The sequence below is a fragment of the Pseudomonas sp. FW306-02-D09B genome (assembly GCF_058782685.1).
Map to the genome: position 1 here is coordinate 55412 of NZ_JBYSXY010000014.1, position 112226 is coordinate 167637.

Sequence of the window (112226 nt, forward strand, 5' to 3'; positions counted from 1 at the left end):
AAATGCGCTTCCGTATCGCCGATCAGCGCGCGGGTGATGGCGCTCATGCGTGGGGTGCCGACCCAGCGGGTCTGTTCATCCGGTGATGGGCTGAGCTGGCCACCCTGATAGTGGTAGAGCTGCGGCGTCCATTCGGCGACCCAGCCATTGGCTTGCCAGCGCTGGACTTCAATGACAAAGCGGCGATCACGGGCGGTGAAATATTGTGCGCCCATGTCCAGTGCGCCGGCGTCGCTGCGTTTGCTCGACATGCGACCGCCGCTGCCACGGCTTTTATCGAACAATTGAACGGCGTACCCGGCCTCTTGCAAGGCTTGGGCTGCCGAGAGTCCGGCGATGCCGGTGCCGATGATTGCGATGGGTACAGTCATAGAGGCCTCGTTTACCTTTCTGTACAGGCTACGCTGCAGGTTAAACCTATACAACATCGATTTCTGGTATAACTTTCAGCGTTCTCGTACTGGCAGGTTGGCCTATTGTTAAACACAGAACCTGCCAGATCCGAAACATCCCTGCTTATAAAAATAGACTAGTGATCAGGGTAAAACGCCACGCGAGGAAGATGTCATGCACATATTGCTGACCGGCGGTACTGGTTTGATAGGACGTCAACTCTGCCGACACTGGTTGAGCCAGGGCCATAGCCTGACGGTGTGGAGTCGCAGGCCCGAACAAGTCGCCAAATTGTGCGGCACGCAGGTACGTGGCGTCAGGCGTCTGGAAGACATTGGCCAACGTCCGGTGGATGCGGTGATCAATCTCGCGGGTGCACCGATTGCTGATCGCTTGTGGACTCATCGACGCAAGGCGCTGCTCTGGAACAGTCGAATCAGGCTTACCGAAACCCTGTTGGCCTGGCTTGAAAGCCTCGAGCAGAAACCGCAGTTGTTGATTTCGGGCTCCGCAGTCGGCTGGTACGGCGATGGCGGTGAGCGTGAGCTGACCGAGAAATCGCCGCCGGTCAGCGAAGACTTCGCCAGCCAGTTGTGCATTGCCTGGGAGGAGACCGCACAGCGCGCCGAGGCGTTGGGGATTCGGGTAGTGCTGGTGCGTACGGGGTTGGTGCTGTCGGCGGAGGGCGGCTTTTTGTCGCGGCTGTTATTGCCGTTCAAATGGGGGCTGGGCGGGCCGATCGGCAATGGTCGGCAGTGGATGCCGTGGATTCACATCGATGATCAAATCGCCCTGATTGATTTTCTTCTGCATCAGAAAGACGCCAGCGGTCCTTATAATGCGTGCGCGCCAAAACCGGTGCGCAATCGCGAGTTCGCCAAGACCCTCGCCAGCGTTTTGCACCGGCCGGCGTTCATGCCGATGCCGTCATTTGTGCTGAAGGTCGGTCTTGGCGAGTTGTCACTGTTGCTGCTGGGTGGTCAGCGGGCAACACCGGCGCGCTTGCTGGCGGCGGGTTTCACATTCCGCTTCACTGATTTGCGTGCGGCCCTGGACGACGTGTCCAGCCGCCTTTGAAATAGGACGTTGCATGACCGATCACGCGTTGCTCCTGGTCAATTTGGGTTCGCCCGCTTCCACACAGGTGGCGGACGTGCGCAGCTACCTCAATCAATTTCTGATGGACCCTTACGTCATTGACCTGCCATGGCCGGTGCGACGTTTGCTGGTCTCACTGATTCTGATCAAGCGCCCTGAGCAATCGGCTCACGCCTATGCCTCGATCTGGTGGGACGAGGGTTCGCCGCTGGTGGTGCTCAGTCGCCGCTTGCAGCAAGCGATGACCGCGCAGTGGACCCAAGGGCCGGTCGAGTTGGCCATGCGTTACGGCGAGCCGTCGATTGAGTCGGTGTTGACCCGCATGGCTGCTCAAGGGATCAAAAAAGTCACCCTCGCACCGCTTTATCCGCAGTTCGCCGACAGCACCGTGACCACGGTGATTGAAGAGGCCAAGCGGGTGGTGCGCGAGAAGCAACTGAATGTGCAGTTCTCGATTCTCCAGCCGTTCTACGATCAGCCGGAATACCTCGATGCGCTGGTGGCCAGTGCCAGGCCGTACCTGGAGCAGGATTACGATCATCTGCTGCTGAGCTTCCATGGTTTGCCGGAGCGGCACCTGAAGAAGCTCAACCCGGGCCATAGCTTTGAGGGCGACGGTGATTGCTGTGCCGGCGCGCCGCCGGAAGTGGTTGCAACCTGTTATCGCGGTCAGTGCCTGCGTACCGCGGCAGCATTTGCCGAGCGCTTGGGCTTGCCGGACGGCAAATGGTCGGTGTCGTTCCAGTCACGACTGGGCCGCGCCAAATGGATCGAACCCTACACCGAAGCGCGACTCGACGCGTTGGCCAAGCAAGGTGTGAAGAAGATTCTGGTGATGTGCCCGGCGTTTGTGGCCGACTGCATCGAAACCCTGGAAGAGATCGGTGACCGTGGGCTCGAGCAGTTCCGCGAGGCGGGCGGCGAGGAGTTGGTGCTGGTGCCGTGTCTCAATGATGACCCGCAGTGGGCGCAGGCGTTGAACATCTTGTGTGAAAGAGCGCCGCTGGCCTTGTAGGCGAACGGTAATGTGGCGAGGGGGTTTGCCCCCGCTCGGCTGCGAAGCAGTCGTAAATTCGGCAAACGCGATATGTCTGAAGATATGCGGTTGCAGGTTTTAGGGTCGCTTCGCGACCCAGCGGGAGCAAGCTCCCTCGCCACAGGGGGCTGTGTAAGCCGTTAGAGCAACGGCTCATCCGCTTTCTTGTGCTTCCAGCTGTCATTGCCCGGTAGAATCAGGTTCAGCGCGATCGCCACGACAGCGCACAGCGCGATGCCCTTGAGGCCGAAGTCCTGCGCGCCGGTACCGGTGCCGACCAGCATGCCGCCAATCCCGAACACCAGCGTGACCGAGACAATCACCAGGTTGCGCGCTTCAGCCAAATCGATCTTGTGGCGGATCATGGTATTCATGCCCACCGCAGCAATCGACCCGAACAACAGGCAAAGAATCCCGCCCATGACGGGCACCGGGATGCTTTGCAGCAGTGCGCCGAACTTGCCGATAAACGCCAGGCTGATGGCAAAGATCGCTGCCCAGGTCATGATTTTCGGGTTGTAGTTCTTGGTCAGCATCACCGCGCCCGTCACTTCAGCGTACGTGGTGTTAGGTGGGCCGCCGAGCAGGCCGGCGGCAGTGGTTGCGATGCCATCGCCAAACAGCGTGCGGTGCAGGCCGGGCTTCTTCAGGTAATCACGTCCGGTCACGCTGCCGACTGCGATCACGCCGCCGATATGCTCGATGGCCGGGGCCAGCGCCACCGGGACGATGAACAGAATCGCCTGCCAGTTGAATTCCGGAGCGGTAAAGTGCGGCAACGCAAACCACGGCGCGGCAGCGATCTTCGCGGTGTCGACGACACCGAAGAAAAACGCCATGCCAAACCCGACCAGTACGCCGGAGATGATCGGCACCAGGCGGAAGATGCCTTTGCCGAACACCGCTACGATCAGCGTCGTCAGCAGCGCTGGCATGGAGATCATCATGGCGGTCTGGTAATGAATCAGCTCGGAACCATCACCGGCCTTGCCCATCGCCATGTTTGCGGCAATCGGCGCCATCGCCAGGCCGATCGAAATGATCACTGGGCCAATCACTACCGGTGGCAGCAAGCGGTCGATAAAACCGGTGCCCTTGATCTTCACGGCCACGCCGAGAAAGGTATAAACGAAACCGGCCGCCATCACCCCGCCCATGGTCGCCGCGAGGCCGAACTGGCCCTTGGCGAGAATGATCGGGGTGATGAAGGCAAAACTCGACGCCAGGAACACCGGCACTTGCCGCCCGGTGACCACCTGGAACAGCAGAGTCCCGAGGCCCGCCGTGAACAGCGCGACATTCGGGTCGAGGCCGGTAATCAATGGCATCAACACCAACGCGCCAAACGCCACGAACAGCATCTGCGCGCCAGACAGCACCGTGCGCCAGAGCGGGTCGTTGAACTCATCCCGCATGCTCACGCGTCCTTCTGCTTGGTACCGAAGATCTTGTCACCGGCATCGCCCAGACCCGGGATGATATAGCCGTGTTCGTTCAATTTTTGATCAATTGACGCGGTGTAGATGGTCACGTCCGGGTGAGCCTTCTCTACCGCGGCGATGCCTTCAGGAGCGGCTACCAGGACCATTGCGCGGATGTCCTTGCAACCGGCCTTTTTCAGCAGGTCGATGGTGGCGACCATCGAGCCGCCGGTGGCGAGCATCGGGTCGATGATCATTGCCAGGCGTTCGTCGATTTCCGGAACCAGTTTTTCCAGATAGGTGTGCGCTTCGAGGGTTTCCTCGTTGCGGGCCACGCCCACGGCGCTGACTTTGGCGCCCGGGATCAGGCTGAGCACGCCTTCAAGCATACCGATGCCGGCGCGCAGGATCGGCACCACGGTAATTTTCTTGCCGGCGATCTTCTCGACCGAAACAGTGCCGCACCAGCCTTCGATATCGTAGGTTTCAAGGGGCAGGTCTTTGGTCGCCTCGTAGGTCAGCAGGGCGCCGACTTCCTGAGCGAGCTCGCGGAAATTCTTCGTGCTAATGTCGGCGCGGCGCATAAGGCCAAGTTTGTGTCGGATCAGCGGATGGCGGATCTCACGGATGGGCATGGGGAAAGGCTCCGGCGGCGGGCAAAAAAACCGGCCTAGATTAATCTATCCGAGGGTGTTGTCCTATAGACATACAGTACGTTAGTCCAGAAACGCTTGATCTGACCCGGCTGGATGCGTACCTTTGCTCGCTTTTCCGAATCCGCCACCCCCTTGGAGAGCACCATGTCCGCTGATCTCGAGCATATCCGTCAAATCATGCGAGAGGCTGACTGCCTGTACACCGAAGCTGAAGTCGAGGCGGCCATCGCCCGCGTGGGTGCGCAAATCAACGATCAGCTGGCTGATAGCAACCCGGTGGTCTTCTGCGTGATGAACGGCGGCCTGATTTTCTCCGGCAAACTGCTGACCCATCTGAATTTCCCGCTGGAAGCGTCCTACCTGCACGCTACTCGCTATCGCAACGAAACCAGCGGCGGCGATCTGTTCTGGAAGGCCAAGCCAGAAGTCTCGTTCATCGACCGTGACGTGCTGATCATCGACGACATCCTCGACGAAGGTCACACCCTGGGCGCGATCATCGACTTCTGCAAACATGCTGGCGCCCGCGCCGTGCACACCGCCGTGCTGATCGATAAAGACCACGACCGCAAGGCTCGCCCGGACCTGAAAGCCGATTTCGTCGGTCTGCCGTGCATCGACCGCTACATCTTCGGTTACGGCATGGACTACAAAGGCTACTGGCGCAACGCCGCCGGGATCTACGCCGTCAAAGGAATGTAAGACATGGCCGCGCCGAGCTTTCTTGATCAAGCACTGTTTACCGAGCTGGCCGAGAAAGCTGCGGCCAATCCTCGTGGCCGGCAGCATCACAACTTCCATCAGATGGAGGAGCCGTGCCACCGTATGGCGGTGGGCTTGCAGCCATCGACGTACGTTCCGCCACATCGGCATTTGAGCGATGACAAGGCTGAAACCCTGTTGGTCCTCAAGGGCCGTCTGGGTGTGCTGCTTTTCGACGACGCGGGCCAGGTGATTGCCAAGCGAATCCTGGAGTGCGGCGGCGATACGCTGGGGATCGACCTGCCGGCCGGTGTTTATCACGGTCTGGTCGTACTCGAAGCAGACAGCGTGATGTTCGAATGCAAGGCCGGTCCTTATCGTCCGGTAGGCGAGGGTGAACACGCACATTGGGCACCCCGCGAAGGCGAGCCTGGCGTTACCGAGTATCAGGCCTGGATGCGCGCGCAGTTCGACTGACGAAAAGCGCCGACCTGTGGCGAGGGAGCTTGCTCCCGCTGGATCGCGAAGCGGTCCCAAAATAGGCGACTGCGTTTTATCAGGTAGAACGTATCAGCCGGTTTACGACTGCTTCGCAGCCGAGCGGGAGCAAGCTCCCTCGCCACAGGATTTGTGTCCACTTCAGAGGTCTTGTGAACGACTGGTATCACGGTAGATCAGGTCTATTCGTCACTCCACCCCTCGCGGGTATTCATCCCGTCGACCAGACGTAAAATTCCCAGTGGATTGGCGTTCTTCAGGGCGTCCGGCAGTAACCCGTCCGGACAGTTCTGATAGCACACCGGTCGCAGGAACCGCTCGATTGCCAGGCTGCCGACCGAGGTGCCGCGAGCGTCCGACGTCGCCGGATACGGTCCGCCGTGGACCATTGCATCGCACACCTCGACACCGGTCGGATAACCGTTGAGCAGCAGCCGCCCGGCTTTCTGTTCGAGGATCGGTATCAACTGCGCGCACAGCGCCAAGTCTTGCGGATCGGCGATCAGCGTAGCGGTCAATTGCCCGTGCAAGGCACACAGCGCCAACCTGAGTTCTTGCTCGTCGGCCACCTCCAGCACGATGCTGGCCGGACCGAACACTTCTTCTTGCAGCACTTCGTCCCCTTCAAGCAGCAGGCTGACGTCGGCCTTGAACAACTGCGGCTGCACCTGATTGCCTGACGTGCAGGCGCCGCTCAAGCGCGTCACCCGTGGATGCTCGAGCAAGCGCTGCACGCCGCCTTCATAGCTACGCCGGGTACCGCTGTTGAGCAGGGTTTGTGGCGGTTTTTCGTTGATCTGCGCGGTGAGTTGTTCGATGCAGGCGCTGAACGCCGCCGAGCGCAGGCCGATGATCAACCCCGGATTGGTACAGAACTGGCCGCCCCCCAGCACGATCGAAGCGCTCAATTCGCTGGCAATGCTTGCGCTGCGGGCCGCGAGGGCGGCGGGTAGCAGCAGTACCGGGTTGATGCTCGACATCTCGGCGAACACCGGTATCGGTTGCGGCCTTGCAGCGGCCATGTCGCACAGCGCCCGGCCACCGTTGAGCGAGCCGGTGAACCCCACCGCCTGGATCGCCGGGTGTTTGACCAGTGCCTCACCGACGCCCGCGCCATAAATCATGTTGAACACGCCTTCAGGCATGCCACTGCGCTGTGCCGCGCGAATGATCGCTGCCGCCACCAGCTCGGCGGTTGCCATATGCCCGCTGTGGGCCTTGAACACCACCGGGCAACCCGCGGCCAGGGCGGCGGCGGTATCGCCACCGGCGGTGGAAAACGCCAGTGGAAAGTTACTCGCACCGAACACCGCCACCGGGCCCAGGCCGATGCGCCACTGACGCAAATCAGGCCGTGGCAAAGGTTGGCTCTCAGGCAGGGCGCGGTCGATACGCGCACCGAGGAAGTCGCCTTGACGCAGCACCCGGGCGAACAGCCGCAACTGGCCGCTGGTTCGCGCCCGTTCGCCCTGAATCCGCGCAGCGGGCAGAGCCGTCTCGCGACAGACGATGGCGATGAAGTCATCGCCCAGGGCGTCAATTTCTTCGGCGATGGTCTCGAGAAAACCAGCGCGCACCGTGGCCGGCAGGTTGCGATAAATCGGGTAGGCCCTGGCGGCGAAGTGGGCGGCGTTGTCGACTTCCTCGGTGCTGGCCTGGCTGAAGCCATAGGGCAGCGGTTCACCGCTGTGGGCGTCGACGCTGTGCAGAACCTGATCACCTGCGGCGCTGCGGCCGAAGCCGATAAAGTTGTGGCCGATAATGGCTGACATAAAAAATGCTCGGCATGGCCGCGCTCGATGCCGAGCGCGGCAGTGGGGAGGGGCGGTTACAGACCGACGTCCGGCAAGCTCGGGCGGTTGGCGAGCGCGGCCTTGACCAGCGCCTCGACCTCGCTGCGCTCGTGGTCAAGCAGACCCAGGCGAGGTGGACGGGTCAGCGCCGTGCCGCGGCCCATCAGTTCCTCACAGAGCTTGATGCACTGCACCAGGTCCGGGCGGGCATCGAGGTGCAGCAGTGGCATGAACCATTCGTAGATCGGCATGGCCTCTTTGAAGCGGCCATCGCGGGCCAGGCGGAACAGCGTCTCGCCTTCTTTCGGGAAGGCATTGGACATCCCGGAAACCCAGCCCACCGCACCGACGGCGATGCTTTCGAGCACCACGTCATCGAGCCCGGCGAACAGCACAAAGCGGTCGCCGACTTCATTGCGCACATCGATGAAGCGCCGGGTATCGCCCGAGGAATCCTTGAAGCAGACGACGTTGTCGCAGTCGGCCAGGGAGATCAGGATGTCCGGGGTGACATCGTTTTTGTAGATCGGCGGGTTGTTGTAGACCATCACCGGCAGGTCGATGCTGGCGGCGACGCTGCGAAAGTGCGCGGCGGTCTCGAAGGGTTTCGAGGAGTAGACCAGTGCCGGCATCAACATGATGCCGTCGGCGCCCACGCGCTGGATTTCCTTGGCGACCTTGCTGGCGTTGGCGCTGGTGAATTCGGCAACACCGGAGATCACCGGCACCCGACCTGCGGCGGCGTCCTTGGCGACTTCCACCAGGCTGATTTTTTCTTCGGTGCTCAGCGAGGTGTTCTCGCCGACGGTGCCGCAGATCACCAGCCCCGACACGCCGTCACGCACCAGCCCGCTGATGACCTTGTGCGTGCCTTCATAGTCGATGGAAAAGTCCGGGTTGAACTGGGTAGTGACCGCAGGGAAAACGCCGCTCCAGTTAACGTGCTTGCTCATGTTGCCTCCGATGATGACTATTTAGTATTTCGTATACGTTTAAATTGAGCACTGAAAGTGCCGTGGGGTTCAAAGGGTTTTGCCAGGTACGATGTTTCAAATAGCCAGGTCGACGGGCCAGGTGTCGGACAGTCGATAACCGCCCGGCCAAGGATCGCTTGGGTCGAGCAGATGCTGGTGGGTGCCGGTGATCCAGGCGCGCCCGGACAGGCAGGGGATAATGGCCGGACGGCCGGCGATTTCGCTGGTGCTGTCGATCCGGCAACGAAACTCGGAACCGATGATCGAACGCCCGATGAACACTTCACCCACTGCCAGTTGGCCTTTGGCGTGCAGCACCGCCATGCGCGCCGAGCAACCGGTGCCGCAGGGCGAGCGATCGATCTTGCCGGGGCGGATCACCACCGCATTGGCGGCACTGGCCACGCCGTTGGTGCGGTCGAGCGGTGCGGCGATCTGGCAGAACGAAATATGCTCCCAGTCCGGGTTCAGCGGGTGCACGAACCCCAATTGTTCATTGGCCGCTTGAGTAATCTTCAGGCCGCTGGCGACCAGGTCTGCGGCTTCATCGGCGGTCAGTGAGAAGCCCAGGCGCTGGGCATCGACGATCACAAAGCTGTCGCCGCCATAGGCAGTATCGACCTGCAGCGAACCGAGGCCTTCGACTTCGATCCAGGCATCGAGCTTGTCGGCAAACGACACCACGTTCCGCACCTCGACCCGCTCGGCCTTGCCGTTGCGACACTGGGCAGTCACTTCGATCAAGCCGCCGGGGGCTTCGAGCACCAGCCGGGTCAGCGGTTCGGTCATCGGTAAAATGCCGCTGTCGAGCAGTACTGTCGCCACGCACAGCGAGTTGGAGCCGGACATCGGCGGTGTGTCCGCCGGTTCCATGATGATCCACGCCATGTCGGCGAGCGGGTTCTTGGACGGCACCAGCAGATTGACGTGACGAAAGACGCCGCCGCGCGGCTCGTTCAGCACGAAGTTGCGCAGGGTCTGGTCCTCGGCAATCCAGCGCGACTGCTCCCAGAGTGTCGCGCCGGGCGGTGGTGCGACACCGCCGACGATAACGTCACCGACTTCACCTTCGGCGTGGCAACTCACCACATGAATGATCTTGCTCGAACGCATGACTGTCTCCTGAGTCTGTCTGTGGGTTACAACACCGACTTCAGGAAGTCGGCGGTTTCCGCGCGTTGCGGCTGGCCGATCACCTGGTCCGGTGAACCGATTTCGTGGATCTTGCCGTCGCGAAAGAACGCCACCCGATCCGACACATCCCGGGCGAAGCGGATTTCGTGGGTCACCAGGACCATGGTCATGCCTTCCTCGGCGAGCAGGCGCATGGTGTCCAGCACTTCGCCCACCAGTTGCGGGTCGAGGGCCGAAGTGGCTTCGTCGAACAGCATGTAGTCCGGCGACATGGCCAGCGCCCGGGCAATCGCCATGCGCTGTTGCTGACCGCCGGAGAGCTTGCTCGGAAACACCTTGAGCTTGTCGCCGAGGCCCACGTGGGTCAGCTGGCGCACGGCAATTTCTTCAGCTTCCTGGCGGCTTTTGCCGAGCACCTTGCGCGGGGCGAGCATCACGTTTTCCATCACCGTGAGGTGCGGGAAGGCGTTCCATTGCTGGAAGACGATGCCGATTTTCTGCCGCAACTTGTTCAGGTCGGTGCCGCTGGCATGCACCGGCGTGCCGTCGACGCGGATCTGCCCGCCCTGAATGGCTTCCAGGCCGTTGATGCACATCAGCAAGGTCGATTTGCCCGAGCCCGAGCCACCGATGATCGACAGCACTTCGCCTTTGTTCACGGTCAGGTCGACACCCTTGACGACTTCCAGGTTGCCGAAGGATTTACGCACGTTCTCGATCTCAATCATTTTCCTGCCACCTCTGTTCGAGCCGCGCACCCAGACGAGCGATCACCAGGCTCATGACGTAGTAGATAAGGCCGGCCAGGGCCAGGACGAACAACGGTTCCTGGAGCCGGGTGACGATGGTTTGCGAAGCGCGCAGCAATTCGACGATGCCGATCCAGAGCACCAGCGAGGTGTCTTTCATGACCGCCAGTGTCAGGTTGATCCAGCCCGGAAACGCCACCCGCGTGGCCATCGGCAGGACAATGTGCAGCAAGTCCTGGCGGTGACTGAGGCCCAGCGAACGGGCGGCTCGCCGTGTGCTCAACGGCACCGAGAGCACGCCGCCGCGAACGATTTCTGCGCAGTAGGCGGTGGAGTAGGCGCCGAGGATCACGCAGGCCACGGTGAACGCGCTCCAGTTCAGGCCGACGATCGACTTGAACGAGTTGAGCAGCACAAACTGGATCAGCAACGGCACGCTGCGAAACACGTCCAGCACCCAGGCCAGCGGCAGACTCACACGTGGCAGCAAGGCCCGAACCAGGCCACACGCGACCCCCAGCAACGTGCCGATCAACATCGCCCAGAACGTCAGCAACAGCGTGGTGCCGGCACCTTGCAGCAGGTAGAGGAAGTCGCCCGAGGTAAAACTTGAGGTGTACATGCAGACCTCCTAGTACCGAAACAAACGCCAGGCCAGCAGGCGGGCGATCAACACCACCAGCTTGGCCAGGACGAAGTAGAGGACGGCGGCGATGGCGAAGAACTCGAAGGTGCGAAAGGTCTTCACGTTCAGCGCCTGGGTCACGCCGGTCAGGTCGCTGGTCAGGCCGACCACCACGCCCAGTGATGTCATCAGCAAGGCCCAGACCATTTGATTGGTCAGCGGGTAAAACACCACGCGCAGCAATTGCGGCAGGACCACCAGTCGATAAGCCTTCGGTGCGCTCATGCCCAGCGAGCGGGCGGCGCGCAATTGGGTTTCCGGCACGGCGTTGAGGCCGCCGCGAAAGGTCTCCGCCAGGTAACCGGCGTTGTTGAAGGTGATGCCGATCAGCAATGCCAGCCATGAGCCCATGTGAATGCCAAAGGCGCCGAGGCCGAAGTACAGGATGTAGACCTGAAACAGGGCTGGCGTGTTGCGTGCAATCGACACCCAACTGGCGGCCATCGCCCGCAACAGGCGCTTGTCGGACAGTTGGCCGAGGGCCAGGAACATGGCGATCAGCGTGCCGGCCAACATCGACAGCACCGCGATTTCCAGAGTGATCCGCGCGCCGTCGAGCATTTCCGGCAACGCCTGGAAGGCGGCGCGCCAATGGAAGGTGTAGTCGAACATCAAAGGAGTTCCTTGGTTTTCAACTGGTTTGGGGGCCGGGTTTATCCTGAATATCTATCGGCTAAACGCAGAACCTGTGGCGAGGGAGCTTGCTCCCGCTGGACTGCGTAGCAGTCCCATTTTCAGGGCCGCTCCGCGCCCCAGCGGGAGCAAGCTCCTGCGCCCAGGTTCTGCACTTGACTGACATTCAGGGCCAGCCCATCCCCTCGGCTATGCAGTCCTTAGCGATACACGCCGCTGGCCGTCAGCTGTGGCGCGGTGCCGCCGACCCATTGCGCGAACAACTCCTGATACCGCCCGGAGCGCACCTGGTGGTTGACGAACAGGTTCAGGTAGTTGATCAGGCCGAACTCATTGCGCTTGGCGCCCAGCGACACGTAGTCGATGTCATACGGTGCGGTGCCGGCGACGCTGAGGTTTTTGTACTTGCCGGACTTGATCAGTGACGAGGCGACCGTCGAGGTCACGGTCGTCGCGTCGATCTGCCCCTGGCTCAGCGCAAGCACCGCGTCGGCCAGCGACTGGTAGGCATGGAAAGCGCCCTTGGCGTTGGCCCATTTCTTCACGTCGTTTTCCAGTGCGATGGCTTCAAACGTGCCGGCCGGTCCGCCGACCGAATGACCCTTGAGGTCATCGTAGGATTTGATCCCGGCGTCGCTGCGGGTCAGCACCACCATCTGGAAGGCGAAGTAGGGAATGGTCATGCCCACGGTCTTGGCCCGCTCCAGGGTGTCGGAGGTGGAGGCGACGATCACGTCGGCGCGGCCGGAAACCAGTGCCGGGATTCGGTCAGGGAACGGCGTCTCGACAATCTCGGCTTTGACCCCGAGGGTTTTTGCCAGGTCATTGCAGTAGTCGACATCGAAGCCGGCCGGGGTGTTCTTCTCATCGCGAAAACCCATCGGCGGGAAGTCCAGGGTGACCGCACAACGCAAGCTGCCGGACTCGATGATGTCGTCGAGTTTGTCGGCCTGGGCCTGGGCGATGAACGCGCTGCTCAGCAGGGCTGTAATGAAGACGGCGGGTGCAGGATTTTTCATAAGGGGCCTCGTTGTCGGATGGTGTCGAGCGTTGGGCAGTTCTTATCAAATGTGTATTTAGAATTTCGTATACGATATTTGATATGCACTGGGTGTGCCAAAAAACCGCGAGCCACATCGGGTTAAACCTTCGACGGCCTGCAAGGCCCGAAACAGACGCCAGCCGCCAGCGACGCAGATTCCGGCCAGGGACATACGCGGCAAAGACGGACGCCTCGACGACGGGTGTCGTGTCACAAAAGGGAGCAGGGTTTGGCGGGGTGCGCAGTAACGGGTAACAGTCAGCGATGGTTGTCGCGGTACTGCGAAGGGGACACGCCGGTGAGCGCCTTGAACTGGCGGCTGAAGGCGCTATGGTCGGTGTAGCCGCAGCGCAGGGCGATCTCGGTGATCGGCAGTTCGCCCGACAGCAGTTGCGTGGCTGCACCCAAGCGTGCCTTGTGAATCATCTGCCGGGGTGTCAGCTGGAAGATCCGTTTGCACAGGCGCTCCAGTTGCGCCACGGAAAACCCGCTGAGGGCTGTGAGCTCACCGAGCGCAATGTGTTGTGCGTAGTGCTCGCGGATATGCCCGTCGACCGCCGCGAGTTTTTCGTAAGCCGGATGACTGGACTGGGGGGCGAGCAGATCGTAGGAAATCCCCGCCATGCCGATAATGCGGCCCTGTGTATCGCGCAGTGCCAGTTTGTGGGTCAGGCACCAGCCAGGTTCGCGTCCGGGATAAAGGTGCAACTCCAGCTGATCGCTCAACGGGCTGCCGTCACTCAGTACTCGCCGGTCCTGCTCGGTGTAATGCGGGCCGAAGTGCGAGGGGAACACCTGCTCAGCCGTTTTACCGAGAAGCGCGTTGGGCTCTTTGGCGCCACAGCGCTGGGCCAGGGTCTGATTGATCAGCACGTAGCGGGCGGCGGTGTCCTTGATGAAGAACACCACGCCGGGCATGGCATCGAGCAGCGGAGTGATCAGTTGCAAACTGCCCAATAGCTCGGGCAGGTCGCGGGGGCAGGGCAATGTCAGGGGGAACGTCATCTGGTGGCGGCCCGCAGGGATGAGGGCCTTACTCTACGGTGACGGACGCGCCATTGGGAAGCTCGGCAAGCTGCAACAGCGTGTCGATGCGCGTTGGGGAAAACGGCGGGCGTGGCGCCGGTTGTGGCCAGTCGAACAGGTAACGGGTCGCCGCGCCACAGACTCGCCCCTGGCAGGCGCCCATGCCGCAGCGGGTGTGCAGTTTGGCCTGGTTCCAGCCATTGCAAGTCTTGAGCGCCGACAGCGCCACGTCTTCACAACGGCAGATCAGCGTGTCGGGCGTTGCCAGCTGTTTGAGTTCATCGCGCAAGGCAAAGCTGCGCCGTAACTGATCGGCGAACGCTTGCCTGCGCTGTCGTTGTGGCCAGAGTGCGCGGGCCTGCTGCACCTCGCCGACGGCCATCAGCCCAGCGATGGCACCTTCGACCAGCGCCAGCTCACTGCCCCCGAAACCTGTACATTCGCCCGCGGCATAGTGTCCGTTCAGGCTGCTGAGCTGGCTGGTGTCGACGGCAATTGCGTCGTCCTTTAATTCGCAGCCCAGGGCTTGGGCCAATTGGGTATTGGGGATCAGGCCGAAGCCGCAGGCCAGTCGCTCGCAGGGGATGTCGACGATCCGCCCCTGACGGTTCAGGCGAACGCCTTGCAGGTGACTGTCGCCATAGGCTTCGAGGACATGACTGTCGCAGCGGTAGTGACGATCAAACAGTTGAACCGCTTGCAGGCCTTTGGCCGGCCATTTGCGCAGTTGCAAGGCGAACCTGGCGACCGCACTCAGTGGCGCTTGTTCGGCAATCTGCAAAACCTGAGCGCCAGCCTTTTTCGCGGTAGCGGCGCTGGCCAGCAGCAGCGGGCCACTGCCGGCAATCACCAGCCGCTCGCCGGCCACCGGCATGCCGCCCTTGATCAGCGCTTGCAGCCCGCCCGCGCCGGTGACGCCGGGCAAGGTCCAGCCAGGAAACGGCAGCAACAGTTCACGGGCACCGGTGCACAGAATCAGTTGTTCGTACTCGATGATCCAGCCGTGCTCGGGGTCTTCCAGCAACAGTTTTTTCGGGCCGGCCAAGGCGACTACACGTGTTGAGTTGAACACCTGCACGTTGCTCGCCGCTGCCAGTTTCTGGCGATGAGCCTGGGCATTGGCCGGCAAGTGTGCGTTAACCCCATCACGCCAGATTTGCCCGCCAGGTGCGGGGTTGTCATCGATGATGGCGATGCGTGCGCCGCTCGGTGCGGCGGCCAACGCGGCCGCCATGCCTGCCGGTCCTGCGCCGATAATCAGCAGCTCGACGTTCATGGCCGGGTCTCCACGCGCATGCCTGTGCGGCAGGTGGTTTGGCAGGCGAGGCGGCGCTGCCCGTCGATGTTCACCCGGCACTCCTGGCAAACCCCCATCCCGCAAAAAGGTGCCCGACGCTTGCCGCTGACCGAGGTTCGGCTGCAGCCGTCGCCTGCCAGATAGAGCAGCGCCGCAACCGTCGTGCCGGCATCGACCGCTACCGTGCGGCCGTCGAGACTCACTTCAATCATGCGCGTAACCCTTGTGCAGTGGACAGGAAGCGCCCCGGCAGGTAAGGCGTCGGGTCGATGGCCGGAATGGTTTTACACAGCTGCGCGGCCAACAGCTGTGCGCTGCCGGGGGCGGTGGTCACGCCCAATCCTTCATGCCCGGCCGCCAGCCACAAACCTGCTTGCTGTGGGTGTTCGCCGAGCAGCGGCAAGCCATCGGGCGTGGCCGCGCGCAGGCCGGTCCAGCTGCGGATAGCGTTCATCCCGGCCAGTTCCGGCAAATAGTCGATCGCCCGGCGCAGCATGCGCGCCAACACGGCCGGTTCGACGCTCAAGTCGGTGGTGTCGAACTGACGCGATGAGCCGAGAAAGAGTTGCCCGGTCGGACGTGGCTGGGCATTGAAGGCCACCGAGGTGCCTTCGCTGGCGTGAGCACTGGTGACATAGCCTAGTTCGACCAGCTGATGATGAATCTTGCCGGGGTAACGGTCGGTGATCAGCAGATGCCCCTTCTTCGGCCTAATCGGCAGGTCGGGGCACAGCTCGGTGGCGTGAATACCATTGGCCAATACCACCGCTTCGGCACGCAACCGCTCGCCGGAGCTCAAGCGCAACTGGTTGCCGTCGACCTGCGTGACCTCCACCGTGCGCCGCGTGATCCGCCCAGCGCTCTGATTGAGCAGCCAGTGCGCGGCGTTTGGCGCATAGAGAATGCCGTCGCCGCTGACCTTCAGCGCACCGCTCAGGCCGGGACGGAGCATCGGTTCGGCCTTGTAGAGGGCGTGCGGGTCGAGCATTTCGCAGTCGATGCCACGGGCCTTGAGCATCTGACGTTTGTGCTCGGCGCCGGCCATTTCCTCGTCATTGGCGGCCAGCCACAGCGTGCCGCAATTGCGGTAGGCGCAATCGGGGTGAAGACGCGGCACCCATTGCCGCCAGAGCTCGATGGAGTATTGGCTCAGCGCCAGCTCCGCCGGGTTGTCATCCATCGCCACCAGATGGCCCATGCCGACTGCCGTGGCACCGCCGCGCTGGCTGTCGAGCACCAGCACGTCGAGCCCGCGTTGCGCCAGCTCGAAGGCACAGGCACTGCCGACAATGCCGGCGCCGATGACGATAACGTCGGCATTCATGAACCGATGCCCCATACGAACGGGTCGTCTTCCTCCAGCAACAAGTGATTCTCGCCACTCATGTGGGCGCGACCGCGAATCGTCGGAATGATGCGCTGTTCGTCGAGCCGCTCGTAGCTGGCTTCGAACTGGCTGCCGATCACACTGGCCTGGCGCCAGACTTCACCGGGCTGCAATTTGCCGTCGGCTGCCAGGCACGCCAGCTTGGCGCTGGTGCCAGTGCCGCAAGGCGAGCGGTCGTAGGCTTTGCCGGGGCAGAGGACAAAGTTGCGGCTGTCGGCCACCGGGTCGTCGGCAAACAGCTCGATGTGATCGATTTCGCCGCCGTCCTCGCCGCGAATGCCGTGGTTCTCCAGTGCTTCGCGGACTGCCCAGGTGTAGGCGGTCAGGGCTTCGAGGTTGTCGCTGGCGATGCGTTGGCCGTGGTCGGCGATCAGGAAAAACCAGTTGCCGCCCCAGGCGATGTCGCCGCTGACGAAGCCGTAACCCGGCAGTGTCAGTTGCACGGCTTTGCGATAGCGATAGGCCGGGACGTTGCGCACGCTGACCGAGCGATCCGCGTGCAACGTCGCCTCGACCGTGCCGACCGGGGTTTCGATCCGGTGCACACCAGGCTCGATGCGTTCGAGATACGCCAGCGAGGCCACCAGGCCAATCGTGCCGTGACCGCACATGCCGAGGTAACCGCTGTTATTGAAGAAAATCACCCCGGCACAGGCTTCGGGATCTTGCGGCTCGCAGAGCAGGGCGCCAACCAGCACATCGCTGCCACGCGGTTCAAGCACCGTGGCGGTGCGCCAGTGGTCGTGCTCTTCGGCGAGGCGGCGCTTGCGTTCGGCCATGGAGCCGCTGCCCAGTTCCGGGAAGCCGGCGATGACCAGGCGTGTCGGTTCACCGCCAGTGTGAGAATCGAGGACGTGGATACGTTTCATGAAGGGCGCCACCTTGCACAGGAAATGTCTGTGCAAGACTGGCGTTTGAGGCGCGGGATGGCTTGAGGGTTTTAACCGTTACCGATGACGAAATCGGCACACCCGATCAGATCCGCGCGGGGGCATTGGGCAGGTGTTCATAGAGCGTGCGGCACACGCCAATGATGTGTTGCTCGATCAGTTCGGCGGCTTTGTCGGCGTCACCGGCCCGGCACGCGGCGATAATCTCGCGGTGCTCGTGGTCCGCACGGTCCTTGCCTTCGGAAAAACTCATCTGCATGCGCAGGTAGCGTTCGACCTTGTCGTGAATCGAGCGAATCAGGTTGAGCAGGAACGGCCGCTGCGCCGGCTCGTAGAGGCAGGCGTGCAGCGCCCAGTTCAACTCGGCCCAGCGCCCGATGTTGTTTTCGTCGAGGAACTCGGCACAGATGCTTTCGGCGCGGGCGAACGTGGCTTCGGTCATGTTCGGCACGGCCAGGCGAATTGCCTGGACCTCCAGCAGCACCCGGACTTCAAAGATCTGCGCCAGCTCGGGCTCGGAAATCTTCGTCACCACCGCGCCCTTGTTGCGTTGAAACTGCACCAGGCCTTCCGCCTCAAGGCGTTTGAGCGCCTCGCGCACAGGGATCTTGCTGACGTTGAACAAGCGGGCGATGTCGTCCTGACGGATCGGCTCGTCTTCGGCAAAGTGACCGCCGATGATGGCCTCGCGCAGATGCTTGACGATGACTTCCGACGCTGAAGGCACAATCCCCAGATTGGGGGCATTGAAGCTGGGTAGAGGCACGTGAATGAATCCCGGCAGGCGTGATGGCGAATATTGTATACGAGCGCGTCAGCGCACCAAGCGCTTTTCCGCCAGGCGCATTGTCTGGGCGCACGCATTGAGTGCTGGTCGTTGAGGCTTGGGGCGGGGCGGGGGTAAACTGCCCGCCCCGTGAGATGTCTGCGAACTGGAGTCGGCAATGCGTAAAGATAAGAAGCAGGTGATTGGTGACGAGATCGGCGATGCGCAGATCAAATTGTTCCTCGATTTTGAACCGGTCGACGCGACATCACCGTCCTTGCACAAACTGATCAAGGCCTACCGTGGCCTGCGTATCGACGATTTCGAGCGTTTCCTGGCGTTCTTCATCGAGGCCGGTTACGACCTGGACGGCAAGGACGAGCACGGCAAGGACTTCGTTGCCCTGATCCAGGATCAGCGCAATGCCGCCGACTACATCGAGTTGATCCAGAAAGCTCGCGGCTGACCTGTGCCTGTAGGAGCGGGGGGGCGCCTAGCTCTTGCCGGCGATGGCGATCTCAAGGACGCCATCGCCGGCAAGCCGTGCTCCTACAGGTGGCGATAACAAAAACGCCCCGCTCTCAACGAGAACGGGGCGTTTTCTTTTTTGGGGGAAGGGGGGCGAGCCTCAAGCGAAGCTTGGGGTCTCGCTGCTTTCTTCAACCAGTTCCAGCGCGATGTTGTTCTGCGCATTGATCTTGCGATACAGCGCAGCATCGGTTTCCAGGACTTTTTCCCGGGCCGGGAAGATTTCGGCCAGCTTGGCTGCCCACTCACCCTTGGCTTTGTTCGGGAAGCATTTTTCGATCAGCTCAAGCATGATCGACACCGTGACCGAGGCGCCAGGCGAGGCACCGAGCAGCGCGGCAAGCGATCCGTCCTTGGCCGCAACCAGTTCGGTACCGAACTGCAGGATGCCGCCTTTTTTCGGGTCTTTCTTGATGATTTGCACGCGCTGGCCAGCGACTTCCAGACGCCAGTCTTCGGCCTTGGCCTGAGGGTAGAAGCGGCGCAGCGATTCCAGGCGTTGTTCCATCGATTGCATCACTTCGCTGACCAGGTACTTGGTCAGGTCCATGTTGTTTTTCGCCACGGCCAGCATCGGGCCGATGTTGCCGAGGCGAACCGACATCGGCAGGTCCATGAACGAACCGTGCTTGAGGAACTTGGTGGTGAAGCCGGCGTAAGGTCCGAACAGCAGGGACTTCTGGCCATCGACGACACGGGTGTCCAGGTGCGGCACCGACATCGGTGGCGAACCCACCGCTGCCTGGCTGTAGACCTTGGCCTGGTGGTGCTTGACCACTTCCGGGTTGTCGCAACGCAGCCATTGGCCGCTGATCGGGAAACCGCCGAAACCTTTGCTTTCTTCGATACCCGAAGCCTGCAACAACGGCAAGGCCGCGCCGCCAGCACCGAGGAAGACGAACTTGGCGTCGACTTCGCGGGTGTTGCCGCTGTTGACGTCCTTGATGCTGACGGTCCAGCCGTTGCCGTTGCGCTTGAGACCGGTCACGCGCTTGCAGTACTTGACCTGGGCGTCGGGTGCGCTGGTCAGGTGCTTGAGCAGTTGATTGGTCAGGGCGCCGAAGTTGACGTCGGTGCCGTTGATCACGCGGGTCGCGGCGATGACTTCGTCGGCCGGACGACCAGGCATCATCAATGGCATCCATTCGGCCATTTTTGCCTTGTCTTCGGTGTACTCCATCTCGGAGAAGGCGTGGTGCTTGCTCAGCACCTTGAAACGTTCCTTGAGGAATGAAACGCCTGACTCACCTTGCACGAAGCTCAGGTGCGGGACCGGGCTGATGAAGGATTTCGACGAGCCGAAGGTGCCTTTTCGGGTCAGGTAGGACCAGAACTGCTTCGACACCTCGAACTGGGTGTTGATGTGCACGGCTTTCTTGATGTCGACGCTGCCGTCAGCGGCCTGTGGCGTGTAGTTCAGCTCACATAGCCCGGCGTGCCCGGTACCGGCGTTGTTCCACGGGTTGGAACTCTCCGCGGCACCGGAATCCATCAGCTCGACGACTTCCAGCTTGATCGCGGGGTCGAGCTCTTTGAGCAATACAGCAAGGGTGGCACTCATGATGCCGGCCCCAACCAGTACTACGTCGACTGCTTCGTTATGCGCCATTTAACGCGTCTCCAAAATCTGCAGCACCAAATTGTCGGCATAGCTGCCAGGCGTGACGGGGCATGCTCTGTAGAGCCCCGGGTCACCCATGGCCAGGATCGCCATGTCCGAATCTTCGCAATTTTTTGCAACTTCGACAGACGCTACCTACCGGGCTCAGGGTTCCTATGAACTCACTTCAGCGCGCGGGAGGCAATTCGACTTATGGTCGATACGTCCGTTTGTGCAACCAAATCCGTAGTGGACAGGCTTCAGGCTCCAGTTCTTGAGGAGTACTCGGTCCTGTGTCGTTGGGCTGTTGTAGACGCTAATGGTGCATATTCAGACGCAAAACTATTCATTTGCTCGCCACACTCTTGTGAAGTTGTGAAAACCCGTTTTTTTCACGCTCTTTTGAAGACGTGAACCTCAAAAAAGGGCTGTCCCAGCCTGGCACCGTGTCCGCATGGATTGCCGCCATGGGATACAGGGCAGGCAAAACGGGCAAACAGCTCAGTGACCGAGCGTAACGACAGCTCTGGCAGATTCGCGAAAAGTGGTGGTTTGCAGGATAAACAGCAAGCTCGCCAGCTTCACTCGATCTGTGTGGGCGGCTCTCTGTGGGCGGTGCGGGGGTTGTCAATACAAGCGCATTGACGATGCTGCGAGGCCCGATCAGGAGACGTCCTTATAATCGGGGGGAGATTGTAGCGAAGAAACGCAGGGAAATGGTCGTGTTTAATGACTTTTATTAGCCGTTCGGTCAGGTGGGCTAAACGGCATGCAACCGTGCATGAGCATTGCGCGGGCTCAGACGGGCGCTGGCCGGCAGCGGCTGGTGCAGCCAGTTGAGACGAATCTCTTCGATTTCCACCCAACCATCGCCCTCTGGCGGCACGCGACAGTGCTTGAACGCCAGGCAGCATTGATTGCTGTCGAGCTGGGCGAAGTAGCGATATTTGCGGCGTGGAGCAAACAGCGACCAAAGAAATTGCATGGCAATGCCCTCGAGGTGAGACGGCCTTGAAGTTAGCAGTGTGGCATGACACTGGCGTTACGGAGCACCCGATACACGTGACATTGCGTATCTCTTCAGCAAGTGTTCAGGGTTGCTGGTTCGAAGGTGCTGCCCCCCGCTATACTGCGGGTCTGTCTGTATTTGTATCTGGAGAGTAGCGCATGTTGCAACGCCTGTTGTTCGGTTTGATCACTGTGACCAGCTTGACCCTGGTTGGCTGCGCCAACAGCCCGCAACAACTAGCCCCGGAGCCGAAACTGACGACTCAGTTGGCTCCAGTCGGACATGGTCAGCCGGTGGTGGTGAGGGTGGTTGATGGCCGTCCGTCGCCAACCTTGGGCACTCGTGGTGGCCTGTACCCTGAAACCAGCGCAATCACGGTGCAAGGTGCGCAAATTCTGCCGAAGCTGCAGGCCCAGGCCGAAGCGGCTGTGCGTTTGCTGGGTTTCACACCAACGCCTAATGCTTACAACGTGCCGCAGTTGACGGTGACGCTGGCGGAGCTGACGTATCAGTCGCCCAAAGAAGGCATGTATGTGACTGAGGCGACGATTGGCGCGGCTTTCCGCTCTGATGTGCAGAATGCCAACCATCGTTACAGTGGCCGTTATGCGGCGTCGCTGAATCAGCGTTTTGGTATGGCGCCGAATCAGGAAACCAACACCAAGCTGGTGAGCGATGTGCTGAGCGATGCGTTGACCCGGTTATTCAAGGATCCGACGGTGGGTCAGATGCTCGCCCAATAACGGCTGGTTATCCTCAAAACCCCGGTGTCGGTGATGGCTCCGGGGTTTTTTGTGCCTGCCGGTTTTTTGGGGGGAAGGCTTTCTGTAGGAGCCGAGCTTGCTCGCGATGGCGGCCTGACAGCCGACCAATCTCCCGCAGATGTACCCCAATCAAACCTGTGCCGGGCTTGCCCGCGATGGCGGCCTGACAGCCGACCAATCTCTCGCAGGTGTACACCAATCCATTGTGGGAGCCGGGCTTGCCCGCGATGGCGGCCTGACAGCCGACCAATCTCTTGCAGGTGTACATATCCATTCCTGCGGTAACGGCCACTTACGGTTTCGCTCTTACAGCGACTCCCTTTGGCAGACGCCCCAAAGGAAGCAAAGGTCTTCGCCCCAAGCGTACGGCACCTCGCTTAGGCTCGGCGTTCCCTCGCTACGGTGTCCATCAGGGGGGCATCGCCTACGGTCTGCTTCGCGACGACCTCCTCTCGATGTGTCCGGCTGCGCCGTACGGCGCTGCGCGCCCACCCCCTGATGAACACCTCCACTCGGCCTCCCGATAGGGGCGGGTGGATCAAGATCAACAGCAACAGCACGGCGGCCTGCCGGCCGGCCTGAGTGGGGGGGGGGGTGGTCTGAGTGGTTGGTTGGTTGGTTGGGGGGCGGCGGCTTGTATATTTTTTGAGCTGTGATAGTGTCCGGGTACGCCTCAACTCATCGAGGCCGGTGAAAACCCCGCCTATTTCTGGCGGGGTTTTGCTTTTGTCGTGCAGAAAAAAGGAGTCTGCCTTAATCATGACCGCACCTTCCATCATCCTTACCCGCCTGGACGTGCAACGTCTGGAGCGTTTGATCGACAGCCTGGATGACTCGCTGCCAGGTGTTATCGCGCTGCAAACCGAACTGGATCGCGCCGATACGCTGGTCGGTCACGATGAAGTGCCTGCCGATGTCGTGACCATGAACTCGCGCGTGCATTGCCGTGAAGAAAGCAGTGGCAAGGACTATCACCTGACCCTGGTTTATCCACAGGACGCCAATGCCGACGAAGGCCGGATTTCCATTCTGGCGCCGGTAGGCAGCGCATTGCTCGGTTTGAAGGTTGGCCAGCACATCGACTGGCCGGCACCGGGTGGCAAGACCTTGAAGCTGACCCTGCTTGAGGTTGAGTCGCAACCCAAGAATGGCGGCGACTGCGCGTTCTGACACGCCTCAGGCCTGTTCGAGCGCCTTGTTCAATGCGCGCTCCAGGTCTGCCTTGTAGCGCAGGTAAAGATTGCTCGAACCCTGACCATCACCGAGCAGGCCGGACAGGTCCAGGTCGGTGATGTAGCAGCGATAGTGTTGCGCCTCGCGACGCTGCCCGACGATCTCCTGCGCCACCACGGCAAATAGCTGGTCGCCATGCTCCAGCTCGGAAAACTCTCGCTGATTGCAATACAGGGTGACCTGGCCTTGCCCCGGTACGGCTTTGCCGACGATTGCCTGGACGTCGTAGAACGGCTTGTTCACCGGTGTCTGCGGCGCCGGGCGTGGCTCGACCCGGCGTGCACGATTAGTGCCCGATGGCAGCAGTTGGTAGTACAGGGTTTCCAGCACCGTCACCGGTTGGGCGGGGTCCATCGGCAACAGCGCGTCACGGCGAAACAGGATCGATTGCAGGAAACGTTGCAGTGGCACCAGCAGGCTTTGCTCGTCGTGATACGGCTGGCGCTGTTGCCACAGGGCATTGAATTCATCCAGCACGTACAGCTCGGCGTGGGCATCGTTGATGCGGTAAAACACCTGAATGCAGTCGGGCTGGCCCATTGGCAGGATCAGCGCCAGGTCGTGGTCCACCAGCGCCATCGGGTCCAGTTGCAGCGGGCTGTAACGGATCAGGTCCTGGTTCAGGTAATCGAGCAGTGCCGACGGGCTGGCCAGCGCGACATGATTGACCTGGCCGGGCACCAGTTCCAGTACGTGGTAATGCTGCTGGACCTGGATCAGGTAGCGATGATTGAGTTTGCTGAGCAACAGGTTCTGCGCGGTATCGAGGACTTCTTCGACACGTTGGGCGATGAACTGCGCACGGTTATGGCAGAAGCAGCGCACTCGCAGTCGAGGTTGCTGTGGGCCGCTTGGCAGATTGTTGAGGTAGTCGCGCAGGCAATCGAGCAGGGCGTGGGCGCCGTCGTAGCGGCTGACCAGCACTTCGTTCCAGCTATTGAGCGTGACCTGGTCAAGGGTCAGCACCAGATTTTCGCGCACCCCGGCGTAGCTCAGCGAGTCTGTGCGCTCGGTGGTCATCAGGATGTTCAGGTCGCGGTGATGCTTGAGCGGGTCGACGCCCACGTTCACCAGAATCAACACCTCGCTCGGCACGCTGGCATGCAGCAGTTGTTCTTCGCTGACGCTGGTCAGGGGCAGCGCGATGGTCTGTTGCAGGCTGCCCAGCAGATTGAACAGCTCGAACTCGCTCAGGTCGCTGCTGCCGGGGTGCAAGGCCAGGCGAGTGCTGCTGTCGATCACGCCGTTACGGTGGCACCAGGTCAGGAGTTCCAGCGGTTCGCGACAGCGCTTGATCGGCGCGAAATGTTCCCACTCCAGATTGCCCAGGTTGCCGTTGTACAAACCCCAGTGGCTCTGCCCAGGCTCTTTCTTGTTTGCTGACTGGACGAGGGTCAGTGTGTCTTCGGCAAGATCCGGTGCGATCCCGGGGTTGATGAACTCGATCTTGTCGGCCTTGCGTTCGAAGGCGGCATACAGCCTGCGACCCAGTACATTGAGGTCGCGCTTGTTGATCAGGCTGACGCTCTGCTCGGTACGGGCGAACTGGGTCAGGAAGCGGTAGCTGTAGTTGAGTTCATTCACCAGGGCCCGGCGTTCGGCGCTGACCTGACGGACCTTCCATTGGCTGCGGCTGTCGAGCATTGCCAGTTGGCGCTGATCCCAGCCCCATTCCTCAGCCAGCCGCTCCAGCAGCAGGCGCTGCCAGCTTTTGTTGCGCTGGCCGCTGTTGCCGGTCAGCTTGCGGTTGACCTTGAGGTACAAGGCGCGCCGAACCAGCTCCAGCCGTTCCGGCTCGCCTCGGGCCGTGAGGTATTCCTCAATGCGCCGGTAGACCACGATGTACGGGTCGAGCTCATCCAGATCGAGACGGTTGGCGAACACGGCTTGCTTGAAGCGCAGGCTCAGGCATTTGACGTTCGGGTGTTCGCTGGCGTAGACCTCGGTCAGCAGCAGCTTGAGCACCGATTTGTAGGGTGACTCGATACCTTTGAACAACTGCCAGAGCCCGGCGCCGATGAATTCGCCGGGTGGAATCCGCGCCAAGTGGCCGAGATCGAGGGTTTCATCGGCGCGGATAAAGCGTTTGGACAGCAATGTATGGGTGTACTGGTCGTAGCCGGTCTCTTCGTACACCGGCACCAGCCACCAGATCGGCGTGCGCCCCGCGAGCCAGATGGCGGTGCGATAGAACTCATCGAGCAGCAAGTAATGCTGGGTGGTGCCGCAGTCATCGGAGCTCAATTGGGTGTCACGTTCGCCGCGGACGAAACGTTGCGGGTCGATCAGAAAGAAATGCGCCTCGGCGCCCTGGCTGGCGGCCCAGATTTCGAGCAGTTGGCATTTTTTACGCAGTTCGGCGAGTTCGCTTTCGCTCAGGTCCGGGGCGTGGCAAACCCACACGTCCATGTCGCTTTGATCGGCCTGGGCGAGCGTGCCGAGGCTGCCCATCAGGAACAGACCCTGAATCGGCCGCGGCGGATTGCCGTGGCGGGGCTTGTAGGAGAAGGAGCGGGTCAGGCGTTGCGCTTCGGCAAGAGCCGTGGCGTCAGGTTCGAAATTCGACAGCCCGGCCGGCGTGCTGCCCGAGACGTAACCTGGCAACAGCGGGTGATTGACATGGAAGAACAGCGGCAGCAGGGTCAAAACCCCTTGCTGGCGGGGTGACAACCCTTCCATGGCTCGGGCCAGTCGGCCGTCATTGAGCTTCAGAAAGCGCGCACGCAACTGGCTGAGAACCTTGCGATCGATTCCTTCGTCCAGATCAGGGCGGATTTCATGGGTGCGGGTCATGTCAGCTCAAACCGGCTCGCAATGCTCGAACGTGGGAAGGTCTCAGGGCGATGGGCAGTTTACAGCCTGATGCTCAGGACTTTTAAGCTGAATTTTGGTTTCTGGCGTCAAATATCTATCGACGAGCGACAGTCTGCCCGCGGAAATCCCGTAGCAGGGGTTCCCGTGGGCGATACGGCAGCGATTATGCGGTTTCTTGGACAGACAGAATGGTCAGAACGGTCTGAATATTCTGTGCGGCATCACGGCCCAGGCTGGTCAGATAACCGCCATCAGGCTGGGTGATCAACTCTTTGTCGAACAGGCGTTGTGCGGCAGCAATGGCTTTCGGGGCAGCGGTCTGATGAATTTTCAAACCTTCCTGGGAACTGTCCAGGTTGAAGAGTGCAAGGATTTCCAGTTCGGCAACCAGCTCAGGGGTAAGCGACATAAGGACTCCAGACTTTCTAGGAATAGACGACAGCGCCCCTAAGGTGAACGCACTCGGGCGAGCTGTCCAGTGTTGCCTTAGAGCTTTTCGTTGCAGGCAGTTGAACGAGCTTGCAGGCGCAGTACCCGTGGCGAGGGAGCTTGCTCCCGTTGGGCTGCGAAGCTGCCCTAAACCCTGCAACCACATTTTACCAGTTGCACCGTATCCAGCGGTTTTGCGATTGCTGCGCAATCGAGCGGGAGCAAGCTCCCTCGCCACAATGAGAGCCGTGCCCGCGCGATAGGGGTTTAGTTCTTTTCTGGCGGCAACTCTGGCAGTGCGCGCAACGCGGCTTCATACCACTCGGTATTGAACGCGCGGTCTTCTTCGAGGAGTGCGTCAATTTCAATGGCCAGAACGTGAGCCATCAATTGCAGGATTTCTTCACGCTCGTAACCGACCAGGGTCAGTTTGTTGAACGTCGCCTTGGCTGCTGGCGGGTTGTCGCTTTCGATCTGGTTTTCGATGGCTTCGATCAGGGTGGTTTCGGCGAATTCTTCTTCGTCGTTGTCGATATCGCTAGGCTCGCTCATGGCAGGCTCCAAAAGGAAAGGTCGCCAGTTTACCTGCATTCAGCCGTGTGATGCTGCTGGCGAGAGTGCTCCCGACGTTCTATAACAGTGGCTGCCAACCCCCTGCACGGCCTGGAGGCTATGTGATGCTCAAGCTTTATGGATTTTCCGTCAGCAACTACTACAACATGGTCAAACATGCGTTGCTGGAAAAGGGCCTGCCCTTTGAGGAAGTAGCGTTTTACGCCGGTCAAAGCCCTGAGGCGCTGGCTATCAGCCCGCGCGGCAAGGTTCCGGTGTTGGGTGTCGAACAAGGGTACGTCAACGAGACCAGTGTGATTCTTCAGTACCTCGATGACACGCAGTCGGGGCCAGAGCTTCTGCCTAAAACACCGTTCGAGCGAGCCCAGGTTCTGGCGCTGGCCAAGGAAATCGAGCTGTACATCGAACTGCCGGCTCGCGCCTGTTTCCCTGAGGCCTTTTTCGGCATGACGGTGCCGGAAGCGATCAAGGAAAAAGCCAGGGCCGAGCTGCTGCTGGGGATTGCGTCACTGGGGCGTCACGGCAAGTTCGCGCCGTACGTCGCGGGCGCAACCCTGAGCGTGGCGGACCTGTACTTCCTGTACAGCGTCAGCGTAGCCTGCGCGGTTGGCAAAAAGCTCTTCGATCTGGATTTGCTGGCCGAGTTGCCAGCCGCCAAGGCGTTGCTTGAGCAATTGGAGCAGACTCCGCATGCCAAGCGCATTGCGGCAGACAAGGACGCGGCGATGCCAGGGTTTTTGGCGATGATCAGCGCCAAGAAGTAAGTTTGTAGCGTTCTTCAGGACGCAATCGCGGGCAAGCCTTGCTCCTACGGATTCGTGTCGTTCACGTGTTTGCGATACGACATAAATCCTGTAGGAGCAAGGCTTGCCCGCGATGCTTTTAGCGATTTAGCGGCTGGCCAACAGCGCCTGACCGCGAACCACAGCGACCTTCACCTGCGCCGGCGCGGTGCCGCCGATGTGGTTACGGGCATTCACCGAGCCTTCCAGGGTCAGGACGGCAAACACGTCCTGTTCGATCTGGTCGCTGAACTTGCGCAGTTCTTCCAGGCTCATCTCTGCCAGATCCTTGCCGGTTTCCACGCCGTACTTCACCGCGTGACCGACGATTTCGTGACAGTCACGGAACGGCAGGCCGCGGCGCACCAGATAATCCGCCAGGTCGGTAGCCGTGGAGAAACCGCGCAACGCCGCTTCACGCATGATGGCGTGCTTTGGCTTGATCGCCGGGATCATGTCGGCAAAGGCCCGCAGCGAGTCGCGCAAGGTGTCGGCAGCGTCGAACAGCGGCTCTTTATCTTCCTGGTTGTCCTTGTTGTAGGCCAATGGCTGGCCTTTCATCAAGGTCAGCAGGCCCATCAGCGCGCCAAACACCCGGCCGCTTTTACCGCGCACCAGTTCCGGGACGTCGGGGTTTTTCTTTTGCGGCATGATCGAGCTGCCGGTGCAGAAGCGATCAGGCAGATCGATGAACTGGAATTGCGCGCTGGTCCACAGCACCAGCTCTTCGGAGAAACGCGACAAGTGCATCATCGCGATGCTCGCAGCGGAGCAGAACTCGATGGCGAAGTCGCGATCCGAAACGTTGTCCAGCGAGTTGCCGCCAACAGCGTCGAAGCCCAGCAGTTGGGCTGTCAGCTCGCGGTCGATCGGGTAGGTGGTGCCGGCCAGTGCGGCGCTGCCGAGCGGCATGCGGTTGGTGCGCTTGCGGCAATCGACCAGGCGCTCGTAGTCGCGGCTGAGCATTTCGAACCAGGCCAGCATGTGATGACCGAAGGTCACGGGCTGTGCAGTTTGCAGGTGGGTGAAGCCGGGCATGATGGTGCCGGACTCACGCTCTGCCTGTTCCAGCAGGCCTTTTTGCAGGCGGGTGATTTCGCTCAGGATCAGGTCGATCTCGTCACGCAGCCACAGGCGGATATCGGTCGCCACCTGGTCGTTGCGGCTGCGGCCGGTGTGCAGCTTCTTGCCGGTGACGCCGATGCGGTCGGTCAGGCGCGCCTCGATGTTCATGTGCACGTCTTCAAGGTCGATGCGCCAGTCGAAGGTGCCGGCCTCGATTTCGCTCTGGATGGTCTTCAGGCCGTCGATGATGCTGTCGCGTTCGGCATCGGTCAGTACGCCGACCTTGGCGAGCATGGTGGCGTGGGCTACGGAGCCCATGATGTCGTGACGATAGAGGCGCTGGTCGAAAGTGACGGAGGCGGTGAAGCGGGCGACGAAGGCGTCGACGGGTTCACTGAAGCGGCCGCCCCAGGACTGATTGGTCTTGTCAGTGCTCATGAATTCGCTCGTGATCGGCTGAAGGAAAATGGCGTTAAAACCTGCGGTGGATAATAACAGGGTTGCTAATCCTGTCGGTGACACTGGTCGCTACGTTTTTTTCTTATTTGACCGGCCATACTCAATCGAGTCGCTGCCGCGTTTACGCAACGATATTTGTCAAATGAGCACTGTCGTCGCGGCAAGCGTCTACAGTTGGACGTGAGGGTCAGCGCAATTGTCGATCATGTGCTGAGTCTCCTCGAAGCGTGCGACGTCAGTGTCGAAGCCGGCTATAAGAGAAGAGGGGTGTTCATATTGTGTAGCAGCAATCCCCACGGTGACGCCACGTCGCGGCTGGCTTCGAATGGAACTGCGCAGGCACCGATAAATATTGCAACCCGACGTACGGCACTTTTTGGCGCTCGCGCTAGTCTTAGCGTGGATCGCGGTGACGGATGTCACTTCACCTGTCTACGCTATCCTTGTGCGAGACTCACGCAGGAATCCAGCGCAATATGAATGTCCTGATCGTTGATGACGAACCCCAAGCCCGCGAGCGCCTGAGCCGTATGGTCGGCGAACTCGAGGGTTACAGTGTCCTGGAGCCCAGCGCCACCAATGGCGATGAGGCATTGACCCTGATCGACAGCCTGAAACCCGATATCGTGCTGCTCGACATCCGCATGCCTGGCCTCGACGGTTTGCAAGTCGCGGCAAGGTTGTGTGAGCGCGAGACGCCACCGGCGGTGGTGTTTTGTACGGCCCAGGATGAATTTGCCCTGGACGCCCTGCAAGCCAGCGCGGTGGGCTACCTGGCGAAACCGGTGCGTTCGGAGCAATTGCTCGACGCCCTGAAAAAAGCCGAGCGCCCCAACCGCGTCCAGCTCGCGGCGCTGACTCGGCCGGCGGCAGAAACCGGCAGTGGCCCACGCAGCCATATCAGTGCGCGAACCCGCAAAGGCATCGAGCTGATCCCGTTGGCTCAAGTGGTCTATTTCATTGCCGACCACAAATACGTGACCTTGCGCCACGAAAGTGGCGAGGTTCTGCTGGACGAGCCATTGAAAGCCCTTGAAGACGAATTTGGCGACCGGTTCGTACGTATTCACCGCAATGCACTGGTAGCCCGCGAACGTATCGAACGGCTGCAGCGCACGCCACTTGGGCATTTCCAGCTCTTTCTCAAAGGCCTCAACGGTGATGCGCTGATTGTCAGCCGACGTCATGTCGCGGGTGTGCGCAAGATGATGCAACAGCTTTAGTCCGCTGTTCGCGCACGGATTTCACTCTCCTTTACCGGACAGGTGAGGCCAGGGAGGCTGCGCTGTTTCTGATACAAGTCAAAGCGGATTTGGCTGAGCTGTTATTATCCGCTGTATCTATTCAGTACGGATTGATCCATGTCCCCTCGCGAAATCCGCATCGCTACCCGCAAAAGTGCCTTGGCCTTGTGGCAGGCCGAATACGTCAAAGCTCGTCTGGAACAGGCCCACCCGGGTCTGGTCGTGACGCTGGTGCCTATGGTCAGCCGCGGCGACAAGCTGCTCGATTCGCCGCTGTCGAAAATCGGCGGCAAGGGCCTGTTCGTCAAAGAACTGGAAACCGCGCTGCTCGAAAACGAAGCCGACATTGCCGTGCACTCGATGAAAGACGTGCCGATGGACTTCCCCGAAGGCCTCGGCCTGTTTTGCATCTGCGAACGCGAAGATCCACGTGACGCCTTTGTTTCCAACACCTATGCAAGCCTCGACGAGTTGCCTCAGGGCAGCGTGGTCGGCACCTCCAGCCTGCGTCGCCAGGCACAACTGCTGACCCGCCGGCCGGACCTGCAAATCCGCTTTCTGCGGGGCAACGTCAACACTCGGCTGGCCAAGCTCGACGCCGGTGAGTACGACGCGATCATCCTCGCGGCGGCCGGTTTGATTCGCCTGGGCTTCGAAGATCGCATCAGCTCATCGATCAGTGTCGATGACAGTCTTCCAGCAGGTGGCCAGGGTGCCGTCGGTATCGAATGCCGCAGCGCCGACACTGACATTCATGCCTTGCTTGCCCCTCTGCATCACCAGGACACCGCCACGCGGGTCACTGCCGAACGTGCGTTGAACAAGCATTTGAACGGCGGCTGTCAGGTGCCGATCGCGTGCTACGCAGTGCTCGAAGGCGAGCAGATCTGGCTGCGCGGCCTGGTGGGTGATCCGAAGGGGGGGCTGCTGCTTCGTGCCGAGGGTCGTGCGCCACGCAGCGATGCCGAAGCCTTGGGTGTACGAGTTGCCGAAGACCTTCTTGGCCAGGGTGCCAACGACATTCTGAAGTCGGTCTATGGCGAGGCAGGTCACGAGTGACGGGGTGGCGCCTGCTGTTGACGCGTCCCGTGGATGATTCGGCGATGCTGACCGATATTCTTGCCGAAAAGGGGATTTTCAGCAGCAGCTTGCCGCTTTTGGAGATAGAGCCGACTCCTGTCTCTGAGACAATGCGCGAGGTGATTCAGGGTATGGATCGCTATTGCGCGGTCATTGTGGTCAGCAAGCCGGCCGCCCGAATCGGTGTGGATCTGCTTGATCGGTACTGCTCGCAATCACTGCGCTTGAAATGGTTCAGCGTAGGCGCGGCGACCGCGCAGATCCTCCAGGATCATGGGTTGGACGTCAGCTTCCCGGTGGAGGGCGATGACAGCGAAGCATTGCTTGAACTGACTCCGTTGCGCGAGGCTATCGCCCGGCCCGATGCTCGTGTGTTGATCATGCGCGGCGAGGGTGGACGTGAACTGCTCGCAGAGCGTTTGCGTGAGCAAGGTGCTAGTGTCGATTATCTGGAGTTGTACCGTCGCGGCTTGCCGCGCTATGCCGAGGGGGCATTGCCTGAGCGGATTCAAGCTGAACGCTTGAACGGCGTCGTGGTCAGCAGTGGGCAGGGATTTGAGCACCTGCGCCAATTGGCGGGCAGTGCCTGGCCTGAGTTGGCGCGGTTGCCTTTGTTTGTTCCAAGCCCTCGGGTAGCCGAGATGGCGCTGGCCGCCGGCGCCCAAACAGTTGTGGATTGTCGTGGCGCCAGTGCCGCGGCTTTGCTAACGGCGTTGCGGGAAACCCGGCCCGTTCTCTAATGCAAAGGATGGATACGTGAGCGAAACAGCCTTGCCAAAAGATAACGTCCAGCCAGCGCTCGATGCGTCGGTTGAAACTGTAAAGAGCCCTGAGCCGCGCCGTGGCTCAGGGCTGGTGATCCTGGCAATGTTGCTGGGTGCCGCGGGGGTTGCCGCTGGCGGTTGGGGGATCTGGCAGGTACGTAGCCTGCAAGCCAACAACCAGCAACAATTGGGGCAATTGCAGGCCCTGAACGATCAAGCACAAAGCCTCAAGCTCAATGAGCAGCGTCTGTCAGCCCGGCTTGAGCAATTACCGCCAGCCAATGAACTGGAAGACCGACGACGCCTGGTGATCCAGTTGCAGGGCGACCAGCAGCGCTTGAATCAGCGTCTGGAAACGGTTCTGGGCGCCAGCCGCAAGGATTGGCGCTTGGCCGAGGCCGAGCACCTGCTGCGTCTGGCCAGTTTGCGTCTGTCTGCCTTGCAGGACATCAGCAGCGCTCAGGCACTGGTGCAAGGTGCCGATGAAATCCTTCGCGAGCAGAATGATCCGGGCTCTTTCGCCGCCCGCGAGCAGATTGCGAAAAGTCTTGCTGCGCTGCGCAGTACCGAGCAACCGGATCGCACCGGGTTGTTCCTGCAACTGGGTGCCTTGCGTGATCAGGTGGCTGAACTCAGCGAACTCGCCCCGGAGTTTCATGAGCGCGATTCGCTCTCGGCCCTGACCTCCGATGGCGATGGCGCCAGTCGCTGGGCCCAATGGTGGGACCAGATTTCGCGCTACATTCGCATCGATTTCAATGCCGATAAAAACATTCGTCCATTGCTTGCCGGGCAAAGCCTGACTCAGGTCCGTCTGGCGCTGAGCCTGGCGCTTGAGCAAGCGCAATGGGCCGCGCTCAACGGCCAGGCGCCGGTGTATACCCAGGCGCTGACCGAGGCGCGGGATGTGCTCAAGGGCAGCTTCAATCAGGACAACCCGCAAAGCAAAGTGATGCTCGAACAGGTTGCCGAGTTGAGCAAACAACCGGTAACGGTCATCACGCCTGACCTGGCAACCACCCTGAGCACGGTGCAGGCCTACCTGGAGCGGCGTAACGTCAGTGCCGAGGACTCGGTGAAACCTGCCGCGGGCACTACGCCGGTGACCAGCCCATGAAGCGACTCTATGTGATTGTGTTTTTGCTCATCGCCGCCGCCGGGGCGTTGGGACTGGCCATCGCCCAGCACTCGGGTTACGTGCTGATCGCCTACAAGACCTTCCGCTACGAATCGAGCCTGTGGGCGACGTTGGCGCTGGTGGCGGTGATCTGGCTGGTGCTATGGGGCATCAAGATGCTGATCGAGTTGGTGGCCACTTCCAGCGGTGTAGTCAATCCCTGGTCGAACCGCAACCGCAGTCGTCGTGTGCAAGTGGCGATCGAGCATGGTCAGCTGGACCTGGCTGAAGGTCGTTGGGCCAGCGCTCAGCGTCACTTGTCTCGCGCTGCTGAAGCCGAACGCCAGCCGCTGCTCTACTACCTGGGGGCTGCGCGAGCGGCGAACGAGCAAGGTCGTTATGACGAAAGCGACAGCTTGCTGGAGCGTGCGCTGGAGCGTCAGCCTCAGGCCGAGTTGGCGATTGCCTTGAGTCATGCGCAGTTGCAGACCGATCGTGGCGATACCGACGGTGCGCTGACAACGCTTCAGGCCATGCACGAGCGTCATCCTCACAGCGTTCAGGTCTTGCGTCAGTTGCAACGTTTGCATCAACAGCGTGGCGACTGGTCGGCGGTCATTCGCCTGTTACCGGAATTGCGCAAGGACAAGGTTCTGCCGGCCAGCGAGCTGGCAGAGCTGGAGCGTCGTGCCTGGGGTGAAAACCTCACCCTGGCAGCTCGCCGGGAGGAAGACGGTACGGTTGGATTGCAGGCACTCAATCGCGCCTGGCAACAGCTGACTTCCGCTCAGCGCCAAGAACCGCAACTGGTGCTGGCCTATGCCGAACAGTTGCGACAACTGGGGGCTGAGGTCGAGGCAGAAGAGGTTTTGCGCGGGGCGCTCAAACGTAAATATGACAGCCATCTGGCGCGGCTATATGGCTTGCTGCGTGGCAGCGATCCGGCGCGGCAACTGCACGTGGCCGAGGGTTGGTTGAAGGACCATCCTGGCGACCCAAGCTTGCTGCTGACCCTGGGGCGGTTGTGTTTGCAAAGCAGCCTGTGGGGTAAGGCACGGGACTATCTGGAAAGCAGCTTGCGGGTTCAGCGCAACCCCGAGGCCTGTGCCGAGCTCGCACGTCTGCTGGCTCAGTTGGGTGACACCGAGCGCAGCAATCAGCTCTTCCAGGAAGGCCTGGGGCTGCTGGACAAGCGCTTGCTGGCTTCGCCTTTGCCGGTGCCCGCCCGCGCGTAAGGTGCTGGACGACCGGGTCGCCCGAACGGGCGCCCCGGCGTTTGAATACCGTAAAATTCTTCCTCGTCATGCCGGGTATAGGCAGCGTCTTACAAGGGACTACATTTGATCCTGTCTCTTCTGTCGGGATTTCCCTACATCTTTGGCGAAGTCTCCGCACTGCCTTGCCTTGAAAGGCCAGAGGGCTTTCCTCTACCGTAACTGCCTGTCTCTTCTGTTACGGATAAGCCATGTCTTTGGCCTGCACACGTTCCTTGTTTTTCATGGCTTTCATAGCGGGCGCCCTGGCCTTGGGCGCTTCGTACTATCTGGAGTTCTCTATCGGGCTCAAGCCGTGCGGGCTGTGCCTGTTGCAGCGGCTTTTTCTCGCCCTGTTCACGATGGTCTGCCTGATCGCCGCGCTGCACGGGCCCAGGCGCCTGGGCTGTTTACTTTATTGGCTGCTCGGTCTGTTCTGCAGTCTGGCGGGAATGGTGACAGCGTGGCGCCAGGTGGTATTGCAAAGCGATTCGGTTCAACACGTGTCGGGGTGCTCTCCCGGTCTGGAAGGCCTGTTCACCGATATGTCCTGGCTGCGTGTTGTGGAGAGGGTTTTCAGCGGAACGGCTGACTGCGCGGAAATTTCCTGGACGCTGTTCGACCTGAGTATTCCGGAATGGAGTCTGTTGTTTTTTGTCGGAGTGACGATTCTCGGGGCTTATCAGATCGTGCGGCTTGTCTGGTATGCGTATCAGCGACCGCCCAGCGGCGAGTCGTCGCACCGGGGCAGGGCGGGTGATTAAACACTTGTATGAACTTTATCTCCTGCGTACCTTGAAGCTGTTGGCGTGCGGGCATAATCTGGCCCGCACGTATCATTGGAATTGTTGCTCGATGGTGCTCAGCCTGGCCAAAACTTGATTTTCAAGTCTTGCGGCGAGTGCGGGCGGCATTACCCATAAGGGAAGAGAGATCACCATGCTCGAAAGTTGTCAGAATGCTCAGGAACGCTGGGGTGGAGTGCATCTGCTGATCGATCGTTGGTTGCAGGAGCGTCACGAACTGGTTCGAGCCTATGATGCTCTCGGCGCCAAGCCCGAGACTCTGGGCGAAAACCGCAAGCCGTTGCAGGAGTTCTGTGGTGTCCTGGTCGATTACGTCTCTGCCGGCCACTTCGAAATCTACGAACAACTGACGGGCGAAGCCAAGGCGTTCGGTGATACACGCGGGCTTGAATTGGCTGAAACCATTTACCCGCGCATCGACGTGATCACCGAGAAGCTGCTGGCGTTCAACGATCTCTGCGATGCAGGCAAGTGCGTTGCCGAGAAATTCCAGGAGCTTGGCGGTCTGTTGCACGAGCGCTTCGAACTGGAAGATTGCCTGATCGAAGTGCTGCACACGGCCCACAAGGAAGAAACTCCAGAGCAAGCCTGAGTTTCTCCTCGATATAAACGATCCCTGAAACGGTGCGCATTGCGCACCGTTTTTCGTTTGGGCGATTGCTCAGCCCGTCGCGCCGAGCAGTTCGATTTCAAACACCAGCGGCGTGAACGGTGCAATCAGGTCCCCCGCGCCATCGGCGCCGTAGGCTTGCGCGGATGGAATCACCAGGCGCCATTTCGCCCCCACCGGCATCTGTTGCAACGCACTGCGCCAGCCACTGATCACGCTGTCGAGGCTGAACCATTGCGCCTGGTTGTTCTGATCGAACACCGTGCCATCGGGCAGCTTGCCAATGTAGCGAACCTGCACCTTGCCATTGGGTCCGGCCTTGGCGCCGCTGCCCGCGACCAGTTCGGTCAGGAGGATGCCATCCACCAATTCGCGAACCCCTGGTTTTGCCTTCTCGGCCGTCAGGAAACGTTGCTCCTTGTCCAAGGCAACTTCGCTTTGCGGCACGGCGGGTTGCTCGGCCATTTGTGCTTCGTGCTCGGCGAGAATCTGCTCGATTTGCTGATCCTTCAGCGCCAGTGGCTTGCCTTGATAGGCTTGTTGCAATCCCTCCACCAGTGCCTGGATTTGCAGATCGGGAGCCTCCAGCCGCAGACGTTCACCCAGGCTGGCACCGAGGCTGTAGGCGAGATCATGGGCGTCGGTTTCCGTGGCTTTTTCTGCGGCTTGAGCCATTGAAAAAAACACGCACAAGGGTAAAAAAAGGTAACGCGACATGGGCACTCTCCAGCCTGAGATGGGGAGGATTATGCCAGTGAGAATGCTGTGACCGGTGAACTGCTTTTAAGTGTGCGCAGAACATTTTCAAATCGCTGCAACGCCCGGCACTCGATACTGTCAACATGCCCTAGCGGCGGTAGCAGCAGAGGTCTAGTATGAGCCGCACTCACGTCAGCCAGGAGGTAAACCATGTCGGCCAATAAGAAGCCTGTAAATACTCCGTTGCACTTACTCCATCAGCTCTCGGGCAGCTTGCTCGAGCATTTGGAAAACGCTTGTTCCCAAGCCTTGGCTGATGCTGAAAAACTGCTCGCCAAACTGGAAAAGCAGCGCGGAAAAGCACAGGAAAAACTGCACAAATCTCGCACCAAATTGCAGGACGCTGCGGCGGCCGGCAAAGCCAAGGCACAAGCCAAGGCCAAAGATGCGGTTCAAGAACTTGAAGACCTGCTGGACGCGCTCAAGGAGCGTCAGTCCGAGACTCGCAGCTACATTCTGCAACTCAAGCGTGATGCCCAGGAAAGCCTGAAACTGGCCCAGGGTATTGGTCGCGTGAAAGAGGCTGTCGGCAAAACGCTGACCCTGCGTTCGGCCAAGCCAGCCGCCGCTGCTGGCACCACGAAAAAACCGGCTGCCAAACCGGTAGCTGCCAAACCGGTAGCTGCCAAGGCACCGGCCAAGGCTCCAGCGAAAGCCGCCGCCAAACCTGCAGCGAAAAAACCAGTCGCTGCCAGTGCTGCCAAACCGGCTGCCAAACCGACCGCTGCCAAACCAGCTGCCGCTAAACCAGCAGCCAAACCGGCTGCTAAAACTGCCGCCGCCAAACCTGCCGTAGCGAAAACTGCCGCAGCGAAACCAGCTGCAAAAACTGCTGCAAAAACTGCTGCCAAACCAGCAGCCAAAACCGCTGCGGTGAAACCGGCTGCCAAGCCAGCTGCTAAACCGGTTGCTGCAAAACCTGCCGCCAAGCCAGCGGCCAAAACCGCAGCTGCCAAAGCGCCGGCCAAGCCCGCAGCTAAACCCGCCGTCGCTGCCAAGCCAGCAACGTCCAGCGCTGCCAAACCGGCTGCTGCGAAACCTGCAACGTCTGCTGCCAAACCAGCAGCCAAGCCGGCGGTGAAAAAGCCAGTCGTGGCCAAACCCGCTGCCGCTAAACCAGTCGCTGCAAAACCGGCAACCGCACCAGCGGCTGCCAAGCCTGCGACGCCTGCACCGGCGGCTTCACCTGCTCCATCCGCGAGCACGCCAGCCGCTTCGCCTGCACCGGCAGCGGCTGCAAGCACTGCCAACACCCCGACCAGCGCTTCCTAAGTGCCGGTTACCGCGACGCGCAGCTGATTCAGCGCGTCGCGGTTCAGGTTGGCGGCGCTCGCCGCCAACCCTTCCAGCCACACGGCCAGGTCTTTGGCTTGACCCTGCGGCCATGCTTGCGCCGCATTTTCCAGACGCAACAACAGTTGCCGCTCCGCTTCCAGCTCCAGAGCTTTGACTTGCGTGCGTAACGTATTCAGTTCCTCGTCGTCGAGGGCAGCGGCTTTCCATTGCGTGCGCAGTTGTTGAAGCGGTTGCACGACTTCCGCATGCCATGGCCCGGCCAGGTGCTGGAGGTGTTGCAGGCGTTGTGCATTGCATCTCACGCCGCGCTGTCCGAGCCAGGCGGCGCACAACAACAGGCAAACGTCGGCGCCGGCTGCTTGCAGCTTCAGGCAGGCGTCCTCAACACCCGCTCGGGTGTAGAGGGTCAGGGAAAAGCTCCACAGGTCAGAGGACATAGTGCTACTCGCGCCAGTTGCGAGCGAAGCTGGTAGACTCCGCCGCCATTATGATTCGACTTCAGAACCTGACTTTACAACGTGGCCCGCAACGTCTGCTAGAAGACGCCGAGCTGACCCTGCACGCCGGTCACAAAGCCGGCCTGATCGGTGCCAACGGCGCCGGCAAATCCAGCCTGTTCGCCTTGATCCGGGGCGAACTGCACCCGGACTCGGGTGACTGCTTCCTGCCGGCCGACTGGCGCATCGCCCACATGCGCCAGGAGATCGAGACGCTCGAACGCCTGGCGGTCGACTACGTGCTCGATGGCGACCTGCGTCTGCGTGAGGTGCAACGCGACCTCGCCGCCGCCGAAGCGGCCCATGACGGCGCCGCACAGGCGCGTCTGCATGCAGAACTCGACAGCGCCGACGGGTACACCGCCGATGCCCGGGCGCGTAAGTTGCTCGCGGGCCTGGGGTTCACCAACGAACAGATGGATCGTCAGGTCGGAGATTTCTCCGGTGGCTGGCGGATGCGCCTGAACCTGGCGCAGGCGCTGATGTGCCCGTCGGACCTGTTGCTGCTCGACGAACCAACCAACCACTTGGACCTCGACGCCATTATCTGGCTGGAAGAGTGGCTCAAGAGCTACCCCGGCACCTTGCTGCTGATTTCCCACGACCGCGATTTCCTCGACGCCGTGGTCGATCACGTGGCTCACGTCGACCAGCGCAAGATTACCCTCTATCGCGGTGGTTACTCGGCGTTCGAACGTGCCCGTGCCGAACGTCTGGCCCAGCAACAACAGGCCTACGAGAAGCAGCAGGCGCAACGTGCGCACATGGAAAGCTACATTGCCCGCTTCAAGGCCCAGGCCACCAAGGCCCGTCAGGCCCAGAGCCGGATCAAGGCGCTGGAGCGGATGGAAGAGCTGTCCGCCGCCCACGTCGATTCGCCGTTCGACTTCGTCTTCCGCGAGTCGGTGAAAATTTCCAGCCCGTTGATCGACCTCTCCGACGCCCGTCTGGGTTATGGCGAGCGAGCCGTTCTGGAGAAGGTCAAGCTGCAACTGATTCCTGGCGCACGGATCGGTTTGCTCGGCCCCAACGGTGCCGGTAAATCGACCCTGATCAAAAACCTCGCCGGTGAACTCGAACCGTTGTCCGGCCGCTTGACCCGTGGTGAAAACACCGTGGTCGGTTACTTTGCCCAGCATCAGCTGGATTCGCTGGATTCCAAGGCCAGCCCGTTGCTGCACTTGCAGCGTCTGGCTCCGACCGAACGCGAGCAGACCCTGCGCGACTTCCTCGGCGGTTTCGACTTCCGCGGTGCAAGGATCGACGAGCCGGTGCTGAATTTCTCTGGTGGTGAAAAGGCCCGTCTGGCGCTGGCGTTGATTGCCTGGGGCCGGCCGAACCTGTTGCTGCTCGACGAACCGACCAACCACCTGGACCTGGAAATGCGCCTGGCGCTGACCATGGCCCTGCAGGAATTCAGTGGCGCAGTGCTGGTGGTCTCCCACGATCGTCATTTGCTCAAAAGCACCACGGATAACTTCTTCCTGGTGGCCGACGGCAAGGTCGAAGAGTTCGACGGCGATCTGGAAGACTACGCCCGTTGGCTGGTCGATTATCGCCAGCGCAATGCGCCGGTGAATAACTCGCCGGTCAATCCGGACAAGACCGACAAGAAAGCCCAGCGTCAGGCCGCTGCTGCGTTGCGTCAGCAACTGGCGCCGCACAAGCGCGAAGCCGACAAGCTCGAAGCCGAGCTGGGCAAGTTGCACGAGAAGCTGGCGAAGATCGAAACCAGCCTCGGCGACAGCGCCGTCTATGAAGCCGCCCGCAAGGACGAGTTGCGTGATCTGCTGGCCGAACAGGCCAAGCTGAAAGTGCGTGAAGCCGAGCTTGAAGAAACCTGGATGGAAGCCCTGGAACTGCTCGAAAGCATGCAGGCGGAGCTGGAAGCGCTGTCCTGACGGGGACGCTGCCAGCGTTCGGTATGACGCTGGCGCGGCAGCGAAGCGTTGTCGAGCAGCTTCGGAAAATAGGCCAGGCTGCCGCTAACGCTGGTCGGTATGGCCATTTTTCTGCAAAAAATCGATAGTCATTCGCAGGCCAGCGCATTAGCTTAGACGTCTATAACGAGTCTGAGTCGAGGTGTGCGATGGTGCTTGAGACATGGCTGGCGTTTTTTGCCGCCTGTTGGGTGATCAGTCTTTCCCCGGGCGCCGGTGCTATTGCGTCGATGTCCTGCGGTTTGCAGTACGGTTTCTGGCGTGGCTACTGGAACGCCCTGGGCCTGCAACTGGGGCTGGCGATGCAGATCGCGATTGTCGCTGCCGGTGTGGGCGCAATCCTCGCCACGTCAGCCACGGCCTTCTACGCGATCAAATGGTTTGGCGTGGCGTACCTGGTGTATCTGGCGGTCAAGCAATGGCGCGCACTGCCCAGCAACATGAGCGATGACGCGGCCATTCGGCAGATCGGCAAACCGCTGGCGCTGGTCTTTCGCGGGTTCCTGGTGAATGTCAGCAACCCCAAGGCGCTGGTATTCATGCTGGCGGTGCTGCCGCAGTTCATCGACCCGCACGCGCCGTTGGTTGCGCAGTACCTGATCCTTGGCGTAACCATGATCTGCGTCGACCTGATCGTGATGGCCGGCTATACCGGCCTCGCTTCCAAGGTACTGCGACTGCTGCGCACACCCAAGCAACAACGACGGATGAACCGGACGTTTGCCGGACTGTTCATTGGTGCGGCCGGGCTGCTGGCGACCATTCGCAGAGCCGCGGTGTAACACCCGCAACGCACAAAAAAGGCGACCTCAAGAGGTCGCCTTTTTCGTTCCCGCGAATGTTACTTAGCGCAGAATAACCGGCGCCGTATCCTGCGGCAGGTTATTGCGCAGTGGCGCTTGCCCCGGCTGTTGCTGAACGCCGCGACCGAGTTGCTCGCCTAACTGACGGGCCACGTCCTCACCCAGCGACTTGGACACATCACGTACCACCCGTGGGCGATTCAGCGACACTTTGACGTCGTTGCCGTTGACCAGCTTGGTGTCCTGGCCTTCACCCATGGCGGTGAACGCCGAGGTGATTTCAAACGTCCGGGTATTGATCAGGCTGAAGTCCGCCACCAGGTTCAGGCCGAGAATCGCCGAGTAGCTGTCGGTGTTGGCCAGCGAGGTGATGTCGCGGGTGAAGTCGATATCCGACAGGGTGCCGAACAGCACATAGTCGGCGCCCTTGTAGTTACCGGCCTTGATCCGCTTGATCACATCAAAGACGTCTTCCTTGGACTTGGCCGTGTACGGCGTGCCTTGCACCAGCTGGAACATCCCGGACTTGAGAATCTCGCCCTTGATGTCGCCGGTGAACTTGCGAAGCTCGCCTTGCTCGATATAGCTGCTGCTGGCCTCGACCTCGTTGTAGCTCGACGAGCCGCTGGCGTGGTACATGCCCGCCTGCATGTTGCTCTGTGCGGAGACAATGTGGATGTACTGCTCCACCCGCTCTTGGTAGGCGAGGTCGGTGACCGCGATTTTCGGGGCCGCCTGCGCGCCAAACGCGCAGGCCAGGGCCATGATGCCAATCCATGCACGCATTGCTTAACGCTCCGTGGTTTTGCGGATCTCTTTCTCGTCCATCCACTCGGCCAGGCCGCTTTCAACGTCGATCAGTTGCAGGCTGAACTTGTAGAAAACGTCCTTGTAATCGCTGCTGCGCTTGACGATCGAGCTGATCGAACCTTCAAGACGGTATTTGGCGGCGATCATGTTGCCGGTCTTGGCCACGGTACCTTTCTTGTACAGGCCGCTCTGGTTTTGCAGCTTGAGCTGGTCGACCTGGCTCTGCATCGCGGTGTTGTCGCTGGCAAAGCGGGCGGTACCGGACTTCATCAGTTGAGTCTTGATGCTGGTGGTGATTTCGCGGGTATCGATGTATTCGCTGGTCTTGTTCTTCACGTCGTAGACCTGCACGACCGGGCGGCCCTGCAAGATGCCGGACTGGGCCAGAGAGCGGGTCATGGATTCCGCGATCATCTGCAGGTCAGTGGAACCGAACTCGTTGGTCACCAGCTCCACAGCCTTGCTGTCGCCGTAACCGATGTTTTTCCCGCCCAGGACCGGCGAGTTGTTGGCGCAGCCGCTGGCCAGAAGGGCGACCACGGCGAGGAACGAAAAGCGTGCAAACATGGGAGTGTCTCTCTGTCACGAAATAGGGGGGCTTAAGGGGTTTTGACTTCAAGGCGGAAGTCGGTGGCCTTGGGGACAGGCGCGATGGCTGGCAGGAACGTGGCCTGCGCGGCATACAGGTTCAGGGTTTTCCAGCTTTCTTCATCGGCCACCGGGAAGCCGTCATCGCCCAGCCAGACGAAGCGGTAGTACATCGTCATGTTGGTGTGGCTGGTGTTGTTCAGCGCGACCTTGACGGTCAGGAAACCGTTTTCACGGGCGACCCGCATCGCGCCGATGGCGATGTTGTTGAACTTGTTCACCACCACGACTGTGCTCGCGGCACTGCCAGGCGCAGGTGGCGGTGGGGTGGCGCAACCGGCCAGCAGAGCCAGGGTGGCGACAGCAATCAGTTTGAAACGCATGGAGAAGCTCCGCTTAAGGTTGGTTGACGCTGGCCACGACTTGCGGGGTGGCGCTAGGGATCACGTGGGCGGCGGCGCCACTGGCGAACACCTGATTGCCCACCGTACGCAGGCTGATCACCTGGAAGCGCTGATCGACCTTGACCGTGATTCGCGAACCGCCCAGAGCGTTTGGCAGGCTCAGTTGATGCTCGCCTTTGGCCAGGCGTAGGCGCACCACCTGGGTGTTGTCGGGCAGGGTGCGCCAGGTGCGGGTATCCGCCCCTTCCATCACCGCCGACGAAATACCTACGGCCAGGCCGGCCAGTGGATTGGTCTCGTTGATCTTCTTTTGCGCCACAGCGCGAGTTATCGCGCGGACGGTGGTGCGCAGGATGATCCCGGGCATATCGTCACGCAGTGCGCGGCGGGACATGGCCGTAGTGCTGTTGAGCTGGGTCAGGTTCTGTTGCTGGCCGTCGACGCCGATCTGCGCGTACGTCACGGTCGAGGTGTCAGGCTTGATCACCGGGAATGACAACGGCGTGATCACCACGTTGTTGCTGATCGGCAGTGGCAGCGGGATGCGAATCGAGTCGCGGGCCGGCGCGAGGCCGCTTTGCACGACGATCAGAATGTCGCTTTCTTCGCTTTTGCCAGCCGGCTTGTCCAGGTTCAGCAGCGCTTGTTCGAGCAACGGCGTGTTGGGGCGCAGTTCGGCGGCTTTGCGATAGCCCGGCGCGGCCAGGTCTTTTTCACCCAGGGCTTCGTAGACGAAACCGGCCAGGTAATGACTGAATGCGCTCTGATAGCTGTTCTTCAGGCCGACCACTTCAGGCGCGTCGAGACTCGCCACCGGGTAACCCTGCAGGTCCTTGTACTGAGTCTTGACGCCTTGCTTCTCGGCCTCGTCCTCGCGCTTGAGGTATTCCTTGTCGCGCAGTTCGGCGATCACCGCTTCACGTTCGTGGGTTTTCTTGATTTCGGTACGGGCACCGTCGAAATCGTTCACCGCCAGCAGGTTCAAGGCCATTTGCGTGGTCAGCATGACTTTTTCGTAGTCATAGCCTTCGTAGCGGCGGACCTTGTCATTGACCAGAAAGCTGCCGAACTGGGTCAGGTATTTGTCGGTGTCCAGCTTGACCGACTCTTCCCAGGTACCGACGACCTGGTCCGCGCTTCTCCAGGCGGTCTGGCTGCCGGTCAGGTCACCCTTGGCGCGCAGCAGTTCACCTTTCTCGAAGTAATAGAGCAGGTCCTTGTTTTCACCTGTGTTGTTCTTTTCCAGCAGTGTCAGTGCGGCGTCGACGTGACCGCTGGCCAACTGCTGGTTGGTTTGCTGCAGTTCTGTGTCGTAGCTGCGAAAGGCCGAACAACCGGCAAGCAAAGTGACTGCGCTGAGCGCGATCGAGGTGAGGGCGCGGGATGCCATGAGTACTTCTTCCCTGAGTTTAAACAGCCGAGCGTGCTGGTCGGGCTGGGTGAACCAATCGACAGGGAAAATGGCTTTCCATGCCAAATCCTCATAAAAAGAGGAGCTTAAATGCCCGATCGCAATAACGAGGGCGCGGCATTATAGGCGCGGATACTGGCCATGTAATGGCTTTTTAATTTCATTTTTTCTAGAGGTGCCATCATCTGGGAGGTGTCCGAATCCTCGAACTGTGGACGACAAAGCTTGAGCGGAAAGCATTGAGAGTGAACAATGTGTTACTTCGTATTATCAATTGAGATTCATTCATGACTGCCCCGTCCCGTTTCCTGGCCTGGCTGGTGTTCCCTTTGTTTGCCCTGTGCAGTTTCAACCTGCTGGCCGACACGCTGGAAGGTGCGCCACAGGCACTGCATTTACTCGATTACATCGGTGCCGATTATCCGGCGACCGTGGAGGCGGGCCAGGTCATCGATGACGGCGAGTACCGCGAACAGCTGGAGTTTCTTGGCGTCTTGCAGGGGCTGATTGTTGCGCTGCCGGCCAAACCCGAGCGAGCGGAAATTGAGCAGGGCGTGAGCAATCTGCGCAACGCGGTGACCCAGCGTCGGGACGGTGCGGAGGTGGCCCGACAGGCGCGGCAATTGGGCGCGAAACTGGCGGTGGCGTATGAAGTCAGTCAGGCACCGATCATTACCCCGGATCCCACGCGCGGTGCGCCGTTGTACGCGCAGCACTGCTCGGTGTGCCATGGCGACGCCGGTGCCGGTGATGGTCCTGCAGGTGTTGGCCTGACGCCGCCACCGGCCAATCTGCGTGATGCCACGCGGCTCGACCGCCTGAGCCTGTACGCGATCTACAGCACGTTGGGGCAGGGCATCGAAGGCACGGACATGCCAGCCTTCGCCGATCAACTCGACGAGCGTCAGCGCTGGGATCTGGCGACCTACATCGCCGCGTTCAGCGCCGATCCGGCTGCGGCCAAAAGTGAAAAGAACTTCAACCTTGCCGACCTTGCCCGGCAGACCCCGATGGAAGTGCTGGCGGCCGAAGGCCCTCAGGCAGCCGCCACGTTCCGCGCTCAGCGCGCCCAACCGCCGCAGGTCAAGCGTGGCCCGGCGCAGTTGCTCGATTACACCGCCGCGACCCTCGACAAGAGTCTGGCCGCGTACCGTGCCGGCGAGCGCGAGCAGGCTTATGACCTCTCGGTAGCGGCGTACCTGGAGGGCTTCGAGCTGGTCGAAAGCTCACTGGACAACGTCAACGCCGTGGCGCGTAAAGACACTGAAAAATCCCTGATGGCTTACCGTCAGTCGTTGCAGGACGGGCTGCCGATCGAGCAAGTCGAGCAACGGCTGGCGTTTGCCAAAACCAAGCTGAAGGAGTCCGCGGACCTGCTGGGCAGCGATGGTTTGAGCTGGTCGCTGAGCTATGTCTCCGGCTTGCTGATTCTGTTGCGCGAAGGGCTGGAAGCGATTCTGGTCCTGGCTGCGGTGCTGGCGTTCTTGCGCAACACCGGTCAGCAGTCGGTGATTCGCAGCGTCAACATCGGTTGGGGATTGGCGCTGGTGGCCGGTCTGGCGACCTGGGCGCTGGCGGCGTACGTGATCGATGTCAGCGGTGCCCAGCGCGAGTTGCTGGAAGGCTGCACCGCGTTGTTTGCCAGTGTCATGGTGCTCTGGCTCGGGGTGTGGATGCACGACCGTCGCCACGCGGCGGCCTGGCAGGATTACATCAAGAGCAGCCTGGTCAGCGGCGGTGGGCGTTTCGGGTTTGCGGCACTGGCGTTTTTCTCGGTCTACCGCGAGCTGTTCGAAGTGGTGCTGTTTTACGAAACCCTGTGGCTGCAAGCCGGCCCGGCCGGGCATAACGCGGTATTGGCAGGTGGCGCCACGGCGCTGGTGCTGTTGATCGGTCTGGCCTGGGTGATCCTGCGCGGCTCGGCGAAACTGCCGCTGGCGCTGTTCTTCGGGATCAACGCCGGTTTGCTCTGCGCGTTGTCGGTGGTGTTTGCCGGGCATGGCGTCAAGGCCTTGCAGGAGGCCGGGATCTTCGGCACTCGTCCGGTGCCATTCTTTGACTTCGACTGGCTGGGGATTCACGCTGACGCCTATTCGCTGGGTGCACAGGCGGTGGCGATTCTGGCGATTGTCGTGCTGTATAGCCGTAGTCGCATGACGGAGAAGCGGCGGGTGCAAGTCTCTTAACCGTATTCGCTGCGCTCATTATCGCGGGCAAGCCTTGCTCCTACGGATTCGTGTCGTTCACGTGTTTGTGGCACGACAGGAAACCCTGTAGGAGCAAGGCTTGCCCGCGATGCTTTTGAAAGAGGTAAACACAATGCGTGTCTGGATCGATGCCGACGCCTGCCCTCGTGCAGCCAAGGACCTGGTGGTGAAGTTTGCGCTCAAGCGCCAGTTTGAGGTGGTGATGGTGGCCGGGCAGCCGCAGATCAAGCCGGGCCTGGCCCTGGTGAAGTTGATCGTGGTGCCGAGCGGCCCGGATGCAGCCGACGATTACCTGGTGGAGCACGCAGTCCCGGGTGAGTTGGTGATTTGCAGCGATGTGCCGCTGGCCGACCGCTTGGTGAAAAAAGGCGTTGCCGCGCTGGATCCGCGGGGCAAGGAGTTCGATGTGCAGAACATGGGCGATCGGCTGGCGGTGCGTAATCTGTTCACCGACCTGCGCGAGCAGGGTCAAATGGGGGGTGGGCCAGCGCCGTTTGGCGACCGGGAGAAGCAGGCGTTCGCCAATGCGCTGGACCGGATCATCACCCGGCTATCCCGAAAAACCTGATCAGCACACCGTTCTGTGGCGAGGGGGCTTGCCCCCGTTGGGGCGCGAAGCGGCCCTAATACCGGCAACGCGGTTTCTCAGGATGATTGCGTTGGGTGGTTTTACGACTGCTTCGCAGTCGAACGGGGCGGTGCGGGGGGCCGACAAGCCCCCTCGCCACAAAGCTCTCGACTGTCAGAGAAGGTTTACGCATTCTCGTGAGTCAGTTCCAGTACCCGATCAACCAGCTTGTTGATCCCTGAAGCCGCTTCGCTGATTGATTGCGCCAGCATGTAGGCCGGAGTGCTGACCAGTTTGCGTGCCTTGTCTTCGATGATCTCGCCGACGGCGCAATCGACATGGGTCGCGCCCATACGGGTCATGGCGGCGGCGGTGTCGGCGTCGTTGCCGATGGTGCAGGTCACGCCCGGGCCGTAGATTTTCGCCGCCAACGCCGGCGAGATGCAGATCAGGCCAACCGGTTTGCCGGCTTCGGCAAAGGCTTCGGCCAGCGCCAGGACATCGGGCTGAATGCTGCAACCGGCGCCTTCGATGGCGAAGTTGGACAGGTTCTTCGCCGCACCAAAACCACCGGGCACGATCAACGCATCGAAGTCTTCGGCGTTGGCCTCGCGCAGGTCTTTCACTTGCCCGCGGGCAATGCGCGCCGACTCCACCAGCACGTTGCGCGACTCGGGCATTTCTTTGCCCGTCAGGTGGTTGATCACATGCAATTGCGTGATATCAGGGGCGAAACATTGCACCTGCGCGCCGCGTTGGTCGAGGCGCAGCAGGGTCATCACGCTTTCGTGGATCTCGGCGCCGTCATACACGCCACAGCCGGAAAGTATCACTGCAACTTTTTTGCTCATGGGTTCTTCTCCAGTTTCATGGCGTTAAATGTCCACTAATTTGTCACTCGTTGCCATAGGGTTATTTCACGGCTACACCTAGGATCAGTCATCACCATTGCGATCAGGTCGCGTCATGGACTTCATTCTGTATGCGGTGCCGTTTTTCTTCGTGTTGATTGCCGTCGAGCTGCTGGCGGATCGTTGGCGCGGGGTGCGTAATTATCGCCTGGCCGATGCGATCAACAGCCTCAGCACCGGCGTGTTGTCGACCACCACCGGCCTGCTGACCAAAGGTGTGGGGCTGGTGACGTACGCGTTTGCGCTGAAGCACCTGGCGTTGTTCGAGCTGTCGGCCGAGAGCATTTGGGTCTGGGTGTTCGCCTTTGTCCTCTATGACTTCTGCTACTACTGGCTGCACCGCATGGGGCATGAGCGCAACATCCTTTGGGCGGCGCATTCGGTGCATCACCAAAGCGAGGACTACAACCTCTCCACGGCGTTGCGCCAGACCAGCACCGGGTTCCTGCTGAGCTGGATTTTCTACCTGCCGATGGCGGTACTTGGCGTGCCGCTGCTGGTGTTCGTCAGCGTCGCGGCGCTGAACCTGTTGTATCAATTCTGGGTTCACACCAAGCACATCCCCAAGCTCGGCTGGTTCGAATGGTTCTTCGTCACGCCCTCCAACCATCGGGCTCACCATGCGCAGAACGCGCTCTACATGGATCGCAACTACGGTGGGGTGTTCATTATCTGGGATCGGCTGTTTGGCTCGTTCCAGGAAGAGGACGACAACGAACCGGTGATTTTTGGCGTGACCACACCGTTGGCGAGCTGGAATCCGTTGTGGGCGAATGTGCAGTTCTATGCGCAGTTATGGGCCGATGCACGACGCGCCGAACGCTGGTGGGACAAGCTGCGAATCTGGTTCATGCGCACCGGTTGGCGGCCGGCAGACGTGGCGGCGAAGTACCCGATGAACAAGCCGGACCTGAGTCAGTTCCGCAAATTCGAGGTGCCGCTGGACGGACGACAGCAGGTGTATATCGCGCTGCAGTTTTGCTTGTACATCGCGCTGGGTAGCTACCTGATGAATCTGCAGCGAAGCTTGCCGACCGCGGCCCTGGTGTTGGGCTGGGGGGCGGTGGCGCTGGGTTTGTTTGTGCTGGGCGTGGCCCTGGAGAATCGCCCGCAGGCGTTGAAACTGGAGTTGCTGCGGCTGGCGCTGAATCTACCGCTGGTCTGGCTGGCGCCGCTGGTCGGGCTATGGCCGGCCAGCGCGGTGGGCTGGATCGGCCTGCTCAGTTACAGCCTGCTCAGCGGCATCGGTCTCTACTGCTGCAAAAACCGCATCACTCGACTGGCGTCGTAGGTTCGCTGCTCTTGGCCTTTTCAGCTTGCAGGAGCTGATCGTCTTCGTAGATCTGCTTGGCGAGGCGAGCATTCTTGAAACGCCGGCGCAGCCACAGGCAGAAGCCCAGCACCAGCAGGGCGCCGAGTACCCACAGTTCGTACTTCTTGACGCTGCCGAGCATGCCTTCGAGCACCGCGCCAAAGTGGTAAGCGGCAGCCGCCAGGGCACTGGCCCAGATCGCTGCACCAATACCATTGAGTATCAGGTAGCGTCCCGGCGGGTAACCCGACAGGCCGATGGCCACGGGCATCACCGTGCGCAGGCCGTAGACGAAGCGAAAGCTCAGCACCCAGATGTCCGGGTGCTTGCGGATATGCTCCAGCGCCCGATCACCCATCAGTTGCCAGCGTGGTTTGCGCGCCAGCAGTTTGCGGCCGTGCTTGCGCCCCAGGAAGTACCACAGCTGATCGCCGGCGTAACTGCCGAAGAACGCCACGATTACCACCAGGTTGATGTCCATGTATCCGCGGAACGCGAGGAAGCCTGCGAGTACCAGAATGGTTTCGCCTTCGAAGAACGTCCCGAGGAAAAGGGCAAAGTAGCCGAAGTCATGCAGAAATTGTTGGAGCATTGTCTGGGTGCTGGCGAAATGAACGCGCAGCCTAACCCTTCAGGCACATTCAGGAAAGTGTCGAAATGTGTCTCGACGTGAACATTTCCTACAAGGACAATGGTTGCGACTACAGGTCGCAGGGGTGCACATAACTGTAATGTGTTGGTCATAATGACCGCTTATAACTGTCACGCTCGCCCGTCAGCGCGGGCTCAGGAGTCTGCCGTGAGCTTTACCCCCGCCAATCGTTTGTTTCCTGCAACCCGCCTGCGTCGCAACCGTCGTGATGAATTTTCTCGTCGTCTGGTCCGTGAAAACGTCCTGACCACCAATGACCTGATTCTTCCGGTCTTCGTGCTCGACGGCGAAAACCGTCGCGAAGCGGTTACCTCGATGCCAGGTGTCGAACGCCTGACGATCGACCTGTTGCTTGAAGAAGCGGCCCGGTGGGTCGAGCTGGGCATTCCAGCCGTGGCGCTGTTCCCGGTGACCCCGGCCGAACTCAAATCCCTCGACGCTGCCGAGGCGTGGAACCCGGAGGGTATCGCCCAGCGTGCCACCCGTGCCCTGCGTGCACGCTTCCCGGAGCTGGGGGTGATTACCGACGTAGCGCTGGACCCGTTCACCACCCACGGTCAGGACGGTATTCTGGATGAAGAAGGGTATGTGCAGAACGACGTCACCGTCGATGCGCTGGTCAAACAGGCCTTGTCCCACGCCGCTGCCGGTGCGCAGGTGGTGGCTCCGTCGGACATGATGGACGGCCGCATCCAGGCGATTCGTGAAGCGCTGGAGCTGGCCGGTCACGTCAACGTGCGGATCATGGCTTACTCGGCCAAGTACGCCAGCGCCTATTACGGTCCGTTCCGCGATGCGGTGGGTTCGGCGCTGAACCTGGGCAAGGCCAACAAGGCGTCCTATCAAATGGACCCGGCCAACGGCAACGAAGCCCTGCACGAAGTGGCGGCGGACTTGTCAGAAGGCGCGGATATGGTCATGGTCAAGCCAGGCATGCCGTACCTGGACATCCTTTACCGGGTCAAAGAAGAATTTAAAGTGCCGACCTTTGTCTATCAGGTCAGCGGTGAATACGCGATGCACATGGCTGCGATCCAGAATGGCTGGTTGAGCGAAGGGGTTATTCTAGAGTCCCTGACCGCTTTTAAACGTGCTGGGGCTGATGGCATCCTGACTTACTTTGCCGTACGTGCCGCTCAATTGTTACGAGAGCAACAATAGCCCTCCCAGGAACATCCGATGAATACCGAAGGACTTACTGAAGTTGCCGTAAAAGAAGCTCAACCCCTGGTTGAGCCTGTCGTCGAAATCGAGCCTGCGCTGGAGCCTGCCCCGCCCGCGGTGGTGGTAGCCGAAGCTGCACCGGTGGCGCCGGCAGTCGCGATTCCGGGTCTGGATGACAGCAGCCTGTACATCCATCGCGAACTGTCGCAACTGCAGTTCAACATCCGCGTGCTGGAGCAGGCGCTGGATGAGTCCTATCCCTTGCTGGAACGGCTGAAGTTTCTGCTGATCTTCTCCAGCAACCTGGACGAGTTCTTCGAGATTCGTGTTGCCGGGCTCAAGAAACAGATCACCTTCGCCCGTGAACAAGCCGGGGCCGACGGCCTGCAACCGCATCAGGCGCTGGCGCGTATCAGCGATCTGGTGCACGGCCACGTCGATCGCCAATACGCGATCCTCAACGACATCCTGCTGCCGGAACTGGAAAAACATCAGGTCCGCTTCATCCGTCGCCGCTACTGGACCACTAAACTCAAGACTTGGGTGCGCCGCTATTTCCGCGACGAGATCGCGCCGATCATCACCCCGATCGGTCTCGACCCGACGCACCCGTTCCCGTTGCTGGTGAACAAGAGCCTGAACTTCATCGTCGAACTTGAAGGTATCGATGCGTTCGGTCGCGATTCCGGTCTGGCGATCATCCCGGCCCCGCGTTTGCTGCCGCGTGTGATCAAGGTGCCGGAAGAAGTCGGTGGCACCGGCGACAACTATGTGTTCCTGTCGTCGATGATCCACGCTCACGCCGACGACCTGTTCCAGGGCATGAAGGTCAAGGGCTGCTACCAGTTCCGCCTGACCCGAAACGCAGACCTGGCGGTCGACACCGAAGACGTCGAAGACCTGGCCCGCGCGCTGCGCGGTGAGCTGTTCTCCCGTCGTTATGGTGACGCGGTGCGTCTGGAAGTCGCGGACACCTGCCCGAAACACCTGTCCGACTACCTGCTCAAGCAGTTCAACCTGAGCGAGACCGAGCTGTATCAGGTCAACGGTCCGGTCAACCTGACGCGGCTGTTCAGCATCACCGGCCTGGACAGTCACCCGGAGCTGCAATACACGCCGTTCACCCCGCAGATCCCGAAACTGCTGCAGAACAGCGAGAACATTTTCAGCGTGATCAGCAAGCAGGACATTCTGCTGCTGCACCCGTTCGAGTCCTTCACCCCGGTGGTCGATTTGCTGCGCCAGGCGGCCAAGGACCCGCACGTGTTGGCGGTCCGTCAGACCCTTTACCGCAGCGGCGCCAACTCGGAAATCGTCGACGCCCTGGTCGACGCAGCGCGTAACGGCAAGGAGGTCACCGCGGTGATCGAATTGCGTGCGCGGTTCGACGAAGAGTCCAACCTGCAACTGGCCAGCCGCCTGCAAGCGGCCGGCGCGGTGGTGATCTACGGCGTGGTGGGCTTCAAGACCCACGCCAAGATGATGCTGATCCTGCGCCGCGAGGCTGGAGAGATTGTCCGCTACGCCCACTTGGGCACCGGCAACTACCACGCCGCCAACGCCCGCCTGTACACCGACTACAGCCTGCTGACGTCCGACGACGCCTTGTGCGAAGACGTCGGCAAACTGTTCAGCCAGTTGATCGGCATGGGTAAAACCCTGCGCATGAAGAAACTGCTGCACGCGCCGTTCACGCTGAAGAAGGGCATGCTCGACATGATTGCCCGGGAAACCCAGTTCGCCCTTGATGGCAAACCGGCGCACATCATCGCCAAGTTCAACTCGCTGACCGACCCTAAAGTCATCCGCGCGCTGTACAAGGCCAGCCAGTCCGGGGTGCGGATCGATCTGGTGATACGCGGCATGTGCTGCCTGCGGCCGGGTATCGCCGGGGTTTCGCACAACATCCACGTGCGCTCGATCATCGGTCGCTTCCTGGAACACACGCGGGTCTTCTACTTCCTCAACGGCGGTGAAGAGCAGATGTTCCTGTCGAGTGCCGACTGGATGGAGCGCAACCTCGATAAACGCGTCGAGACCTGCTTCCCGGTGGAAGGCAAGAAGCTGATTACCCGGGTCAAGAAAGAGCTGGAGCTTTACCTCACCGATAACACCCACAGCTGGAGCCTGCAGCCGGACGGCCGTTACATCCGCAACACACCGACCGGCAACCAGAACCCGCGCAGCGCCCAGGCAACCTTGCTGGAGCGTTTGGGTAGCCCGATTCTGAGTGTGAGTTAACGCCGTAGGAGCACGGCTTGCCGGCGATGGCGATCTCACAGACGCCATCGTCGGAACGCCCCCCGCACCAAGCCGTGCTCCTACGGGATCGTGTTTTAACGGGCCTTTAGCGAACGTTAAGCACGAAGTTAACGCGGGTCAGCCATTCCGCTTCCAGCGCGAAGTCGGCCTGGGTCAGCTGGTTTTCGTCCAGCCAGTTCTCCGGGAACAGCACATCCAGGGTGTCGCCGTTGGCCTGCAAGGTGACCTGCGGCATCTTTTGGGTGCCGCGGATGTGATGGAACAGAATCGCGAAGCGCAGCAGCACGCAGAGGCGAATCAGCTTGATGCCGTCATCGCCGAACTCGGCAAACCTGTCCTTGGGAATGTTGCGGCGGTGGCCGCGTACCAGCAGCGCCAGCATCAGCTGGTCTTCACGGGAAAAACCGGCCAGATCGGAGTGCTCGATCAGGTAGGCGCCGTGCTTGTGGAATTGATAGTGGGCGATATCCAGCCCGACTTCGTGGACTTTGGCGGCCCAGCCCAGCAAGTCGCGCCAGACGCCGTCATTCAGGTCCCAGTCATCGGCCACCTGGTCGAATGCGTGAAGCGCTTTGCGTTCGACGCGGTCGGCCTGTCCCACGTCGACGTGGTAACGCTCCATGAGCGAGCTGAGGGTGCGCTCGCGGACGTCTTCGTGGTGATGACGGCCCAGTAGGTCATAGAGCACGCCTTCACGCAGAGCGCCTTCACAGTGATCCATGCGCTGCAGTTCGAGAGCGTCGAAGATTGCTTCGAGAATCGCCAGGCCAGCCGGAAAAATTGCCCGGCGATCCGGTTTGATGCCTTCGAAATCGATTTTTTCAACGTCGCCGAGTTTGATCAGCTTGCGCTTGAGCCAGGACAGACCTTCGGCATTGACCTCGCCAGTCCCGTGGCCACCCGCCTTCAGCGCCAGACCAATGGCACGGATGGTGCCCGAGGAGCCGATCGCTTCATCCCAGGTCAGGCGGTGCAGGGCGTGCTCGATGCTCATGATCTCCAGCCGCGCCGCCGTGTAGGCCTGGGCGTAACGGGCCGGGGTGATCTTGCCGTCGCGGAAATAGCGCTGGGTGTAGCTGACGCAGCCCATTTGCAGGCTTTCGCGCAGCAACGGCTCGAAGCGCTGGCCGATGATGAATTCGGTACTGCCACCGCCGATGTCGGCCACCAGACGCTTGCCCGGTGTGTCGGCGAGGGTGTGGGAGACGCCAAGGTAGATCAGGCGGGCTTCTTCACGACCGGAGATGACTTCTACCGGGTGACCGAGGATTTCTTCGGCGCGGCGGATGAATTCGCCACGGTTGCGCGCCTCACGCAGGGCGTTGGTGCCGACGATCCGCACGGCGCCCGGTGGCATGCCGTTGATCAGTTGGGCAAAGCGCTTCAGGCAATCGAGCCCGCGCTGCATGGATTCCTCGGTAAGTTGGCGCTCTTCGTCGATCCCCGCGGCCAACTGAACCTTCTCGCCAAGCCGCTCGAGAATACGGATTTCATTGTGCAGGGCCTTGGCCACGACCATATGAAAGCTGTTCGAGCCCAGGTCTATAGCGGCGATCAGGGACAGATTCTTGGCTTGGGATTGAGGCATGGTGAGGGGGTCTCGGTCGATAACCTCGACATCCTGCCACGATCAACCGCTGCCGCCAACGCGCACGAATTAAAGCATTGATATGACGCACGAAACTCGGTGGCTCGAGCGTCTATCCCCTGTGGCGAGGGAGCTTGCTCCCGCTGGAGCGCGAAGCGGTCCTCAATGGTGGGCCCGATTTCTACCAGGCAGACCGCATCTGCAGGCCTTACGACTGCTGCGCAGTCGAGCGGGAGCAAGCTCCCTCGCCACAAGGCTTCAGGCAGTCGCCTCAACGGTGCCGATGAAATTCGCCAGCTCTGGCGTCTTCGGATTGGCAAACAACACTTTCGGATCGCCCACCTCATGCACCTTGCCCTGGTGCATGAACACCAGTTTGTCGCCGACTTCACGGGCGAAGCGCATTTCGTGGGTGACCATGATCAGCGTCATTCCATCCCTGGCCAGTTGCCGGACCACGCTCAGCACCTCGTTGACCAGCTCGGGATCAAGTGCCGAGGTGATTTCGTCGCACAGCAGCACTTTCGGCGACATTGCCAGGGCCCGGGCAATCGCTACACGCTGTTGCTGACCGCCGGACAGTCGATCCGGGAACGCATCGAATTTCTCCGCGAGCCCGACCCGCTCCAGCATCTGTCGCGCCAGTTCGGCGGCTTTGGTCTTGGAGACTTTCTGCACCACCTGCGGTGCGAGCATGACGTTTTCGCCCACCGTCAGATGCGGGAACAGGTTGAATTGCTGAAACACCATGCCGACCTTCTGCCGCAGGCTGCGCAGGTCGGCGCGGGCGGCGTCGAGGTATTCGCCGTCGACTTCGATCACCCCGTCGTTGATTGACTCCAGGCCGTTCAAGGTGCGCAGCAGGGTCGATTTCCCCGAGCCGCTACGCCCGATGATCGCCACCACCTGGCCTTCGTCGACGCTCAGGTCGATGCCTTTGAGCACATGGTGATCACCATAATATTTATGCAGGGCGGAAATTCTAAGCAGAGGCATGCAGTCTCCTTTCCAGGTAGCGGGCACTGAGGGACAACGGGTAGCAGAGCAGGAAGTAACCGAGCGCCACGAGGCCGTAGACCATGAAGGGTTCGAAGGTTGCATTGGCGAGCATGCCGCCGGTTTTGGTGAGTTCGGTGAAGCCGATGATCGAGGTCACCGCCGTGCCCTTGACCACCTGCACCGAGAAGCCCACGGTCGGTGCCACGGCAATGCGCAGGGCTTGCGGCAGGATCACGTAGCGCAGTTGTTCAAAAGGATTGAGCGCCAGGCTCGCCGACGCTTCCCACTGCCCGTTGGCGATCGAGTCGACGCAGCCGCGCCAGATCTCCGCCAGGTAAGCGCTGGTAAACAGCGTCAAGGCAATCGCCGCCGCCAGCCACGGCGAAATCTCGATCCCCAGCAGCGCTACGCCGAAAAACACCAGGAACAGCTGCATCAGCAGTGGTGTGCCCTGGAACAGCTCAATGTAGGTACGGGCGAAGCCTCGTGGCAGAGAGTTTTTCGAGATACGCAGGGTCATGATCAGCAAGCCGATCAGCCCGCCACCGATAAACGCTACCAGCGACAGCGCCAGGGTCCATTGCAGGCCGGTGAGCAGGTTGCGGACGATGTCCCAGAAGGTGAAATCGCTCATTGGTCGTTCCTCGCAATGTAGCGTCGCCCAATCCAGTTCAGTAGCTGGCGGATCAACAAGGCCATGCACAGGTAGACCAGCGTGGTCAGGGCGTAGGTTTCGAAGGCGCGGAAGTTGCGCGACTGAATGAAGTTGGCGGCAAAACTCAGCTCTTGCGTGGCGATCTGTGAGCACACTGCCGAACCGAGCATGACGATGATGATCTGGCTGCTCAGGGCTGGCCAGACCTTGCCCAGCGCCGGCAGCAGCACCACATGGCGGAAGGCTTCGAAGCGGCTCATCGCCAAGGCTGCCGCAGCTTCCAGCTGGCCACGCGGGATCGCTTGAATGCCCGCGCGGATGATTTCCGTCGAATAGGCGCCGAGGTTGATCACCATCGCCAACACCGCCGCCTGCCATTCGGAGATTTGCAGGCCCAGCGACGGCAAGCCGAAGAAGATGAAGAACAGTTGCACCAGAAACGGTGTGTTGCGGATCAACTCGACGTAAATCCCGAAAATCCCGGCAAACGGACGGATGTTCCACGCCCGCACCACGGCGCCGACAATCCCCAGGCTCACCCCGAGCAGTGCGCCGATGGCCGTCAGCTCAAGGGTGAACAGCGCACCGCGCAGCAGCAGGTCGGTGTTGTGCACCACCGGTAAAAAGTCGAACTGATAGGCCATGGACAGTTTCCTCGATTAAGCGCCGTCGCGACGATCAGAGATCGGCCGGTAGCGGCTGCTTGAGCCAGGTTTGGGCATTTTTCTCGAGGCTGCCGTCGGTCCTGGCGGTGGCGAGGATCTGGTTGACCTTGTCCAGCAGCGCCGGCTCGTTCTTGTTCACGCCGACGTAGACCGGCGAATCCTTGAGCTTCAGTTTCAGCGCCGGAATGCGTTTCGGGTTGCGCTCGCTGATGGTCACCATCACCACGTTGCCGCTGGCGATCAGATCGACTTGCCCTGCGAGGTAAGCGGCGACGGTCGAGTTGTTGTCTTCGAAGCGCTTGATGGTCACGCCTTGCGGGGCCACGGCAGTCAACTCGATGTCTTCGATGGCGCCACGGGTGACGCTGACGGTTTTACCCTTGAGGTCATCCAGGCCGTTGATGGCGACGTCTGGCGGGCCGAACACTGCGAGATAGAAGGGCGCGTAGGCGCGGGAGAAGTCGATGACCTTCTCGCGCTCAGGGTTTTTGCCGAGGCTGGAGATCACCAGGTCGACCTTGCCGGTGGTCAGGAACGGGATGCGGTTGGTGCTGTTGACCGGCGTCAGTTCGAGTTTGACCTTGAGCTGGTCGGCCAGCAGTTTGGCGGTGTCGATGTCGAGGCCGCGGGGTTTCATGTCGGGACCCACCGAGCCAAACGGCGGGAAGTCCTGAGGCACGGCGACCTTGAGCGTGCCGCGCTTGACCACATCCTCCAGGCCGTCGGCATGGGCGGGGAGCTGACAGAGCATCAGGCTGGCGAACAGGGCAGTGAGCAGGGCGCTGCAACGCTGGGTCATGGCAAATCTCCGGATTCGGCTAGTGATTTCTGCGAATCGACAGAGCACAGGCCATGCCAACCCTCGGCGAAATGCCTGTAAGGCCACGGATTTACTAGCGTTGGTCGGTCTTACTGGTCTGAACAGTTGCTGATGTTTTCGCACCTTGATCGGGCATCGCCCAAAGCGCTCGAACCCCCGTGGGGCACGACTTGCCTGACTCGGCGATTAGCTTTACAACTAGCCGCTCACTGGTCTGGCTCGTCTGAAAAACCATGAATTCGATCTCCCGCGCCGTACCCGAAGTGGCGCTGCACGCCATCCGTAAACTGATTGCCGAACAAGGTTTCGGGCCGGGGGACGTGCTGCCTTCGCAGCGCGACCTGGCACTGCAACTGGGCGTGAGTCGGGCGTCGTTGCGTGAGGCGTTGTCATCCTTGAGTGCCTTGGGGGTGATCAGCGTGCAGCCCGGCAAAGGGGTTTTTGTTCAGGCAGGCGAGCCATCCCCAGCAGTGTCGGGAGTCAGTTGGCCGTTCGCGGCTCAAGCCTCGCCTGTGGATATCTTTCAGTTGCGCTATGCCCTGGAAGGTTTTGCGGCGGGGTTGGCGGCGGTGACATTGAGCGCCGATGAGCTCGATGCCCTTGAAGATAACGTCGCAGCGATGCGCGACGAGTTGCGTGCCGGGGACTTCGATGCGGCGGCGCGGCTGGACTTCGAGTTTCATCGGCGAGTGCTGCTGGCCAGTGGCAATCAGGCAATGTTGAGCATTCTGACGGCGAGTGCCGAGCTCTTTCTGGAGAGCCAGAAACTACCGTTTATCCGGGCCGAACGGGCCATGGAAACCTGGCAGGAACACCGCAAGATCCTCCGGGCGCTGGCCCGCCGGGCTTCGGGGGGCGCGCAGAAGGCTATGCAGGAGCATGTGCGCAACGCGGCCTTGCGCACTGGAATCTCCTTCGTGACCCCCGCCACGGCGTGACTTGAGCTATACCCAAACTCATGCACCACCATAGCGAGACTCAATCATCTGCGGCTTCCTGAACGAGGGAAGGGCGGCTATGATGGGCCACGTTTTTTTGCTTACAACCTGGAGACTTCCATGAGCAGCGATCTTATCAAACACGTTAGCGACGCTAGCTTCGAAGCTGACGTACTCAAGGCCGAAGGTGCTGTACTGGTCGACTACTGGGCTGAGTGGTGTGGCCCATGCAAGATGATCGCTCCGGTTCTGGACGAAATCGCTGAAACCTACAAAGGTAAGCTGACCGTTGCCAAGCTGAACATCGACGAAAACCAGGAAACCCCGGCCAAGCACGGCGTACGTGGTATCCCGACCCTGATGCTGTTCAAGAACGGCAACGTCGAAGCGACCAAGGTTGGCGCGCTGTCGAAGTCGCAACTGGCTGCCTTCCTTGACGCCAACATCTAAGCGTTGTTGCAAGCGTCATCCAAAAAGCCCCGCAAATAGCGGGGCTTTTTCGTTATTCAGGGCTAGACGCTCCGAAACTCAGGTGTTACATTCGGCCCCGCACTGGTTTCTCCAGCGCCCCCTGCAAGCCGTCGCCGACGCTCTCCTTTTCGAATAAGTACGCGATCCTGTCGCCTTCTCTGCGGCGCGGCCTCATTAAGCCAAAAGCTTAATTTCCCCCCCTCCATAAATGATTACGTCATTCCTATATGAATCTGACTGAACTCAAGCAAAAGCCGATTACCGAACTGCTCGAATTGGCCGAACAGATGGGCATAGAAAATATGGCCCGTTCGCGCAAGCAGGATGTGATTTTCTCCTTGCTGAAAAAGCACGCGAAAAGCGGCGAGGAAATCTCCGGTGATGGCGTGCTGGAGATTCTCCAGGACGGCTTCGGCTTTCTCCGCTCTGCAGACGCCTCCTATCTTGCCGGCCCAGACGATATCTACGTCTCGCCGAGCCAGATCCGTCGCTTCAACTTGCGCACCGGTGACACCATCGTTGGCAAGATCCGTCCTCCAAAGGAAGGCGAGCGTTATTTCGCACTGCTCAAGGTCGACACGATCAACTACGATCGTCCCGAGAACGCGAAAAACAAGATTCTCTTCGAGAACCTGACCCCGCTGTTCCCGACCGTGCGCATGAAGATGGAAGCCGGTAACGGTTCCACCGAAGACCTCACCGGTCGTGTCATCGACCTGTGCGCCCCGATCGGTAAAGGCCAGCGCGGTCTGATCGTTGCTCCGCCAAAAGCGGGCAAGACGATCATGCTGCAGAACATCGCTGCCAACATCGCGCGTAACAACCCTGAAGTTCATCTGATCGTGCTGCTGATCGACGAACGTCCGGAAGAAGTAACCGAAATGCAGCGCACCGTGCGCGGCGAAGTGGTTGCCTCGACGTTCGACGAGCCGCCAACCCGCCACGTGCAGGTTGCCGAAATGGTGATCGAGAAGGCCAAGCGCCTGGTTGAACACAAGAAAGACGTGGTCATCCTGCTCGACTCCATCACCCGTCTGGCACGTGCCTACAACACTGTGATCCCGAGCTCCGGCAAGGTCCTCACCGGTGGTGTCGATGCCCACGCCCTGGAGAAACCAAAGCGTTTCTTCGGTGCCGCACGGAACATCGAAGAAGGCGGCTCGCTGACCATCATCGCTACCGCGCTGGTTGAAACCGGCTCGAAGATGGACGAAGTGATCTACGAAGAATTCAAGGGCACCGGCAACATGGAACTGCCTCTGGATCGCAAGATCGCTGAAAAGCGCGTCTTCCCGGCGATCAACATCAACCGGTCCGGCACCCGCCGCGAAGAGTTGCTGACTGCCGACGACGAGCTGCAGCGCATGTGGATCCTGCGCAAGCTGCTGCATCCTATGGATGAAGTGTCTGCCATCGAGTTCCTGGTCGACAAGCTGAAACAGACCAAGACCAATGATGAGTTCTTCCTGTCGATGAAACGCAAGTAAGTCGATCAGGCCAGCAAAAGCCGGGGAAACCCGGCTTTTTGCTATCTGACCGTTGATGATTTGCCTGGTCACTCTTCTGAATGGGTGGGTTCGAGGCTAAACTCATGCCCCCGAACGCCATGGCCAAAACGAGGCTAACGCATGCAGTATCGCGACTTGCGCGACTTTATCAGCGGCCTGGAACAGCGCGGCGAGCTCAAGCGCATCCAGGTTCCGGTGTCCCCAGTGCTGGAAATGACCGAGGTCTGCGATCGCACCTTGCGGGCCAAGGGCCCGGCGCTGCTGTTCGAAAACCCGACCGGTTATGACATTCCCGTGCTTGGCAACCTGTTCGGTACGCCTGAGCGCGTTGCCCTGGGCATGGGCGCCGAAGCCGTCAGCGAACTACGCGAGATTGGCAAACTGCTGGCCTTCCTCAAAGAGCCCGAGCCGCCAAAGGGGCTGAAAGATGCCTGGTCCAAGCTGCCGATCTTCCGCAAAATCATTGCCATGGCGCCGAAAGTCGTCAAGGACGCGGTCTGCCAGGAAGTGGTCATCGAAGGCGATGACGTCGACCTGGCAATGCTGCCGGTGCAGACCTGCTGGCCCGGCGACGTCGGCCCGCTGATCACCTGGGGCCTGACAGTCACCAAAGGCCCGAACAAGGACCGCCAGAACCTCGGCATCTATCGCCAGCAGGTGATTGGCCGCAACAAAGTCATCATGCGCTGGTTGAGCCACCGTGGCGGCGCGCTGGACTATCGCGAGTGGTGCGAAAAATATCCGGGCCAGCCATTCCCGGTGTCCGTGGCATTGGGTGCCGATCCTGCAACCATTCTCGGCGCGGTAACGCCGGTACCGGACAGCCTGTCCGAGTACGCCTTCGCTGGCCTCTTGCGCGGTAACCGTACCGAGCTTGTGAAGTGCCGTGGCAACGACCTGCAAGTGCCGGCCACCGCCGAGATCATCCTTGAAGGTGTGATTCATCCAGGCGAAATGGCCGATGAAGGTCCGTACGGCGACCACACCGGCTATTACAACGAAGTCGACAGCTTCCCGGTGTTCACCGTCGAGCGCATCACGCACCGTATCAAGCCGATTTACCACAGCACCTACACCGGCCGTCCACCGGATGAGCCGGCGATTCTCGGTGTGGCGCTGAATGAAGTGTTCGTGCCGATCCTGCAAAAGCAGTTCCCGGAGATCACCGACTTCTACCTGCCGCCTGAAGGCTGCTCGTACCGCATGGCTATCGTGACCATGAAAAAGCAGTACCCCGGCCATGCCAAGCGGGTAATGCTCGGTGTCTGGTCGTTTTTACGACAGTTCATGTACACCAAGTTCGTTATCGTCACTGACGACGATATCAACGCCCGCGACTGGAACGACGTGATCTGGGCCATCACCACGCGCATGGACCCCAAGCGCGATACGGTGATGATCGATAACACGCCGATCGACTACCTCGACTTCGCCTCGCCGATTTCCGGCCTGGGGTCGAAGATGGGGCTCGATGCCACGCATAAATGGCCCGGCGAAACCACCCGCGAGTGGGGCCGGGTAATCGTCAAGGATGAGGCGGTAACACGCCGGATCGATGCCATCTGGAATCAATTAGGAATAGATTGATGCGTGTAACCTTGCAGCCGTCCGGAGCAGTGCTTGAGATACTGCCCGGCGAGCGGATTCTCGATGGGGCGCGGCGTTTGGGCTATGAGTGCCCGCAAAGCTGCCGTAATGGCAACTGCCACGTTTGCGCGGCGTTACTGGTCGAAGGTCGGGTCAAGCAGACCGGCGATGTGCGCGATCACGGTGAGTTCTACACTTGCATAGCAGAGCCGCTGGAAGACTGCATCGTATTGTGGGATGGCGTCCTTGCGCTGGGAGAACTACCGGTGCGCAGCCTGTCGTGTCAGGTCACTGAATGCGTAGACGTCGGCGGTGATACCTGGCGGGTTCGACTGCGGGCACCGGCTGGCAAGCCGCCGCGCTATCACGCCGGGCAGTACCTGCTGATCGAGCGCGAGAATGGCGAGAAATCCGCCTTCTCGCTGGCCTCTGCACCGCATTCAGGACGAGATCTGGAACTGCATGTGCTGGCGCGCGAAGCCAGTGCGCTCAGCCTGATCGAGCAGTTGCAGCGCAATCGCATGGTGCGCATCGAAATGCCCTTCGGCGATACGCATCTGGCCGAGTTGCCTGACTGCCCGCTGGTGTTGATGGCGGCGGGTACCGGCATGGGGCAAATCCACAGCCTGATCGAGCATTGCCGGGCCAAGGGCTTCAAGCATCCGGTGCACCTGTACTGGGGCGTGCGGCGGCCGGAAGACTTCTATCAGATCGAACATTGGGATGAATGGCTAAAGCTGCCCAACCTGTTCCTGCACAAGGTCGTCAGCGATCTGTGCGGTTGGGAAGGGCGCTGCGGCATGCTGCACGAGGCGGTTTGTGAGGATTTCCCCGACCTGAAGTCCCTGCATGTGTACGCCAGCGGTTCGCCGGCGATGGTTTACGGCACGCTGGACGCCCTGGTCAATGCCGGGATGGACGCGCATCAGATGCGCGCTGATGTCTTCGCCTACGCGCCCCGTCCACAAGCCAACAACCCTGCCTAGAAGCGCACGCCGGTGGTGATCATCGCGGCGTTAAAGCCGAGCAGAACCAGCTCGGCGGCGACCGGGCCGTAATGAGCGCCCAGTGATGGAATGATCACGGGCGCGACACCGAAGTGGTTGAGCGGAATCTTGTCCTTGTACTCGCCGCTGTAACCCTGGAGTAATCCACCGGTCAGCTTTATATACACCGGATAGTCGGCGCTCTCGTAACGCTTCCCCGCATAGGCGTAATACGAGCGCTGACTGAACGAGTTACGAAAAGTCACTGCACCAAACAGCCAGCCGGATGCTTCATTGCGTTCAAGGCCGATCAGGTCCTGATTGTTATTGTGATCGGGGTCTGGCGAATAGTGTTTGGTGTAGAGGCTACCTTGCAGGTACCAGAAGCCCTTGTCTGCTTGAGTCGGGCTTTCGACTGCCAGCGCCGGAGTGGCCAGCGCCAGTAACAGCAGCCCGTACATTTTCAGGTTTTTCATCTTGCGACCTCTATTGGTAATTCGGCTTGCGCCTCTGGAGGCTGCTATACGCCTGCATTCAAAGAAGGGGCGGCAGGGTATCAGACGAATACGTCAGAAAGATCTGTTAAATGACGGTTGATTCTGAACGGCCGCAAGGCTTATGCATATTTCATTCGGGTATTTAAGATATTTCCCAAAGAGTATTAGGCTATATATCAGACTCCTTAATTGGCGCAGTCCTTGATATAGAAGGGTCATACGTCCTTTAGCACTTTTCGTTTTACGTTTACTGCTATATGTTCTATGACATTAATCTTGCTTACATCTTGTAATACTTGTGGGACTGAACACCCTTTGCCATGACCGCCATTGAATCTGCTTGTTTGAATCTGGCTTACCCTCCGCGGCTCGATCTGGGCGCGCAGCTGACTCACGAACAATTGCTCAGCTCGATGCAGGCCACCATGGCCCGGCACAAGGGCGGGCCGGTCTGGTTATTCGCTTACGGTTCATTGATCTGGCGCCCGGAATGCACAGCCGTCGAGCGGGTGCGCGGACGCGTGCATGGTTACCATCGCGGTTTGTACCTGTGGTCTCACGAACACCGTGGTACGCCGGAAATGCCGGGGCTGGTGTTTGGCCTGGATCGCGGTGGGTCTTGCAGCGGCTTTGCCTATCGGTTGCCCGAAGAGCAATTGGAAGCCTCGCTGTTTGCCTTGTGGCAGCGCGAAATGCCGGTGCCGTCTTATCGCCCGCACTGGCTCAATTGCCGGCTGGAAGACGGCAGCAAGGTTCAGGCATTGGGGTTTGTGTTGGAGCGGCACCTGCCCAGCTATGCCGGCAATTTGCCGGACCATGTGCTGAGCCAGGTGTTCGAAAGCGCTTGCGGGCGTTACGGCACCACTCGCGATTATGTCGAGCAAACCGTACACGCCCTGCGCAGCCACGCCATGCCAGACCGGAATCTGGAGGCGCGACTCAAGCGCTGCAAGGCTTAAGCGAGCGCTTCACGACCCTGACTGGCGACTTGCTTGTGCCACAAGGTCGGTGCCAGGCAAGCCATCGCCAGCAGGCACGCGCCAACCAGCAGCACGAAACCGCCATCCCAGCCAAAGTGGTCCACGGTGTAGCCCATCGCTGCACTGGCCGCGACCGAGCCACCCAGATAACCGAACAGACCGGTGAAACCCGCAGCCGTGCCGGCGGCTTTCTTCGGCGCCAGCTCCAGCGCTTGCAGACCGATCAGCATCACCGGGCCATAGATCAGGAAGCCGATGGAGAACAGCGCGATCATGTCGATGGTCGGGTTGCCGGCCGGGTTCAGCCAGTAAACCAGAGTCGCCACGGTCACCAGTGCCATGAACACCATGCCGGTCAGGCCACGGTTGCCGCGGAAGATCTTGTCAGACATCCAGCCGCACAACAGCGTGCCCGGAATACCGGCCCATTCGTAGAAGAAATACGCCCACGAGGTTTTATCCACGTCGAAGTGCTTGGCTTCCTTCAGGTAGGTCGGCGCCCAGTCCAGCACGCCGTAGCGCAGTAGGTAGACGAAGACGTTGGCCATGGCGATGTACCAGAGCATTTTGTTGCGCAGCACGTACTTGACGAAGATTTCCTTGGCGCTGAATTCGTCTTCGTGGCTGGCGTCGTAGCCTTCCGGGTAATCGTTCTTGTACTTCTCGATGGGCGGCAGGCCTACCGACTGCGGGGTATCGCGCATCACCATGAAGGCGAACACGGCCACCAGCAACGCTACGGCGGCGGGGACGTAGAACGCCGCGTGCCAGTCGTTGAACAGGCCCATGCCAAGCAGGAACAACGGGCCGATCAGGCCACCGCCGACGTTATGCGCGACGTTCCAGACCGACACCACGCCACCGCGTTCCTTCTGCGACCACCAATGCACCATGGTCCGGCCACTCGGCGGCCAGCCCATGCCCTGGGCCCAGCCGTTGATGAACAACAGGATGAACATCATGGTCACGCTGGACGTTGCCCACGGTGCGAAACCGAAAATGAACATGACTCCGGCCGATACCAGCAAGCCGAAGGGCAGGAAGTAGCGCGGGTTGGAACGGTCGGACACCAGCCCCATCAAAAACTTCGACAAACCGTAGGCAATCGCGATCGCCGACATCGCCAGACCCAACTGGCCACGGGTGTAGCCTTCGTCAATCAGGTACGGCATAGCCAGGGAGAAGTTCTTGCGCAGCAGGTAATAACCGGCGTAGCCAAAGAAGATCCCGGCGAAGATTTGCCAGCGAAGGCGCCGGTAGGTGCTGTCTACGTGTTCTTCAGGCAATGGAGCCTGATGGGCGGCGGGACGAAAAAAAGCAAACATTCAAGAGCTCCAGATTTCTTGTTTTGACTGCGGATGCGAATGTTACAGTTTCGTTACCGAAAAAAGCACCGCTTGTTGTCAAGGAAATCGAGAGAAATGAACGAGAACGCATGTTCTTTTATGAACATGCGCTCTTCAGATACAAGAGAGGGACGATCCGGATAATCAGCTGCCATCTCCGGGCAACAGATGCTCCTGGACCTTCTGGCTATGGGATTCGACCAATTGCCCCTGGTCGTCGAAGCGCAAGACGATCAGCCAGTCATACACATCCTCCGGCCAGGATTTCTGCCCGGTCAATGCTTGGCCGTTGCCGCCGAACGCTGCGATCAAATTGTCGATATGCCCGTGATGCCAGGCGATCAATACGACCGCGGCCTGGTTATTCTTGTCCAGCGATTTGACCAGTTTGTCGACTTCTTCATCGGCATAGGGTTGCTCGATCGGAAGGTGCAGACGCTGCGACAGCGGTGTCAGGGTCAGCCGTGGTCGCGCGCTGGACTTGCTGTCGCTGGTGGCGATCAGGCGTTGCGGTACCAGGCTCTTGCTGCCCAACTGCAGCGGGTCGAAATAGTGCGCATACGCCTCGGCGCGCTGCTCGCCACGAGGGCTGAGTCCCATGCCCTGGTCGGGTTTTTCCGCGTGTCGGACGATCAGTACGGTGACATTTTTCAAGCCCGGAACCTCCTTGTTATTCTGATTTGCCAATGTCTGCATTGAAATCAACAGTGCAGGCAAGACCGCCAGACTCAATAACAGCTTGCGCAGCATCATGCTCATCCTCCGTCCTGTGATGGGTAAACAGACTCGAAGCGTAGCAGGGAGTCGTGTTCACCGTACCCGCACCACCACCTTTCCAACGGCCTTGCGCTGGCCCAGATCATTGATGGCATTGGCCGCCTGAGCCAGCGGGTAAACCTGCGACACCAGAGGCTTGAGCTTGCCTTCGGCGAACCAGCCAAACAGTTGCTGGAAGTTGGCGGCGTTGTCTTGTGGCTGGCGTTGGGCAAAGGCGCCCCAGAACACTCCGAGTACGGCTGCACCCTTGAGCAGGGCGAGGTTCACCGGCAGTTCCGGGATGCGTCCACTGGCGAAACCGACCACCAGCAGGCGGCCGTTCCAGGCAATGGCGCGGATCGCCTGGTCGAACAGGTCGCCACCCACCGGATCGTAGATCACGTCGGCACCGTTGCCATCGGTCAGGCGCTTGATTTCGTCCTTGAGGTTGGCTTCGCTGTAGTTGATCAGCTCATCGGCGCCGGCAGCCTTGGCCACGGCGAGTTTCTCGGCGCTGCTGGCGGCAGCGATGACCCGGGCACCCATGGCTTTACCGATTTCCACGGCGGCCAGGCCGACACCACCCGAAGCGCCGAGCACCAGCAGGGTTTCCCCCGGTTGCAGGTTGCCGCGCTGTTTCAACGCGTGCATCGAGGTGCCGTAGGTCATGCTGAAGGCAGCGGCAGTGTTGAAGTCCATCGACGGCGGGATAGGCAGCACGTTGTAGCCCGGCACCGCGACTTGCTCGGCAAAACTGCCCCATCCGGTCAGTGCCATGACCCGGTCACCGACCTTGAGGTGGCTGACTTTTTCGCCCACCGCGCTCACCACTCCAGCCGCTTCACCGCCCGGCGAAAACGGGAAGGGTGGCTTGAACTGGTATTTGCCCTCGATGATCAGCGTGTCCGGGAAGTTCACCCCGGCCGCATGCACGTCCAGCAGGATTTCGTTCTTCTTGGCGACAGGACTCGCGACTTCTTCCAGCACCAGCGATTCGGCAGGGCCGAAGGCTTTGCACAGCACGGCTTTCATCAGGGCTATTCCTTTGGGAGTGATGGCCGATAAGTGTAGGTGTGTGAGTCAACGGGTCAACGAGCATGCCCGGCCCTGATAGGCAGCCATAAGCTTTGTGCTTGGGCTGCGGGTGGTTATGCTAGGCCGCAAACCGGATGAGGAGCGAATTGTGAAAGCGTGGATCATGTTGATGCTGGCCCTGTCTCTGCCTGTGGCAGCGATGGCCGAAGAAGCCAAAGAAGGCGAAGCGCCGAAAGTCAGCTATATCAGCCTGAGCCCACCGTTCGTGGGTAACTATGGGCTCGATGGCACCCAGAAGCTCAAGGTCTACAAGGCCGATGTGGCGTTGCGGGTAACCGGCGAGGACGCGGTCAAGGCCGTGAAGGCCAACGAACCGTTGATTCGCAATCAGCTGGTGGCGTTGTTTTCTCAGCAGACCACTGAAGCCATGAACAACGTCGAAGCGAAAGAGAAGCTGCGTCAGGAAGCCTTGAAGCAGACCCAGCAAGTGATGAATGACGAGACCGGCAAGCCGATGGTTGACGATCTGTTGTTCAATAACCTGATCATCCAGTAAACAGACTGTGGCGCAGGGGCAAGCCCCTCGCTGCATGAAGTGTTCAGGACGCCAGGCTTTTGCGAAACCGCTTCAGTGCAATCGCAAAGAACAGCAAGCCAATGGCGCTCAGCGCCAGTAAGTCCGGCCAGACCACGCTGACTCCGGCGTCGCGAAACAGTATTGCGGCGCTGAGACTGACGAAGTGCGTCGACGGCGAGCCCTGCATCACCCATTGCAACCATTGCGGCATGCTGTCCAGCGGTGTACTGCCGCCGGACAGCAGCAACATCGGAATAATCACCGGAATGGCCAGCAGGCCGAACTGGGGCGTCGAACGAGCCAGGGTGGCGAGGAATATACCCAGCGCCGTGCTGGCGAACAGATACACGGCGGTCACCAGCAAAAACAACGTCATGGAACCCGCCAGCGGCACTCCCAGCGCGCCTTTGACGATGATTTCCAGCGATGCCCAGGTGCACAGCACCACCACCAGCATGTTGCTCCAGATTTTCGCCAGCATGATTTCCAGTGCTGTCAGCGGCAGCACCAGCAAGTGGTCGAGCGTGCCATGTTCGCGCTCGCGCAGCAGTGCCGTGCCAGTCAAGATGATGGCGAGGATGGTGATGTTGTTGACGATCTGAATCACCGCCAGGAACCAGCCGCCTTCCAGATTGGTATTGAACAGCGAACGGGTGGTCAGCAGGGCCGGGGCTTTGCCGGTCGGGTCGCTTTGGCCGCTGTAGTTCAACAGTTCGCGCTGGAAAATCCGTGCGATGTAACCCGCACCCATGAACGCCTGGCTCATGGCCGTGGCATCGACATTGACCTGCACCGCAGGCTGGCGCCCGGCCAACATATCCGCCTGGAAACTGGCTGGCACGTTGATGACAAAGGTGTACTGGCCGCTGTCCATCACCTGATCCAGTTGCCCGTAAGGTAACAACACCGGACGCTGGAATTCCGGGGGTTGCAGGCTCTGGGCCAGTTGTCGCGACAGGTTGCTGTGATCTTCGTCCACGATGGCCACACTGGCGTTATGCACACCGATCACCGAGCCTGCGGCCGGCATGTAGATCGCCACCGTAAAGGCGTAGAACAGGAACAGCAGCAAGACGCTGTCATGCTGCAGGCTGCTCATTTCCTTGAGGCCAAGGCGCAGTATGTGCGCGAGCTTGTGCATCAGGCCTCCTGCTTTTTCAGCATGACCAGGCTGAGCCCGGTGAACCCGACAAAGAACCCGAACAGCGCCAGGCATTGCGGCCATAACTGCCGTATATCCAGCGCCTTGGTGAAGGTGCCGACGGCGATATCGAGGAAGTAACCCGCCGGAAACAGCATGCCCATGACCGCTGCCGCGCCATCGAGGGATGAGCGCGGCACGATCAGCCCGGAAAACTGGATGGTCGGCAGGCTGGTGATGATCATGGTGCCGAGGATGGCGGCGATCTGGGTCCGGGTGAACGCCGAAATCAGCAGGCCCATGCTGGTGGTTGCCAGCACGTACAGCAATCCGCCGAAGGCCAGGGTCAACGCACTGCCCTTGAATGGCACGCCAAAGAGCCAGCGGTTCATGGCCGTCAGGACTGCGAGGTTAATCAGGCTCAACACCAGATACGGCGCCTGTTTACCCAGCAAAAACTCCAGGCGGGTCAGGGGCGTGGCGTAGAAGTTGGTGATCGAGCCGAGCTCTTTCTCCCGCACGATCCCCAGCGCAGTGAGCATGGCCGGAATGAACGCGAGGATCAGCGCCATCACCCCGGGCCCGATGGCGTTGACGCTCACCACATCCTGGTTGTAGCGGAAACGGGTTTCCAGTTTGGCGGCTGACTGTCGATTCAGCGCAGGGCTGCTCTGCTCGGCCAGTTGTTCAATGTTGGCCAGGTGCACGGCCTCTACATAGTTGCGACTGGTCTCGGCGCGAAACGGCATGCCGCCATCGAGCCAGGCCGCCACGGTCGGTTGGCGACCGGCGTACAGGTCGCGACCAAAGCCTGGCGGGATCTCCAGTGCCAATTTGATTTCCGAGCGCTGAAGACGGCGATGCAGCTCTGCGGCATCGCGGATCGACGGCTGCTCGCTGAAGTAGCGAGAGCCGCGAAAAGCTTCCAGGTAGGCGCGGCTTTGCGGCGTCTGGTCCTGGTCGTAGACGGCGAAGGCGAGTTTTTCCACGTCCAGGGAAATGCCGTAGCCGAAGATCACCATCATGAAAATCGCCCCCAGCAGGGCGAAGGCCATTCGTACTTTGTCCCGCAGCAATTCCTTGCCTTCGCGACTGGCGACCGCCAGCAGGCGTCCGAGGCTGAAGCTGCGCTCCTTCAATGGCATGACCGGGTTGATCGTCGCGTCGGCGGGGACAGCAGGCGTCGGTGACTCGGCCGGGCCTTGGGCTTGTTCCAGGCAGGTAACAAATGCCGCTTCCAGGGTCTGCCCCCGGAACTGCTGTTGCAGCGCCTCCGGGGTATCGCAGGCCAGTACCTTGCCCGCGTGCATCAGCGAAATGCGGTCGCAGCGCTGGGCTTCGTTCATGAAGTGGGTCGAGAGGAAGATCGTTACACCTTGCTCACGCGACAATTCGATCAGCAGCCGCCAGAAATCGTCCCGTGCTGCCGGGTCCACGCCGGAGGTCGGTTCGTCGAGGATCAACACTTCCGGGCGATGCAGCACCGCCACCGCCAGCGACAAACGCTGGCGCAGGCCCAACGGCAATGCGCCGGATCGTTGTTCGGCGACGCTGCCGAGGCTGAAGCGCTGGATCAGCTCGTCGATGCGCCGGGCGCTGTCGGCTTTGGGCAAGTCGAACAGCCGCGCATGCAAATCGAGGTTCTGCCGCACGCTGAGCTCGCCATACAGCGAGAAGCTTTGAGACATGAAACCGACCCGTTTGCGGGTGGCCAGGTCCTTGGCATTCACCGGGTTACCCAGCAGCGAGGCGCGGCCTTCGCTGGCCGGTATTAGCCCGGTGAGGACTTTCATGGTGGTGGTTTTGCCGCAGCCGTTGGAGCCCAGGAAGCCGAAAATCTCCCCGCGTCCGATAGCAAAGCTGACCTTGTCTACCGCGGTGAAATCACCGAAGCGCAGGGTCAGGTCGTGGGCTTCGATGGCAATGTCGGTGCTGGCACGGGTTCTGGGGGCAATGACCAGCGGTTGCTTGTCGTGGTCGCGGCTGCCTTGAAAATGGGTGAACGCTTCATCGAGTTTGCCGCTGGCGGTGACAGCGGCCAGTTCGTGCGTCATGCCGGTAGCGATCAGCTTGCCGCCGTCGAGCATCAGGCAGTGTTCGAATTGCTCGGCTTCTTCCATGTAGGCAGTGGCGACCAGCAACGTCAGCTGCGGACGTTGGCGACGCACGTCATCGATCAACTCCCAGAAGCGCCGTCGTGACAAGGGATCGACGCCGGTGGTGGGTTCGTCGAGGATCAGCAAATCCGGCTCGTGGATCAGCGCACAGCAGAGTCCGAGCTTCTGTTTCATGCCGCCCGACAGCTTGCCGGCAGGGCGATCGGCAAAACCCAGCAGATCAGTGGCCAGCAACAGACTACGCATGCGCTGCTCGAAGTCGGCTTTCGAGAGCCCGAACAGGGTGGCAAAAAAGTGGATGTTCTCGCGGATCGACAGCTCGGGGTACAGATTGCCGCCCAGGCCCTGGGGCATGAACGCAATACGAGCGTAGAGGCTGTTGCGATGAAGGCGATCCTGGATTGAGCCGCCGAGTACTTCAAGTTGGCCTTGTTGCAGAGTCTTCACGCCGGCGATCAGCCCCAGCAGGCTCGATTTGCCTGCACCATCCGGGCCGATCAGCCCGCAGCGAGTGCCGGCCGGCAGGCTGAACGCGATGTCGGTCAGTGCCTGCTGCTTGCCATAACGGTGCTGGAGGCCGGAGATGTGCAGCGCCGGAGCGGTCATTGCAGATTGGCCGGCCAGTCAACAGGGGCGGTGCGCACATAGCCGGCACCGGGCATGCCCGGTTTGGCCTGGGGCATGGCGCTCGGGTCAGTCAGTCGCAGCTTGACGCGAAACACCAGCTTTTGCCGCTCGTCGCGCGTTTCGACCTCTTTGGGTGTGAACTGCGATTTGGCCGCCACGAAACTGATTTTTGCCGGCAGTGGATGGCCGGGCAGGGCATCGAGCAGGATCCGGGCTTCATCGCCGACGGTCAGGCGCCCGGTCACGGACGCTGAGAGGTAAAGATTCATGTACTGATCATTCGGATCGATCAGCATTAATACGCGTCCGCCCGCACCGAGCACTTCGCCGGGCTCGGCCATGCGCAGCTGGATGACGCCGTCGATCGGTGCCCGCAAACTGCTGTCGTCGATTTCGCTGGTCAGTTGGGCGACCTGTGCCTGAGCTGCGCCAATGGCGGCCCCGACGGCCGAAACCTGGGCGCGGGCCGCTGCGACGGCGGCATTGGCGGTGTCGAAGCGCGCCTGTTGTTGATCGATGATCTGGCCGCTGGCGTAACCGCGCCTGAACAGTTCCTGGGAGCGTTTGAGTTCCTGTTGGGCGAGCAATAGTTCGCTCTGGCGCAGTTGCACATTGGCCTGGGCGGCAGAAAGGTTCTCCCGGGCGCGCAGTACTTCGGCCTCGGCCTGGTTGCGCTGGGCTTCAAGGGTGCGGGTGTCCATGCGCGCCAGCAATTGCCCCTTGATCACCTTGTCGCCTTCATTGACGCGCACTTCGGCCAGTCGCCCGGGCGTTTTACTGGCGATCTGCACTTCGGTGGCTTCGAGGCGTCCGTTGCCGACATACAGGCCTTCAGGCAGGCGGTCATGCATTGATTTCCAGTAACCGAAACCCCCGGCGGCCAGCAGCAGAGCGATCAGGGAGCTGGCGAAAAAAATCGAAGAGCGGCTGTGTGTTGGCATTCGAGCATCCTGCGACAGTAGCGTCCTAGTCTGAACGGGCGATCGCCGAAGCGACTTGATGTCCGTCAACTGAGGGCCAAGCCTAACCCGATTGACCGGGTGACCGGTCGGTTCTGCATTATTTAGTGCAAGCCGAGCACCGCCGCCCACTGCTCGGCTGTCACTGGCATCACCGACAGTCGCGAGCCTTTCTGCACCAGCGGCATCTCTGCCAGTGCCGTTTGCTGTTTCAGGTAATCGAGCTTCAACACCTTGGAGAACGTCTCGACATGGGCGACGTTGATCGCGCTCCAGGCATTTTTCTCAGGCGTGGCCTTCGGGTCGAAGTAAACACTCTCGGGTTCCAGCGCCGTAGGGTCCGGGTACGCCGCTTCGATGATTCGGCCGATCCCGGCGATGCCCGGTTCGGGGCAGCTGGAGTGGTAAAAGAAGAACTCGTCGCCGACCGCCATGGCCCGCAGGAAGTTGCGTGCCTGATAGTTGCGAACGCCGTCCCAGCGGGCTTCGCCGAGCCTCTCCAGGTCATTGATCGAAAGCTCGTCAGGCTCGGATTTCATAAGCCAGTAGGCCATCTTTTTTTGCTCCGAAAGCGGTGGTCGGGAACGTTGTCCGGCGATTTTATGACAAACCGACGGTCGGTTGACGCCAGCGTTTGCGTGTCGCTTCACGTTACCGCAAAATGCCGGACTTTTAAGCGAGACGCGGCAAGCACGGCCTATTTCGGTACCGTTGCTGTCATCGTGTGCGACATGCCTTGAGGGGGGCAATCGATGAAACGCAAACCGGATTTACTGTGGATTTTAGTGATTGTGTTCGGCCTGGGCGTCGTAACCACGGGTTATGCGCAAAGCCTGTGGGCGAACAAGGCTGATGCACAGATTGAAGTCGCGCAACAACAGCAACAACCGCTAAAGCCGCACAAGCGCTAAAACCGCTGCAAGCGACGCCGCTGATGGCAGTGGCGTCCAGATCTAGTCCGCGAAATACCACTTCCTGTCAGTTACCGTTCCTTGCATCGGTACATCCCAGCTCGCTTGATCCAGTTTTTCGACTTTCTGGCATTCATGGGCCAGCCCCAGCAGCGTCGGCTTGCGCCAGGTCTTGCGGCGCGCCAGATAGGCCAGGCTGCGATCATAGAAGCCGCCCCCCATCCCCAGGCGTCCGCCGTGTTCGTCAAAACCGACCAGCGGCAACAACACCAGATCCAGTGCCCAGACCTTGCGTTGCTTGGCCTGGTTGACCCGTGGTTCGAGAATGCGAAAGCGGTTGGGCCGCAGCTTTTCACCGGGGCGAATGCGCTGAAAGACCATCTTGGTTCGCGGCCAGGCGCTGAGTACCGGCAGGTAAGTCGCCTTGCCCCGGCGTTGAGCGGCGCGCAGCAACAGGCGCGGATCGATTTCACCGTCGGTAGGCAGGTACAGGGAGATGTGTTTTGCGCGGCGGAACAACGGATGTTGCGCCAATTGCCGATACAGCCCGCGAGCGGCCTGGCGCTGCTCACTGTTACTCAGTGCGCGACGGGCCTGGCGGAGCATGCGTCGAAGTTGCGGGCGGGATAGCGGCGCAGGTTCGGTCATCGTCATAGGCTGTTCGAGTGTCGAGGGCACCAGGGCGGTGACATCGTAAAAAGCCGATGCCGGCAAAAACCGGCATCGGCTTGAATCAGGCTCCCCGGATGAACCGCTGTCGACTTAGCCCTTGAACCCGAAAGTTCAAGGTGGAAGATGCAGTAGGCTTTAAGGCTTTCCGTCTAGCGGACATGCACACCAGCCCAACGTGCAACTTCCAGGGTAGTGCGAATCGGCTCAGGGACATCGTCAACTGGCAAGCACCCCAGGGAGTGGCGCGAGTATACCGCAACCACCTTCGGGAATCAGCCCTTGCTGACATCCGGATCGGTGGCGAGCACCAGATCCACTCGATCGAGCAGGTCACGCACCTGCTCGCGGGTCGAGCCACTGGCCTGCACATCAGGACGTTCCCGTGTGTGCAGCAGATCGTGGGTGATGTTCAGCGCGGCCATCACGGCGATGCGATCGGCGCCGATGACTTTGCCGCTGCTGCGGATTTCGCGCATTTTTCCGTCCAGATAACGGGCGGCGCTCACCAGATTGCTGCGCTCTTCCTGGGGGCAAATGATCGAGTACTCTTTATCGAGGATCTGCACGGTAACGCTATTGCTTGAACTCATGAGTCTTGCTCCAGGGCCTTGAGGCGCGAAATCATCGATTCGACCTTACGCCGAGCGATTTCGTTTTTTTCAATGAGGTGCGCGCGTTCCTCGCGCCAGGTCTTTTCCTGAGCTAATAAGAGTCCGTTCTGGCTCTTAAGTTGCTCGACTCGGGTAATTAGCAGTTCGAGTCTGGCCATCAGCGCTTGCAAGTCGGTGTCTTCCATACGTGTTCCACGGGATTTGTCTGATGGGCGGTAACTGGCGGACAGCCTTTAATAGTCTTGGCGAGTCTGTCGATGTAGGATACAAGGCCTTCATTCTAGACATAGCGCCGTCTGGCGCCTAGCTGCCCATGCCCATTCAGAATTCTCCGTATCAAGCCTTCGCCACCCTGCTGAGTACCAGCGGCCATCCTGTATCGCCTGCCGAACTGCATGGCCTGCTGCTCGGACGCAGCTGCGCTGGTGCAGGCTTTGAAGCCGATGGCTGGCTGGTCGACGCCGCCGAGCTGCTCGAAGGCGAACCACAAGACAACGTCCGCAACGCCCTGATCGGCCTGCAAGAGATGGTCAAGGGCGAGCTGACCAGCGACGACATGACCGTCGTTCTGCTGTTGCCGACCGATGACGCGCCGCTGACCGAACGTGCCGTCGCACTGGGCCAGTGGTGTCAGGGCTTCCTCAGCGGTTTCGGCCTGAACTGCCGTGACAGCAGCATGTTGAGCGCTGAAGCCACCGAAGTCCTGCAGGATCTCGCGGCTATCGCTCAGGTGCAAGATGCGCTGGAAGAATCCGACGACGGCGAAAGCGACTATATGGAAGTCATGGAGTACCTGCGGGTCGCGCCATTGCTGCTGTTCACCGAGAACAACAAAGCTGCCGCACCGGCCGCCAAACCTTCTCTGCACTGATCGTTTGCTAGGGACTTCCATCTGCCCATGATTCATATCCCTAAATCGGAATACACCCGCCGCCGCAAGGCGTTGATGGCGCAGATGGAACCCAACAGCATCGCAATCCTGCCGGCCGCCGCCGTGGCGATCCGCAATCGCGACGTCGAACACGTTTACCGACAGGAGAGCAATTTCCAGTACCTCAGCGGTTTTCCCGAGCCTCAGGCCGTGATCGTGCTGATACCTGGTCGTGAGCATGGCGAATACATCCTGTTCTGCCGTGAACGCAACGCCGAACGCGAACTGTGGGACGGCCTGCGTGCCGGGCAGGAAGGTGCGATCCGGGATTTCGGCGCCGACGACGCCTTTCCGATCGCCGACATCGACGACATCCTGCCGGGCCTGATCGAAGGCCGGGACCGGGTGTATTCGGCCATGGGCAGCAACCCGGAATTCGACCGCCACCTGATGGACTGGATCAACGTGATTCGTTCCAAGGCGAACCTGGGCGCCCAGCCGCCGAACGAATTCGTTGCGCTGGATCATTTGCTGCACGACATGCGCCTGTATAAATCGGCGGCAGAAGTGAAGGTGATGCGCGAAGCCGCACGGATCTCCGCGCAGGCTCACATTCGCGCGATGCAGGCCTGCCGTGTCGGCTTGCATGAGTTCAGCCTGGAAGCCGAGCTTGATTACGAGTTCCGTAAAGGTGGGGCGAAAATGCCGGCTTATGGTTCGATCGTCGCCGCCGGGCGCAACAGCTGCATCCTGCATTACCAGCAGAATGACGCGCAGCTCAAGGACGGCGATCTGGTGCTGATCGACGCCGGTTGCGAAATCGACTGCTACGCCAGCGACATCACCCGCACCTGGCCGGTCAACGGCAAGTATTCGCCGGAACAGAAGGCGATCTACGAATTGGTGCTGGAGTCGCAAGCTGCCGCGTTTGCCCAGATCGCTCCCAACAAGCACTGGAACCAGGCGCACGAGGCGACGGTTCAAGTAATTACCGCAGGCCTGGTGAAGCTCGGTTTGTTGCAGGGCGATGTCGATGAGTTGATCGCCAGCGAAGCCTACAAGGCATTTTACATGCACCGTGCCGGTCATTGGCTGGGCATGGATGTGCATGACGTCGGCGAGTACAAGGTCGGCGGTGAATGGCGGGTGCTGGAAGTCGGCATGACGCTGACCGTCGAGCCGGGTATCTACATTGCCCCGGGCAATCTGAACGTGGCGAAGAAATGGCGCGGCATTGGCGTGCGCATCGAGGATGACGTGGTGGTAACCAAGCAGGGCTGTGAAATTCTGACCAACGGTGTGCCGAGAACGGTCGCCGAGATCGAGGCCTTGATGGCCGCTGCACGGACCCAGGCGGCATGAGTCGAGTCAATCTGGCAATCATCGGTGGCGGTCTGGTGGGCGCCAGTCTGGCGTTGGCGTTACAGGCCGGCGCCCGCGCCCGTGGCTGGAAAATCGTGCTGATCGAACCGTTCGCCCCCGGCGACAGCTACCAGCCAAGCTACGACGCGCGCTCTTCGGCGCTGTCTTTCGGCGCTCGGCAGATTTATCAGCGGTTGGGCCTGTGGCAGGAAATCTCCCGCCGCGCCGAGCCGATCAAACAGATCCATGTGTCCGACCGCGGACGCTTCTCCACCGCGCGCCTGTCGGCCATGGAAGAGGGTGTTCCGGCCTTGGGCTACGTGGTGGAAAACGCCTGGCTGGGCCAATGCCTCTGGCAGGGCCTGGACAAGGACGTGATCAGCTGGCGCTGCCCGGCCGAAGTCACGCGCATGGAGCCGCTGGAAGACGGCTACCGCCTGACCCTCAACGATGAAACCCTACTGGAGTGCGAGCTCGCGGTGCTGGCCGATGGCGGCCGTTCGGGCTTGCGCGAGCAGTTGGGGATCGGCGTCAAAAAGCGTCCATACAACCAAAGTGCGTTGATCGCCAACATTACCCCGAGCGAGGCCCACAACGGCATGGCGTTCGAGCGTTTCACCGATGACGGCCCGATGGCTTTGCTGCCGCTACCGGAAAACCGCTGCGCGCTGGTCTGGACTCGCTTGGGCATGGACGCGCAGCGTCTGGCGGCACTCGATGAGCGTAGCTTTCTCAGCGAGTTGCAGGGGGTGTTCGGCTATCGCCTCGGCACGCTCAAGCAGGTCGGTGCGCGGAATCTATACCCGTTGTCGTTGATCGAAGCCGAGGAGCAGGTACGTCCGCATCTGGCCGTGCTGGGCAACGCTGCCCACAGCCTGCACCCGATTGCCGGTCAGGGCTTCAACCTGTCGTTGCGCGACGCCCAGGCCCTGGCCGAAGCGCTGCTCGCCAGCCCGAGTGCACCGGGCGACTTCGCCACCTTGCAGGCTTATCGCGAACGCCAGCGTTTGGACCAGAACCTCACCGTGGGCTTCTCCGATCAAGTCACCCGGTTGTTCGGCAGCACCCAGCCGCTGGTTTCGCTGGGGCGCAACATCGGCCTGTTGGGCCTCGATCTGTTGCCGCCGGCCAAACGCTGGTTCGCCCGGCAAGCCATGGGATTGGGAACACGCTCCGATGGTTGAGTGCTTACCCCGGCGTTTCGATACTTACGACGGCGCTGGCAGCGTGGTCGATAAACCCCTTTACGTGCGGCTCACGCCGCAAGCGAGACAGGCTTAAAGCATGGAAATGCGCGCAGATCTGCTGATTGTCGGGGCCGGAATGGTCGGGAGCGCGTTGGCGCTGGCGTTACAGAACAGCGGGCTGGAAGTCCTGCTGCTCGACGGCAGCCCCATGAGCGTCAAACCCTTCGATGCGCAGTCGGCATTCGAGCCTCGAGTGAGCGCCTTGTCGGCCGCCAGTCAGCGGATTCTGGAGCGTCTGGGGGTGTGGGACGGCGTTGTCAGCCGGCGTAGCAGCCCTTATTCCGACATGCACGTCTGGGATGGCAGCGGCACCGGGCAGATTCACTTCTCGGCCACCAGCGTCCACGCCGAGGCACTCGGGCATATCGTCGAAAACCGGGTGGTGCAGGATGCGCTGCTCGATCGCCTGCATGATTGCGACCTCGGCCTGCTGGCCAATGCGCGTCTGGAGCAGATGCGCCGTTCCGGCGATGACTGGCTACTGACGCTGGCCGATGGCCGCACGTTGCGCGCACCGCTGGTGATCGCGGCGGACGGCGCCAACTCGGCGGTGCGTCGTCTCACCGGTGTCGCGACTCGTGAGTGGGATTATCTGCATCACGCCATCGTCACCAGTGTTCGCAGCTCGCTGCCGCATCAGATGACCGCCTGGCAGCGTTTTACCGATTACGGCCCGCTGGCATTCCTGCCCTTGGAGCGGGATGGCCAGCAGGACTGGTGCTCGATCGTCTGGTCGACCACCCCGAGCGAAGCCGAACGCCTGATGGTGCTGGATGACGAAGGTTTCTGCCGAGAGCTGGAGCGCGCTTTCGAAGGGCGTTTGGGCAAGGTGCTAAGCGCCGACCCGCGACTTTGCGTGCCGTTGCGCCAGCGCCATGCCAAGCGTTATGTGGCTGAGGGGCTGGCGCTGATCGGCGATGCCGCGCACACCATTCACCCGCTGGCCGGGCAGGGCGTCAACCTCGGTTTCCTCGATGCCGCAGTGTTGGCTGAAGTGCTGCTGCAGGCAGCCAGCCGTGGTGAGCGCCTGGCGGACGTGAAAGTCCTCAGCCGCTACGAGCGTCGGCGCATGCCGCACAACCTGGCGTTGATGGCGGCGATGGAAGGCTTTGAGCGTTTGTTCCAGGCCGATCCGTTGCCGCTGCGCTGGTTGCGTAATACCGGGTTGAAAATGGTCGACCAGATGCCCGAAGCCAAGGCGCTGTTTGTGCGCGAAGCGCTTGGATTGATCGGGGATCTGCCGGCATTGGCCAAGGCCTGACATTTTGCATCAGCGCTGATGCCCTCTTCGCGAGCATATTCACCATCAATCCCCGGTGGTGCAACATCTGGTAACTCCTCCAGGGCAGGATCGGTTGAGAAGCTAAATGTGAGTCCTTATCATTTCGACTCATTTTTGATTTCGAGAGACCGCTCCCATGTTGGCACCGAAGCGTCTACTGACAGCCCTCGCCCTGACTCTGGTCGGCACCACCGCCCAGGCCGCCGACGAGGTGGTGGTCTACTCCTCGCGTATCGACGAGCTGATCAAACCGGTCTTCGATGCCTACACCCAAAAAACCGGCGTAAAGGTGAAATTCATCACCGACAAGGAAGCGCCGTTGATGCAGCGCATCAAGGCCGAAGGCGAGAATGCCACCGCCGACCTGCTGCTGACCGTCGATGCCGGCAACCTTTGGCAGGCCGAGCAAATGGGCATCCTGCAGCCGTTCACCTCCAAGGTGATCGACACCAACATCCCGCTGCAATACCGCGCCGCGTCACACGCCTGGACCGGCCTGAGCCTGCGGGCGCGGACCATCGCCTATTCCACCGACCGGGTAAGACCCTCGGACCTGAGCACATACGAAGCGCTGGCTGACAAGCAGTGGGAAGGCCGGCTGTGCCTGCGTACTGCGAAGAAGGTCTACAACCAGTCGTTGACTGCAACCCTGATTGAAACCCACGGCGCGGAAAAAACCGAAGAGATCCTCAAGGGTTGGGTGCGCAACCTGTCCACAGACGTGTTCTCTGACGACATCGCCGTACTGCAAGCGATCAGCGCCGGGCAATGCGACGTCGGTATCGTCAACACGTACTACTACGGCCGTCTGCACCAGCAGAAGCCGGATCTTCCGGTCAAACTGTTCTGGCCGAACCAGGCCGACCGTGGCGTACACGTGAACCTGTCGGGCATTGGCCTGACCAAACACGCTCCGCACCCGGAAGCCGCCAAGGCGCTGGTGGAATGGATGACCACATCTGAAGCGCAAAAGATCTTCGCCGACGCTAACCAGGAATTCCCGGCCAACCCGGCGGTGAAACCGTCCGCGGAAGTCGAGGCCTGGGGCACGTTCATCCCGGACACCCTGCCGGTTGAAGTGGCTGGTCTGCGTCAGGCCGAAGCCATCCGCCTGATGGACCGCGCCGGCTGGAACTGACTCCACTGTTGTTGTGGCGAGGGGGCTTGTCGGAACGCCGCACCGCCCCGTTCGAGCGCGAAGCGGTCGTAATATTGGCTGACACGCTTTGACTGAAGAAATGAAGTAGCTGACCAAGGGCTGCTTCGCAACCCAACGGGAGCAAGCTCCCTCGCCACAGAATGGGGCCGGCTGCATTACTGCGTCGGTTCCGCACTTTTTAGAGACTTTCCTTGGCCCATCCCGCCCAACGCCGTTGGTATCCGCTGGTTTTCGTCGTTGCCGCCCTGGTGCTGCTGCCGCTGAGTGTGTTGCTGCTGTCGTGGCAAACCGTCGATATGCAGATATGGTCGCACCTGTGGGACACCCAGATGCCACGCCTGCTGGGTAACACCTTGACGCTGATCCTCGGCGTCGGGATTGGTGTAACGCTGTTGGGCGTGAGCCTGGCGTGGTTGACCAGCCTCTGCGAATTCCCCGGGCGACGTTGGCTGGATTGGGCGCTGATGTTGCCGTTTGCGATCCCTGCCTATGTGCTGGCGTTCGTTTTTGTCGGGCTGCTGGATTTCGCCGGCCCTGTGCAAACCCTGCTCCGCGAGTGGTTCGGCAGTGGTTTGCGGCTGCCGCGCGTGCGCTCCACCGGTGGGGTGATTCTGGTATTGGTGCTGGTGTTCTACCCCTACGTCTACTTGCTGGCACGCACGGCGTTTCTGGCCCAGGGCAAAGGCCTGATGGAGGCTGCGCGCGTGCTCGGCCAATCACCGTGGCAAGCATTCTGGCGCGTGGCCTTGCCGATGGCCCGGCCGGCAATTGGTGCCGGTGTGGCCCTGGCATTGATGGAGACGCTGGCGGATTTCGGCGCTGTGTCGGTGTTCAACTTCGACACGTTCACCACGGCGATCTACAAAACCTGGTACGGCTTTTTCAGCCTGTCGAGCGCCGCACAACTGGCCAGCCTGTTGCTGCTGGTGGTGATGTTGCTGCTGTACGGTGAGCGGCGTGCGCGTGGTGCCAGCCGGGCGAGCAACGAGCGGCCACGGGGCAAGGCGCTTTATCACCTGCGCGGGTTCAAGGCTGCGGTCGCCAGCAGTTGGTGCGGGCTGGTATTTGCCTGCGCGTTTGTCATTCCATTGCTGCAACTGGTGGCGTGGTTCTGGCAGCGCGGGCGCTTCGATCTGGATGAGCGTTACGCCGGGCTGATCATCCATACGTTGTACCTGGGCGCCATGGCTGCGCTGATCACCGTCAGCGTCGCGTTGTTGCTGGCATTTGCCCGGCGCCTGGCTCCGACCCGGACGATTCGTTCCGGGGTCAGCCTGGCCAACATTGGCTACGCCTTGCCCGGATCGGTGCTGGCGGTATCGATCATGCTGGCGTTCAGTTACCTGGACCGTGAACTGGTGGCGCCGCTATCGGACTGGCTTGGCGGCGCGGGTAAACCGTTGCTGCTGGGCAGCCTGTCGGCGTTGTTGCTGGCGTATCTGGTGCGCTTTATCGCGGTAGCCTACGGCCCGTTGGAAAATAGCCTGGCGCGGATCCGTCCGTCGTTGCCAGAAGCTGCACGCTGTTTGGGTGTCAGTGGGCCACGACTGTTTTTCAAAGTGTATCTGCCGTTGCTGCTGCCCGGCACGTTGAGCGCGGCGCTGCTGGTGTTCGTCGATGTGCTCAAGGAAATGCCCGCAACCTTGCTGATGCGCCCGTTTGGCTGGGACACGCTGGCGGTGCGGATCTTTGAAATGACCAGCGAAGGCGAGTGGGCGCGGGCGTCGTTGCCGGCGCTGACACTGATTCTGGTGGGCTTGTTGCCGGTCATCGGCTTGATTCGACGTTCGGCACATCAAAACGGCTAGGTGCCAGTCCTACACCTTGCGGCTACAATGCGCGGCATTCGGTGCGGATCGTCCTTCAGACCGGGTCGCTGAAATAGGCTGAAAGCCTTCTACTTCAAGGCTTTCAACCATACAGCGCCTGTCCGTACCTTCGCCACGCCCGGAAGGAGAAACCCATGGGACAGCGTACGCCTCTGTATGACCTTCATCTCGCACTTGGCGCGAAGATGGTCGATTTTGGCGGTTGGGATATGCCATTGCATTACGGCTCACAGGTCGAGGAACACCATCAGGTGCGCCGCGACTGTGGGGTTTTCGATGTTTCCCATATGACCGTAATCGATGTCAGCGGCCCTCAGGCCAAGGCCTGGCTCCAGCATTTGCTGGCCAATGATGTCGAACGCCTGCACAGCGTCGGCCGTGCCCTGTACAGCACCATGCTCAATGAGCGGGGCGGGGTGGTCGACGACATGATCGTTTATCGCCTGGAAGATGCTTACCGCTTGGTGGTGAACGCCGCCACCCGTGATCAGGACATGGCCTGGATGCAGGCCCAGCTCGGCAATTATCAGGTGCAACTGCACGAGCGCAGCGAGCTGGCGATGCTGGCGATTCAAGGTCCTCAGGCGCGGCAAAAGATCGCCGAACTGGTGACCCAGTCCCGTGGCACTCTGATCCAGCAGCTCAAACCGTTTGAAGGTCAGTGTGACGGCGACTGGTTCATCGCCCGTACCGGTTACACCGGCGAAGATGGTCTGGAGATAGCCCTGCCGGCCGAGCAGGCGCCGGGATTCTTCAACGATCTGGTCGGTGCAGGCATATCGCCCATTGGCCTCGGCGCCCGCGACACGCTGCGTCTTGAGGCCGGGATGAACCTCTACGGCCAGGACATTCATCAGGATGTCTCACCGCTGGCGTCCAATATGGCCTGGAGCATTGCCTGGGAACCGGCCACTCGTCAGTTCATTGGCCGGGCCGCGCTGGAGGCTGAACGGGCAGCAGGGGTGAAGCAAAAACTGGTCGGTCTGGTGCTCGAAGAGCGTGGGGTTTTACGTGCCCATCAGGTGGTTCGCATCGCTGATGTTGGCGAAGGGGAGATCACCAGTGGTAGTTTCTCTCCTACGCTTAGCAAATCGATTGCCTTGGCGCGGGTGCCGATGGCGACCGCCGACCGGGCTGAAGTGGAAATTCGTGGCAAGTGGTACCCGGTTCGGGTGGTCAAGCCGACTTTCGTGCGTCATGGCAAAACCCTGATCTAACTTTTTCTGGCGGGCCAACACCGCTGACATTTCTTCTTGAGGACACAGAACATGAGTGAAATTCCTGTAGACCTGCGTTTTGCCGAAAGTCACGAATGGGCCCGTCTGGACGAAGATGGTGGCGTAAAGGTGGGTATTTCAGACCATGCTCAGGAAGCCTTGGGCGATGTGGTGTTCGTCGAGCTGCCGGAAATCGGCAAAGTCTTCGCTGCCGGTGAAGCGGCGGGCGTAGTCGAGTCGGTCAAGGCCGCTTCGGATATCTACTCGCCGGTCTCCGGTACAGTCATCGCCGTTAACGAAGAGTTGGCCAACAGCCCGGAGCTGGTCAACAGCGCGCCATACGACAGCTGGTTCTTCAAACTCGAGCCGACTGATACCTCTGAGCTGGACAAGTTGCTCGACCCGACTGGCTACAAGCACGCCATCGGCGAGTAATGCTCGCCCCGTAGGAGCACGGCTTGCCGGCGATAGCGCTCTCAAGATCGCCATCGCCGGCAAGGGCTAGGCGCCCCCCCGCTCCTACAAAAGCGTTGCTCTCAAGCCTGCAATACAGCCTTCACCGCCGCCACTGAACGCTCGACATCGCTTTTGCTCATGGCCGTGAACATCGGCAGCGAGACGATCAGGCGACCGACACGCTCGGACACCGGGAACATGCCTTCCTTGAAACCGCGTTCGCGGTAAAGGCTCAGCAGGTGGATCGGCGGGTAGTGGTAGCCGATGCCGACGCCCAGTTCCTGCATTTGCTCCATGAAGGTCGCACGGGCCGGTTTGCCGTCCTTGCGCTCTGGCAGTACCAGCTGGAACAAGTGCCAGTTGCTGTTGGTGAAGTCTGCCGGTGGCAGCTGCGCACCGTATTTGGCCTCGAAATCGCTGCCGAAGCAGGCGAAGTAATGCTTGGCCAGTTCGCGGCGGTGAGCGGTGATGGCTTCGATGTGGGCGAATTGGCCCAGGCCAATGGCTGCTGCCACGTCGGTCATGTTGAACTTGCCGCCCAGTACATCGACATCCAGGCCGTCGAAGCCGGTACGGGTCACGCCTTGCAGGCGATATTTTTCGGCCAGGCGCACTTCTTCCGCGTTGTTCAAAACCAGGCAGCCACCTTCCGAGGAGGTGACGTTCTTGTTCGCCTGGAAGCTGAACGACACGAAGTCGCCGGTGGCGCCGATGCGCTGCCCATTCCAGCTCGAACCCAATGCCTGGGCGGCGTCTTCGATAATGCGCAGGCCGTGTTTCTTGGCGATCGCGTACAGGCGGCTCATGTCCACCGGCAAACCGGCGAGGAACACCGGGATAATGGCCTTGGTACGCGGGGTAATGGCCGCTTCGAGCTGGTCCAGGTCGATGTTGCGGGTGATCGGGTCGATGTCGGCAAACACCGGGGTGGCGCCGACTTCGAGAATCACGTTGGCTGTGGCGACCCAGGAAATCGGCGTGGTGATGACTTCGTCACCGGCACCGATCCCGGCGATGCGCAGGGCGATCTCCATGGTGCAGGTCCCGGAGTTGAACGTGCGCACCGGACGGCCGCCAAAAAACTCCGAGAGCTGGGCTTCGAACGCCTGAACCTTGGGCCCGCTGGTGATCCAGCCGGAGCGCAAGACATCGCCGACCGCGGCAATTGTGGCTTCATCGATAGTAGGTTTGGAAAACGGCAGAAAAGGCAGTTGGCTCATGACGATCAGTGCACCCGATTGGCTGACGGTAGATATATGCGCCGCACATGATGAGCCTGATTGAGCAAAGACGCCATGCCGAGTGCACAGGGGGAGCTATGCTGCTTTGATCGAGTTGCATCGACGTTGAGCGCCATTCAAGAGAGAGCCCGTCATGTCCCAGTTGCCATCCTTGAGCCAGTTACGAGACCCGAATGCTTTTCTGCGGCGCCACCTGGGGCCGGACACCGCCGAGCAGCAGGCGATGCTCGACAGCCTCGGGCTTGGCAGCCGTGTCGAGCTGATCGAGCAGACGGTACCGCCGGGAATTCGCCTCAATCGCGTACTGGACTTGCCGCCTGCGCTCGATGAAGAGGCCGCGTTGGCAAAGCTGCGCGGCTATGCCGAACAGAATCAGGTTTGGACCAGCCTGATCGGCATGGGTTACCACGGCACCCTGACACCTGCGGTGATCTTGCGCAACGTGCTGGAAAACCCCGGTTGGTACACCGCCTACACCCCCTATCAGCCGGAAATTGCTCAGGGGCGACTCGAAGCGTTGCTCAATTTCCAGCAATTGACCATCGACCTGACGGGCCTGGAGCTGGCCAACGCCTCGCTGCTCGACGAAGCCACGGCGGCGGCCGAAGCCATGGCACTGGCCAAGCGTGTCGCGAAGTCGAAAAGCAATCTGTTCTTCGTCGACGAGAACTGTCATCCACAAACCATTTCCGTGGTGAAGACCCGCGCTGAAGGCTTTGGCTTCGAACTGATCGTCGACACTGTGGATAACCTGAAACAGCATCAGGTGTTCGGCGCGCTGCTGCAGTATCCCGATACCCATGGTGAAATCCGCGACCTGCGCCCGCTGATCGATCACTTGCATGCGCAGCAGGCACTGGCCTGCGTTGCAGCTGATCTGCTGAGCCTGTTGTTGCTGACGTCGCCAGGTGAAATGGGCGCTGACGTGGTATTCGGCTCGTCCCAGCGCTTTGGCGTGCCGATGGGCTATGGTGGCCCTCACGCAGCGTTTTTCGCCAGCCGCGATGAATACAAACGAGCGATCCCCGGGCGGATCATTGGCGTTTCGAAAGATGCTCGCGGCAACGTCGCGCTGCGTATGGCCCTGCAAACCCGCGAGCAACACATCCGTCGCGAGAAGGCCAATTCGAACATCTGCACGGCCCAGGTATTACTGGCCAATATCGCCAGTTTTTATGCGGTCTACCATGGCCCGCAGGGGCTTAAACGGATTGCGCAACGGGTACACCGGCTAACGTGCATTCTCGCCGCCGGGCTTGAGCGCAACGGCATCACCCGGCTCAACCAGTACTTCTTCGACACCTTGACCCTGGAAGTCGGCGGCAGCCAGACCGCAATCATCGACAGCGCCAAAGCAGCGCAGATCAATTTGCGGATTCTTGGGCGCGGGCAAGTTGGCTTGAGTCTCGACGAGAGCTGCGATGAACACACGGTGGCGAAGCTGTTTGATGTGTTCCTGGGCGCAGATCACGGGCTTGATGTCGCCGAACTGGATGGCGAACAGCTGATCTCCGGGGTTCCCGACGGCTTGTTGCGGACCACGCCGTATTTACGGCATCCGGTGTTCAACGCCCATCACAGCGAAACTGAAATGTTGCGTTACCTCAAGCAACTGGAAAACAAGGACCTGGCACTCAACCAGTCGATGATTCCGCTGGGCTCCTGCACCATGAAGCTCAATGCCAGCAGCGAAATGATCCCGATCACCTGGCCAGCGTTCGCCAACCTGCACCCCTTTGCGCCGAAAGAGCAGGCGGTGGGTTATTCGCTGATGATCAGCGAACTGGAAAGCTGGCTCTGCGCGATCACCGGTTTTGATGCGATCTGCATGCAGCCCAACTCCGGCGCCCAAGGTGAATACGCCGGGTTGCTGGCGATCCGCAAATACCATGAAAGCCGCCAGCAAGGCGCACGTGACATCTGTCTGATTCCCGCGTCTGCCCACGGCACCAACCCGGCCTCGGCGCAGATGGCCGGGATGCGGGTGATGATCGTCGACTGCGACGATGCCGGTAACGTTGATCTCGATGACCTGAAAGCCAAGGCGACGGCTGCCGGCGACAAGCTCTCCTGCCTGATGGCCACTTACCCTTCGACCCATGGGGTGTACGAAGAGGGCATCAGCGAAATCTGTGAAGTTATCCACAGCCATGGCGGTCAGGTGTACATGGACGGCGCCAACCTCAATGCACAGGTCGGGTTGGCTCGCCCGGCGGATATCGGCGCCGATGTCTCACACATGAACCTGCACAAGACTTTCTGCATTCCCCATGGCGGAGGCGGGCCGGGGATGGGGCCGATTGGTGTGCGGGCGCATTTGGCGCCGTTTGTTGCCAATCACCCGGTGGTGCCGATCGAGGGACCCCATCCGCAGAATGGCGCAGTCAGCGCGGCGCCTTGGGGCAGTGCGAGCATTTTGCCGATCAGCTGGATGTACATCGCGATGATGGGGCCGCAGTTGGCGGATGCCAGTGAAGTGGCGATTCTTTCGGCCAATTACCTGGCAAAACATTTGTCCGGTGCGTTCCCGGTGCTCTACACCGGGCGCAACGAGCGGGTGGCGCACGAATGCATCCTCGACTTGCGACCGCTCAAGGCGCAAACCGGTATCAGTGAAGAAGACGTCGCCAAGCGACTGATGGATTACGGTTTCCATGCACCGACCATGTCTTTCCCGGTGCCGGGTACGTTGATGGTCGAGCCTACTGAAAGCGAATCCAAGGCGGAACTGGATCGCTTTATCAGCGCGATGCTGAGTATTCGCGCGGAAATTGCCGAGGTGCAGAATGGCAATTGGTCTGCCGAGGACAATCCGCTGAAACGCTCTCCGCATACGTTGGCGGACATTACCGGCGTCTGGGATCGGCCCTACAGCATCGAACAAGCGGTGACCCCGGACGCGCACACCAGGCTGCATAAGTACTGGCCGACGGTGAACCGCGTGGACAACGTTTACGGGGATCGCAACCTGTTCTGCGCCTGCGTGCCGGTGGACGAATACCGCTGAGAGATACCACTTGCGTGAGCGCAGTGATTGCCCACCTGCGATACATAGTTGTGGCGAGGGAGCTTGCTCCCGCTCGGCTGCGCAGCAGTCGTGAAGCTGGTACACGCGTTCTACCTGAAGGTATGTGGTGTCAGGTTTTGGGGCCGCTTCGCACCCCAGCGGGAGCAAGCTCCCTCGCCACGAGTGTTGCGTCCCACCGGTTTCACAAATGAACAGGCAAAAAAATGCCGCTCTTGAGAGCGGCATTTTTACAGCAACAGAATTATTCCGGGGCGACCGCGTTCTTGGCCAGGATTGCGTTGGCCAATTCCATGTCGGTAGCCTTCAAACCCGGGTTGTCGGCACGGACTTTCTGCATGGCGGATTCCAGGTACGGACCACGGATATTGCCGTCACTGGCCACGAAGCTGCTGGCGTCGTCCTGAGCGGCGACGACCAGCTTGTGATCCCTGGAGGTCAGGTAGGTGGACGCGGTGGTCGCACCTGAGGAAATAACTTCTCGCAAGATGCCATCATCATGATCACGGGCCATTGCTGAACCTACGGACAGGGAAAGCAAGGCAAACGTAGCGGCAGCAAGTTTAAAACGCATTATGGGTGACTCCAGTGGGATTTCTGGCACCTTGGATTGCCAATACCCCAAACGAGTTCCGTAGCCTTCAATCGGCGTGTTCGACCAGGATGACCACCCCGTCCAGCCCCGTGACGCGAACCCTGGAACCCGCTGGAGCGTCAGGCCCCCTGGCCATCCAGACGCCGTCGGCGACCTTGATTTTGCCGCGTCCATTGATGATCGCCTGATGCACCACAAAGACCCTGCCGATCAGATCCTGCCCGCGCAGGTTGAGGTTCGGCTGATCACTGGTCCGCACCGCGCTGCGCTGGCGTTGCCACCAGTACAGGGCGGTGAGGATCGACAACACGCCGAACAGCAGGAGCTGTAGTTCCCATGGCAAGCCCGGAATCAGGAACGTCAGCACACCTACTGCCGCAGCTGCGAGGCCGATCCACAACAAATAGCCGCCAGCGCCGAACACCTCGAGAATCAACAGGATCGTGCCCAGTGCCAACCAGTCCCAGAACGATAAATGTTGCAGGAATGCCCACATAAGTCGCGCCTCAGGCCTTCTTGCCGTCGAACGTGGCCTTGACGATCTCGCCGATACCGCCGACTGCGCCGATCACCTGGCTGGCTTCGAGCGGCATCAGGATCACTTTGCTGTTGTTGGCCGAGGCGAGCTTGCCCAGGGCGTCGATGTATTTTTGCGCGACGAAGTAGTTCACCGCCTGCACGTTGCCGCTGGCAATCGCTTCGGACACGACTTTGGTTGCGCGCGCTTCAGCTTCGGCCTGACGTTCGCGGGCTTCGGATTCGAGGAAGGCGGCCTGACGGCTACCTTCTGCTTCGAGAATCTGCGCCTGCTTCTTGCCCTCGGCGGTGAGAATCGCCGAGGCTCGCAGGCCTTCGGCTTCGAGAATTTGCGCTCGTTTGATCCGTTCGGCTTTCATCTGGCCGGACATCGCAGCCATCAGGTCGGCTGGCGGGCTGATGTCCTTGATCTCGATCCGGGTGATCTTGATGCCCCATGGCGCGGTCGCTTCATCGACCGTGCGCAGCAGTTTTTCGTTGATGGCGTCACGTTGACTGAGCATCGCGTCCAGTTCCATCGAGCCGAGCACCGTACGGATGTTGGTTTGCAGCAGGTTACGGATAGCATGCTCAAGGTTATTCACCTCGTACGCTGCCTGAGCCGTGTTGACCACCTGGAAGAAACACACGGCATCGATCTGCACCGTGGCGTTGTCGGCGGTAATGACTTCCTGCGGTGGGATATCCAGCACGTTTTCCATCACGTTGATCTTGCGCCCGATGCGGTCCATCACCGGAATGATGATGTTCAGACCCGGCTTGAGGGTGTCGGTGTACCGGCCAAAACGCTCGACCGTCCACTGGTAACCCTGAGGCACGACCTTGAAACCCATGAACAGGATGGCGACGACAAGGCCGAGGAAAAGTAAAAGTACGCTACCGGTTTGCATAACGATTCCCTGTTGATGTGTGGACCAACGAAGTTGCATTCACAGGAGTGTAGCGGTGCGGGTCGGGTATAAAAACCGATGAGTCGCCCCTTGCATCATCGAGCGACATAAAAGCTTTCATTTCGGCAACTGATCCACGTTGACTGGAACGGCTCAGGGTTGTTTGACACCATGACCGATTGTTATTGATGCACGGATGCTTCCCTTGATTTTTGGCGCAATGATTTATGTGACCCTGTTGAATGTGGTGTTCCTGTCCTTTATCGGGCTGCCCGCGTTGTTGATCGCTTTGCTGTTGCCTGGCTGGCGCCGTCAGATGTTGCGCCAACCCCGTAGATTCGGTTTTCTCGCGCTAGTCTGCGCGGCCGTCGTTATCTGCACGTTGTGGAAAATACATCGAGACGCTGAGCGGGATAAGGCCCTCAACCCGCGACTTGAGCAAGACGCGCAGCTCGATGGTTTGCAATTACCTGCGGGCACGCAGCTGCATCTGAAGGCGCTGGAACCATTGGGCCCGGACGGTCAGCCGCAACTCCACGGATTGCGAAGCCTCGATTACGCCGAGTTTGCCGCGCCGCACATGATCATGGGCGTACAGATCACGGCGTTACAGATGTATGGCAGCGGCCCTTTATCAAAGATGTTGCTGGCTAGCGATCAAGTCGTGGATGGTTGGCCCTGCGCGGGTGGTACCTGGGTGATGCTGGACATCGCCGATGAAGATCGCCTGCAACCCAGTCGCTGGCGTTTCACTTCTTGTACATTGGCGCACGGTGCCAAGGTGGCCGGGGTGACATGGCCCTACCGCAGCGAAGTGAACCGGTACGACGGCCAATACAGTGTGCAAACCGTAGGTTTGGCGTCACCTTCGGTGGTTGTCCAGGGCATAGCGCTGTCGGTCGTGACCCTAAAACTGGACGAGAGTCGGCAACCCGAGCGCTGGGACGGGCAACTGGCAGAAGAAATGACCCTGGGTGATTGGCAATACCCTAAAGGAATGAGGGTTCGTCAGGATACGCCGCACACCCTGATGTTCAGCCCTAGCAAGTCATATTCCGCGCTCAACCGGCGTACGGGTGAAACGTTGAGGGCTGGGCGCTCGATATTGCAACGCAGCACCGACGGTATCGTGAAGTGGATCAAGCCCAATGCCGGATTGGGTGTGCTCGACTGGTAATGCCTTATTTTTGCTCACTCTGCGGCGTCACTCGCAGTACCTCCTCAATCGTCGTCAGCCCCGCCGCGACTTTTTGCGCACCCGATAGCCGCAGGCTGCGCATGCCTTCCTTGAATGCCTGGCGACGGACTGCGAGCAGGTCGGTGTCGGGGTTGATCAGGGCTTTGACGCTGTCGGTCATTTGCATGATTTCGTAGACACCGGCGCGTCCGCGATAACCGGTGTCGCGGCATTCCAGGCAGCCAATCGCGCGTTGGGCGTTGCCTGGCAGCGGTGCTTGCCAGGGACGGGTCAAGGTTTGCCAATCGTCTTCGCCCAGCGTCAGCGGTGCCTTGCAGTGCGGGCACAGCGTACGGACCAGACGTTGCGCCATGACTCCCAGCAGGGTGGCTTTGATCAGGTAATGCGGCACGCCGAGTTCCAGTAAGCGGCTGATGGCGCTCGGTGCGTCGTTGGTGTGCAGGGTCGACAACACCAGGTGCCCGGTGAGTGCCGCCTGAATAGCCATTTCGGCGGTTTCGAGGTCGCGGATCTCGCCGATCATGATGATGTCCGGATCTTGTCGCATCAGCGCGCGCACGCCGCTGGCAAAGGTCAGGTCGATGTTGTGCTGGACCTGCATCTGATTGAACGCCGGCTCGACCATTTCAATCGGGTCTTCGATGGTGCAGAGGTTGATCTCTGGCGTCGCGAGTTTTTTCAGTGTGGTGTAGAGCGTGCTGGTCTTGCCCGAACCGGTCGGCCCGGTGACCAGAATGATGCCGTTGGGCTGGCGGGTCATGTCCTGCCAGCGGCGCAGATCATCGGCGGAAAACCCGAGCTGGTCGAAGTCCTTGAGCAGCACTTCCGGATCGAAGATCCGCATGACCATTTTTTCCCCGAATGCCGTGGGTAGCGTCGACAGCCGCAACTCTACTTCGCCGCCGTCTGGAGTCTTGGTCTTGACCCGGCCATCCTGGGGTTTGCGCTTTTCTGCAACGTTCATCCGCCCCAGGCTCTTCAGGCGACTGACGATCGCCATGGTCACCTGCGGTGGAAATTGATAGACGTTGTGCAATACGCCGTCGATGCGAAAGCGCACGGTGCCTTGCTCACGCCGTGGTTCGATGTGGATATCACTGGCGCGTTGCTGGAAAGCGTACTGGAACAACCAGTCGACGATGTTGACGATGTGCGCGTCGTTGGCGTCCGGTTCCTGATCGCTGGCGCCGAGGTTGAGCAACTGTTCGAAGTTGCCCAGGGTGTTCATTTGCTGATCGGCATTGGTCGCGCCGCTGACCGACTTGGCCAGGCGGAAGAATTCCACGCTGAAGCGCTGGATATCCGCCGGGTTGGCCACTACCCGTTTGATCGGCAACTGTAGAACGTGGGTCAGGTCGGCTTCCCAGCTGCGCACATAAGGCTGCGCGCTAGCGACAGTGACGGCGTCGCGGTCGATCGCTACCGCGAGGATCTTGTGGCGCTGGGCAAAGGCGTAAGACATCAGCGAGGTAATTTGCGCGACGTTTATTTTCAGCGGGTCGATGCGTAAGTAAGGCTGGCCGGCCTGCTGCGAGAGCCACAGGGTCAGGCTTTCCAGATCCAGGCGTTTACCGGGGCGGCTGAGGTCGTCGAGGTGTTGGCTGGCAAGGAACTCCAGCGGGTGCAACTGGCTGTTGCTGGCATTGCGGCGAGTGGTCAGCGCGTGTTCGGCCGAGTCCTGGCTGATGAAGCCTTGGGCGACCAGTTCGCGCAGCAGGTCATTGAGATCCAGCCAGCGATCCTGAGTGGCGAGTTGAACGGGCATCCGGGCTCCTTATGGAAACGATCCTGCACGTGCGGTGTAGACAGGTGCGTCTCTGACCACAGATGCCAAGAATAGTCCCCGCAAGGACCGGCCGTTCGGTTGTCGGCCGATTCATCGTTGCGAGTCTTTACCGGGGCGCTTCAACCGGTGGCTTGGGCAAGCTGAACCCGTTGCGAATCAGCCGCTTGCAGTTCCACCGAGCAGACACTGATCAGGTTACGTAATTTTTCCGCGATGACCTGGGCGCGGTGCCAGCTCAAGCCGTCCATGACAATACCGATCGACAGCAGGTCGTCGTCGCGCAGCACATTGACCTGTTGCGGCACCAGAAACTGCAACGCGAACAGATTCAGCGCACGACACAACACGTCCGGTTCGGCCTCGGCCAGCAGTTGGTAGTGCACGCGACAATGCGCATTACTGACATTCCATACATCGGCGCGGGTAGGGGTGTTGCTGACGGCTTCGAGCGGGGGCATGGTCGGTCTCCAAAACACTGGAGAAATTTTTACATGTGGTACCGGGTATTTCTTATCTATGATGGGGTTAATTGGCTTTAAATCGACTTGTTCAATTCTCAAATAATGTCTTTACGGGTTTTTCTATGCATAGCGAGCTTGACGCGTATGACCGCCGGATTCTGGCACTGCTGCAAGAGGATGCCTCGCTTTCCAGTGCGCAGATTGCCGAGCAGGTCGGGTTATCGCAGTCGCCGTGCTGGCGGCGCATTCAGCGGATGAAGGAGGAGGGGGTTATTCGTGGGCAGGTGACCTTGCTCGATCGCAAGAAAATCGGCCTCAACACGCAAATCTTCGCCGAAATCAAACTCAACGCCCACGGGCGTTCGAACTTCACGGAGTTCACCGAGGCGATTCGCGGTTTTCCGGAGGTGCTGGAGTGTTATGTGCTGATGGGCGCGGTGGATTTTCTGTTGCGGATCGTCACGGCAGACATCGAAGCCTATGAGCGCTTCTTCTTCGAGAAGCTGTCGATGGTGCCGGGGATTCAGGAGGTCAACTCGATCGTGGCCTTGTCGGAGATCAAGTCCACGACGAGTTTACCGGTGTTGCGCTGAGGCGGTGTGAGTGTGTGGCTAAAGGGTGCTTGTGGCGAGGGGGCTTGCCCCCGTTGGAGGCCGCAGGACTCCCAAACCCGACCAACGCGGTGAATCAGGCATTACACGGACACCGGGTTTGCGGCCGCTGCGCAACCGAACGAGGCGGTGCGGCGTTCCGACAAGCCCCCTCGCCACAGGTATTCACTCGCCTCAGGTGGGATTACATACGCAACAACATCTTCCATGCGCGGTTCTGATACACCGCAATTGCCTGCTGCTTGCGTGCGTCCAGCACTTCGTCGGTGATCGGCTCATTGGCCAGTTGCGCGAGTTTGTTCAGTTCACCGTACAGGCGATCCATTTCCGGGATGTCCAGCACGTTGCGGGCATGGTGCAGCCAGGCCTGGATGCGTTCAATACGCGGCAGTTGCTCGGCCAGATCTTCCGGCTGTTGCTGATAGCGCTGCAATTGCAGGGACGTCGCTTCTTCGCCCAGCAGGCGCGGCAACCAGTTACCCAGTTGCGCAGCACCTTGGCGATTGCCGCGAACGTTGCGATCGGCAGTCCAGGTGCGGGCCAGCAACCAGCGCGAGGTGTTCAGCGAGAACTGGCCCCAGCGCGGGTCTTCGAGTTCTTCAAGGAACTGCTCCGGCGCGGCTTTGCGCACGTCTTCGTCGTCCAGGCCAGCCTGTACCAACGGACGCCAGTCTTCCAGCAAGGCATCCAGCGCCACGCGCAAGTCGTGAGTCGACTGACGTGGTGCGGCTTGACCCAGGCTGCTGAGCAGCGCACGCAATTCAGCCAGGTTTTCGACCCAGTCCTGCAGCAGGCGCCAGTGGCCGTTGAAGCGATATTGCTCGGCCAGACGCTGGCTGCTGCCCAGCAAGTGCCAGCTCAATGCGGCGAACGCGTCGTCCAGCGGCAGTTCGAAGGTCAACTCCGGCGCCGGCAGGCTCAATGAATAACTGTTGGCGTCGAACAGGCGGTAGCCGCGCTCGGCTTTGCTGATATCGCATGGCATCAGCGCCAGGGTCGCGGCCAGTTCGGCGGCCAGTTCCAGCAATGCCGCGGGCTCGCCTTCGCGCAGCTCCAGCTCGAGTTCGCAGATCTCTTCTTTCTGCTTGCCGGCAATCACGTTGCCCAGGTCCAGTGCGGCTTCGATGACCACTTTGGTCTTGCCACGGCCCCAGGCGATTTCTGCGCGTTCGCGCACGAAATCAGTGGTGAAAATGGCCTTCAGGGTTTTCTTGTCCAGTTCGGCCAGCTCTTCGGGCCAGCATTCGCCGTCGAGTTTCTTCACGTCGAGCTTGGCTTTGGGCAGATTCCAGTCGTATTCGTTACGCTCGGACAGACCGGCGACACTGTGGCCGCGGGTCTTGAGTGTTTGAATGACTTCTTCGCCATCGCGGCGCAGGCGCAGGGCGACCTTGGCGCGGGCCAGGTCACGTTCTGGCGTGTCGAAGTACTGGTTCATCAACTCACGGCGTTCCCAGCCACTTTTGTTGCGTTTTTTCAGTAGCGGGTGCTCGCGCAGGGCGGCGAGGGTTTCGCGGCTGACGCGGAGTTTGATTTCGGTTTCTTTCTGCATGGCCGGAAAATCCAGGATCGGGAGCGCAGCCGGGGGAATGTGTGGCTGCCAAGGCCGTGCAGTGTACAGCACTCATTAAACCTACGCGCCGCGACGGTTTATTCCTGCCGCAGGATGGCTCTATGATGAGGGTTCATCTTGGGAGTTGGGAGTCAGCGATGCCTTTGCCGTCCATGAAAGATCAGTTCGCTGCGCTGATCGCCGCACCGTCCGTCAGCTGCACCCAACCCAGCCTCGATCAATCCAATCGCGCGGTCATTGATTTGCTGGCGACCTGGCTTGGTGACCTGGGCTTTTCGTGTGATATCCAGCAAGTCAGCCCCGGAAAATTCAACTTGCTCGCCAGTTTTGGCAGCGGTCCCGGCGGGCTGGTACTGGCCGGGCACAGCGACACGGTACCGTTCGACGGCGCGCTGTGGCAGACCGATCCGCTGAAACTGACCGAAGTCGATGGTCGTTGGGTCGGCCTCGGCAGTTGCGACATGAAGGGTTTTTTCGCGCTGGTCATCGAAGCCGTGTTGCCGCTGCTGGACAAACCGTTCAAGCAGCCGCTGATGATCCTCGCCACCTGTGATGAAGAAAGCTCCATGGCGGGTGCCCGGGCCTTGGCTGCTGCCGGCCGTCCATTGGGCAGGGTAGCGGTGATCGGTGAGCCAACTGGCTTGAAACCGATCCGTATGCATAAAGGCGTGATGATGGAACGCATCGACATTCTCGGTCAGAGCGGCCATTCGTCCGACCCGCGCCTGGGCCATAGTGCTCTGGAGGCCATGCACGATGCGATGGGCGAGTTACGCGGCTTGCGCCTGCAATGGCAGCGCGAGTTTCACAATCCGCAGTTCAGCGTGCCGCAACCGACACTGAATTTCGGCTGCATCCACGGTGGCGACAACCCGAACCGGATCTGCGGTCAATGCTCGCTGGAATTTGACCTGCGGCCCTTGCCGGGCATGGACCCGAACGCATTGCGTGCGGCGATCCGGCAGAAACTCGAACCGGTCGCCGAGCTCCATCAGGTAAAGATCGATTACGCTCCGCTGTTCCCTGAAGTGCCGCCGTTCGAGCAGGCGGCCGACTCGGAACTGGTGCAGGTCGCCGAAAGACTCACCGGCCACCTTGCCGAAGCAGTAGCGTTCGGCACTGAAGCGCCTTATCTTCAGCGTCTTGGCTGCGAGACATTGGTGCTTGGCCCAGGCGATATCGCCTGCGCCCACCAACCTGGGGAATACCTTGAAATGTCACGTTTGCAGCCTACCGTGCATCTATTACGTCAACTGATCGAACACTACTGCCTGACCCCGGCTTGATAAATCCCGGGGCACCCAACCTGTATTCATGAGGAGAACGCGCGTGTCGCCAAGCCTGTTCCGACGATAACCACCAGCCCGCTGTGCGTTTTGCTTCGTCCTTTTTATCGGCTGCTATTTGTTACAGGCGCAGGTGTTATGCCCGAATACGTTAACTGGCTTCGTCACGCTTCCCCTTACATCAATGCTCACCGCGACTGCACCTTCGTCGTCATGCTGCCCGGCGACGGCGTCGAGCATCCGAACTTCGGCAATATCGTCCACGACCTGGTGCTGCTGCACAGCCTGGGTGTGCGGCTGGTATTGGTTCACGGTTCGCGTCCGCAAATTGAAACCCGTCTCGCCGCACGTGGCCTGACTCCGCATTACCACCACGGGATGCGCATCACCGATGCGGCGACCCTGGAGTGCGTGATCGATGCGGTGGGGCAACTGCGTATTGCCATCGAGGCACGCTTGTCGATGGACATGGCGTCTTCGCCGATGCAGGGCTCGCGTCTGCGGGTGGCTGGCGGCAATCTGGTGACCGCACGGCCGATCGGTGTGCTCGAAGGTATCGACTATCACCACACCGGCGAAGTGCGTCGGGTCGACCGCAAGGGCATCAACCGTTTGCTGGATGAGCGCTCTATCGTATTGCTGTCACCGCTGGGCTACTCGCCGACCGGGGAAATCTTCAACCTGGCCTGCGAAGACGTCGCCACTCGCGCCGCCATCGATCTGGGCGCCGACAAGCTGCTGCTGTTCGGCGCGGACCCGGGGCTGATCGATGAAAACGGCCGTCTGGTCCGCGAGCTGCGTCCACAACAGGTGCCGGCGCACTTGCAGCGTCTGGGCTCGAACTATCAGGCCGAGTTGCTGGATGCGGCGGCCGAAGCTTGCCGTGGTGGTGTGGGCCGTAGCCATATTGTCAGTTATGCCGAAGACGGCGCGCTGCTGACTGAACTCTTCACCCGTGACGGTGGCGGGACGCTGGTGGCCCAGGAGCAGTTCGAGGTAGTACGCGAAGCGGCTATCGAAGACGTCGGTGGTTTGCTGGATCTGATCAGTCCGCTGGAAGAGCAGGGGATTCTGGTGCGTCGCTCACGCGAAGTGCTGGAGCGCGAAATCGAGCAGTTCAGCGTGGTTGAGCGTGAAGGCATGATCATCGCCTGTGCGGCGTTGTATCAGATCGCTGACTCGGATGCCGGGGAACTGGCCTGTCTGGCGGTAAACCCGGAATACCGCCATGGCGGCCGTGGTGATGAATTGCTGGAACGGATCGAGACCCGGGCTCGTGCTCAGGGGCTCAAAACCCTGTTCGTCCTCACTACCCGGACTGCGCACTGGTTCCGCGAGCGTGGCTTTGTGCCCAGCAGCGTCGAGCGCCTGCCGTCGGCCCGGGCCTCGCTGTACAACTATCAGCGTAATTCGAAGATCTTCGAAAAGACTCTGTAACCTGCGGCGCCTAGACTTTGCCCCAGGTACTAACCGACCAAGGTAATGAGTCGATCGTTTCTGCCTTTTTGTTGCCCGTTGCAGTGCTTGCCGGACGGGCGGTAAAAAAAATCACAACGGTATACAAACTGTAACAATTTGACGGGAAGATGCACGTTTCGCCATGATGGCGTCGCTTATTTGATCGTGATTGACGTAAGAGGAATTACGTGAGCACGAATGGAACTAAAGAAGCGTTTGTAAATACCATTTAGGAATTAGCTCATGGGCCGATACCTCAGCATCCGGTTCGGTTCAGGCGTGTTGATCTATATTCCCGAATCGTATGAAAAATGAATAAATAATTCTTTTTGGGTTTATGAGAAATTCACTAACCTGAACGGACCAAACACGGCGATTAGACCAAGGTCGTAGACGTGACTGCTTACGATTGACTTATCGGTCACGGTCTTGCGCTAATCGCGCATCGATGGGAACCGGGGCGTCAGATCCTGGACCAAAGTGCACAAAAATTAGAAACGTAGAGGAGCGAAACATGAATAAGTCCACCTTGGCCCTGGCTGTGGCCGTAGGGGTTTTGGCGCAGCAGGCAAGCGCCGCCGGTTTCATCGAAGACAGTAAGGCGACCCTGGGTCTGCGTACTTTCTACATCAACACCGATAACCGCGACTCCAACACCAAAGCCGCAAAAGCCCCAAGCAAGATTGAAGAGACTGGGCAAGGCTTCCAGCTCAACTTCACCTCGGGCTTCACCCAAGGTACTGTCGGCTTCGGTGTTGATGCCATTGGTCAGTACGGCGTGAAACTGGATTCCAGCCCGGAGAAGCACGGTAACCCTACCGGTAACGCTTCTGGTGGCAGCGTGTTCCCGAGCCAGGGCAACGAAGCCGTCAACGACTTCGCCAGCCTGGGCCTGACCGGCAAGGTCAAGGTTTCGCAGACCGTGCTGAAAGTCGGCACCCTGCAGCCTAATAACCCGGTCATCAAGTACAACGATGGTCGTATGCTGGCGCAAACCTTCACCGGCGGCGAGCTGGTCTCGAACGAGATCAAGGACCTGACCCTGACTGCCGGCGAGATCAATGAAGCCAAAGGCCGTAACTCCAGCAACGACGAAGGTCTGTCGCTTGCCGGTGCGAACGGCAGCCCCGCCTCCAACTACAGCAATGGCAAGTTCAGCAACAAGTTCTACTACGGTGGTGCTGACTACAAAATCACCAAGGACTTGACCGCGTCGTACTACTACGGCGAGCTGAAGGACTTCTACTCGCAGAACTTCCTGGGTCTGGTGCACAACTGGTCCATCGGTCCTGGCGTGCTGAAAAGTGACCTGCGCTACTACCGTAGCCGCGACAACGGTTCCAACGGCAGCGACCCGGCATTCTTCACTTCGGGTGACTACGGCACAGGTATCACCAAGGGTAAAGTCGACAACAATCTGTACAGCTACCTGGCTCTGTACTCGGTTGAAGGTCACACCTTTGGTGGTGGCTATCAGTACAGCAACGGTGACAGTGACTTCCCTTGGTTGAACCAGGGTGACGGCTCGTCCAACAGCACCATCACCGACATGCAGATCCAGAAATTCGCCCGTGCCGGCGAACGTACCTGGCAAGCTCGCTACGCCTACGACTTCGCTAAAGTCGGTGTTCCAGGCCTGACCGCGGGTATCATCTACCTGCGCGGCAACAACATCGACACCGCTGGTAAAATCGGCGCAGACAAGACGGCTACCGTGGGCACTGGCACCACCGAGTGGGAACGTGACCTGACCCTGGCTTACGTTGTTCCACAAGGCCCGCTTAAGAACCTGGGCGTGGCGTGGAAAAACGCTATGTGGCGCAACGACATCCCGGGTCAGCGCGACCAGGACGAAAACCGCCTGATCGTCAGCTACTCGATCCCGCTGTTGTAATACCCAGGCGTTTGTAAGCCTGTATAAAAAGCCCCGCTCGGCGCAAGCCTGGCGGGGCTTTTGCGTTTCAAGTCGGGCCCACCCCCGCAGGCCCGCCTTCACTTCCCTCTTTGCAGCAACTCAAGGCCTTCTCGAACCCTGGTTCCAAGAGTGGTCTTTACTCATGTATGCGTCCAGTGAACAGATGTTTAATATTCACTTTGGATCTAAATAAATCGATATTTATTCTTTTTCATAGCTGCCGACACTAGGCACAGTAGGCTCATCACGCACTCACCAGGAGCAGCACCATGAGCCTCAGACTGGGCGATATTGCCCCCGATTTCGAACAGGATTCCAGCGCCGGCACCATCCGTTTTCACCAGTGGCTGGGCGATAGCTGGGGCGTGCTGTTTTCCCATCCGGCGGACTTCACGCCGGTGTGCACCACGGAGCTGGGGTTCACCGCCAGGCTCAAGGATGAATTCGCCAAGCGCGGCGTCAAGGCCATTGCACTCTCGGTCGACCCGGTGGACTCGCACCACAAGTGGATCGAAGACATCAACGAAACCCAGAACACCCTTGTCAACTTCCCGATCCTCGCCGACGCCGACCGCAAGGTCTCCGATCTCTATGACCTGATCCACCCGAATGCCAACGACACCCTGACCGTGCGTTCGCTGTTCGTCATCGATCCGAACAAGAAGGTTCGCCTGACCATCACCTATCCGGCCAGTACCGGACGCAACTTCCACGAGATCCTGCGGGTGATCGACTCGTTGCAACTCACCGACAACTACAAAGTGGCCACCCCGGCTAATTGGCAGGACGGAGATGAAGTGGTGATCGTGCCGTCGTTGAAGGATGAAGAGGAAATCAGCAAACGCTTCCCTAAAGGCTACCGCGCAGTGAAACCATACCTGCGCCTGACGCCACAGCCGAATCGCTAATTTGAAATACCACCCCTGTAGGAGCAAGGCTTGCCCGCGATGAGAACGACTCGGTGTTTCTGTCGTCAGGGATGACGTCATCGCGGGCAGGCCTTGCTCCTGCAAGGGTTTGTCCGTATCCACAAAGCAGGGGATTTCAGGCCGTTTCGACGGCCTTTTTTTTCGCCAGGAAAACGTTTTTCTGCATATGCATTTAAAGAATAAATACATAAATAAATATGATTTATGGATATATAAATCAACTGGTAAGGTCTGCCCATTGTCGCGAGATCGCACACTGCGAATCGCCGGAAACGCTTAAGGAATAGCCGCATGTTGGTCGTCTCACTCGGAGGAAGTCCCAGCCAACGCTCCCGCTCCGGGGTGCTGCTGGATCGCTCCCAACGCTGGTTGCAGCAACAAGGCGTAGAGGTGGTGAGTTATCAGGTACGGGACTTCCCGGCCGAAGACTTGCTGCACGCGCGCTTCGACAGCCCGAAGGTGGTCGACCTGCTGCAACAGATTGAAAACGCTGATGGCTTGTTGATTGCCACGCCGGTCTACAAGGCGTCGTTTTCCGGCGCACTGAAAACCGTGCTGGATCTGCTGCCGGAGCGCGCCCTGAGCCACAAGGTTGTACTGCCCATGGCCACTGGCGGCAGCATCGCCCACATGCTGGCCGTGGATTACGCGCTCAAGCCGGTGCTGTCGGCGCTGAAAGCCCAGGAAATGCTCCACGGGATTTTCGCCGAAGACAGCCAGATCGCTTACGGCGAAGGCAGTGCGCAGGCGCAGTTGTCGCCGGCACTGGAGCAGCGCTTGGTTGAGGCGCTGGAGCAGTTCTTCAGTGCCATGGCCCGTCGGCCAAAACCACTGGACCCAAACCTGTTGAATGAACGTTTGTTGAGTGCTCGCTGGAGCATTTAAGCCTTACCCGAATTTGATGTACTCGCCTTACTCGCCCGCTAACGGGCAAGCAGGTGCAGCCAAAACCCTACTGCAAAAAGGAGAGCGCTATGCGCACTGTCATTTTGCGTCGTGGTCTGGTCGCTCTGTTTGCTGCGGCTGTGTCCTTCGGCGTCATTGTTCAAGCTCAAGCGGCCGAGACCTTGCGAATCGGCTATCAAAAGTACGGCACCCTGGTGCTGCTCAAAGCTCGCGGCTCGCTGGAGAAACGCCTCGCCGACCAAGGCATTAGCGTGCAATGGACGGAATTCCCCGGCGGCCCGCAACTGCTCGAAGGGCTGAACGTCGGCTCGATCGATTTCGGCGTGACCGGTGAAACTCCACCGGTGTTCGCTCAGGCGGCCGGTGCCGACCTGCTCTACGTCGCTTACGAGCCACCCGCGCCAACCAGCGAAGCGATCTTGGTGCCGAAAGACTCGGCGATCAAATCGGTGCAGGACCTCAAGGGCAAGAAAGTCGTCCTCAACAAAGGCTCCAACGTGCACTACCTGCTGGTACGCGCACTGGAAGATGCCGGCCTCAAGTACACCGACATTCAAACCGTATTCTTGCCACCGGCCGATGCCCGTGCGGCGTTCGAACGCGGCAGCGTCGATGCCTGGGTGATCTGGGACCCGTACCAGGCCGCCGCCGAACAACAACTGCATGCACGCACCCTGCGCGACGGCATCGGCATCGTCGACAACCATCAGTTCTACCTGGCGACCAAGCCTTACGCCGAAAAACATCCGGCCGTGATCAAGGCCCTGGTGGAAGAAGTCCGCACCATCGGCGAATGGTCCAAAGCCAACCCTGAAGAAGTCACCCAACAAGTCTCGCCGCTGCTCGACTTGCCGGCAGACATCACCCTGACCGCAGTGAAACGCCAGGGCTTCGGCGCGCATCTCCTCACACCGCAAGTGATCGCGGCCCAGCAGAAAATTGCCGACAGCTTCTACCAGCTCAAATTGATTCCGAAACCCTTGAGCATCAAAGACGTGATCTGGACGCCACCGGCAGCCGTTGCCACTGCGCCGTAATTCGATTTCCTTAGGAGACCACTCCATGAGCCTTAATATTTTCTGGTTCTTGCCTACCCACGGCGACGGCCATTACCTTGGCACCGCCGAAGGCGCTCGCGCCGTCGACCACGGTTATTTGCAGCAAGTCGCCCAAGCGGCGGATCGCCTGGGGTTCGGCGGGGTGCTGATTCCCACCGGCCGTTCATGCGAAGACTCGTGGCTGGTGGCTGCATCGCTGATTCCGGTCACCCAGCGCTTGAAGTTTCTGGTCGCGTTGCGCCCCGGGATCATTTCCCCGACGGTGGCCGCGCGCCAGGCGGCGACCCTGGATCGCTTGTCCGGAGGGCGTGCGCTGTTCAACCTGGTGACCGGTGGTGATCCGGAAGAACTGGCTGGCGATGGATTGTTCCTCAGTCACGAAGAACGCTATCAGGCCTCGGTGGAGTTCACCCGGATCTGGCGTCGGGTGCTGGAAGGCGAGACGGTCGACTACGACGGTCAGCACATCAGCGTGAAGGGCGCGAAATTGCTCTATCCGCCGATCCAGCAACCGCGTCCGCCACTGTATTTCGGAGGCTCTTCTGAAGCGGCTCAGGATCTGGCTGCCGAGCAGGTCGAAATGGTCCTGACCTGGGGCGAGCCACCGGCCGCTGTCGCCGAGAAAATCGAACAAGTACGCGCCAAGGCCGCGAAGCTCGGGCGCACCGTGCGTTTTGGCATTCGTTTGCATGTGATTGTCCGCGAAACCAACGCTGAAGCCTGGCAAGCGGCGGATCGGTTGATCTCCCATCTGGACGACGACACCATCGCCCGCGCCCAAGCCTCGTTGGCGCGCTTCGACTCGGTCGGCCAGCAGCGCATGGCTGCTCTGCACGGCGGCAGCCGCGACAATCTCGAGGTCAGCCCGAACCTCTGGGCCGGCGTCGGTCTGGTGCGTGGCGGTGCCGGCACCGCATTGGTCGGCGATGGCCCAACCGTGGCAGCGCGGGTCAAGGAATATGCAGACCTGGGCATCGATACCTTTATCTTCTCGGGCTACCCACATCTGGAGGAATCGTATCGGGTCGCGGAGTTGTTGTTCCCGCACCTCGACATCGAGCGTCCCGAGCTGCCGAAAAGCGCCGGTTACGTCAGCCCGTTCGGCGAGATGGTCGCCAACGACATTCTTCCCAAAGCCGCGTCCCAGAGCTGAGGCGCGCCATGAAAAGGGAAAAGCTTATCCACAGCCTCGCGCCGTGGGCCTTGCCGGTGCTGCTACTGGCGGTGTGGCAGTTGTCGGTGTCGGCGGGCTGGTTGTCGACACGGATTTTGCCGGCCCCCAGCGCGGTGATCGAGGCGGGCGTGAGCCTGGTGCGCAGCGGCGAAATCTGGAAACACCTGGCGATCAGCGGCTGGCGCGCCGGCATTGGTTTTGTGATTGGCGGCGGTATCGGTCTGGCATTGGGTTTCATTACCGGCCTGTCGAAGTGGGGCGAACGCCTGCTCGACAGTTCGGTGCAGATGATCCGCAACGTGCCGCATCTGGCGCTGATTCCGCTGGTGATCCTCTGGTTCGGGATTGATGAGTCGGCGAAGATTTTCCTGGTGGCGCTGGGGACCTTGTTCCCGATCTACCTCAACACCTATCACGGCATTCGCAATGTTGACCCGGCACTGGTGGAGATGGCGCGTAGTTATGGCCTGTCCGGTTTCAGCCTGTTCCGTCAGGTGATTCTGCCGGGCGCGCTGCCGTCGATTCTGGTGGGCGTGCGCTTTGCCCTGGGCTTCATGTGGCTGACCCTGATCGTCGCTGAAACCATCTCCGCCAGCTCCGGCATCGGCTACCTGGCGATGAATGCCCGGGAGTTCTTGCAGACGGATGTGGTGGTGCTGGCGATTGTTTTGTACGCGGTGCTCGGCAAATTGGCCGACCTCGTGGCGCGTGGTCTGGAGCGGGTCTGGTTGCGCTGGCATCCGGCCTATCAAGTGGTTAAGGGCGGTGCAGCATGACGGCGCAACAACCTCCACGCCTGCTGCGCGGAATTCCGCTGGTGGTGCGCAAACTGCAAAAAACCTTTGGTGCACGGCAGGTGCTGCGCGAGATCGATCTGCACATTCCGGCCGGTCAGTTCGTGGCCGTGGTCGGTCGTAGCGGCTGTGGCAAAAGTACCTTGCTGCGCCTGTTGGCGGGGCTTGATCAACCTACGGCCGGTGAGCTGTTGGCCGGTTCCGCGTCACTCGATGAGGCGCGCGAAGACACCCGGTTGATGTTCCAGGAGGCGCGTTTGCTGCCATGGAAAAAGGTCATCGACAACGTCGGCCTCGGGCTCAAGGGCGATTGGCGCCAGCAGGCGCTGGACGCACTGGATGCCGTGGGCCTGGCAGATCGCGCCGATGAATGGCCGGCCGCATTGTCCGGCGGGCAGAAACAGCGGGTGGCCTTGGCGCGTGCGCTGATCCATCAACCGCGCTTGCTGTTGCTCGATGAACCGCTGGGCGCACTGGATGCACTGACCCGGATTGAAATGCAGCAACTGATCGAACGCCTCTGGCAGCAGCACGGTTTTACCGTATTGCTGGTGACCCACGACGTCAGCGAGGCGGTGGCGATTGCCGACCGGGTGTTGCTGATCGAAGAAGGCGAAATCGGCCTCGACCTGCAGGTTGAACTGCCGCGCCCTCGGGTTCGTGGTTCCCATCGGCTGGCAGCGCTGGAAACTGCAGTGCTCAATCGCGTGCTGTCACTGCCGGGTTCACCGCCGGCGCCGGAACCTGTTTCACCCTTGCCCACGCAGTTGCGCTGGGCTCACTGACCCAATGTTCTCCCAACGACAGGAATCAACATCATGACGATCAAAGCCATCAACGTTCGCAACCAGTTCAAAGGCACTATCAAGGAAATCGTCGAGGGCGACGTGCTCTCGGAGATCGATGTTCAGACCGCGTCTGGCATCGTCACCTCGGTCATCACCACGCGCTCGGTCAAAGAGCTGGAACTGGCGATTGGCAGCGAAGTGATCGCTTTCGTGAAATCCACCGAGGTGTCGATCGCCAAGTTGTGATCGGCGTGTCACACACAGCCCCGGACGGCTTGAGCCCTTCGGGGTTTTTTATGTATGTGAGTCAGTGAGATGGGAGGTGTGGCCTTCGCGAGCAAGCCCGCTCCCACATTGGATCTACGTCGTATACAAATCCTGTGTTCGCTGAAGATCAAATGTGGGAGCGGGCTTGCTCGCGAAGAGGCCCGCACGGCCAGCAAGGAAATCAGGCTGGAATAGCGCGCTTGGGCAGGTACGGCGGCAGATACAGCCCCAGATAAGCATCAAACACCCGCATGCCTTCCTCGGCCATGCGTGGGGTGATCTGCCCGTGCTGTTGCACCGAGCGGGCATAGACTCGGTCGCCCAGTTCCATGGCCAGCGCAAACACATCGACATCCTTGGGCAGCGTCGGCAGTTCGAAATGCTGATCGAAGAGTTTGTGCATCAGGTCGCCGAGTTCGATGTCGTGCTGGCGGTCGGCCTGGGTGACTTCGGTCAGGCCGTGCTGAGCGAGGATCAGTTGCCGGGCGGCGGCGTCTTCGTCGTAGATGGCGAGCATGCGTTGCTCGACCAGTCGTGACAGATCACGCCAGCCATTCAGCGAGTCGACGTCGATCGGTTCTTGCAGGCACGCACGAAAGGCGCTGTGGACGTCGGCGGTCAGGGCTTCGAGCAGGGCCGGGACGCTGGCGAAGAAGTGGTAGACCGATGACGGCGGGATCTCGGCGCGTTCGGCCACGCTGTAGATCGACAGGCTGGCCACTCCCTCGGCGGCAAGCAGCGTGCGGGCGGCGTCGAGTATCGAGTCGATCCGGGCCTGGCTGCGTGCGCGGGGTTTGCGAAGGGGGGCGGGGCGGGTCATTGAAGTCTCCTGCAGGGCAGCGGGCATTGTACGCAGAGCGCAGAGATGATCCATACCCTGTGGCGAGGGGGCTTGCCCCCGTTGGGTTGCGAAGCGGCCCCAAAACATGCGATCCCATGGCATCGGACACACCGCGTTCGCTGGGTTTGGGAGTGCTGCGCACTCCAGCGGGGGCAAGCCCCTCGCCACAAGGTTCGGTGTTGATACCCATAAAAAAACGCCGCTGGCGATGAGGCCAACGGCGTTGTTTTTTTGCTACAGCCGCTTACACGGTGTGCAGGTACCAGTTGTACTCGAGGTCGGAGATGGAGTGTTCGAACTCCTCCAGCTCGCTCTCTTTACAGGCGACAAAAATGTCGATGTATTTCGGATCGATGTACTTGGCCATGACTTCGCTGTCGTCCAGCTCGCGCAGTGCATCACGCAGGTTGTTCGGCAGGCTTTGCTCGTTCTGCTCGTAGCTGTTGCCTTCGACGGGCGCGCCCGGCTCGATCTTGTTGGTCAGGCCGTGATGCACGCCTGCCAGGACCGAAGCCATCAGCAAGTACGGGTTGGCATCGGCGCCAGCAACGCGGTGTTCGATACGTACGGCATCGGCAGAGCCGGTCGGTACGCGAATCGCCACCGTCCGGTTGTCCAGGCCCCAGCACGGGGAGTTCGGCACGTAGAACTGTGCGCCGAAACGACGGTACGAGTTGACGTTCGGGCAGAGGAAAGCCATCTGCGCCGGTAGGGTCTCGAGCACACCGCCGATCGCGTGACGCAGTGCGGCGTTCTGCTCGGGATCCTCACTGGCAAAAATATTCTTGCCGTCTTTATCAAGGATCGAGATGTGGACGTGCAGACCGTTACCCGCCTGGCCTGGGTAAGGCTTGGCCATGAAGGTGGTGTCCATCTCATGGTCGTAGGCGATGTTTTTGATCAGACGCTTGAGCAGTACCGCGTAGTCGCAGGCCTTGATCGGGTCGGCAACGTGGTGCAGGTTCACTTCGAACTGCGCCGGAGCACTTTCCTTGACGATCGCGTCGGCAGGGATACCTTGCTCTTTCGCACCTTCCAGGATGTCCTGGAGGCAGTCGACGTATTCGTCGAGGTCGTCGATCAGGTAAACCTGGGTCGAGTGTGGACGTTTGCCGGACACCGGCGAGCGTGGAGGTTGCGGCCGGCCATTCACGTTCTCCTGGTCGATCAGGTAGAACTCAAGCTCGAACGCGGCGCAGATGGTCAGGCCCATGTCGTCGAACTTGCGCACCACATTGGCCAGCACTTCACGTGGGTCGGCGAAGAACGGCTCGCCTTCGAGTTCGTGCATGGTCATCAACAGTTGCGCGGTCGGGCGCTTCTGCCAGGGTTCATTGCACAGGGTATTGGGGATTGGATAGCAGATTCGGTCAGCATCACCGATGTCCAGGCCCAGGCCGGTGCTTTCCACCGTCGAGCCATTGATATCCAGAGCAAATAGAGAGGCCGGCAGGTTGATGCCTTTCTCGTAAACCTTGTGGAGGCTGGTGCGTTCGATGCGCTTGCCGCGCACCACACCATTCATATCCGCAATCAGAAGGTCAACGTACAGAACCTCAGGATGTTCCTTAAGGAACGCGTTCGCTTCGTTGAGCTGAACGGCACGCGGGGGTACCGACATGATGCAACACCTTTGTTGTTAAAAATATCAATCATTGATCTTTTCGGATTCCAGTCAACCCGAACGGCATGCCGAAGTCAAGCGAGGCCTTTTTTGCCCTAAAAAAGCGCTCGAAGGGCATTTTTGAGGCGCTTTGGGGCACTTTTATGCCTTCGGGGTCTTTGGCGGCCGCAGCCTTGAGCGGGGCGTGTTGTATTTTTTACGGGGGTGTTGTGTAAAAAAATGAACAACGCTAAGCTCAAATCAAACCCATAACAGCAATAATACCGGGGTGCTTCATGTCTCGCCTGCCGTTAATCGGCGTCACCGACTGCTCAAGACAGATCGGTTTGCATGCTTATCACATCACCCGCGATAAGTACGTCCGCGCAGCGGCCACCGTTGCCAAGGGCCTGCCGTCGATACTTGCGTCACTGGCGGAACTGCTCGATCCGACCGATATTATTGACGGTCTGGATGGCATCCTGTTTACCGGCTCTTCTTCTACTGTAGAACCTTTTCACTATAGCGGTCCTACCAGCGCGCCGGGAACTGCTCATGATCCTGCACGCGACGCCACCACCCTTTCGTTGATACGCGCCGGCAAGCGTGCAGTACAACGCGACGCGGATGCGTCAAACAACGCCTGACGTTTAAAGACGTCAGGACACTCAGCCCAGAGGCATTTATGAGTAACAACCTCGACCAGCTCACCGATTGGTTGAAAGACCACAAGATCACAGAAGTCGAATGCATGATTGGCGATCTGACCGGGATCACCCGTGGCAAGATCTCGCCGACCAACAAGTTCATTGCCGAAAAAGGCATGCGCCTGCCCGAGAGTGTGCTGTTGCAGACAGTGACGGGCGACTACGTCGAAGACGACATTTATTACGAACTGCTCGACCCGGCCGACATCGACATGATCTGCCGCCCGGACTCGAACGCGGTATTCCTCGTGCCGTGGGCCATCGAGCCGACCGCGCAGGTGATTCATGACACCTACGACAAGCAGGGCAACCCGATCGAGCTGTCGCCGCGCAACGTGCTCAAGAAAGTCCTGAAGCTCTATTCCGACAAGGGCTGGCAGCCGATCGTGGCGCCGGAGATGGAGTTCTACCTGACCAAGCGTTGCGAAGACCCGGACTTCCCGTTGCAGCCGCCGATTGGCCGCTCCGGTCGCCCGGAAACCGGTCGTCAGTCGTTCTCTATTGAGGCGGCCAACGAATTCGACCCGCTGTTCGAAGACGTCTACGACTGGTGCGAACTGCAAGAGCTGGATCTGGACACGCTGATCCACGAGGACGGCACGGCGCAGATGGAGATCAACTTCCGTCACGGCGACGCGCTGTCCCTGGCCGACCAGATCCTGGTGTTCAAGCGCACCATGCGCGAAGCGGCGCTCAAGCACGACGTGGCCGCGACCTTCATGGCCAAGCCGATGACCGGCGAGCCGGGCAGTGCGATGCACCTGCACCAGAGCATCATCGACATCGAAACCGGCAAGAACGTCTTCTCGAATGAAGACGG

Annotated in this window: 108 protein-coding genes, 1 other RNA gene and 2 pseudogenes (2 of these 111 running past the window's edge); 55 read left to right on the plus strand and 56 right to left on the minus strand. The window is 60.3% G+C overall.

What is annotated here, in order from left to right; genetic code table 11:
- Positions 1-371: the beginning of an NAD(P)/FAD-dependent oxidoreductase gene (locus AC3WK5_RS21715; protein WP_103318442.1), read on the minus strand. 616 nt of this gene lie to the left of the window's left edge; only the first 371 of its 987 coding nucleotides appear in the window; the start codon lies at positions 369-371; the stop codon falls past the left edge of the window.
- Between the two features lie 196 nt (positions 372-567).
- Here AC3WK5_RS21715 and AC3WK5_RS21720 point away from each other — a divergent pair, with 196 nt between their 5' ends.
- Together AC3WK5_RS21720 and hemH are read left to right on the plus strand one after the other, a co-directional pair.
- The gene (locus AC3WK5_RS21720) at positions 568-1470 is read left to right on the plus strand and encodes a TIGR01777 family oxidoreductase (RefSeq protein ID WP_103318444.1); all 903 of its coding nucleotides are present in this window, start codon (positions 568-570) and stop codon (positions 1468-1470) included.
- A gap of 13 nt (positions 1471-1483) precedes the next feature.
- Positions 1484-2506: a ferrochelatase gene (gene hemH / locus AC3WK5_RS21725; protein ID WP_103318446.1), complete on the plus strand. Its 1023-nt coding sequence runs from the start codon at positions 1484-1486 to the stop codon at positions 2504-2506.
- Positions 2507-2667: 161 nt separating this feature from the next.
- Here the strand turns inward: hemH and AC3WK5_RS21730 are convergent, their stop codons facing one another.
- Together AC3WK5_RS21730 and upp are read right to left on the minus strand one after the other, a co-directional pair.
- Positions 2668-3942 carry a uracil-xanthine permease family protein gene (locus tag AC3WK5_RS21730; protein WP_019693616.1) on the minus strand — a complete coding sequence of 425 codons (1275 nt, stop codon included), beginning with the start codon at positions 3940-3942 and terminating at the stop codon, positions 2668-2670.
- Positions 3943-3944: 2 nt separating this feature from the next.
- On the minus strand, positions 3945-4583 hold the full coding sequence (gene upp, locus AC3WK5_RS21735) for a uracil phosphoribosyltransferase (protein WP_019693615.1): 639 nt from the start codon (positions 4581-4583) through the stop codon (positions 3945-3947).
- 165 nt (positions 4584-4748) lie between these two features.
- Between upp and AC3WK5_RS21740 the strand changes: the two genes are divergently transcribed.
- Entirely contained in the window at positions 4749-5306 is a 558-nt protein-coding gene (locus tag AC3WK5_RS21740) for a hypoxanthine-guanine phosphoribosyltransferase (RefSeq protein WP_054595635.1), read from the plus strand.
- A 3-nt stretch (positions 5307-5309) separates the two neighbouring features.
- Positions 5310-5783 carry a WbuC family cupin fold metalloprotein gene (locus AC3WK5_RS21745; RefSeq protein ID WP_103318447.1) on the plus strand — a complete coding sequence of 158 codons (474 nt, stop codon included), beginning with the start codon at positions 5310-5312 and terminating at the stop codon, positions 5781-5783.
- Between the two features lie 203 nt (positions 5784-5986).
- Here AC3WK5_RS21745 and AC3WK5_RS21750 read toward each other — a convergent pair whose 3' ends face one another.
- The 13 genes from AC3WK5_RS21750 to AC3WK5_RS21810 form a co-directional block, all read right to left on the minus strand.
- Positions 5987-7576 (minus strand): aldehyde dehydrogenase (NADP(+)), encoded by a 1590-nt coding sequence (locus AC3WK5_RS21750; RefSeq protein ID WP_103318449.1) that lies wholly within the window; start codon positions 7574-7576, stop codon positions 5987-5989.
- A gap of 56 nt (positions 7577-7632) precedes the next feature.
- Positions 7633-8550 carry a dihydrodipicolinate synthase family protein gene (locus AC3WK5_RS21755; RefSeq protein WP_103318451.1) on the minus strand — a complete coding sequence of 306 codons (918 nt, stop codon included), beginning with the start codon at positions 8548-8550 and terminating at the stop codon, positions 7633-7635.
- Positions 8551-8646: 96 nt separating this feature from the next.
- Positions 8647-9684, minus strand: a complete 1038-nt coding sequence (locus AC3WK5_RS21760; protein WP_103318453.1) for a trans-3-hydroxy-L-proline dehydratase — start codon at positions 9682-9684, stop codon at positions 8647-8649.
- 26 nt (positions 9685-9710) lie between these two features.
- Positions 9711-10433: an amino acid ABC transporter ATP-binding protein gene (locus AC3WK5_RS21765; RefSeq protein WP_103318455.1), complete on the minus strand. Its 723-nt coding sequence runs from the start codon at positions 10431-10433 to the stop codon at positions 9711-9713.
- Positions 10426-11076, minus strand: a complete 651-nt coding sequence (locus tag AC3WK5_RS21770; protein ID WP_054595641.1) for an amino acid ABC transporter permease — start codon at positions 11074-11076, stop codon at positions 10426-10428. Before AC3WK5_RS21770 ends, AC3WK5_RS21765 begins: the two co-directional genes overlap by 8 nt.
- A gap of 9 nt (positions 11077-11085) precedes the next feature.
- Positions 11086-11751, minus strand: coding sequence for an amino acid ABC transporter permease (locus tag AC3WK5_RS21775; protein ID WP_054595642.1), 666 nt, complete (start codon positions 11749-11751; stop codon positions 11086-11088).
- Positions 11752-11972: 221 nt separating this feature from the next.
- Positions 11973-12791 carry an ABC transporter substrate-binding protein gene (locus AC3WK5_RS21780; RefSeq protein WP_103318457.1) on the minus strand — a complete coding sequence of 273 codons (819 nt, stop codon included), beginning with the start codon at positions 12789-12791 and terminating at the stop codon, positions 11973-11975.
- Between the two features lie 281 nt (positions 12792-13072).
- Positions 13073-13819 carry an AraC family transcriptional regulator gene (locus AC3WK5_RS21785; protein WP_054595644.1) on the minus strand — a complete coding sequence of 249 codons (747 nt, stop codon included), beginning with the start codon at positions 13817-13819 and terminating at the stop codon, positions 13073-13075.
- 28 nt (positions 13820-13847) lie between these two features.
- On the minus strand, positions 13848-15116 hold the full coding sequence (locus AC3WK5_RS21790; RefSeq protein ID WP_103318460.1) for an NAD(P)/FAD-dependent oxidoreductase: 1269 nt from the start codon (positions 15114-15116) through the stop codon (positions 13848-13850).
- Positions 15113-15349 (minus strand): (2Fe-2S)-binding protein, encoded by a 237-nt coding sequence (locus AC3WK5_RS21795; protein WP_103318462.1) that lies wholly within the window; start codon positions 15347-15349, stop codon positions 15113-15115. The genes AC3WK5_RS21790 and AC3WK5_RS21795 overlap by 4 nt, the downstream gene beginning before the upstream one ends.
- Complete coding sequence (locus AC3WK5_RS21800; RefSeq protein ID WP_103318464.1) at positions 15346-16461, minus strand: NAD(P)/FAD-dependent oxidoreductase; 1116 nt, start codon at positions 16459-16461, stop codon at positions 15346-15348. Before AC3WK5_RS21800 ends, AC3WK5_RS21795 begins: the two co-directional genes overlap by 4 nt.
- Complete coding sequence (locus tag AC3WK5_RS21805) at positions 16458-17393, minus strand: 4-hydroxyproline epimerase (protein ID WP_103318466.1); 936 nt, start codon at positions 17391-17393, stop codon at positions 16458-16460. Before AC3WK5_RS21805 ends, AC3WK5_RS21800 begins: the two co-directional genes overlap by 4 nt.
- Before the next feature lie 106 nt (positions 17394-17499).
- Complete coding sequence (locus AC3WK5_RS21810) at positions 17500-18180, minus strand: GntR family transcriptional regulator (RefSeq protein ID WP_054595649.1); 681 nt, start codon at positions 18178-18180, stop codon at positions 17500-17502.
- A gap of 178 nt (positions 18181-18358) precedes the next feature.
- On the opposite strand from AC3WK5_RS21810, the gene AC3WK5_RS21815 reads away from it, so the two are divergent.
- Complete coding sequence (locus AC3WK5_RS21815; RefSeq protein WP_103318468.1) at positions 18359-18646, plus strand: PA4642 family protein; 288 nt, start codon at positions 18359-18361, stop codon at positions 18644-18646.
- Between the two features lie 162 nt (positions 18647-18808).
- Here the strand turns inward: AC3WK5_RS21815 and mqo are convergent, their stop codons facing one another.
- Both mqo and AC3WK5_RS21825 read right to left on the minus strand, forming a co-directional pair.
- On the minus strand, positions 18809-20317 hold the full coding sequence (gene mqo / locus AC3WK5_RS21820) for a malate dehydrogenase (quinone) (protein WP_103318470.1): 1509 nt from the start codon (positions 20315-20317) through the stop codon (positions 18809-18811).
- Positions 20318-21068: 751 nt separating this feature from the next.
- Positions 21069-21293, minus strand: a complete 225-nt coding sequence (locus tag AC3WK5_RS21825; RefSeq protein WP_103318472.1) for a hypothetical protein — start codon at positions 21291-21293, stop codon at positions 21069-21071.
- 182 nt (positions 21294-21475) lie between these two features.
- Between AC3WK5_RS21825 and AC3WK5_RS21830 the strand changes: the two genes are divergently transcribed.
- Complete coding sequence (locus tag AC3WK5_RS21830) at positions 21476-22060, plus strand: YajG family lipoprotein (protein WP_054595653.1); 585 nt, start codon at positions 21476-21478, stop codon at positions 22058-22060.
- Positions 22061-22840: 780 nt separating this feature from the next.
- Positions 22841-23251 (plus strand): nucleoside diphosphate kinase regulator, encoded by a 411-nt coding sequence (gene rnk / locus AC3WK5_RS21835; protein ID WP_054594614.1) that lies wholly within the window; start codon positions 22841-22843, stop codon positions 23249-23251.
- A gap of 6 nt (positions 23252-23257) precedes the next feature.
- Here rnk and AC3WK5_RS21840 read toward each other — a convergent pair whose 3' ends face one another.
- The 3 genes from AC3WK5_RS21840 to AC3WK5_RS21850 all read right to left on the minus strand — a co-directional run bounded on the left by AC3WK5_RS21840 (position 23258) and on the right by AC3WK5_RS21850 (position 27109).
- Positions 23258-26107: a class I adenylate cyclase gene (locus tag AC3WK5_RS21840; protein ID WP_103317897.1), complete on the minus strand. Its 2850-nt coding sequence runs from the start codon at positions 26105-26107 to the stop codon at positions 23258-23260.
- 184 nt (positions 26108-26291) lie between these two features.
- On the minus strand, positions 26292-26537 hold the full coding sequence (locus tag AC3WK5_RS21845; protein WP_019694230.1) for a TIGR02647 family protein: 246 nt from the start codon (positions 26535-26537) through the stop codon (positions 26292-26294).
- Between the two features lie 287 nt (positions 26538-26824).
- Complete coding sequence (locus AC3WK5_RS21850; RefSeq protein WP_054594612.1) at positions 26825-27109, minus strand: hypothetical protein; 285 nt, start codon at positions 27107-27109, stop codon at positions 26825-26827.
- Between the two features lie 125 nt (positions 27110-27234).
- Here AC3WK5_RS21850 and AC3WK5_RS21855 point away from each other — a divergent pair, with 125 nt between their 5' ends.
- Positions 27235-27894: a glutathione S-transferase family protein gene (locus tag AC3WK5_RS21855; RefSeq protein ID WP_103317895.1), complete on the plus strand. Its 660-nt coding sequence runs from the start codon at positions 27235-27237 to the stop codon at positions 27892-27894.
- Positions 27895-28020: 126 nt separating this feature from the next.
- Here the strand turns inward: AC3WK5_RS21855 and argH are convergent, their stop codons facing one another.
- Positions 28021-29415, minus strand: a complete 1395-nt coding sequence (argH, locus tag AC3WK5_RS21860) for an argininosuccinate lyase (RefSeq protein ID WP_103317893.1) — start codon at positions 29413-29415, stop codon at positions 28021-28023.
- 252 nt (positions 29416-29667) lie between these two features.
- Between argH and AC3WK5_RS21865 the strand changes: the two are divergent.
- The 8 genes and pseudogenes from AC3WK5_RS21865 to AC3WK5_RS21900 form a co-directional block, all read left to right on the plus strand.
- Positions 29668-29916: pseudogene (locus AC3WK5_RS21865) on the plus strand (sensor histidine kinase); the annotation flags it as partial.
- On the plus strand, positions 29913-30659 hold the full coding sequence (locus AC3WK5_RS21870; RefSeq protein WP_054594609.1) for a LytR/AlgR family response regulator transcription factor: 747 nt from the start codon (positions 29913-29915) through the stop codon (positions 30657-30659). The pseudogene AC3WK5_RS21865 and the gene AC3WK5_RS21870, both read left to right, overlap by 4 nt.
- Before the next feature lie 138 nt (positions 30660-30797).
- Positions 30798-31739: a hydroxymethylbilane synthase gene (gene hemC, locus AC3WK5_RS21875; RefSeq protein WP_103317891.1), complete on the plus strand. Its 942-nt coding sequence runs from the start codon at positions 30798-30800 to the stop codon at positions 31737-31739.
- The gene (locus AC3WK5_RS21880) at positions 31736-32500 is read left to right on the plus strand and encodes a uroporphyrinogen-III synthase (RefSeq protein WP_103317889.1); all 765 of its coding nucleotides are present in this window, start codon (positions 31736-31738) and stop codon (positions 32498-32500) included. Before hemC ends, AC3WK5_RS21880 begins: the two co-directional genes overlap by 4 nt.
- A 16-nt stretch (positions 32501-32516) precedes the next feature.
- Entirely contained in the window at positions 32517-33641 is a 1125-nt protein-coding gene (locus AC3WK5_RS21885; protein ID WP_103317886.1) for a uroporphyrinogen-III C-methyltransferase, read from the plus strand.
- Entirely contained in the window at positions 33638-34876 is a 1239-nt protein-coding gene (locus AC3WK5_RS21890) for a heme biosynthesis protein HemY (RefSeq protein WP_054594605.1), read from the plus strand. Before AC3WK5_RS21885 ends, AC3WK5_RS21890 begins: the two co-directional genes overlap by 4 nt.
- A 230-nt stretch (positions 34877-35106) precedes the next feature.
- Entirely contained in the window at positions 35107-35658 is a 552-nt protein-coding gene (locus AC3WK5_RS21895; RefSeq protein WP_103317884.1) for a disulfide bond formation protein B, read from the plus strand.
- A gap of 175 nt (positions 35659-35833) precedes the next feature.
- Positions 35834-36292 carry an Rsd/AlgQ family anti-sigma factor gene (locus AC3WK5_RS21900; RefSeq protein WP_054594603.1) on the plus strand — a complete coding sequence of 153 codons (459 nt, stop codon included), beginning with the start codon at positions 35834-35836 and terminating at the stop codon, positions 36290-36292.
- Between the two features lie 69 nt (positions 36293-36361).
- Here the strand turns inward: AC3WK5_RS21900 and AC3WK5_RS21905 are convergent, their stop codons facing one another.
- Complete coding sequence (locus AC3WK5_RS21905; protein ID WP_103317882.1) at positions 36362-37027, minus strand: FKBP-type peptidyl-prolyl cis-trans isomerase; 666 nt, start codon at positions 37025-37027, stop codon at positions 36362-36364.
- Between the two features lie 192 nt (positions 37028-37219).
- Between AC3WK5_RS21905 and AC3WK5_RS21910 the strand changes: the two genes are divergently transcribed.
- Positions 37220-38341: an AlgP family protein gene (locus AC3WK5_RS21910; RefSeq protein WP_103317879.1), complete on the plus strand. Its 1122-nt coding sequence runs from the start codon at positions 37220-37222 to the stop codon at positions 38339-38341.
- Here the strand turns inward: AC3WK5_RS21910 and AC3WK5_RS21915 are convergent.
- Positions 38338-38802: a TIGR02444 family protein gene (locus tag AC3WK5_RS21915; RefSeq protein WP_103317877.1), complete on the minus strand. Its 465-nt coding sequence runs from the start codon at positions 38800-38802 to the stop codon at positions 38338-38340. The two genes, AC3WK5_RS21910 and AC3WK5_RS21915, sit on opposite strands and share 4 nt — an antisense overlap.
- A 50-nt stretch (positions 38803-38852) precedes the next feature.
- Here AC3WK5_RS21915 and AC3WK5_RS21920 point away from each other — a divergent pair, with 50 nt between their 5' ends.
- Both AC3WK5_RS21920 and AC3WK5_RS21925 read left to right on the plus strand, forming a co-directional pair.
- Positions 38853-40763, plus strand: a complete 1911-nt coding sequence (locus tag AC3WK5_RS21920) for an ATP-binding cassette domain-containing protein (protein WP_103317875.1) — start codon at positions 38853-38855, stop codon at positions 40761-40763.
- Positions 40764-40951: 188 nt separating this feature from the next.
- A complete protein-coding gene (locus AC3WK5_RS21925) occupies positions 40952-41584 on the plus strand; it encodes a LysE family transporter (protein ID WP_103317873.1) in 633 nt (210 codons plus the stop codon).
- A 63-nt stretch (positions 41585-41647) separates the two neighbouring features.
- Here the strand turns inward: AC3WK5_RS21925 and AC3WK5_RS21930 are convergent, their stop codons facing one another.
- The 4 genes from AC3WK5_RS21930 to AC3WK5_RS21945 are packed head-to-tail and all read right to left on the minus strand — an operon-like array spanning position 41648 to position 44797.
- Complete coding sequence (locus AC3WK5_RS21930; protein ID WP_103322133.1) at positions 41648-42391, minus strand: penicillin-binding protein activator LpoB; 744 nt, start codon at positions 42389-42391, stop codon at positions 41648-41650.
- A 3-nt stretch (positions 42392-42394) separates the two neighbouring features.
- The gene (gene lpoB, locus AC3WK5_RS21935) at positions 42395-42982 is read right to left on the minus strand and encodes a penicillin-binding protein activator LpoB (protein WP_054594596.1); all 588 of its coding nucleotides are present in this window, start codon (positions 42980-42982) and stop codon (positions 42395-42397) included.
- 32 nt (positions 42983-43014) lie between these two features.
- Positions 43015-43386 (minus strand): YcfL family putative periplasmic lipoprotein, encoded by a 372-nt coding sequence (locus AC3WK5_RS21940; RefSeq protein WP_103317868.1) that lies wholly within the window; start codon positions 43384-43386, stop codon positions 43015-43017.
- A gap of 13 nt (positions 43387-43399) precedes the next feature.
- On the minus strand, positions 43400-44797 hold the full coding sequence (locus AC3WK5_RS21945) for a COG3014 family protein (RefSeq protein WP_103317866.1): 1398 nt from the start codon (positions 44795-44797) through the stop codon (positions 43400-43402).
- A 308-nt stretch (positions 44798-45105) separates the two neighbouring features.
- Between AC3WK5_RS21945 and AC3WK5_RS21950 the strand changes: the two genes are divergently transcribed.
- Complete coding sequence (locus AC3WK5_RS21950; RefSeq protein WP_103317864.1) at positions 45106-47004, plus strand: FTR1 family protein; 1899 nt, start codon at positions 45106-45108, stop codon at positions 47002-47004.
- A gap of 133 nt (positions 47005-47137) precedes the next feature.
- Entirely contained in the window at positions 47138-47593 is a 456-nt protein-coding gene (locus AC3WK5_RS21955; protein WP_103317861.1) for a YaiI/YqxD family protein, read from the plus strand.
- Between the two features lie 185 nt (positions 47594-47778).
- Here the strand turns inward: AC3WK5_RS21955 and elbB are convergent, their stop codons facing one another.
- Positions 47779-48444: an isoprenoid biosynthesis glyoxalase ElbB gene (elbB, locus tag AC3WK5_RS21960; RefSeq protein WP_103317859.1), complete on the minus strand. Its 666-nt coding sequence runs from the start codon at positions 48442-48444 to the stop codon at positions 47779-47781.
- A gap of 115 nt (positions 48445-48559) precedes the next feature.
- On the opposite strand from elbB, the gene AC3WK5_RS21965 reads away from it, so the two are divergent.
- Positions 48560-49795 carry a sterol desaturase family protein gene (locus tag AC3WK5_RS21965; protein ID WP_103317856.1) on the plus strand — a complete coding sequence of 412 codons (1236 nt, stop codon included), beginning with the start codon at positions 48560-48562 and terminating at the stop codon, positions 49793-49795.
- On the opposite strand, the gene AC3WK5_RS21970 is transcribed toward AC3WK5_RS21965, so the two are convergent.
- Positions 49776-50408: a DedA family protein gene (locus AC3WK5_RS21970; protein ID WP_054594590.1), complete on the minus strand. Its 633-nt coding sequence runs from the start codon at positions 50406-50408 to the stop codon at positions 49776-49778. The two genes, AC3WK5_RS21965 and AC3WK5_RS21970, sit on opposite strands and share 20 nt — an antisense overlap.
- Positions 50409-50615: 207 nt before the next feature.
- Here AC3WK5_RS21970 and hemB point away from each other — a divergent pair, with 207 nt between their 5' ends.
- Both hemB and ppk1 read left to right on the plus strand, forming a co-directional pair.
- Entirely contained in the window at positions 50616-51629 is a 1014-nt protein-coding gene (gene hemB, locus AC3WK5_RS21975) for a porphobilinogen synthase (protein WP_054594589.1), read from the plus strand.
- Between the two features lie 18 nt (positions 51630-51647).
- Entirely contained in the window at positions 51648-53873 is a 2226-nt protein-coding gene (gene ppk1, locus AC3WK5_RS21980; protein WP_103317854.1) for a polyphosphate kinase 1, read from the plus strand.
- A 106-nt stretch (positions 53874-53979) separates the two neighbouring features.
- On the opposite strand, the gene ppx is transcribed toward ppk1, so the two are convergent.
- The 5 genes from ppx to AC3WK5_RS22005 all read right to left on the minus strand — a co-directional run bounded on the left by ppx (position 53980) and on the right by AC3WK5_RS22005 (position 58600).
- Positions 53980-55482, minus strand: a complete 1503-nt coding sequence (ppx, locus tag AC3WK5_RS21985) for an exopolyphosphatase (protein WP_054594587.1) — start codon at positions 55480-55482, stop codon at positions 53980-53982.
- Between the two features lie 258 nt (positions 55483-55740).
- Positions 55741-56478, minus strand: a complete 738-nt coding sequence (locus AC3WK5_RS21990) for an amino acid ABC transporter ATP-binding protein (protein WP_103317851.1) — start codon at positions 56476-56478, stop codon at positions 55741-55743.
- Entirely contained in the window at positions 56465-57115 is a 651-nt protein-coding gene (locus AC3WK5_RS21995; RefSeq protein ID WP_103317849.1) for an amino acid ABC transporter permease, read from the minus strand. Before AC3WK5_RS21995 ends, AC3WK5_RS21990 begins: the two co-directional genes overlap by 14 nt.
- Complete coding sequence (locus tag AC3WK5_RS22000; protein ID WP_103317847.1) at positions 57112-57780, minus strand: amino acid ABC transporter permease; 669 nt, start codon at positions 57778-57780, stop codon at positions 57112-57114. The genes AC3WK5_RS21995 and AC3WK5_RS22000 overlap by 4 nt, the downstream gene beginning before the upstream one ends.
- A gap of 34 nt (positions 57781-57814) precedes the next feature.
- Positions 57815-58600, minus strand: coding sequence for a transporter substrate-binding domain-containing protein (locus tag AC3WK5_RS22005; RefSeq protein WP_103317845.1), 786 nt, complete (start codon positions 58598-58600; stop codon positions 57815-57817).
- A 254-nt stretch (positions 58601-58854) separates the two neighbouring features.
- On the opposite strand from AC3WK5_RS22005, the gene AC3WK5_RS22010 reads away from it, so the two are divergent.
- The 5 genes from AC3WK5_RS22010 (at position 58855) to AC3WK5_RS22030 (ending at position 64111) form a co-directional block, all read left to right on the plus strand.
- The gene (locus tag AC3WK5_RS22010; RefSeq protein ID WP_103317843.1) at positions 58855-59559 is read left to right on the plus strand and encodes a FadR/GntR family transcriptional regulator; all 705 of its coding nucleotides are present in this window, start codon (positions 58855-58857) and stop codon (positions 59557-59559) included.
- Positions 59560-59679: 120 nt separating this feature from the next.
- On the plus strand, positions 59680-60009 hold the full coding sequence (gene trxA / locus AC3WK5_RS22015; protein WP_003206727.1) for a thioredoxin TrxA: 330 nt from the start codon (positions 59680-59682) through the stop codon (positions 60007-60009).
- Between the two features lie 248 nt (positions 60010-60257).
- A complete protein-coding gene (gene rho / locus AC3WK5_RS22020; protein WP_007899384.1) occupies positions 60258-61517 on the plus strand; it encodes a transcription termination factor Rho in 1260 nt (419 codons plus the stop codon).
- Positions 61518-61658: 141 nt separating this feature from the next.
- The gene (gene ubiD, locus AC3WK5_RS22025) at positions 61659-63125 is read left to right on the plus strand and encodes a 4-hydroxy-3-polyprenylbenzoate decarboxylase (RefSeq protein WP_103317841.1); all 1467 of its coding nucleotides are present in this window, start codon (positions 61659-61661) and stop codon (positions 63123-63125) included.
- Positions 63125-64111, plus strand: coding sequence for a CDP-6-deoxy-delta-3,4-glucoseen reductase (locus tag AC3WK5_RS22030; RefSeq protein WP_103317839.1), 987 nt, complete (start codon positions 63125-63127; stop codon positions 64109-64111). Before ubiD ends, AC3WK5_RS22030 begins: the two co-directional genes overlap by 1 nt.
- On the opposite strand, the gene AC3WK5_RS22035 is transcribed toward AC3WK5_RS22030, so the two are convergent.
- Positions 64108-64587, minus strand: a complete 480-nt coding sequence (locus tag AC3WK5_RS22035) for a sn-glycerol-3-phosphate transporter (RefSeq protein ID WP_103317836.1) — start codon at positions 64585-64587, stop codon at positions 64108-64110. The genes AC3WK5_RS22030 and AC3WK5_RS22035 overlap by 4 nt on opposite strands.
- A gap of 341 nt (positions 64588-64928) precedes the next feature.
- Between AC3WK5_RS22035 and AC3WK5_RS22040 the strand changes: the two genes are divergently transcribed.
- Positions 64929-65567, plus strand: coding sequence for a gamma-glutamylcyclotransferase (locus tag AC3WK5_RS22040; protein ID WP_054594578.1), 639 nt, complete (start codon positions 64929-64931; stop codon positions 65565-65567).
- On the opposite strand, the gene glpT is transcribed toward AC3WK5_RS22040, so the two are convergent.
- The 3 genes from glpT to AC3WK5_RS22055 all read right to left on the minus strand — a co-directional run bounded on the left by glpT (position 65564) and on the right by AC3WK5_RS22055 (position 68722).
- On the minus strand, positions 65564-66913 hold the full coding sequence (gene glpT / locus AC3WK5_RS22045) for a glycerol-3-phosphate transporter (RefSeq protein ID WP_054594577.1): 1350 nt from the start codon (positions 66911-66913) through the stop codon (positions 65564-65566). The two genes, AC3WK5_RS22040 and glpT, sit on opposite strands and share 4 nt — an antisense overlap.
- Positions 66914-67078: 165 nt before the next feature.
- On the minus strand, positions 67079-67693 hold the full coding sequence (locus AC3WK5_RS22050) for a flagellar basal body-associated protein FliL (RefSeq protein ID WP_103317834.1): 615 nt from the start codon (positions 67691-67693) through the stop codon (positions 67079-67081).
- Positions 67694-67744: 51 nt separating this feature from the next.
- On the minus strand, positions 67745-68722 hold the full coding sequence (locus tag AC3WK5_RS22055; RefSeq protein WP_103317832.1) for an NADPH:quinone oxidoreductase family protein: 978 nt from the start codon (positions 68720-68722) through the stop codon (positions 67745-67747).
- Between the two features lie 151 nt (positions 68723-68873).
- Here AC3WK5_RS22055 and AC3WK5_RS22060 point away from each other — a divergent pair, with 151 nt between their 5' ends.
- The gene (locus tag AC3WK5_RS22060) at positions 68874-69281 is read left to right on the plus strand and encodes a flagellar basal body-associated protein FliL (protein WP_054594575.1); all 408 of its coding nucleotides are present in this window, start codon (positions 68874-68876) and stop codon (positions 69279-69281) included.
- Positions 69282-69324: 43 nt separating this feature from the next.
- On the opposite strand, the gene AC3WK5_RS22065 is transcribed toward AC3WK5_RS22060, so the two are convergent.
- The 4 genes from AC3WK5_RS22065 to AC3WK5_RS22080 form a co-directional block, all read right to left on the minus strand.
- Positions 69325-70443: an ABC transporter permease gene (locus AC3WK5_RS22065; protein WP_103317829.1), complete on the minus strand. Its 1119-nt coding sequence runs from the start codon at positions 70441-70443 to the stop codon at positions 69325-69327.
- Positions 70443-73166 carry a ribosome-associated ATPase/putative transporter RbbA gene (gene rbbA / locus AC3WK5_RS22070; protein ID WP_103317826.1) on the minus strand — a complete coding sequence of 908 codons (2724 nt, stop codon included), beginning with the start codon at positions 73164-73166 and terminating at the stop codon, positions 70443-70445. The genes AC3WK5_RS22065 and rbbA overlap by 1 nt, the downstream gene beginning before the upstream one ends.
- Positions 73163-74128 carry an HlyD family secretion protein gene (locus AC3WK5_RS22075; protein WP_103317824.1) on the minus strand — a complete coding sequence of 322 codons (966 nt, stop codon included), beginning with the start codon at positions 74126-74128 and terminating at the stop codon, positions 73163-73165. The genes rbbA and AC3WK5_RS22075 overlap by 4 nt, the downstream gene beginning before the upstream one ends.
- Before the next feature lie 122 nt (positions 74129-74250).
- Complete coding sequence (locus tag AC3WK5_RS22080; protein WP_103317821.1) at positions 74251-74700, minus strand: EVE domain-containing protein; 450 nt, start codon at positions 74698-74700, stop codon at positions 74251-74253.
- A gap of 198 nt (positions 74701-74898) precedes the next feature.
- Between AC3WK5_RS22080 and AC3WK5_RS22085 the strand changes: the two genes are divergently transcribed.
- Positions 74899-75057: a hypothetical protein gene (locus AC3WK5_RS22085; protein WP_177474879.1), complete on the plus strand. Its 159-nt coding sequence runs from the start codon at positions 74899-74901 to the stop codon at positions 75055-75057.
- 42 nt (positions 75058-75099) lie between these two features.
- Here AC3WK5_RS22085 and AC3WK5_RS22090 read toward each other — a convergent pair whose 3' ends face one another.
- From AC3WK5_RS22090 to AC3WK5_RS22105, 4 genes are all read right to left on the minus strand, one after another.
- Entirely contained in the window at positions 75100-75705 is a 606-nt protein-coding gene (locus AC3WK5_RS22090; RefSeq protein ID WP_103317899.1) for a 5-formyltetrahydrofolate cyclo-ligase, read from the minus strand.
- Between the two features lie 87 nt (positions 75706-75792).
- Positions 75793-75971, minus strand: a non-coding RNA gene (gene ssrS / locus AC3WK5_RS22095) — 6S RNA.
- 30 nt (positions 75972-76001) lie between these two features.
- Positions 76002-76319, minus strand: a complete 318-nt coding sequence (locus AC3WK5_RS22100) for a cell division protein ZapA (protein ID WP_019694181.1) — start codon at positions 76317-76319, stop codon at positions 76002-76004.
- Positions 76316-76525, minus strand: coding sequence for a TIGR02449 family protein (locus AC3WK5_RS22105; protein ID WP_007982902.1), 210 nt, complete (start codon positions 76523-76525; stop codon positions 76316-76318). The genes AC3WK5_RS22100 and AC3WK5_RS22105 overlap by 4 nt, the downstream gene beginning before the upstream one ends.
- A 128-nt stretch (positions 76526-76653) precedes the next feature.
- Between AC3WK5_RS22105 and AC3WK5_RS22110 the strand changes: the two genes are divergently transcribed.
- The 8 genes from AC3WK5_RS22110 (at position 76654) to gcvH (ending at position 85742) form a co-directional block, all read left to right on the plus strand.
- Positions 76654-77211, plus strand: coding sequence for a YecA/YgfB family protein (locus tag AC3WK5_RS22110; protein ID WP_103317818.1), 558 nt, complete (start codon positions 76654-76656; stop codon positions 77209-77211).
- Positions 77212-77238: 27 nt separating this feature from the next.
- Positions 77239-78573 (plus strand): Xaa-Pro aminopeptidase, encoded by a 1335-nt coding sequence (pepP, locus tag AC3WK5_RS22115; protein ID WP_103317816.1) that lies wholly within the window; start codon positions 77239-77241, stop codon positions 78571-78573.
- Positions 78570-79757, plus strand: a complete 1188-nt coding sequence (gene ubiH / locus AC3WK5_RS22120) for a 2-octaprenyl-6-methoxyphenyl hydroxylase (RefSeq protein ID WP_103317814.1) — start codon at positions 78570-78572, stop codon at positions 79755-79757. Before pepP ends, ubiH begins: the two co-directional genes overlap by 4 nt.
- A 106-nt stretch (positions 79758-79863) precedes the next feature.
- A complete protein-coding gene (locus AC3WK5_RS22125; RefSeq protein ID WP_177474881.1) occupies positions 79864-81081 on the plus strand; it encodes a 2-octaprenyl-3-methyl-6-methoxy-1,4-benzoquinol hydroxylase in 1218 nt (405 codons plus the stop codon).
- Between the two features lie 157 nt (positions 81082-81238).
- Positions 81239-82240, plus strand: a complete 1002-nt coding sequence (locus tag AC3WK5_RS22130; RefSeq protein ID WP_103317808.1) for an extracellular solute-binding protein — start codon at positions 81239-81241, stop codon at positions 82238-82240.
- Positions 82241-82452: 212 nt separating this feature from the next.
- Positions 82453-84069, plus strand: a complete 1617-nt coding sequence (locus tag AC3WK5_RS22135; RefSeq protein WP_103317804.1) for an ABC transporter permease — start codon at positions 82453-82455, stop codon at positions 84067-84069.
- Positions 84070-84224: 155 nt separating this feature from the next.
- Complete coding sequence (gcvT, locus tag AC3WK5_RS22140) at positions 84225-85307, plus strand: glycine cleavage system aminomethyltransferase GcvT (protein WP_103317801.1); 1083 nt, start codon at positions 84225-84227, stop codon at positions 85305-85307.
- A 51-nt stretch (positions 85308-85358) separates the two neighbouring features.
- A complete protein-coding gene (gene gcvH / locus AC3WK5_RS22145) occupies positions 85359-85742 on the plus strand; it encodes a glycine cleavage system protein GcvH (protein WP_054594563.1) in 384 nt (127 codons plus the stop codon).
- Positions 85743-85843: 101 nt separating this feature from the next.
- Here the strand turns inward: gcvH and AC3WK5_RS22150 are convergent, their stop codons facing one another.
- Positions 85844-86983: a DegT/DnrJ/EryC1/StrS family aminotransferase gene (locus AC3WK5_RS22150; RefSeq protein WP_103317799.1), complete on the minus strand. Its 1140-nt coding sequence runs from the start codon at positions 86981-86983 to the stop codon at positions 85844-85846.
- Between the two features lie 154 nt (positions 86984-87137).
- Between AC3WK5_RS22150 and gcvP the strand changes: the two genes are divergently transcribed.
- Positions 87138-90011, plus strand: coding sequence for an aminomethyl-transferring glycine dehydrogenase (gene gcvP / locus AC3WK5_RS22155; RefSeq protein WP_103317796.1), 2874 nt, complete (start codon positions 87138-87140; stop codon positions 90009-90011).
- Positions 90012-90273: 262 nt separating this feature from the next.
- Here the strand turns inward: gcvP and AC3WK5_RS22160 are convergent, their stop codons facing one another.
- From AC3WK5_RS22160 to AC3WK5_RS22170, 3 genes are all read right to left on the minus strand, one after another.
- Complete coding sequence (locus AC3WK5_RS22160) at positions 90274-90603, minus strand: DUF2388 domain-containing protein (protein WP_103317793.1); 330 nt, start codon at positions 90601-90603, stop codon at positions 90274-90276.
- 67 nt (positions 90604-90670) lie between these two features.
- Positions 90671-91120 carry an NfeD family protein gene (locus AC3WK5_RS22165; RefSeq protein ID WP_103317791.1) on the minus strand — a complete coding sequence of 150 codons (450 nt, stop codon included), beginning with the start codon at positions 91118-91120 and terminating at the stop codon, positions 90671-90673.
- Between the two features lie 10 nt (positions 91121-91130).
- Entirely contained in the window at positions 91131-92051 is a 921-nt protein-coding gene (locus tag AC3WK5_RS22170) for an SPFH domain-containing protein (RefSeq protein WP_103317788.1), read from the minus strand.
- Positions 92052-92247: 196 nt separating this feature from the next.
- On the opposite strand from AC3WK5_RS22170, the gene AC3WK5_RS22175 reads away from it, so the two are divergent.
- A complete protein-coding gene (locus AC3WK5_RS22175) occupies positions 92248-93228 on the plus strand; it encodes a hypothetical protein (protein WP_103317786.1) in 981 nt (326 codons plus the stop codon).
- Positions 93229-93232: 4 nt separating this feature from the next.
- On the opposite strand, the gene tfpB is transcribed toward AC3WK5_RS22175, so the two are convergent.
- Entirely contained in the window at positions 93233-95014 is a 1782-nt protein-coding gene (tfpB, locus tag AC3WK5_RS22180) for a type IV pilus assembly ATPase TfpB (protein ID WP_103317784.1), read from the minus strand.
- Positions 95015-95154: 140 nt separating this feature from the next.
- Positions 95155-95493, minus strand: a complete 339-nt coding sequence (locus tag AC3WK5_RS22185) for an ACT-like domain-containing protein (RefSeq protein ID WP_103317781.1) — start codon at positions 95491-95493, stop codon at positions 95155-95157.
- A 125-nt stretch (positions 95494-95618) separates the two neighbouring features.
- On the opposite strand from AC3WK5_RS22185, the gene AC3WK5_RS22190 reads away from it, so the two are divergent.
- A complete protein-coding gene (locus AC3WK5_RS22190) occupies positions 95619-96089 on the plus strand; it encodes an Lrp/AsnC family transcriptional regulator (protein WP_054594557.1) in 471 nt (156 codons plus the stop codon).
- A 202-nt stretch (positions 96090-96291) separates the two neighbouring features.
- Here AC3WK5_RS22190 and AC3WK5_RS22195 read toward each other — a convergent pair whose 3' ends face one another.
- Complete coding sequence (locus AC3WK5_RS22195; RefSeq protein ID WP_103317779.1) at positions 96292-97659, minus strand: CYTH domain-containing protein; 1368 nt, start codon at positions 97657-97659, stop codon at positions 96292-96294.
- A gap of 158 nt (positions 97660-97817) precedes the next feature.
- Here AC3WK5_RS22195 and argE point away from each other — a divergent pair, with 158 nt between their 5' ends.
- From argE to AC3WK5_RS22245, 10 genes are all read left to right on the plus strand, one after another.
- Complete coding sequence (gene argE / locus AC3WK5_RS22200; RefSeq protein ID WP_103317777.1) at positions 97818-98966, plus strand: acetylornithine deacetylase; 1149 nt, start codon at positions 97818-97820, stop codon at positions 98964-98966.
- Positions 98967-99104: 138 nt separating this feature from the next.
- Positions 99105-100403 (plus strand): amino-acid N-acetyltransferase, encoded by a 1299-nt coding sequence (gene argA, locus AC3WK5_RS22205; RefSeq protein ID WP_054594554.1) that lies wholly within the window; start codon positions 99105-99107, stop codon positions 100401-100403.
- Between the two features lie 535 nt (positions 100404-100938).
- Positions 100939-102318 (plus strand): OprD family porin, encoded by a 1380-nt coding sequence (locus tag AC3WK5_RS22210; RefSeq protein ID WP_103317775.1) that lies wholly within the window; start codon positions 100939-100941, stop codon positions 102316-102318.
- Between the two features lie 290 nt (positions 102319-102608).
- Entirely contained in the window at positions 102609-103247 is a 639-nt protein-coding gene (locus tag AC3WK5_RS22215) for a peroxiredoxin (RefSeq protein WP_054594552.1), read from the plus strand.
- Between the two features lie 312 nt (positions 103248-103559).
- The gene (gene ssuE / locus AC3WK5_RS22220) at positions 103560-104153 is read left to right on the plus strand and encodes an NADPH-dependent FMN reductase (RefSeq protein WP_054594551.1); all 594 of its coding nucleotides are present in this window, start codon (positions 103560-103562) and stop codon (positions 104151-104153) included.
- 89 nt (positions 104154-104242) lie between these two features.
- Positions 104243-105211, plus strand: a complete 969-nt coding sequence (locus tag AC3WK5_RS22225; protein WP_103317773.1) for a sulfonate ABC transporter substrate-binding protein — start codon at positions 104243-104245, stop codon at positions 105209-105211.
- Between the two features lie 25 nt (positions 105212-105236).
- Entirely contained in the window at positions 105237-106385 is a 1149-nt protein-coding gene (gene ssuD, locus AC3WK5_RS22230; protein WP_007939251.1) for an FMNH2-dependent alkanesulfonate monooxygenase, read from the plus strand.
- Positions 106386-106393: 8 nt separating this feature from the next.
- Entirely contained in the window at positions 106394-107182 is a 789-nt protein-coding gene (gene ssuC / locus AC3WK5_RS22235; protein WP_103317771.1) for an aliphatic sulfonate ABC transporter permease SsuC, read from the plus strand.
- Positions 107179-107985, plus strand: a complete 807-nt coding sequence (gene ssuB / locus AC3WK5_RS22240; protein WP_103317769.1) for an aliphatic sulfonates ABC transporter ATP-binding protein — start codon at positions 107179-107181, stop codon at positions 107983-107985. Before ssuC ends, ssuB begins: the two co-directional genes overlap by 4 nt.
- 33 nt (positions 107986-108018) lie before the next feature.
- Positions 108019-108234, plus strand: coding sequence for a TOBE domain-containing protein (locus AC3WK5_RS22245; protein WP_003177394.1), 216 nt, complete (start codon positions 108019-108021; stop codon positions 108232-108234).
- 202 nt (positions 108235-108436) lie between these two features.
- On the opposite strand, the gene AC3WK5_RS22250 is transcribed toward AC3WK5_RS22245, so the two are convergent.
- Entirely contained in the window at positions 108437-109075 is a 639-nt protein-coding gene (locus AC3WK5_RS22250) for a TetR/AcrR family transcriptional regulator (RefSeq protein ID WP_103317767.1), read from the minus strand.
- Between the two features lie 265 nt (positions 109076-109340).
- Positions 109341-110717: a glutamine synthetase family protein gene (locus AC3WK5_RS22255; RefSeq protein WP_054594538.1), complete on the minus strand. Its 1377-nt coding sequence runs from the start codon at positions 110715-110717 to the stop codon at positions 109341-109343.
- A gap of 278 nt (positions 110718-110995) precedes the next feature.
- Here AC3WK5_RS22255 and AC3WK5_RS22260 point away from each other — a divergent pair.
- Together AC3WK5_RS22260 and AC3WK5_RS22265 are read left to right on the plus strand one after the other, a co-directional pair.
- A pseudogene (locus tag AC3WK5_RS22260) lies at positions 110996-111310 on the plus strand (gamma-glutamyl-gamma-aminobutyrate hydrolase family protein); the annotation flags it as partial.
- A 74-nt stretch (positions 111311-111384) separates the two neighbouring features.
- On the plus strand, positions 111385-112226 hold the 5' portion of the coding sequence (locus tag AC3WK5_RS22265; protein ID WP_054594537.1) for a glutamine synthetase family protein. It continues 517 nt past the right edge of the window; the window shows 842 of its 1359 coding nt (coding positions 1-842); it begins with the start codon at positions 111385-111387; the stop codon falls past the right edge of the window.

Coding starts and splice junctions, on each gene's coding strand:
- mqo (WP_103318470.1), bottom strand. CDS start 20,317: ATGGCGCATAACGAAGCAGTCGACGTAGTACTGGTTGGGGCCGGCATC.
- AC3WK5_RS21925 (WP_103317873.1), top strand. CDS start 40,952: ATGGTGCTTGAGACATGGCTGGCGTTTTTTGCCGCCTGTTGGGTGATC.
- AC3WK5_RS21845 (WP_019694230.1), bottom strand. CDS start 26,537: ATGTCGCTTACCCCTGAGCTGGTTGCCGAACTGGAAATCCTTGCACTC.
- argH (WP_103317893.1), bottom strand. CDS start 29,415: ATGAGCACTGACAAGACCAATCAGTCCTGGGGCGGCCGCTTCAGTGAA.
- AC3WK5_RS22000 (WP_103317847.1), bottom strand. CDS start 57,780: ATGGCCTATCAGTTCGACTTTTTACCGGTGGTGCACAACACCGACCTG.
- AC3WK5_RS21775 (WP_054595642.1), bottom strand. CDS start 11,751: ATGTTCGACTACACCTTCCATTGGCGCGCCGCCTTCCAGGCGTTGCCG.
- ssuC (WP_103317771.1), top strand. CDS start 106,394: ATGAAAAGGGAAAAGCTTATCCACAGCCTCGCGCCGTGGGCCTTGCCG.
- AC3WK5_RS21850 (WP_054594612.1), bottom strand. CDS start 27,109: ATGAGCGAGCCTAGCGATATCGACAACGACGAAGAAGAATTCGCCGAA.
- AC3WK5_RS21955 (WP_103317861.1), top strand. CDS start 47,138: ATGCGTGTCTGGATCGATGCCGACGCCTGCCCTCGTGCAGCCAAGGAC.
- pepP (WP_103317816.1), top strand. CDS start 77,239: ATGATTCATATCCCTAAATCGGAATACACCCGCCGCCGCAAGGCGTTG.
- AC3WK5_RS21940 (WP_103317868.1), bottom strand. CDS start 43,386: ATGCGTTTCAAACTGATTGCTGTCGCCACCCTGGCTCTGCTGGCCGGT.
- AC3WK5_RS22110 (WP_103317818.1), top strand. CDS start 76,654: ATGCCCATTCAGAATTCTCCGTATCAAGCCTTCGCCACCCTGCTGAGT.
- AC3WK5_RS21995 (WP_103317849.1), bottom strand. CDS start 57,115: ATGAGCGATTTCACCTTCTGGGACATCGTCCGCAACCTGCTCACCGGC.
- ssuE (WP_054594551.1), top strand. CDS start 103,560: ATGTTGGTCGTCTCACTCGGAGGAAGTCCCAGCCAACGCTCCCGCTCC.
- ssuB (WP_103317769.1), top strand. CDS start 107,179: ATGACGGCGCAACAACCTCCACGCCTGCTGCGCGGAATTCCGCTGGTG.
- argA (WP_054594554.1), top strand. CDS start 99,105: ATGCCCGAATACGTTAACTGGCTTCGTCACGCTTCCCCTTACATCAAT.
- AC3WK5_RS22245 (WP_003177394.1), top strand. CDS start 108,019: ATGACGATCAAAGCCATCAACGTTCGCAACCAGTTCAAAGGCACTATC.
- AC3WK5_RS22185 (WP_103317781.1), bottom strand. CDS start 95,493: ATGCCCCCGCTCGAAGCCGTCAGCAACACCCCTACCCGCGCCGATGTA.
- AC3WK5_RS22170 (WP_103317788.1), bottom strand. CDS start 92,051: ATGCAAACCGGTAGCGTACTTTTACTTTTCCTCGGCCTTGTCGTCGCC.
- gcvH (WP_054594563.1), top strand. CDS start 85,359: ATGAGTGAAATTCCTGTAGACCTGCGTTTTGCCGAAAGTCACGAATGG.
- AC3WK5_RS21930 (WP_103322133.1), bottom strand. CDS start 42,391: ATGCGTGCATGGATTGGCATCATGGCCCTGGCCTGCGCGTTTGGCGCG.
- argE (WP_103317777.1), top strand. CDS start 97,818: ATGCCTTTGCCGTCCATGAAAGATCAGTTCGCTGCGCTGATCGCCGCA.
- elbB (WP_103317859.1), bottom strand. CDS start 48,444: ATGAGCAAAAAAGTTGCAGTGATACTTTCCGGCTGTGGCGTGTATGAC.
- AC3WK5_RS22195 (WP_103317779.1), bottom strand. CDS start 97,659: ATGCAGAAAGAAACCGAAATCAAACTCCGCGTCAGCCGCGAAACCCTC.
- AC3WK5_RS22065 (WP_103317829.1), bottom strand. CDS start 70,443: ATGCACAAGCTCGCGCACATACTGCGCCTTGGCCTCAAGGAAATGAGC.
- AC3WK5_RS22225 (WP_103317773.1), top strand. CDS start 104,243: ATGCGCACTGTCATTTTGCGTCGTGGTCTGGTCGCTCTGTTTGCTGCG.
- AC3WK5_RS21970 (WP_054594590.1), bottom strand. CDS start 50,408: ATGCTCCAACAATTTCTGCATGACTTCGGCTACTTTGCCCTTTTCCTC.
- AC3WK5_RS22040 (WP_054594578.1), top strand. CDS start 64,929: ATGACCGCCATTGAATCTGCTTGTTTGAATCTGGCTTACCCTCCGCGG.
- tfpB (WP_103317784.1), bottom strand. CDS start 95,014: ATGCCCGTTCAACTCGCCACTCAGGATCGCTGGCTGGATCTCAATGAC.
- AC3WK5_RS22105 (WP_007982902.1), bottom strand. CDS start 76,525: ATGGAAGACACCGACTTGCAAGCGCTGATGGCCAGACTCGAACTGCTA.
- AC3WK5_RS22125 (WP_177474881.1), top strand. CDS start 79,864: ATGCGCGCAGATCTGCTGATTGTCGGGGCCGGAATGGTCGGGAGCGCG.
- rbbA (WP_103317826.1), bottom strand. CDS start 73,166: ATGACCGCTCCGGCGCTGCACATCTCCGGCCTCCAGCACCGTTATGGC.
- hemH (WP_103318446.1), top strand. CDS start 1,484: ATGACCGATCACGCGTTGCTCCTGGTCAATTTGGGTTCGCCCGCTTCC.
- AC3WK5_RS21900 (WP_054594603.1), top strand. CDS start 35,834: ATGCTCGAAAGTTGTCAGAATGCTCAGGAACGCTGGGGTGGAGTGCAT.
- AC3WK5_RS22175 (WP_103317786.1), top strand. CDS start 92,248: ATGCTTCCCTTGATTTTTGGCGCAATGATTTATGTGACCCTGTTGAAT.
- AC3WK5_RS21825 (WP_103318472.1), bottom strand. CDS start 21,293: ATGCAATTTCTTTGGTCGCTGTTTGCTCCACGCCGCAAATATCGCTAC.
- ppk1 (WP_103317854.1), top strand. CDS start 51,648: ATGAATACCGAAGGACTTACTGAAGTTGCCGTAAAAGAAGCTCAACCC.
- AC3WK5_RS21990 (WP_103317851.1), bottom strand. CDS start 56,478: ATGCCTCTGCTTAGAATTTCCGCCCTGCATAAATATTATGGTGATCAC.
- ubiD (WP_103317841.1), top strand. CDS start 61,659: ATGCAGTATCGCGACTTGCGCGACTTTATCAGCGGCCTGGAACAGCGC.
- AC3WK5_RS21730 (WP_019693616.1), bottom strand. CDS start 3,942: ATGCGGGATGAGTTCAACGACCCGCTCTGGCGCACGGTGCTGTCTGGC.
- gcvP (WP_103317796.1), top strand. CDS start 87,138: ATGTCCCAGTTGCCATCCTTGAGCCAGTTACGAGACCCGAATGCTTTT.
- AC3WK5_RS21890 (WP_054594605.1), top strand. CDS start 33,638: ATGAAGCGACTCTATGTGATTGTGTTTTTGCTCATCGCCGCCGCCGGG.
- AC3WK5_RS21945 (WP_103317866.1), bottom strand. CDS start 44,797: ATGGCATCCCGCGCCCTCACCTCGATCGCGCTCAGCGCAGTCACTTTG.
- AC3WK5_RS21745 (WP_103318447.1), top strand. CDS start 5,310: ATGGCCGCGCCGAGCTTTCTTGATCAAGCACTGTTTACCGAGCTGGCC.
- AC3WK5_RS22210 (WP_103317775.1), top strand. CDS start 100,939: ATGAATAAGTCCACCTTGGCCCTGGCTGTGGCCGTAGGGGTTTTGGCG.
- AC3WK5_RS21740 (WP_054595635.1), top strand. CDS start 4,749: ATGTCCGCTGATCTCGAGCATATCCGTCAAATCATGCGAGAGGCTGAC.
- AC3WK5_RS22250 (WP_103317767.1), bottom strand. CDS start 109,075: ATGACCCGCCCCGCCCCCCTTCGCAAACCCCGCGCACGCAGCCAGGCC.
- AC3WK5_RS22160 (WP_103317793.1), bottom strand. CDS start 90,603: ATGCGTTTTAAACTTGCTGCCGCTACGTTTGCCTTGCTTTCCCTGTCC.
- AC3WK5_RS21870 (WP_054594609.1), top strand. CDS start 29,913: ATGAATGTCCTGATCGTTGATGACGAACCCCAAGCCCGCGAGCGCCTG.
- AC3WK5_RS22150 (WP_103317799.1), bottom strand. CDS start 86,983: ATGAGCCAACTGCCTTTTCTGCCGTTTTCCAAACCTACTATCGATGAA.
- AC3WK5_RS21785 (WP_054595644.1), bottom strand. CDS start 13,819: ATGACGTTCCCCCTGACATTGCCCTGCCCCCGCGACCTGCCCGAGCTA.
- AC3WK5_RS22190 (WP_054594557.1), top strand. CDS start 95,619: ATGCATAGCGAGCTTGACGCGTATGACCGCCGGATTCTGGCACTGCTG.
- AC3WK5_RS21790 (WP_103318460.1), bottom strand. CDS start 15,116: ATGAACGTCGAGCTGCTGATTATCGGCGCAGGACCGGCAGGCATGGCG.
- AC3WK5_RS22030 (WP_103317839.1), top strand. CDS start 63,125: ATGCGTGTAACCTTGCAGCCGTCCGGAGCAGTGCTTGAGATACTGCCC.
- AC3WK5_RS21815 (WP_103318468.1), top strand. CDS start 18,359: ATGCGTAAAGATAAGAAGCAGGTGATTGGTGACGAGATCGGCGATGCG.
- AC3WK5_RS22010 (WP_103317843.1), top strand. CDS start 58,855: ATGAATTCGATCTCCCGCGCCGTACCCGAAGTGGCGCTGCACGCCATC.
- AC3WK5_RS21855 (WP_103317895.1), top strand. CDS start 27,235: ATGCTCAAGCTTTATGGATTTTCCGTCAGCAACTACTACAACATGGTC.
- rnk (WP_054594614.1), top strand. CDS start 22,841: ATGACCGCACCTTCCATCATCCTTACCCGCCTGGACGTGCAACGTCTG.
- AC3WK5_RS22215 (WP_054594552.1), top strand. CDS start 102,609: ATGAGCCTCAGACTGGGCGATATTGCCCCCGATTTCGAACAGGATTCC.
- AC3WK5_RS21830 (WP_054595653.1), top strand. CDS start 21,476: ATGTTGCAACGCCTGTTGTTCGGTTTGATCACTGTGACCAGCTTGACC.
- hemC (WP_103317891.1), top strand. CDS start 30,798: ATGTCCCCTCGCGAAATCCGCATCGCTACCCGCAAAAGTGCCTTGGCC.
- AC3WK5_RS22080 (WP_103317821.1), bottom strand. CDS start 74,700: ATGGCCTACTGGCTTATGAAATCCGAGCCTGACGAGCTTTCGATCAAT.
- ssuD (WP_007939251.1), top strand. CDS start 105,237: ATGAGCCTTAATATTTTCTGGTTCTTGCCTACCCACGGCGACGGCCAT.
- AC3WK5_RS21780 (WP_103318457.1), bottom strand. CDS start 12,791: ATGAAAAATCCTGCACCCGCCGTCTTCATTACAGCCCTGCTGAGCAGC.
- AC3WK5_RS21905 (WP_103317882.1), bottom strand. CDS start 37,027: ATGTCGCGTTACCTTTTTTTACCCTTGTGCGTGTTTTTTTCAATGGCT.
- glpT (WP_054594577.1), bottom strand. CDS start 66,913: ATGTTTGCTTTTTTTCGTCCCGCCGCCCATCAGGCTCCATTGCCTGAA.
- lpoB (WP_054594596.1), bottom strand. CDS start 42,982: ATGTTTGCACGCTTTTCGTTCCTCGCCGTGGTCGCCCTTCTGGCCAGC.
- AC3WK5_RS21750 (WP_103318449.1), bottom strand. CDS start 7,576: ATGTCAGCCATTATCGGCCACAACTTTATCGGCTTCGGCCGCAGCGCC.
- AC3WK5_RS21965 (WP_103317856.1), top strand. CDS start 48,560: ATGGACTTCATTCTGTATGCGGTGCCGTTTTTCTTCGTGTTGATTGCC.
- ppx (WP_054594587.1), bottom strand. CDS start 55,482: ATGCCTCAATCCCAAGCCAAGAATCTGTCCCTGATCGCCGCTATAGAC.
- upp (WP_019693615.1), bottom strand. CDS start 4,583: ATGCCCATCCGTGAGATCCGCCATCCGCTGATCCGACACAAACTTGGC.
- AC3WK5_RS21760 (WP_103318453.1), bottom strand. CDS start 9,684: ATGCGTTCGAGCAAGATCATTCATGTGGTGAGTTGCCACGCCGAAGGT.
- AC3WK5_RS21800 (WP_103318464.1), bottom strand. CDS start 16,461: ATGAATGCCGACGTTATCGTCATCGGCGCCGGCATTGTCGGCAGTGCC.
- AC3WK5_RS21765 (WP_103318455.1), bottom strand. CDS start 10,433: ATGATTGAGATCGAGAACGTGCGTAAATCCTTCGGCAACCTGGAAGTC.
- rho (WP_007899384.1), top strand. CDS start 60,258: ATGAATCTGACTGAACTCAAGCAAAAGCCGATTACCGAACTGCTCGAA.
- AC3WK5_RS21805 (WP_103318466.1), bottom strand. CDS start 17,393: ATGAAACGTATCCACGTCCTCGATTCTCACACTGGCGGTGAACCGACA.
- AC3WK5_RS21770 (WP_054595641.1), bottom strand. CDS start 11,076: ATGTACACCTCAAGTTTTACCTCGGGCGACTTCCTCTACCTGCTGCAA.
- ubiH (WP_103317814.1), top strand. CDS start 78,570: ATGAGTCGAGTCAATCTGGCAATCATCGGTGGCGGTCTGGTGGGCGCC.
- AC3WK5_RS22090 (WP_103317899.1), bottom strand. CDS start 75,705: ATGACCGAACCTGCGCCGCTATCCCGCCCGCAACTTCGACGCATGCTC.
- AC3WK5_RS21755 (WP_103318451.1), bottom strand. CDS start 8,550: ATGAGCAAGCACGTTAACTGGAGCGGCGTTTTCCCTGCGGTCACTACC.
- AC3WK5_RS22100 (WP_019694181.1), bottom strand. CDS start 76,319: ATGAGTTCAAGCAATAGCGTTACCGTGCAGATCCTCGATAAAGAGTAC.
- AC3WK5_RS21910 (WP_103317879.1), top strand. CDS start 37,220: ATGTCGGCCAATAAGAAGCCTGTAAATACTCCGTTGCACTTACTCCAT.
- AC3WK5_RS22165 (WP_103317791.1), bottom strand. CDS start 91,120: ATGTGGGCATTCCTGCAACATTTATCGTTCTGGGACTGGTTGGCACTG.
- AC3WK5_RS21795 (WP_103318462.1), bottom strand. CDS start 15,349: ATGATTGAAGTGAGTCTCGACGGCCGCACGGTAGCGGTCGATGCCGGC.
- AC3WK5_RS21895 (WP_103317884.1), top strand. CDS start 35,107: ATGTCTTTGGCCTGCACACGTTCCTTGTTTTTCATGGCTTTCATAGCG.
- AC3WK5_RS22075 (WP_103317824.1), bottom strand. CDS start 74,128: ATGCCAACACACAGCCGCTCTTCGATTTTTTTCGCCAGCTCCCTGATC.
- AC3WK5_RS22035 (WP_103317836.1), bottom strand. CDS start 64,587: ATGAAAAACCTGAAAATGTACGGGCTGCTGTTACTGGCGCTGGCCACT.
- AC3WK5_RS21720 (WP_103318444.1), top strand. CDS start 568: ATGCACATATTGCTGACCGGCGGTACTGGTTTGATAGGACGTCAACTC.
- trxA (WP_003206727.1), top strand. CDS start 59,680: ATGAGCAGCGATCTTATCAAACACGTTAGCGACGCTAGCTTCGAAGCT.
- AC3WK5_RS22130 (WP_103317808.1), top strand. CDS start 81,239: ATGTTGGCACCGAAGCGTCTACTGACAGCCCTCGCCCTGACTCTGGTC.
- AC3WK5_RS22050 (WP_103317834.1), bottom strand. CDS start 67,693: ATGAGCATGATGCTGCGCAAGCTGTTATTGAGTCTGGCGGTCTTGCCT.
- AC3WK5_RS22085 (WP_177474879.1), top strand. CDS start 74,899: ATGAAACGCAAACCGGATTTACTGTGGATTTTAGTGATTGTGTTCGGC.
- AC3WK5_RS21950 (WP_103317864.1), top strand. CDS start 45,106: ATGACTGCCCCGTCCCGTTTCCTGGCCTGGCTGGTGTTCCCTTTGTTT.
- AC3WK5_RS21920 (WP_103317875.1), top strand. CDS start 38,853: ATGATTCGACTTCAGAACCTGACTTTACAACGTGGCCCGCAACGTCTG.
- AC3WK5_RS22055 (WP_103317832.1), bottom strand. CDS start 68,722: ATGAAAGCCGTGCTGTGCAAAGCCTTCGGCCCTGCCGAATCGCTGGTG.
- AC3WK5_RS21840 (WP_103317897.1), bottom strand. CDS start 26,107: ATGACCCGCACCCATGAAATCCGCCCTGATCTGGACGAAGGAATCGAT.
- gcvT (WP_103317801.1), top strand. CDS start 84,225: ATGGGACAGCGTACGCCTCTGTATGACCTTCATCTCGCACTTGGCGCG.
- AC3WK5_RS21915 (WP_103317877.1), bottom strand. CDS start 38,802: ATGTCCTCTGACCTGTGGAGCTTTTCCCTGACCCTCTACACCCGAGCG.
- AC3WK5_RS22255 (WP_054594538.1), bottom strand. CDS start 110,717: ATGTCGGTACCCCCGCGTGCCGTTCAGCTCAACGAAGCGAACGCGTTC.
- AC3WK5_RS22005 (WP_103317845.1), bottom strand. CDS start 58,600: ATGACCCAGCGTTGCAGCGCCCTGCTCACTGCCCTGTTCGCCAGCCTG.